This is a genomic window from Acidovorax sp. GBBC 1281, from assembly GCF_028473645.1.
Lineage (GTDB): Bacteria > Pseudomonadota > Gammaproteobacteria > Burkholderiales > Burkholderiaceae_C > Paracidovorax.
This window is the reverse complement of record NZ_CP097269.1, coordinates 5469138-5578498: the sequence shown is the minus strand read 5'-3', so window position 1 is coordinate 5578498 and position 109361 is coordinate 5469138. Positions and strand designations below refer to the sequence as shown.

Annotated in this window: 108 protein-coding genes, 2 pseudogenes and 1 riboswitch (1 of these 111 only partly in view); of the genes and pseudogenes, 50 read left to right on the top strand and 60 right to left on the bottom strand. The window is 71.1% G+C overall.

Features of this window, described 5'->3' with window-relative positions; genetic code table 11:
• The first annotated feature begins 90 nt into the window (after positions 1–90).
• Positions 91–1011, top strand: coding sequence for a ParB/RepB/Spo0J family partition protein (locus M5C96_RS26165; RefSeq protein ID WP_272566274.1), 921 nt, complete (start codon positions 91–93; stop codon positions 1009–1011).
• A gap of 589 nt (positions 1012–1600) precedes the next feature.
• Positions 1601–5776, top strand: a complete 4176-nt coding sequence (locus tag M5C96_RS26160; protein WP_272566272.1) for a hypothetical protein — start codon at positions 1601–1603, stop codon at positions 5774–5776.
• Positions 5777–5834: 58 nt separating this feature from the next.
• Here the strand turns inward: M5C96_RS26160 and M5C96_RS26155 are convergent, their stop codons facing one another.
• The 13 genes from M5C96_RS26155 to M5C96_RS26095 form a co-directional block, all read right to left on the bottom strand.
• A complete protein-coding gene (locus M5C96_RS26155; RefSeq protein WP_272566271.1) occupies positions 5835–6788 on the bottom strand; it encodes a lysylphosphatidylglycerol synthase transmembrane domain-containing protein in 954 nt (317 codons plus the stop codon).
• A complete protein-coding gene (locus tag M5C96_RS26150; protein ID WP_272566270.1) occupies positions 6785–7195 on the bottom strand; it encodes a GtrA family protein in 411 nt (136 codons plus the stop codon). Before M5C96_RS26150 ends, M5C96_RS26155 begins: the two co-directional genes overlap by 4 nt.
• 7 nt (positions 7196–7202) lie before the next feature.
• Positions 7203–8543, bottom strand: a complete 1341-nt coding sequence (locus M5C96_RS26145; RefSeq protein ID WP_272566269.1) for an NAD(P)/FAD-dependent oxidoreductase — start codon at positions 8541–8543, stop codon at positions 7203–7205.
• On the bottom strand, positions 8543–9481 hold the full coding sequence (locus M5C96_RS26140; protein WP_272566268.1) for an NAD-dependent epimerase/dehydratase family protein: 939 nt from the start codon (positions 9479–9481) through the stop codon (positions 8543–8545). The genes M5C96_RS26145 and M5C96_RS26140 overlap by 1 nt, the downstream gene beginning before the upstream one ends.
• 32 nt (positions 9482–9513) lie before the next feature.
• Complete coding sequence (locus tag M5C96_RS26135) at positions 9514–11223, bottom strand: hypothetical protein (RefSeq protein ID WP_272566267.1); 1710 nt, start codon at positions 11221–11223, stop codon at positions 9514–9516.
• A 3-nt stretch (positions 11224–11226) separates the two neighbouring features.
• Positions 11227–12000 carry an SDR family NAD(P)-dependent oxidoreductase gene (locus tag M5C96_RS26130; protein WP_272566266.1) on the bottom strand — a complete coding sequence of 258 codons (774 nt, stop codon included), beginning with the start codon at positions 11998–12000 and terminating at the stop codon, positions 11227–11229.
• Between the two features lie 43 nt (positions 12001–12043).
• Positions 12044–13357 carry an FAD-binding oxidoreductase gene (locus M5C96_RS26125; protein WP_272566265.1) on the bottom strand — a complete coding sequence of 438 codons (1314 nt, stop codon included), beginning with the start codon at positions 13355–13357 and terminating at the stop codon, positions 12044–12046.
• The gene (locus M5C96_RS26120; protein WP_272569848.1) at positions 13351–14730 is read right to left on the bottom strand and encodes a UbiA family prenyltransferase; all 1380 of its coding nucleotides are present in this window, start codon (positions 14728–14730) and stop codon (positions 13351–13353) included. The genes M5C96_RS26125 and M5C96_RS26120 overlap by 7 nt, the downstream gene beginning before the upstream one ends.
• A gap of 279 nt (positions 14731–15009) precedes the next feature.
• Positions 15010–16035, bottom strand: a complete 1026-nt coding sequence (locus M5C96_RS26115) for a YncE family protein (protein ID WP_272566264.1) — start codon at positions 16033–16035, stop codon at positions 15010–15012.
• Positions 16036–16116: 81 nt separating this feature from the next.
• The gene (locus M5C96_RS26110) at positions 16117–17046 is read right to left on the bottom strand and encodes a dihydrodipicolinate synthase family protein (RefSeq protein WP_272566263.1); all 930 of its coding nucleotides are present in this window, start codon (positions 17044–17046) and stop codon (positions 16117–16119) included.
• 16 nt (positions 17047–17062) lie between these two features.
• Positions 17063–18235, bottom strand: coding sequence for an L-rhamnonate dehydratase (locus M5C96_RS26105; RefSeq protein WP_272566262.1), 1173 nt, complete (start codon positions 18233–18235; stop codon positions 17063–17065).
• 29 nt (positions 18236–18264) lie between these two features.
• Positions 18265–19311 (bottom strand): 4-hydroxythreonine-4-phosphate dehydrogenase PdxA, encoded by a 1047-nt coding sequence (locus tag M5C96_RS26100; protein ID WP_272566261.1) that lies wholly within the window; start codon positions 19309–19311, stop codon positions 18265–18267.
• 15 nt (positions 19312–19326) lie between these two features.
• Entirely contained in the window at positions 19327–20295 is a 969-nt protein-coding gene (locus M5C96_RS26095; protein WP_272566260.1) for a Bug family tripartite tricarboxylate transporter substrate binding protein, read from the bottom strand.
• 224 nt (positions 20296–20519) lie between these two features.
• Here M5C96_RS26095 and M5C96_RS26090 point away from each other — a divergent pair, with 224 nt between their 5' ends.
• Positions 20520–21275, top strand: coding sequence for a class I SAM-dependent methyltransferase (locus tag M5C96_RS26090; protein WP_272566259.1), 756 nt, complete (start codon positions 20520–20522; stop codon positions 21273–21275).
• 105 nt (positions 21276–21380) lie between these two features.
• Positions 21381–22454: a peptidoglycan-binding domain-containing protein gene (locus M5C96_RS26085; RefSeq protein ID WP_272566258.1), complete on the top strand. Its 1074-nt coding sequence runs from the start codon at positions 21381–21383 to the stop codon at positions 22452–22454.
• Positions 22455–22547: 93 nt separating this feature from the next.
• Here the strand turns inward: M5C96_RS26085 and M5C96_RS26080 are convergent, their stop codons facing one another.
• Both M5C96_RS26080 and M5C96_RS26075 read right to left on the bottom strand, forming a co-directional pair.
• Positions 22548–23474, bottom strand: a complete 927-nt coding sequence (locus M5C96_RS26080) for a carboxylesterase family protein (RefSeq protein ID WP_272566257.1) — start codon at positions 23472–23474, stop codon at positions 22548–22550.
• A gap of 35 nt (positions 23475–23509) precedes the next feature.
• Positions 23510–24547 carry a carboxylesterase family protein gene (locus M5C96_RS26075; RefSeq protein WP_272566256.1) on the bottom strand — a complete coding sequence of 346 codons (1038 nt, stop codon included), beginning with the start codon at positions 24545–24547 and terminating at the stop codon, positions 23510–23512.
• Between the two features lie 280 nt (positions 24548–24827).
• Positions 24828–25061: riboswitch (cobalamin riboswitch) on the top strand.
• Between the two features lie 132 nt (positions 25062–25193).
• Between M5C96_RS26075 and cobM the strand changes: the two genes are divergently transcribed.
• From cobM to M5C96_RS26020, 11 genes are read left to right on the top strand one after another with little or no spacing between them, the layout of a single operon-like run.
• Positions 25194–26015 (top strand): precorrin-4 C(11)-methyltransferase, encoded by an 822-nt coding sequence (gene cobM / locus M5C96_RS26070; protein WP_272566255.1) that lies wholly within the window; start codon positions 25194–25196, stop codon positions 26013–26015.
• Positions 26012–27052, top strand: a complete 1041-nt coding sequence (locus tag M5C96_RS26065) for a sirohydrochlorin chelatase (RefSeq protein WP_272566254.1) — start codon at positions 26012–26014, stop codon at positions 27050–27052. The genes cobM and M5C96_RS26065 overlap by 4 nt, the downstream gene beginning before the upstream one ends.
• Positions 27049–27744 (top strand): precorrin-8X methylmutase, encoded by a 696-nt coding sequence (locus M5C96_RS26060; RefSeq protein ID WP_272566252.1) that lies wholly within the window; start codon positions 27049–27051, stop codon positions 27742–27744. The genes M5C96_RS26065 and M5C96_RS26060 overlap by 4 nt, the downstream gene beginning before the upstream one ends.
• Positions 27741–28850, top strand: a complete 1110-nt coding sequence (locus tag M5C96_RS26055; protein WP_272566251.1) for a cobalt-precorrin-5B (C(1))-methyltransferase — start codon at positions 27741–27743, stop codon at positions 28848–28850. Before M5C96_RS26060 ends, M5C96_RS26055 begins: the two co-directional genes overlap by 4 nt.
• Positions 28851–28903: 53 nt before the next feature.
• The gene (gene cbiE / locus M5C96_RS26050; protein WP_272569847.1) at positions 28904–30229 is read left to right on the top strand and encodes a precorrin-6y C5,15-methyltransferase (decarboxylating) subunit CbiE; all 1326 of its coding nucleotides are present in this window, start codon (positions 28904–28906) and stop codon (positions 30227–30229) included.
• Positions 30226–31077 (top strand): precorrin-2 C(20)-methyltransferase, encoded by an 852-nt coding sequence (cobI, locus tag M5C96_RS26045; RefSeq protein WP_272566249.1) that lies wholly within the window; start codon positions 30226–30228, stop codon positions 31075–31077. Before cbiE ends, cobI begins: the two co-directional genes overlap by 4 nt.
• Positions 31074–31871 (top strand): cobalamin biosynthesis central domain-containing protein, encoded by a 798-nt coding sequence (locus M5C96_RS26040; protein ID WP_272566248.1) that lies wholly within the window; start codon positions 31074–31076, stop codon positions 31869–31871. The genes cobI and M5C96_RS26040 overlap by 4 nt, the downstream gene beginning before the upstream one ends.
• Positions 31868–32305 (top strand): cobalamin biosynthesis protein, encoded by a 438-nt coding sequence (locus M5C96_RS26035; protein ID WP_272566246.1) that lies wholly within the window; start codon positions 31868–31870, stop codon positions 32303–32305. Before M5C96_RS26040 ends, M5C96_RS26035 begins: the two co-directional genes overlap by 4 nt.
• A gap of 48 nt (positions 32306–32353) precedes the next feature.
• Positions 32354–33016, top strand: a complete 663-nt coding sequence (locus tag M5C96_RS26030; RefSeq protein ID WP_272566245.1) for an energy-coupling factor ABC transporter permease — start codon at positions 32354–32356, stop codon at positions 33014–33016.
• Between the two features lie 14 nt (positions 33017–33030).
• Positions 33031–34035 carry a precorrin-3B C(17)-methyltransferase gene (cobJ, locus tag M5C96_RS26025; protein WP_272566244.1) on the top strand — a complete coding sequence of 335 codons (1005 nt, stop codon included), beginning with the start codon at positions 33031–33033 and terminating at the stop codon, positions 34033–34035.
• Positions 34032–34427 carry a (2Fe-2S) ferredoxin domain-containing protein gene (locus tag M5C96_RS26020; RefSeq protein ID WP_272566243.1) on the top strand — a complete coding sequence of 132 codons (396 nt, stop codon included), beginning with the start codon at positions 34032–34034 and terminating at the stop codon, positions 34425–34427. Before cobJ ends, M5C96_RS26020 begins: the two co-directional genes overlap by 4 nt.
• A gap of 53 nt (positions 34428–34480) precedes the next feature.
• On the opposite strand, the gene M5C96_RS26015 is transcribed toward M5C96_RS26020, so the two are convergent.
• Entirely contained in the window at positions 34481–35371 is an 891-nt protein-coding gene (locus tag M5C96_RS26015; protein WP_272566241.1) for a LysR family transcriptional regulator, read from the bottom strand.
• A gap of 91 nt (positions 35372–35462) precedes the next feature.
• Between M5C96_RS26015 and M5C96_RS26010 the strand changes: the two genes are divergently transcribed.
• Both M5C96_RS26010 and M5C96_RS26005 read left to right on the top strand, forming a co-directional pair.
• Complete coding sequence (locus tag M5C96_RS26010; protein ID WP_272566240.1) at positions 35463–36533, top strand: alkene reductase; 1071 nt, start codon at positions 35463–35465, stop codon at positions 36531–36533.
• Positions 36534–36576: 43 nt separating this feature from the next.
• The gene (locus tag M5C96_RS26005) at positions 36577–37512 is read left to right on the top strand and encodes an NADP-dependent oxidoreductase (protein ID WP_272566238.1); all 936 of its coding nucleotides are present in this window, start codon (positions 36577–36579) and stop codon (positions 37510–37512) included.
• Between the two features lie 60 nt (positions 37513–37572).
• Here the strand turns inward: M5C96_RS26005 and M5C96_RS26000 are convergent, their stop codons facing one another.
• The 8 genes from M5C96_RS26000 to M5C96_RS25965 all read right to left on the bottom strand — a co-directional run bounded on the left by M5C96_RS26000 (position 37573) and on the right by M5C96_RS25965 (position 43310).
• The gene (locus M5C96_RS26000; RefSeq protein ID WP_272566236.1) at positions 37573–37875 is read right to left on the bottom strand and encodes a hypothetical protein; all 303 of its coding nucleotides are present in this window, start codon (positions 37873–37875) and stop codon (positions 37573–37575) included.
• Positions 37876–37945: 70 nt separating this feature from the next.
• Positions 37946–38164 carry a hypothetical protein gene (locus M5C96_RS25995; protein ID WP_272566235.1) on the bottom strand — a complete coding sequence of 73 codons (219 nt, stop codon included), beginning with the start codon at positions 38162–38164 and terminating at the stop codon, positions 37946–37948.
• A gap of 76 nt (positions 38165–38240) precedes the next feature.
• The gene (locus tag M5C96_RS25990) at positions 38241–38897 is read right to left on the bottom strand and encodes a flavin reductase family protein (protein ID WP_272566234.1); all 657 of its coding nucleotides are present in this window, start codon (positions 38895–38897) and stop codon (positions 38241–38243) included.
• Between the two features lie 148 nt (positions 38898–39045).
• Positions 39046–39567 carry a TIGR00725 family protein gene (locus M5C96_RS25985; protein WP_272566233.1) on the bottom strand — a complete coding sequence of 174 codons (522 nt, stop codon included), beginning with the start codon at positions 39565–39567 and terminating at the stop codon, positions 39046–39048.
• Positions 39545–40366 carry an ABC transporter permease gene (locus M5C96_RS25980; protein ID WP_272566232.1) on the bottom strand — a complete coding sequence of 274 codons (822 nt, stop codon included), beginning with the start codon at positions 40364–40366 and terminating at the stop codon, positions 39545–39547. The genes M5C96_RS25985 and M5C96_RS25980 overlap by 23 nt, the downstream gene beginning before the upstream one ends.
• A 5-nt stretch (positions 40367–40371) precedes the next feature.
• Complete coding sequence (locus M5C96_RS25975; RefSeq protein ID WP_272566231.1) at positions 40372–41448, bottom strand: extracellular solute-binding protein; 1077 nt, start codon at positions 41446–41448, stop codon at positions 40372–40374.
• A 66-nt stretch (positions 41449–41514) separates the two neighbouring features.
• Complete coding sequence (locus tag M5C96_RS25970; protein WP_272566229.1) at positions 41515–42546, bottom strand: ABC transporter ATP-binding protein; 1032 nt, start codon at positions 42544–42546, stop codon at positions 41515–41517.
• Positions 42543–43310: an ABC transporter permease gene (locus tag M5C96_RS25965; RefSeq protein WP_272566228.1), complete on the bottom strand. Its 768-nt coding sequence runs from the start codon at positions 43308–43310 to the stop codon at positions 42543–42545. Before M5C96_RS25965 ends, M5C96_RS25970 begins: the two co-directional genes overlap by 4 nt.
• A 242-nt stretch (positions 43311–43552) precedes the next feature.
• Between M5C96_RS25965 and M5C96_RS25960 the strand changes: the two genes are divergently transcribed.
• Positions 43553–44461 (top strand): LysR substrate-binding domain-containing protein, encoded by a 909-nt coding sequence (locus M5C96_RS25960; RefSeq protein WP_272566227.1) that lies wholly within the window; start codon positions 43553–43555, stop codon positions 44459–44461.
• A gap of 18 nt (positions 44462–44479) precedes the next feature.
• Here M5C96_RS25960 and M5C96_RS25955 read toward each other — a convergent pair whose 3' ends face one another.
• The gene (locus tag M5C96_RS25955; RefSeq protein WP_272566225.1) at positions 44480–45406 is read right to left on the bottom strand and encodes an AraC family transcriptional regulator; all 927 of its coding nucleotides are present in this window, start codon (positions 45404–45406) and stop codon (positions 44480–44482) included.
• Positions 45407–45471: 65 nt separating this feature from the next.
• On the opposite strand from M5C96_RS25955, the gene M5C96_RS25950 reads away from it, so the two are divergent.
• Positions 45472–46758 (top strand): MFS transporter, encoded by a 1287-nt coding sequence (locus M5C96_RS25950; protein ID WP_272566224.1) that lies wholly within the window; start codon positions 45472–45474, stop codon positions 46756–46758.
• A gap of 100 nt (positions 46759–46858) precedes the next feature.
• Here the strand turns inward: M5C96_RS25950 and M5C96_RS25945 are convergent, their stop codons facing one another.
• The 9 genes from M5C96_RS25945 to M5C96_RS25905 form a co-directional block, all read right to left on the bottom strand.
• Entirely contained in the window at positions 46859–47863 is a 1005-nt protein-coding gene (locus M5C96_RS25945; RefSeq protein WP_272569846.1) for an aldo/keto reductase, read from the bottom strand.
• Positions 47864–47965: 102 nt separating this feature from the next.
• Positions 47966–49285, bottom strand: coding sequence for a PDDEXK nuclease domain-containing protein (locus M5C96_RS25940; protein ID WP_272566223.1), 1320 nt, complete (start codon positions 49283–49285; stop codon positions 47966–47968).
• Positions 49282–50127, bottom strand: a complete 846-nt coding sequence (locus M5C96_RS25935) for a shikimate dehydrogenase family protein (RefSeq protein ID WP_272566221.1) — start codon at positions 50125–50127, stop codon at positions 49282–49284. The genes M5C96_RS25940 and M5C96_RS25935 overlap by 4 nt, the downstream gene beginning before the upstream one ends.
• A 34-nt stretch (positions 50128–50161) precedes the next feature.
• Entirely contained in the window at positions 50162–51559 is a 1398-nt protein-coding gene (locus tag M5C96_RS25930) for an MFS transporter (protein ID WP_272566220.1), read from the bottom strand.
• A gap of 130 nt (positions 51560–51689) precedes the next feature.
• Positions 51690–52064, bottom strand: coding sequence for a hypothetical protein (locus M5C96_RS25925; RefSeq protein ID WP_272566219.1), 375 nt, complete (start codon positions 52062–52064; stop codon positions 51690–51692).
• Between the two features lie 67 nt (positions 52065–52131).
• Positions 52132–52557 carry a hypothetical protein gene (locus M5C96_RS25920; RefSeq protein ID WP_272566218.1) on the bottom strand — a complete coding sequence of 142 codons (426 nt, stop codon included), beginning with the start codon at positions 52555–52557 and terminating at the stop codon, positions 52132–52134.
• A 38-nt stretch (positions 52558–52595) separates the two neighbouring features.
• Entirely contained in the window at positions 52596–52925 is a 330-nt protein-coding gene (locus M5C96_RS25915; protein WP_272566217.1) for a hypothetical protein, read from the bottom strand.
• A 31-nt stretch (positions 52926–52956) separates the two neighbouring features.
• Complete coding sequence (locus M5C96_RS25910; protein WP_272566216.1) at positions 52957–53484, bottom strand: hypothetical protein; 528 nt, start codon at positions 53482–53484, stop codon at positions 52957–52959.
• Positions 53485–53578: 94 nt separating this feature from the next.
• Complete coding sequence (locus M5C96_RS25905; protein WP_272566214.1) at positions 53579–55003, bottom strand: FAD-binding oxidoreductase; 1425 nt, start codon at positions 55001–55003, stop codon at positions 53579–53581.
• A 134-nt stretch (positions 55004–55137) separates the two neighbouring features.
• Here M5C96_RS25905 and M5C96_RS25900 point away from each other — a divergent pair, with 134 nt between their 5' ends.
• The 8 genes from M5C96_RS25900 (at position 55138) to M5C96_RS25865 (ending at position 62211) form a co-directional block, all read left to right on the top strand.
• On the top strand, positions 55138–55809 hold the full coding sequence (locus tag M5C96_RS25900) for a TetR/AcrR family transcriptional regulator (RefSeq protein ID WP_272566212.1): 672 nt from the start codon (positions 55138–55140) through the stop codon (positions 55807–55809).
• 76 nt (positions 55810–55885) lie between these two features.
• Positions 55886–56881, top strand: coding sequence for a Bug family tripartite tricarboxylate transporter substrate binding protein (locus M5C96_RS25895; RefSeq protein WP_272566210.1), 996 nt, complete (start codon positions 55886–55888; stop codon positions 56879–56881).
• Positions 56878–58380 (top strand): carboxylesterase/lipase family protein, encoded by a 1503-nt coding sequence (locus M5C96_RS25890; protein WP_272566208.1) that lies wholly within the window; start codon positions 56878–56880, stop codon positions 58378–58380. The genes M5C96_RS25895 and M5C96_RS25890 overlap by 4 nt, the downstream gene beginning before the upstream one ends.
• A gap of 91 nt (positions 58381–58471) precedes the next feature.
• The gene (locus M5C96_RS25885; protein WP_272566207.1) at positions 58472–59233 is read left to right on the top strand and encodes a GntR family transcriptional regulator; all 762 of its coding nucleotides are present in this window, start codon (positions 58472–58474) and stop codon (positions 59231–59233) included.
• Positions 59230–60039: a transporter substrate-binding domain-containing protein gene (locus M5C96_RS25880; protein ID WP_272566205.1), complete on the top strand. Its 810-nt coding sequence runs from the start codon at positions 59230–59232 to the stop codon at positions 60037–60039. The genes M5C96_RS25885 and M5C96_RS25880 overlap by 4 nt, the downstream gene beginning before the upstream one ends.
• A 51-nt stretch (positions 60040–60090) precedes the next feature.
• On the top strand, positions 60091–60753 hold the full coding sequence (locus tag M5C96_RS25875) for an amino acid ABC transporter permease (protein ID WP_272566203.1): 663 nt from the start codon (positions 60091–60093) through the stop codon (positions 60751–60753).
• Between the two features lie 32 nt (positions 60754–60785).
• Positions 60786–61436 (top strand): amino acid ABC transporter permease, encoded by a 651-nt coding sequence (locus tag M5C96_RS25870; protein WP_272566202.1) that lies wholly within the window; start codon positions 60786–60788, stop codon positions 61434–61436.
• Positions 61423–62211, top strand: a complete 789-nt coding sequence (locus tag M5C96_RS25865; RefSeq protein WP_272566200.1) for an amino acid ABC transporter ATP-binding protein — start codon at positions 61423–61425, stop codon at positions 62209–62211. The genes M5C96_RS25870 and M5C96_RS25865 overlap by 14 nt, the downstream gene beginning before the upstream one ends.
• Before the next feature lie 132 nt (positions 62212–62343).
• Here the strand turns inward: M5C96_RS25865 and M5C96_RS25860 are convergent, their stop codons facing one another.
• Positions 62344–62724 (bottom strand): EF-hand domain-containing protein, encoded by a 381-nt coding sequence (locus M5C96_RS25860; protein ID WP_272566198.1) that lies wholly within the window; start codon positions 62722–62724, stop codon positions 62344–62346.
• A 167-nt stretch (positions 62725–62891) separates the two neighbouring features.
• Between M5C96_RS25860 and M5C96_RS25855 the strand changes: the two genes are divergently transcribed.
• Positions 62892–63464 carry a cob(I)yrinic acid a,c-diamide adenosyltransferase gene (locus M5C96_RS25855; RefSeq protein WP_272566196.1) on the top strand — a complete coding sequence of 191 codons (573 nt, stop codon included), beginning with the start codon at positions 62892–62894 and terminating at the stop codon, positions 63462–63464.
• A 37-nt stretch (positions 63465–63501) separates the two neighbouring features.
• Here M5C96_RS25855 and M5C96_RS25850 read toward each other — a convergent pair whose 3' ends face one another.
• Positions 63502–63924, bottom strand: a complete 423-nt coding sequence (locus M5C96_RS25850; protein WP_272566195.1) for a hotdog fold thioesterase — start codon at positions 63922–63924, stop codon at positions 63502–63504.
• 95 nt (positions 63925–64019) lie between these two features.
• On the bottom strand, positions 64020–65537 hold the full coding sequence (locus M5C96_RS25845) for an acetyl-CoA hydrolase/transferase family protein (protein ID WP_272566194.1): 1518 nt from the start codon (positions 65535–65537) through the stop codon (positions 64020–64022).
• Positions 65538–65745: 208 nt separating this feature from the next.
• Here M5C96_RS25845 and M5C96_RS25840 point away from each other — a divergent pair, with 208 nt between their 5' ends.
• The gene (locus M5C96_RS25840; protein ID WP_272566192.1) at positions 65746–66480 is read left to right on the top strand and encodes a TFIIB-type zinc ribbon-containing protein; all 735 of its coding nucleotides are present in this window, start codon (positions 65746–65748) and stop codon (positions 66478–66480) included.
• Positions 66481–66505: 25 nt separating this feature from the next.
• Here M5C96_RS25840 and M5C96_RS25835 read toward each other — a convergent pair whose 3' ends face one another.
• Positions 66506–67792 carry a solute carrier family 23 protein gene (locus M5C96_RS25835; protein WP_272566191.1) on the bottom strand — a complete coding sequence of 429 codons (1287 nt, stop codon included), beginning with the start codon at positions 67790–67792 and terminating at the stop codon, positions 66506–66508.
• Between the two features lie 267 nt (positions 67793–68059).
• On the opposite strand from M5C96_RS25835, the gene M5C96_RS25830 reads away from it, so the two are divergent.
• Together M5C96_RS25830 and M5C96_RS25825 are read left to right on the top strand one after the other, a co-directional pair.
• A complete protein-coding gene (locus tag M5C96_RS25830; protein WP_272566190.1) occupies positions 68060–69364 on the top strand; it encodes a hypothetical protein in 1305 nt (434 codons plus the stop codon).
• Between the two features lie 218 nt (positions 69365–69582).
• A complete protein-coding gene (locus M5C96_RS25825; RefSeq protein ID WP_272566189.1) occupies positions 69583–72183 on the top strand; it encodes an ATP-binding protein in 2601 nt (866 codons plus the stop codon).
• Positions 72184–72210: 27 nt separating this feature from the next.
• On the opposite strand, the gene M5C96_RS25820 is transcribed toward M5C96_RS25825, so the two are convergent.
• From M5C96_RS25820 to M5C96_RS25805, 4 genes are all read right to left on the bottom strand, one after another.
• The gene (locus tag M5C96_RS25820; protein WP_272566187.1) at positions 72211–72873 is read right to left on the bottom strand and encodes a hypothetical protein; all 663 of its coding nucleotides are present in this window, start codon (positions 72871–72873) and stop codon (positions 72211–72213) included.
• Positions 72789–73055, bottom strand: a complete 267-nt coding sequence (locus M5C96_RS25815) for a hypothetical protein (RefSeq protein ID WP_272566186.1) — start codon at positions 73053–73055, stop codon at positions 72789–72791. Before M5C96_RS25815 ends, M5C96_RS25820 begins: the two co-directional genes overlap by 85 nt.
• A 180-nt stretch (positions 73056–73235) precedes the next feature.
• On the bottom strand, positions 73236–73787 hold the full coding sequence (locus M5C96_RS25810; RefSeq protein WP_272566185.1) for a hypothetical protein: 552 nt from the start codon (positions 73785–73787) through the stop codon (positions 73236–73238).
• Between the two features lie 134 nt (positions 73788–73921).
• The gene (locus M5C96_RS25805) at positions 73922–74947 is read right to left on the bottom strand and encodes a phosphatidylinositol-specific phospholipase C (RefSeq protein WP_272566184.1); all 1026 of its coding nucleotides are present in this window, start codon (positions 74945–74947) and stop codon (positions 73922–73924) included.
• 171 nt (positions 74948–75118) lie between these two features.
• On the opposite strand from M5C96_RS25805, the gene M5C96_RS25800 reads away from it, so the two are divergent.
• Together M5C96_RS25800 and M5C96_RS25795 are read left to right on the top strand one after the other, a co-directional pair.
• On the top strand, positions 75119–75826 hold the full coding sequence (locus M5C96_RS25800) for a response regulator transcription factor (RefSeq protein WP_272566183.1): 708 nt from the start codon (positions 75119–75121) through the stop codon (positions 75824–75826).
• The gene (locus tag M5C96_RS25795) at positions 75826–77808 is read left to right on the top strand and encodes an ATP-binding protein (protein ID WP_272566181.1); all 1983 of its coding nucleotides are present in this window, start codon (positions 75826–75828) and stop codon (positions 77806–77808) included. The genes M5C96_RS25800 and M5C96_RS25795 overlap by 1 nt, the downstream gene beginning before the upstream one ends.
• A 4-nt stretch (positions 77809–77812) precedes the next feature.
• Here M5C96_RS25795 and M5C96_RS25790 read toward each other — a convergent pair whose 3' ends face one another.
• The 5 genes from M5C96_RS25790 to M5C96_RS25770 all read right to left on the bottom strand — a co-directional run bounded on the left by M5C96_RS25790 (position 77813) and on the right by M5C96_RS25770 (position 81808).
• Entirely contained in the window at positions 77813–79726 is a 1914-nt protein-coding gene (locus tag M5C96_RS25790; protein ID WP_272566180.1) for a B12-binding domain-containing radical SAM protein, read from the bottom strand.
• A gap of 85 nt (positions 79727–79811) precedes the next feature.
• Positions 79812–80378 (bottom strand): GNAT family N-acetyltransferase, encoded by a 567-nt coding sequence (locus M5C96_RS25785; RefSeq protein ID WP_272566178.1) that lies wholly within the window; start codon positions 80376–80378, stop codon positions 79812–79814.
• The gene (locus tag M5C96_RS25780; protein ID WP_272566177.1) at positions 80375–80653 is read right to left on the bottom strand and encodes a DUF2164 domain-containing protein; all 279 of its coding nucleotides are present in this window, start codon (positions 80651–80653) and stop codon (positions 80375–80377) included. Before M5C96_RS25780 ends, M5C96_RS25785 begins: the two co-directional genes overlap by 4 nt.
• 103 nt (positions 80654–80756) lie before the next feature.
• Positions 80757–81170, bottom strand: a complete 414-nt coding sequence (locus tag M5C96_RS25775) for an ACT domain-containing protein (protein WP_272566176.1) — start codon at positions 81168–81170, stop codon at positions 80757–80759.
• A complete protein-coding gene (locus M5C96_RS25770) occupies positions 81167–81808 on the bottom strand; it encodes a LysE/ArgO family amino acid transporter (protein WP_272566175.1) in 642 nt (213 codons plus the stop codon). Before M5C96_RS25770 ends, M5C96_RS25775 begins: the two co-directional genes overlap by 4 nt.
• A 95-nt stretch (positions 81809–81903) precedes the next feature.
• Here M5C96_RS25770 and M5C96_RS25765 point away from each other — a divergent pair, with 95 nt between their 5' ends.
• Complete coding sequence (locus tag M5C96_RS25765; protein WP_272566174.1) at positions 81904–82800, top strand: LysR family transcriptional regulator ArgP; 897 nt, start codon at positions 81904–81906, stop codon at positions 82798–82800.
• A gap of 19 nt (positions 82801–82819) precedes the next feature.
• On the opposite strand, the gene M5C96_RS25760 is transcribed toward M5C96_RS25765, so the two are convergent.
• Positions 82820–83464, bottom strand: coding sequence for a TetR/AcrR family transcriptional regulator (locus tag M5C96_RS25760; protein WP_272566172.1), 645 nt, complete (start codon positions 83462–83464; stop codon positions 82820–82822).
• Positions 83465–83611: 147 nt separating this feature from the next.
• On the opposite strand from M5C96_RS25760, the gene M5C96_RS25755 reads away from it, so the two are divergent.
• Positions 83612–84649 (top strand): MBL fold metallo-hydrolase, encoded by a 1038-nt coding sequence (locus tag M5C96_RS25755; RefSeq protein ID WP_272566171.1) that lies wholly within the window; start codon positions 83612–83614, stop codon positions 84647–84649.
• Between the two features lie 25 nt (positions 84650–84674).
• Here M5C96_RS25755 and M5C96_RS25750 read toward each other — a convergent pair whose 3' ends face one another.
• From M5C96_RS25750 to M5C96_RS25730, 5 genes and pseudogenes are all read right to left on the bottom strand, one after another.
• A complete protein-coding gene (locus M5C96_RS25750; RefSeq protein ID WP_272566170.1) occupies positions 84675–85229 on the bottom strand; it encodes a gamma carbonic anhydrase family protein in 555 nt (184 codons plus the stop codon).
• Positions 85230–85308: 79 nt separating this feature from the next.
• Positions 85309–86604, bottom strand: coding sequence for a 5-demethoxyubiquinol-8 5-hydroxylase UbiM (ubiM, locus tag M5C96_RS25745; protein WP_272566169.1), 1296 nt, complete (start codon positions 86602–86604; stop codon positions 85309–85311).
• Between the two features lie 233 nt (positions 86605–86837).
• Positions 86838–87404: a GNAT family N-acetyltransferase gene (locus tag M5C96_RS25740; protein ID WP_272566167.1), complete on the bottom strand. Its 567-nt coding sequence runs from the start codon at positions 87402–87404 to the stop codon at positions 86838–86840.
• Positions 87401–88012: a helix-turn-helix domain-containing protein gene (locus M5C96_RS25735; RefSeq protein WP_272566165.1), complete on the bottom strand. Its 612-nt coding sequence runs from the start codon at positions 88010–88012 to the stop codon at positions 87401–87403. The genes M5C96_RS25740 and M5C96_RS25735 overlap by 4 nt, the downstream gene beginning before the upstream one ends.
• A gap of 59 nt (positions 88013–88071) precedes the next feature.
• Positions 88072–88419: pseudogene (locus M5C96_RS25730) on the bottom strand (MFS transporter); the annotation flags it as partial.
• Between the two features lie 124 nt (positions 88420–88543).
• Here M5C96_RS25730 and M5C96_RS25725 point away from each other — a divergent pair.
• Together M5C96_RS25725 and M5C96_RS25720 are read left to right on the top strand one after the other, a co-directional pair.
• Entirely contained in the window at positions 88544–89011 is a 468-nt protein-coding gene (locus M5C96_RS25725; protein ID WP_272566164.1) for a hypothetical protein, read from the top strand.
• A gap of 382 nt (positions 89012–89393) precedes the next feature.
• Positions 89394–89848: pseudogene (locus M5C96_RS25720) on the top strand (winged helix-turn-helix transcriptional regulator).
• A gap of 49 nt (positions 89849–89897) precedes the next feature.
• Here M5C96_RS25720 and M5C96_RS25715 read toward each other — a convergent pair.
• On the bottom strand, positions 89898–91382 hold the full coding sequence (locus tag M5C96_RS25715) for an aldehyde dehydrogenase (NADP(+)) (protein WP_272566162.1): 1485 nt from the start codon (positions 91380–91382) through the stop codon (positions 89898–89900).
• 184 nt (positions 91383–91566) lie between these two features.
• On the opposite strand from M5C96_RS25715, the gene M5C96_RS25710 reads away from it, so the two are divergent.
• From M5C96_RS25710 to M5C96_RS25695, 4 genes are all read left to right on the top strand, one after another.
• Positions 91567–93198, top strand: a complete 1632-nt coding sequence (locus tag M5C96_RS25710; RefSeq protein ID WP_272566161.1) for an IclR family transcriptional regulator domain-containing protein — start codon at positions 91567–91569, stop codon at positions 93196–93198.
• 301 nt (positions 93199–93499) lie between these two features.
• Entirely contained in the window at positions 93500–94330 is an 831-nt protein-coding gene (locus M5C96_RS25705) for a M48 family metallopeptidase (protein ID WP_272566160.1), read from the top strand.
• 198 nt (positions 94331–94528) lie between these two features.
• Entirely contained in the window at positions 94529–94765 is a 237-nt protein-coding gene (locus tag M5C96_RS25700; RefSeq protein ID WP_272566159.1) for a DUF6139 family protein, read from the top strand.
• A gap of 136 nt (positions 94766–94901) precedes the next feature.
• Positions 94902–97022, top strand: a complete 2121-nt coding sequence (locus M5C96_RS25695; protein ID WP_272566156.1) for an acetoacetate--CoA ligase — start codon at positions 94902–94904, stop codon at positions 97020–97022.
• A gap of 39 nt (positions 97023–97061) precedes the next feature.
• Here the strand turns inward: M5C96_RS25695 and rocF are convergent, their stop codons facing one another.
• Complete coding sequence (gene rocF, locus M5C96_RS25690) at positions 97062–98030, bottom strand: arginase (RefSeq protein ID WP_272566155.1); 969 nt, start codon at positions 98028–98030, stop codon at positions 97062–97064.
• Positions 98031–98187: 157 nt separating this feature from the next.
• On the bottom strand, positions 98188–99321 hold the full coding sequence (locus M5C96_RS25685) for an ornithine cyclodeaminase (RefSeq protein WP_272566154.1): 1134 nt from the start codon (positions 99319–99321) through the stop codon (positions 98188–98190).
• A gap of 152 nt (positions 99322–99473) precedes the next feature.
• Between M5C96_RS25685 and M5C96_RS25680 the strand changes: the two genes are divergently transcribed.
• From M5C96_RS25680 to minE, 5 genes are all read left to right on the top strand, one after another.
• Complete coding sequence (locus tag M5C96_RS25680; protein ID WP_272566153.1) at positions 99474–99935, top strand: Lrp/AsnC family transcriptional regulator; 462 nt, start codon at positions 99474–99476, stop codon at positions 99933–99935.
• Between the two features lie 116 nt (positions 99936–100051).
• Positions 100052–100675 carry a CDP-diacylglycerol--serine O-phosphatidyltransferase gene (gene pssA, locus M5C96_RS25675; RefSeq protein ID WP_272566151.1) on the top strand — a complete coding sequence of 208 codons (624 nt, stop codon included), beginning with the start codon at positions 100052–100054 and terminating at the stop codon, positions 100673–100675.
• Positions 100676–100966: 291 nt separating this feature from the next.
• A complete protein-coding gene (gene minC / locus M5C96_RS25670; protein WP_272566149.1) occupies positions 100967–101749 on the top strand; it encodes a septum site-determining protein MinC in 783 nt (260 codons plus the stop codon).
• 57 nt (positions 101750–101806) lie between these two features.
• Complete coding sequence (gene minD / locus M5C96_RS25665) at positions 101807–102622, top strand: septum site-determining protein MinD (protein WP_272566147.1); 816 nt, start codon at positions 101807–101809, stop codon at positions 102620–102622.
• 3 nt (positions 102623–102625) lie between these two features.
• The gene (gene minE / locus M5C96_RS25660; protein WP_092744488.1) at positions 102626–102889 is read left to right on the top strand and encodes a cell division topological specificity factor MinE; all 264 of its coding nucleotides are present in this window, start codon (positions 102626–102628) and stop codon (positions 102887–102889) included.
• 64 nt (positions 102890–102953) lie between these two features.
• Here the strand turns inward: minE and M5C96_RS25655 are convergent, their stop codons facing one another.
• Complete coding sequence (locus M5C96_RS25655; protein ID WP_272566146.1) at positions 102954–103511, bottom strand: flavin reductase family protein; 558 nt, start codon at positions 103509–103511, stop codon at positions 102954–102956.
• Positions 103512–103610: 99 nt separating this feature from the next.
• Here M5C96_RS25655 and M5C96_RS25650 point away from each other — a divergent pair, with 99 nt between their 5' ends.
• Positions 103611–104393 carry an alpha/beta fold hydrolase gene (locus M5C96_RS25650; protein ID WP_272566145.1) on the top strand — a complete coding sequence of 261 codons (783 nt, stop codon included), beginning with the start codon at positions 103611–103613 and terminating at the stop codon, positions 104391–104393.
• Positions 104390–105568, top strand: coding sequence for a M14 family zinc carboxypeptidase (locus M5C96_RS25645; protein ID WP_272566144.1), 1179 nt, complete (start codon positions 104390–104392; stop codon positions 105566–105568). The genes M5C96_RS25650 and M5C96_RS25645 overlap by 4 nt, the downstream gene beginning before the upstream one ends.
• 26 nt (positions 105569–105594) lie before the next feature.
• Here the strand turns inward: M5C96_RS25645 and M5C96_RS25640 are convergent, their stop codons facing one another.
• Together M5C96_RS25640 and M5C96_RS25635 are read right to left on the bottom strand one after the other, a co-directional pair.
• Complete coding sequence (locus tag M5C96_RS25640) at positions 105595–106155, bottom strand: NAD(P)H-dependent oxidoreductase (protein ID WP_272566143.1); 561 nt, start codon at positions 106153–106155, stop codon at positions 105595–105597.
• Between the two features lie 32 nt (positions 106156–106187).
• Positions 106188–107531, bottom strand: coding sequence for a D-amino acid dehydrogenase (locus M5C96_RS25635; RefSeq protein WP_272566142.1), 1344 nt, complete (start codon positions 107529–107531; stop codon positions 106188–106190).
• An 88-nt stretch (positions 107532–107619) separates the two neighbouring features.
• Between M5C96_RS25635 and M5C96_RS25630 the strand changes: the two genes are divergently transcribed.
• Both M5C96_RS25630 and M5C96_RS25625 read left to right on the top strand, forming a co-directional pair.
• Positions 107620–108531, top strand: a complete 912-nt coding sequence (locus M5C96_RS25630; protein WP_272566141.1) for a LysR family transcriptional regulator ArgP — start codon at positions 107620–107622, stop codon at positions 108529–108531.
• A 53-nt stretch (positions 108532–108584) separates the two neighbouring features.
• Positions 108585–109256 (top strand): TetR/AcrR family transcriptional regulator, encoded by a 672-nt coding sequence (locus M5C96_RS25625; protein ID WP_272566140.1) that lies wholly within the window; start codon positions 108585–108587, stop codon positions 109254–109256.
• Here the strand turns inward: M5C96_RS25625 and M5C96_RS25620 are convergent.
• Positions 109204–109361: the 3' portion of a universal stress protein gene (locus M5C96_RS25620; RefSeq protein ID WP_272566139.1), read on the bottom strand. 265 nt of this gene lie beyond the right edge of the window; only the last 158 of its 423 coding nucleotides appear in the window; the start codon falls outside the window, past its right edge — the gene reads right to left on this strand; it ends in the stop codon at positions 109204–109206. The two genes, M5C96_RS25625 and M5C96_RS25620, sit on opposite strands and share 53 nt — an antisense overlap.

Below are 109361 nucleotides of genomic sequence, written 5' to 3'. Positions count from 1 at the left end.
GCATTCCCCGCATCTCTCCCGGCGGCACGAAGGGCCCTTGCCCGCGCCGGCCTTCTTCCTTCGAGAACCGACATAGAAAGCACACCCACCATGGTCACCAAGAAACCCAAGGGCCTAGGCCGCGGCCTAGAAGCGTTGCTGGGCCCCAAGGTCGCGGAAAAGGGCGATGCCGCCCCGCCGCCGCCCGAAGGCACCCCCACCACGCTGGCCCTGGCCGACATGGTGCCCGGCACGTACCAGCCCCGCACGCGCATGGACGAGGGAGCGCTGTACGAGCTGGCCGAGTCGATCAAGGCGCAAGGCATCATGCAGCCGATCCTGGTGCGCCGGCTGGCGCAGGGCGACCACGCGGGCCGCTACGAGATCATCGCCGGCGAGCGGCGCTTTCGGGCCGCGCGGCTGGCGGGCCTGGCCGAGGTGCCGGTGCTGGTGCGCGACGTGCCCGACGAGTCCGCCGCCGCCATGGCGCTCATCGAGAACATCCAGCGCGAGGACCTGAACCCGCTGGAGGAGGCGCAGGGCCTGTCGCGGCTGGTCAAGGAGTTCGGCCTCACGCACGAGCAGGCCGCGCAGGCCGTGGGCCGCTCGCGCAGCGCCGCCAGCAACCTGCTGCGCCTGCTGAACCTGGCCGACCCGGTGCAGACGATGCTGATGGCCGGCGACATCGACATGGGCCATGCGCGCGCCCTGCTGTCGCTGGACCGCGCGGCGCAGATCACGGCGGGCAACCAGATCGCGGCCAAGAAGCTGTCGGTGCGCGAGGCCGAGGCCCTGGTCAAGAAGATCGGCGCCGAGTTCAGCCTGGTGCCGCAAAAGCCCAAGAAGGAAGCCAAGTCGCGCGACCTCAAGCGGGTGGAGGAGGAGCTGTCCGACCTGCTCATGGCCGAGGTCGAGGTGCGCGTGAAGAAGCGCGTCAAGCGCGGCAGCCGCACCGAGGAGATGGGCGAGCTGGCGATCCAGTTCGGCTCGATCGAGGCGCTCAACGGACTGATCGAGCGCCTGCGGGGGTGAGCTGCGCGGGCCCGTGCCCCAGGGTCCGGCATCCAGCGATTTTCAGATAAGAATATGCGGATTCCGGCAATGCACGGGCTTCGCATCAGGGGGCGATCCGTTCGCATCCTGACCAGGTTTCGGCGGGACAAGGGCGAACCATCGGCTTCCATGATCAAGGGAGCCGCGTTCCATGCCAAAACTGTTTTCGTTTCGCCCGTTTCGCCGGTCCTCTGCCGCGTCGCGGGCTGAAACGCCGCTCCCGCCCCCTGCTGCGCCCCCCGCTGCCAGCGCCCCGGCGGGGGCCAGCGCCTCGCTGCAGCATGAGGCCCTGCGCGGGCGCAGCAGGCGCTCCAGCCTGGCCGATCGGATGGCGGCCGAAACTGCAGCCAGCCACCGCGATGGCGCTGGCCCAACGGGTGGCGAGCCAGGGGCCGGCCGGCCGGCCGGCGTGCCCCTGTCCCGCCCACGCACGACCCTGGCGGACTTGCTGGCCCAATCGCCCGACCACGGACCTTCCCCGGCCCGCGCATCCGGACCCGCCCCGGCGCATCCGTCCGAAGGGCCGGCCGCCGAAACGACGGTCCGCCAAGGCGGCGCGGATGCCGTTGTGGCGACCAGCGCTGCGCACGACCCCCTTCAGCGCGTCCCGACGGCGCGTGCGCGCACCACCCTGGCGGACCTGCTGGCCACGCCCGTGGCCCACGAGGAATCTCCAGGCCGTGGGCCCGAGATTGCCCCGGCCTCGCCTCCCGAGGGGCCGGCCGCCGACACCCCGGTGGACGACGGCACCAGCGATGCCGGCACGCAGGCCAGCGAACCCCTGGAGCCGCCTCGGAGCGATCCCAAGCCCCGCGCACGCACGACCCTGGCGGACCTGCTGGCCGCGCCGGGGGCCCACGAGGAATCGCCGGGCCGTGGGTCCGGGATCGCCCCGGCATCGCCCTCCGCAGAGCCGGCCGACGACAGCCCGGTGCGCGGCGACGCGAGCGACGCCGGCGCGCAGGACGGCGAATCCCTGGACCCGCTTCAGAGCATTGCGACGGCGCGCACGCGTATGACATTGGCGGACCTGCTGGCCGAGCCCCCGCCCGGTGGCGCCTTGGAGTCCCCGGAGCCCGAAATCACGCCGGCATCCCCCGATGGTTCACCAGCGCGTCCCGGGTCCGCCGTCACGCCCGAGCGATCGCCATACGCCTTCCTGCCGCCTGCAGCGGTGCTTTCCGGCGCAAAGCCGCCCACCACGGGCCTGCTGGCGCAGGCCACGGCGCGCCCCTGGAGCGTTTCGGCGGGTCTCGGGCCGCTGACTGGTGTGCGTTCGGGCGATGGCCCGCTGCGCAACGCGGCGCCCGCGTTGCCGGAACACGGCCCTGCCGAGGAACTGTCCTTGCCCGCGTTCGGGCAGAAGACCGCCCAGGCGGCACAGGACATTCTGGCGCGCATGGAACAGCCGGCCTTTCCGCTGGAAAAGCGGCCGGCCCGCAGCCGCGCGCACCGGGTGGCGTCCTGGGTGATGCCCTGCATCCGTCCCAAGACCCTGGACGATCTGAAAACGCTGGATACCCACGCCGAGGTGCGCCAGCCTGGCCGCCGCCGCGATCGCACGGAGCCACCGGCGCAGGCCCTTCGGGTGAACCCCGGCCTGGTGGGCGCGGCGGGGCAATGGCTGCATGCCAAGACGCAGGCCGATGCGGCCAAGTTCGCCGTGCAGGAGATCGAACGGCACCAGACCCTGCTGGCGGAGCGGGTGCTTGCGACGGCCGGCGAGGGGATGCCGCAGGAGCCGGTGGCGCAGGCACAGACGCCGTCAGAGACGCCATCACAGACGCCATCACAGACGCCGGCGCCCGGCCTGCGCCATCGCCGCAAGGGCCACGCCGCGCCGCCGCCCGCCGCCCCGGCACCCCACGATGCGGTGGCGGCGTCGCAGCGGGCCGTGGCCCAGGCGCTGGCCAAGGCCCGCGAGGTCGCCCAGGCCGCCGTGGACGCCCTGGAGCAGACCCGCGTGCTCTGCGAGGCGCAGGAGCAGGAGACGCTGGAAGGCATTTACCAGCACCCGCCCGGCTTTGCCGAGTCACCCGAGGCCCTGGCGCTCGGCGAGGGCCTGCGAAGCACCGTGGCCGGCTTGCCGCAGGACATGCCCAAGGATGCCTTGCCCCGGGCGGTGGCGGTCGAGCAATGGTCCCTGGCGCTGTCCATGGTGGCGCAGGGCGACGCGGCCCGCGCCACCGGCATGCTCGCCGCGATGCGCGAGCGTCCCACGCTGGACTGGATGCCGCAGCCGGGGGACCGCGCCCCCGACCCCGCCTCGTCCTCGTCGAGCGCCGATGCGGACGTGCGGGCCCTGTTCCGCAGGGTCGCGGAAAAGCCGCGCGGCGCGGAGTTGCTGCACGGGCTCGGGCCCGCCGGCCAACCCGCGCTCGAAGGCGCCGCGCTGCATGCGATGCGCACCTGCTGGCGCGCGGATGCGGCCGCGGCCGGCGAGCCCGACCCTGCCGTGCGCGAGTGGCTCGCCCAGGCCCGCGACGTGGCCGTGCACCATGCCCGCGGGCTGCCGGTGGACGACTTCACCGACGTGGCGCTCGGCGCCTACAACGCGGTGCGCAACGGCTACGTCTCCAATGCGCCCGGCAGTCCGTACGACCGGCAGAACGAGCGCATGCTCAAGCTCACGCGCGAGTGGGTGCAGCGCATCGACCAGACGCAGCGCACCCTGGCCGAGACCCTGCTGCCCTCCAAGGGCAAGACCCCCTTCAGCCCCAAGAACATCGCCATGGCGACCGACCAGTCGGAGGCCTTCGGCATTCCCACGCAGCGGCTGCGGGCCGACGCCCAGGTGCGGCAGTCGGCCGAGCGGCTGCTCGAGCTGGCGCAGGCCGGCTGGCACCAGGCCGCGGCCGTGGACCCCGGGGCTGCCGACGAGGCGCGTGGCTTCGAGGCCGCGGTGCAGGCGTTGGCCCACCACATCGCGCACTACCCTGGCGACCACGTGAGCCAGGCGCGGCTGGGCCGGCGGGATTTCGACGCCATCCGGGCGGCGGCCGCGCAGTCGCTGGACCCGGCAGCCCCTCCCGCCAGGAAGGGCTGGCGCGGGGCGCTGGGCCGAACCCCCAGGCCGCCGAAACTGCCCCCCCTGTTCGAAGAGATGGCCAGGAAAGGCGCCACCGCCGGGGAGGCGTTGGCGTGCGCGGTGCAGATGCTGTTGTCGCCTTCCGGCCCCGAGCTTCCCGAGGGCGTGGCCGAGGCGTTGCACGAGGCGCTCGGCCTGGGCGAGATGCAGGCCAGCGTGGAAGCTGCCCGCACGCGGGTGTTCGACGATCCGCAGGATGTCGCGGACTTCCTGCAGCCCATGATCGAGGGCTTTCAGCTGCGCCAGCGCATCAAGCTCGCCGGCGGCGGCACGGCCGGAGTGGGCGTGCCGCTCCTGCCCTATGCGCCGCCGGTGGAGAAGCTACTGCTGGACGTGCAGGCCAACTATTCGCGCAAGGACGAGGCCTACGTGCAGTTGTTCATGCCGCTCATCGGCATGGAGCTGTCGTTCGGCGAGACGGTGACGCACGCCGTGGACGCGCGGGCAAACGTGGGCCCGCGCTGGAGGTTCAAGAAGCTGTTCACGGCGGCCCTGGGCGTGCGCACCAAGGGCAGCCGGCAGCAGGCCGCCAGCGAGGCCACGCTGCTGCGCTTTTTGCGCCGGCGCGACCAGGAGGAGACGATGAAGGCCCACATGGCCGAGGCGGTGAACAGCCTGGCACGCTGGGACCGCATCCCCGCCACCAAGGGCCCAGGCTATGCCGGACCCATGGAGGCCCTGCTGGCGCGCTGCCCGTCGATCTCGATCTCCGAGTTCACCTCCGGTGCCCGCACCACGGCGGGCGAGATGCGCGCGGCCGCGACCCTCGCAGGGGGCAAGGCGCCTTCGCGCCAGAAGGCGGTCTCGCTGGGCGCGGGCGGCACGCTCGGCGTGGTGGGGCGGATGGAGCGCACGAGCAACTGGACCGACGAGCGACTGGGCAGCGTCACCGTGTCCGGCGACAAGGGCAGCACCGCGAAGCAGACGGTGGCCATGAACGCCACGGTCTCCGCCGGCCTGCCGGCCTTCCTGGCCAACCAGCCCATCGGCACGGAACGCACGGTCGACGCGCAAGGCGCCGAGCAGGTCAAGGCCAGGTACGGAACGGTGCGCGGGGCCGCGAACCCGGGCTTCATCGACGCCAGCCGCGAGCTTTACGTGCAACTGGAGCGCCACGGACTGTCGCCCTTCACCATCAACGGGCGCCAGGATGCGGACATCGACCGGCACTATGCGAGTCCCCGCGAAATTCTGGAGGAGTTGAGGCTCAACCGCGAGCGCTGGCTGGAGCGCTGCCTGGAAACCTTGCAGGCCGATGAGCACGGCGACAAGGACACGCCCGCCAACCGCGCCCTGGCGCAGGCCCGCCTGGAGGCGTTCGAGGCCGACCTGGAGCACCTGGGCGAGACCAGCGGCATCTGCCAGTACAACATCAACTATTCGATGCGTGGCCAGGCTGCTGCGTGGATCGACGGGCTGGCGCTGTCGCGGTCGCTGGCGCGCGAGCGGGGCGACGGGCAGGCCTATGCGCAAGGGGCCACGGCGCTCATCGACCAGGTGGTGCAGGGGCCGGCCACGTTCCGCCCGCTCACGCACATCGTGCGCGAACGCAGCCGCCAGACCGCCGACGGCTGGGGACTGAACTATCTGCTGCGGCGCCAGGCGCTCAACAGCGTGGAGGTCCAGCGCACCGCGGCGCAGTATCCACCGCCGTGAGCGGGCATCCATCGCCGTGCCGCGTGGAGCGCGGCGCCGTAGCGCCCGCTCGCGGCGTTCAGCAAGGGGGCTCGCCGTGGCCCCAGGGGGCGCCCCGGCGCTCCAGCACGCCGATGGCCACGAAGCCGCACAGCACGGCGAACCACAGCGTAGCCATGCGGATGCCCACGGCCGCCAGCGTGGCCAGGCCCAGCGGCACGGCGTGCAGCGCCAGCAGGGCGACCACGGTGGCCTCGGTGGTTCCGATGCCAGCCGGCAGCATGGACGCGGCGCCGGCCAGCATGGCGGTGGGGTAGAGGGAGGCGGCGGCGCGCCACGGCAGCCCCATGCCCAGTCCGCGCAGCAGCCAGGCGAACGACAGCGCCACCAGGCCCCACGCGGCCAGGCCCAGGCCCAGCGAAATCCCCAGGTCCAGCGGGTGCAGCCACGCCTTGCAGCCGGCCAATCCCAGCGCCAGGGCCCGCACCGCGCGCGACAGGCGCGGCCAGCCGCGGCGGCGCAGCCGGGCGGCACCGCGCAGCAGCCATGCGGGCCGTGCCGCCACCAGCACGACGGCGCCGATCATGCCCGCCACGAACGCCACCAGCACCGCGAACAGCGGCAGCGCGGGGATGGCCAGCGCCGCCAGCAGCACCACGCACAGCAGGTCGAACGCGCGCTCGTACACGAAGGCCGAGACGGTGCGCGCCGCCGGCACGCCGGCGCGCGCGAAGTAGCGCACGCGCACCAGCTCGCCCACCTTGCCGGGGGTGGCGGTGAAGGCGAAGCCCGAGAGGTAGGCCAGAAAGCCCGCACCCCAGGGCACGGCGTGCCCCGCGCGGGCCAGCAGCCAGCGCCAGCGCAGGTAGCGCAGCAGGTACGAGGCGAAGGCGACCGCCGCCATCGAGGGCATCCAGGCGAGCACCTGCGGCAGTTGCGCGAAGACCTGGTTGCGAGCGTCGGCCCACACCAGGGCGGCCACGTAGGCCGCCGTGCAGGCCCCGGCCGCGGCGACGGCGTGGCCGGGCTTCATGCGCGGTCGGCGAAGGACCAGCGCTTGTGGCCCAGGTAGCTCGTGAACACCGGCACCGCCACGCCCACGGCATGGGCGATCTCGGGCACGAAGGCGGTCACGCCCAGGGCGGGCAGCACCTGGCGCGCCAGCAGCAGGCTCACGGCCCAGGTCTGCGCCACCGCCACGAGGTTCACCAGCACGAAGAACGCGGCGGACTTGCGCACCGACTGCTGGCTGCCCTGGAACACGAAGGCGCGCGCCAGCAGGAAGGCCGTGACCATGCCCACGCCGTAGGCCAGCACCACGGCGTAGGAAAACGGCATCCACTGGTTGAGCACGATGCGCGCGATGAAGTTGGCGAGCGCGGCCAGGCCGCCCGTCACCAGGAAGGCCACGAACTGCCGGGAGCGGAACTGCGCGAGCATGCGGGGCCTAGACCGGTGCCGCAGCCGCCTGCGCGGCCATCTGGCGCCCGAAGCCGATGCTCTCGGAGATGCCGCGGTCCTCGGGGTAGTAGTAGGACGTGTCGGCCACCCACAGGCCGCGCACGGGCAGCTGCACGGGCGGCAGGCTGTCCAGGTAGTTGGGCGGGCAGATGGGCTGGGCGTAGCGGTAGCGGCTGGCGCGCAGGGCCAGGAAGTCGCTGTCCTGCAGTTTCGGGTTGATGGCCTTCAGGTAGCGGCGCACCTTGTCGAGGAAGGCCGCGTCGGGCTCGGCGAACTTGGGGTGCTCGCCGGGCATGTAGAACGGCACGTACACCACCGACTCCGCCAGCGGGCGCAGGTTGCTGTATTCGACCAGGCCAGGAATGTCCATGTCCGGATCGTTCACGTTGAGCCAGAAGTTCTCGGTCAGCGGCTGGCGCAGCTTGGCGATCACGCAGACCACGGCGATGTTCTGCAGCGCGCCGTACTGCGCCAGCAGCGCGGGCGGGAGGTCGGGCATGGTGCGCGGCACGTAGGGCAGGGGGATGGTGCTCACCACCTTGTCGAAGGCCTCGAAGCCCTGGGCGGTCTCCACGCCCTGCACGCGCGTGGCGTCCATGCGCACGCGGGTGACGGGCGTGGACAGGCGGATCTCGCCGCCGTGGCGCTGGATGTCGGCCACCATGCCGTCCAGCAGCGTGGCCGAACCGCCATCGAGGTGGCCGAGCTTTTCGCGCATCAGGCTGTAGCGCGAGCGGCCGATGCGGCGGATGCGGCTCCAGATCCACGCGGCGGACAGGTTGCCGGCATGGTCGTAGAACTTGTAGTCGAACAGGCGCCGCCACAGCACCTCGTAGGCCTCCTTGCCCACCCAGCGGCGGATCCAGCCCGTGGCCTCTTCGCCGTCGAGCGGCTTCCAGTCGGTGCGCTTCGTGGACAGGAACGCGTGCAGGCCGTAGCGGAACTTGGCGACCAGGCCCAGACCCTGAAAGCGCAGCAGCGCCACCGGGTTGCCCCAGGGCTGCAGGCGCTTTTGGAACCAGTAGCCCATGCGCGTGGCGCGCCAGCGCATCCGGTCCGAAAGCCCCAGCTCGTCGAGCATCTGCAGGAAGGCGTGGTCGGAGGTGCAGTGGAAGTGGTAGTAGCGCTCGATGGGCAGGCCGTCGAAGTCGAACATCGCGGTCATGCCGCCCACGCGGTCGTCGGCCTCGAAGATCACGGGCCGGTGGCCGTCGCGCGCGAGCTGGTAGGCCACGGCCAGGCCCATGGGGCCGGCGCCCAGCACGGCGATGCGTTGGCCCGGCGCAGCGGCCGTGGATGCGGAAGGAGAGGGGGTCTGCGCGCTCATCAGAACTCCAGCACCACGCGGCTGTATTCCGGGTGGTTGAAGGTTTCGTGGATGGCCTCGGCGAAGGGCGTGGCGCGCACGCCGAAGATGCCGGGCCAGTCGATCACCTCGAACTCGTCGTGGGCCACCAGCGCCTTGAGCTGGTCGGCGGTGAACGGCGGGTCCTTGTCGAACAGCGCCCACACCTTGAGCAGCAGGTAGAAGAGGCCGTAGGGGATCTTCACGATCCAGGCGCCCGCGCCCGTGGCGGCCTTGATCTGGCGAATGATGTCGATGTAGTCCACCTTCTCCAGCCCCGTGATGTTGAACACGCCGCCCACGCGGCGCTCCTCGATGCAGCGCACGATGATGCGGCAGAAGTCCGCCGCGTACAGCGGCTGGCGCATGTAGCGGCCGCTGCCCGGTATGGGGAACACCGGCACCTTGCGCATGAAGCGCGACAGCCAGCCCAGGTGCTTGCGGTCGAACCAGCCGAACATCAGCGTGGGCCGCAGCACCACGCAGGGAATGCCGCTGTCCAGCACCATCTTTTCCTGCGCGCGCTTGGTCTCGGTGTAGTGGTCCTGGGCGACCGACTCGACCACCGAGGAGCTGATGTGCACGGTCTGCGGGATGCGGTGGCGCTGGATCAGATCGAGGATGCGGCCGGTGGAGGTGAGGTTGTTGCGCACGAACGGGTCGGCCTGCGGCGCGCCGATCTGCGCCTGCAGCATGACCACCACGTCCGCGCCCTCGAAGTGGCGCTCCCACGCGCCGGGCTCGGCCAGGTCGGCGTCCTCGGCCACGATGTCGGGGTGCACTTGGCGCAGGATGGCGAGGTTGCTCGCGTGCTTGTCCAGCACGACGAGGTTGTGATAGCCGTGCAGCTTCAAGTGGGCCACGAGGTTCTGGCCCACGAGGCCGGCGCCTCCCGGCAGGATGATTTTGGCGTTCTTCATGGTGTTGGTTTTTCTCGGCGGGTTCGTGGCGCTCATTGCGGCGCCGGTATCTGCAGGGCCACCGAGCAGTCGGTGCCGGGTGCGGTCAGGGTCACGGCGGTGGGCAGCGCCTCGGGCGCGGCCTGCAGGTAGGCGGTGAAGGTCAGGTAGCGTGCGGGCGCATGGGGGCCGCCGGGCGCGCCCAGCTTGCGCCAGCGGTGGGGAACGCCCAGGCCCACCACGGTGCCATCGGGCGCGACGAGGCGCATCGATGGCGGCGGCGCGTCGCCTTCGGAGGGCAGCAGCGCGCCGCTCACCGAGACGAAGCGCGGGTCGCCGGGCACGCGCTGCACCCAGTCCACGAAGGCCGTGCAACGGGCGGGCGGCACGTCCGTGTGCGAGCCCAGGGCCGTGGCGGCGTCGGCGAGCGGCGGCCGGCCGAAGATCGAGTGGCCGTGCTGGCGGGCCTTGGCGACGATGCGCTCGCCCAGGGCCCGGTCCCAGATCAGCATGCCGATGCGCCGCTCGTCGTGCACGCCCATCGCCAGCGCCAGCGCGCCGGTCATGCGCAGGTGCGCGACATCGCTGCGCCGGGTCTCGCGCAGCTGCACCGACAGCATCTGCACCAGCACGACCACCAGCAGCACGGCGGCGCCGGCGCGCGCGAGGCCGCGCAGGGCCAGCACACGCGGGGCGTACAGCACCCCCAGGGCGGCCCAGGCCATCATCGTGGGCGTGGTGTACCGGCTGGCCAGCGAGCCCTCCATGCTGAACTGCAGCCGGCCGCTGGCGGTGGCGAAGGCGATGCCCGCCACGAAGGCCACGAAGGTGAGCAGCGACAGCTCCAGCGTGTGCGTGCGCGGGGCGCGCAGCGCGGGCACCAGGCGAGCCAGCGCCAGCACGGTGAACAGCACGCCGAAGGCCTGGCTGATCCACATCGTCTCCATCTTGCGCGCCAGGTGCTGGAACGGGCTGCCCAGGTATTGCAGCGTGTACTGCAGCAGGCCCAGCGGCCGGCTCTGCAGCATGGCCAGCAGGCCGGGGCGGGGCGTCGGCGCGGCGAAGTCCGCCATGTACACGCCGATGCCCACGGCGCCCAGCAGCGCCAGCAGCGCCACGCGGCGCCAGCCCATGCGCGCCACGGCGGCGTAGAGCGCCATCATGGGCAGCGCCATGATGCCGTTGGCCATGGTGCCGATGCTCAGCACGCCCAGGGCGCAGCCGCCGGCGAACCAGCCCACGTCCTGCGGCGCCTGCGTGGCGCGGTACAGGCAGTACAGCCCGGCCAGCGGCAGCCACTGGGCCAGGAAGAACTGGCTCTGGAACGCCCAGGTGAGGTTTTCCTGCTGCACCCACGACAGCAGCCAGACGGACAGCAGCGCTAGGGCCGCCACCGACGCCGTGCGGGTCATCGGCCCCAGGCGCGCCTTCAGGAAGGCCCAGAAGGTGGCGATGCTGCCCGCCACCAGCAGGTAGTTGACCGCGATCAGGAAGGCCTGGGTGCCGCCGAACCAGCGGTATTCCATCCAGAACAAGGCCTTGGACAGCACGATGCGGTGCTCGTTGAAGAGCCGCCACCACGCCTGCCAGCCGGCGCCATCGCGCACGTCGGCATAGAACTCCAGTGCGCCCCACATGTCCCAGATCGGCACGGACGTGAAGGTGCGCCAAGCCGCCACGGCCGTCACCAGGGCAAAGAGCGTGGCATAGCCCGCAAGGGCCACCGCCGCCCAGAGGCGGCGGCGTTCATGGGTCCATGGCATGGGTCAGATGTCCATCTTGTGGAAGACCGCGCGCGGCAGGTTGCGGATCACGGCCATGATGAGCGCCCATTTCGCCGGGGCATAGACCACGGGCGTGCCGCGGGCCATGCCGCGCACCACCGCCTGGGCCACCTGCTCCACGCTGGCGAGCTTGGCGCCGCGCGCCTTGAGGTGCGCCGTCATCGGCGTGTCGGTGGGGCCCGGCTTGATGAGCACCACCTTCACGCCCGAGCCCGCCAGGCGGTGCTGCAGGCCTTCGGCGTAGCGCTCCACCAGGCCCTTGGCGGCGCCGTACACGTAGTTGGATTTGCGGCCGCGGTCGCCGGCCACCGAACCGATGATGCCGATCGTGCCCCGCCCCGCCACCTGCATCGCTCCGGCGAACGCCTCTGCGCACAGCGCGGGTGACAGGCCGTTGACGGCCATGGCCTGCTCGGCGCTGGCCAGATCGCCCTGGCACCGGGCCTGGTCGGGCAGGCTGCCGTGGGCGATGAGCACGGTGTCCGGCACGCCCTGCGCCACCAGGTGCTGCACCAGCGCGGCGATGGAGGCCGCCTGCGTCACGTCGCCGGCCATCACGTCGATGCGGGCCTGGGGCTGGCGCACCTGCAGGTCGTCGGCCACGCCCTGCAGGCGGGCCGCGTCGCGCCCCACGAGCACCACGCGGCCGATGCCGCCGGCCTGCAGCCATTGGCGCGCGCAGTGCTGCGCGATCAGCGAGGTGGCGCCGACGATCACGAGGGTCTGCGGTGCGTTGCTGGCGTTGTTGTTCTGCATGTTGGCGGTGAGTTCGTTCTTGTCTTGGAGAAAAAGCCGCAGGTCAGTCGCCCATCAGGCGCCGCGACATCGCGGACCGGATGTTCGGGTCGCGGTACGGAAGGAATTGGGCGAGCTTCGGGTAGCCGGCCTCGAACAGGGCGCGCGGCATGCGCGCGTCCTTGGCGGGGTAAAGGCGCCCGCCGGCCTCGGCCACGACGGCATCGAGCCGGTCGAACAGCCGCAGCGTGCGCTCGCCGAGGTTGGGAAAGTCGAGCGCCAGCGTGACGCCCGGCTGCGGAAAGCTCAGCAGGCCCACCGATTCGCGGTCGCCGAACGTCTTGAGCACGCCCAGGAAGCTGCCCTGGCCCGACGCGGTGATCTCGCGCAGCAGGGCGCCCACGGCATCGGGGCCGTGCGGGCGGGGCACCACGCACTGGTACTGGTAGAAGCCCCGGCGGCCGTAGATGCGGTTCCATTCCTGCAGGTTGTCCAGCGGGTAGGAGAACGGTTCGTAGTGCTGAAGCGCGCGGCCGGCGCGACGGCGGTTCAGGTGGTAGTACGCCGCGTTGAAGGGGCGCAGGCTCAGGCGGTTGACCAGCGAGACGGGCGGCGCGAACGGCACGGTGCGCTGGCGGTCCTTCGGGGCGGGGCCGTGCTGGGATTCGGGCGCGGCGGCATTGGCGCGCAGGAAGATGCCGCGCGTGGCGCCGGCCCGGGCGCCCGAGAGGCAGTCGATCCACGAGACGGTGTGCTCCCAGCCGGCCTCGGAGGCATCGGCGAGGGCGAAGAACTCGCCCAGCGAGCCGTAGGGCAGGGTTTCGGTGTCCAGCCAGGGGCCGGGCACCCGCCGCAGCCGCAGCGTGGCCTGGGTGACCACGCCGGTCAGGCCCAGGCCGCCCACCGTGGCTGCGAACCAGTCGGGGTGCAGCTGCGGGCCGCAGCGGATCGACAGCCCGTCGGTGCGCAGCAGCCGCAGTTCCTGCACGTGGTCGCCGAAGGAGCCATGTACATGGTGGTTCTTGCCGTGCACGTCGTTGGCGATGGCGCCGCCCACGGTGGCCAGCTGGGTGCCCGGGGTCACGGGCAGCATCCAGCCGCGCGGCACGAAGGTGCGCTGGATGTCGCGCAGCAGCATGCCGGCCTCGCAGGTCAGGTCGCCGGTGGCTTCGTCCCAGGCGATGAAGCGGTCCAGCCCGCGCAGCGACCACAGCGCGCCGCCGGGGTTCAGGCACACGTCGCCGTAGCTGCGGCCCATGCCGAACGCCAGCCCGTGCTGGCCGGGCTCGCGCGGCAGGTGCGCGAGCGGGCGCTCGGCCAGGATGCGCAGATCGTGGTCGTCGGCGCTCAGGCGGCCCCAGGAGCGCACGGCTACCACGGCAGTCCCAGGGCGGCGGCGACCATCGCCAGGCTGAACAGCGCGCCCGCGGCCAGGCTGGCGCGGTCCTTGAAGGCGAAGACCAGCGGGTCGTCATGCATCTGCCCGCGCACCGCGCGCAGCCACATCCAGCTCACCCAGAACACCATCACCGGCACGGCGGCCCAGATCATCTCCGGCGCGCGGTACATCAGCAGCACCGATTCGCTGTTGAGGTACAGCGCCAGCACCACCACGGCCGTGTAGCCGGCGGCGATGCCCAGGTTCTGCACGATGGGTGCGTCCGAGGTGAGGTAGCCGCGCCCGTGCGCCTGCGTCTTGCCCGCGGCCTGCTGCACCATCAGCTCGGCATAGCGCTTGACGAAGGCCAGCGACAGGAAGAGAAAGCCCGAGAACGCCAGCAGCCAAAACGACAGCGGCTGCGTGATGGCGTAGGCGCCCGCCACGATGCGCAGCGTGTAGAGCACCGCCAGCGCGATGCAATCGACCAGCACCCAGCGCTTGAGCGCGAGCGAATACGCCCAGGTGATGGCGAAGTACCCCAGCAGCCAGCCGAAGAACCCCTGGCCCACCTGCCAGGCCAGCGCGAAGCTCGCCGCTGTGAGCACCGGCACCAGGGCCACGCCCTGCCAGGCAGCCAGCGCGCCCGAGGCGAAGGGCCGCAGGCGCTTGCGCGGGTGCCGGCGGTCGCTTTCCAGATCGAGCAGGTCGTTGGCCACGTAGACCGACGAGGCGCACAGGCTGAAGGCCAGGAAGGCCACCAGCAGCAGGCCCCAGGCCTCGCCGTCGGCCACGCGGTGGGCCGCCACCAGCGGCACGAACAGCAGCAGGTTCTTGAGCCACTGGTGCAGTCGCAGGGCCTTGCGCCAGGGCTTGAGGCCCGCGGGCTCGCGGGGAAAGCGTTCGGCCACGTTGCCGTGCGCCTCGGCCCGCCGGGTGACGGCGCCCGAGGCATTGACCACGATGGCCGAGCGCGCGGCCTGCCACACCGGCACGTCCGCCTGCGAGTTGCCGGCATAGTCGAAGCCGCGCTCGCCAAAGGCCTGCACCAGCGCGGCGGCCTTGGCCCGCCCGGCGAGGTTGGTGGCGCCATCGCTGGCCATGACCTGGTCGAAGCACCCCAGGTGGGCGGCGATGGCCTGCGCCACCGAGCAGTCGGAGGCCGTGCACAGCACGGTGCGCCGCCCGGCCGCGTGCTGGTTGCGCAGCCACTGCACGAAAGGCACGTTGTAGGGCAGCGTGGCCACGTCCATCTGCACCCGCTGCCCGATCTCCTGCTTGAGCGCCGCCTTGCCCCGCGCCAGCCACACGGGCAGGGCCAGCGCGCGCCACGGCCCGTCCCGCAGCAGCTGCAGCGACGATTCGTGCAGCATGTCCGTCAGGATGAGCGTGCCGTCCAGGTCCACCACCAGGGGCGGTTCCGAAGACGGGCCCGGGGTGGGCAGGGACGAATCGAGGGGCGGGCGCAAAAGGAACCTTTGGTGGAATGGCGTGATGGGGAGGCGCGGCGCATTGGTAACGCTCTGTGCGCAATGGCAACAGGACATTGTAAAAGCCGCCATCCACACCGCCGGCACCGCCGCCCCGGCGTTACACCCTGCCCGCACGGGTGTGGCGAAGATGCCGCAGCCCGCCCGCCACCCCCGCCGCGCTCAGCCTTGCAGCATGTACGACACGTCCGGTTCGCGCTGCGTGGCGATGAAGCGCTCGAACCGGCGCGATTCCAGGTGGAAGATCCCGACCCGGTCGTTGTCCTGGCTCACGAAGGCCCAGGGCCGGGTGGGATGCAGGCTGACCGCGATGGGGCGCGCGTCCATGGGAATGTGGGCCTGCTCGGCGAGCGTCGCCGGGTCCACGATGGACAGGCTGCGGTCGCCGTAGTGGGACACCAGCAGCCGGCCGTCGCGGCAGCGGTAGATGCGCGTGGGGTCGTTGCGCGCGGGTGCGCTGCGCACGACCTTCATGGTGGCCGTGTCGATGGCGCACAGCGTGTTGCTCCAGCGGCAGGTGACGTACAGCGTGCGCTCGTCCGCGCTGAGCACGTTGCCTTCGGGCTTGTCGCCGGGCACGCAGGCCACGGGCGTGAACGCGGCGTCGTGCGGCCTGAACTGCGTCACCGAGTGCGTGAGCAGGTTCATCGCGTAGGCCGTCTGGCCGTCCCGGGTGAGCGCGAACAGGTGGCTCTTGATGCCGCCCACCGGCACTGCGCGCCGCACGGCGGTGTCGGTCTCGGGCCGGTCCAGCACGGCCAGCTGCGCGCGGTCCTCGCTCAGCACATAGAGGCGGCCCGACTGGTCCATCTGGATGCCGTGCAGGCGGTTGAACGGCGCCAGGTCGATGGTGCGCGCCAGCGTGCGCGTGGCCAGGTCGATCTGCAGCACGCTGGTGCCGCCCGGGCCCGGGTGCCCCGAGGTCTCCACGCCGTAGTGGCCTACGTAGGCGTACCGCTGCGCCGCGTCCACCACGAATTCGTGCGGGAACGGGGGCAGGGCGATGGTGTGCAGCCGCTCGCCGCTGGCGATGTCGTAGTGGCTGATGCAGTGGCTCGATTTCTCGATCAGCAGCAGCACCTCGCGCGGCGCGCGCCCCGCCGGCGCCTGGGCGAGGACCGTGGCCGGCCCCAGGGTGGATGCGGCCAGCGAAAGGCCGGCGGTCTTCAGAAGCTCCCGACGTTGCATGGTATTGGTCTCCCTTGGTGTGGATCGAACGGCGCCCTGGCGGTCGCGCGGCGGGCGCATCGCCGCTTTTCTTGCGCGCTTTCAGCGCCCCCAGCGCAGCACCAGCGGATCGAGCCGCCGCGCGATGCCGATGAGCTGGCGGCGCACCTCGGGGTGCATCGGCGGCCAGGGCGCGCGCGGCGCCTCGCAGGCGATCACGCCGCCTTCCTTCATGAGCGCCTTGGCGGCCAGGAAGCCCGCCTGGCGGTTCTCGTGGTTGATGAGCGGCAGCCAGCGCTGGTAGTGGGCGAAGGCCGCGTCCGCATCGCCCTGGCGGTGCGCCTGGAGGATGGGGCGGATGCCGTCGGCAAAGCCCGCGCCGGTCATGGCGCCGGTGGCGCCGGCCTCCAGGTCGGCCAGCATGGTGATGGCTTCCTCGCCGTCCCACGGGCCTTCGATGGCCTCGCCGCCCAGGGCGATCAGCTCGCGCAGCTTCGTGGCGGCGCCGGCCGTCTCCATCTTGAAGTAGCACACCTGCTCGATCGTCGTCGCCATGTCGGCCAGGAAGGCGGGCGACAGCGGCGTGCCGGCCGCCGGTGCGTCCTGGACCATGATGGGAATGCCGATGGCGTCCGACACGCCCTGGTAGAAGGCGCGCACCGGCGCCTCGCCGAAGCGGAAGGTGGCGCCGTGGTAGGGCGGCATGACCATGACCATCGCCGCGCCCATGTCCTGCGCGCGCCGACTGCGGGCGGCGCAGACGGCGGTGCTGGTGTGCGTGGTGGTGACGATCACCGGCACGCGGCCGGCGACGTGTTCCAGCGCGGTGCGCGTCAGCACCTCGCGTTCGTCGTCCGACAGCAGGAACTGCTCGGAGAAATTGGCCAGGATGCACAGGCCGTCCACGCCCGAGTCGATCATGAAGTCCAGGCAGCGCCTCTGGCTGGCCAGGTCCAGCGTGCCGTCTTCGTGGAACGGGGTGGGCGCGACGGGGAAGATGCCGCGGTAGCGGGGGTTGGAGAGGCCGGGCATGGCGTGTCCTTCGCGTCTATTCCACGATGTCGAACTGGTCGAGGTACTCGGTCTTGAGCGAAAGGCCCAGGCCCGGCACGTCGTCCTGGAGCTGCAGGAAGCCGTTCTCCGCGACGGGCTCGCCGTCGAAGAGGTACCAGAACAGCTCGTTGCCCACCTCCACGTCGAAGATGGGAAAGTACTCCGCCATGGGCGAGGCCAGCGTGCTCATGGTCAGGTGGTAGTTGTGCATCTGGCCCGCGTGCGGAATCACCGGCACGGAATGCGCCTCGCACAGCGCGTTGATCTTGTGCGCGGCGGTGATGCCGCCCACCCGGTTGGTGTCGTACTGCACGACGCTCACGGCTTTTTTGTCGAGCAGCTGCTTGAAGCCGTACAGGCCGAACTCGTGCTCGCCGCCCGAAATGGGGATGATGTTCATCGCGTTCAGTTCGGCATAGCCGTCGATGTCGTCGGCGATCACGGGTTCCTCCAGCCAGCGCGGCTCGAACTTCGCGAGTTTGGGCAGCATGCGCTTGGCGTATTCGAGGTTCCAGCCCATGTAGCACTCGAGCATCAGGTCGGTGTCGTAGCCGATGACCTCGCGGATGGCTTCGACCGACTTCAGGTTCTCCTGCACGCCGTGCTGCAGGTGCGCGGGGCCGTAGCCGAAACGCATCTTGAAGGCCTTGAAGCCCTGGTCGAGGAAGGTTTTCGCCTCGTCCTGCATCGCCTTCAGGTCGGTGCGGTAGAGCTTGCTGTAGTAGCAGGGGATCTTCTCCTTGGTGCGGCCGCCCAGCAGCTTGAACACGGGCTTGTTCACGCTCTTGCCCAGGATGTCCCAGATCGCCAGGTCCACCGCCGAGATGGCGGCCATGGCCACGCCCTTGCGGCCCCACGCATGCGTGCTGCGGTACATGCGCTGCCACAGGTACTCGTAGTCCCACGGGTCGTGCCCGATGACCAGGGGCGCGAGGTACTCGTCGATGATGGCCTTGGCGATCTTCGGCGCCAGTGCCACGTTGCCGAGGCCCACGATGCCGTCGTCGGTCTCGATCTCGACCACTGTCCACGCATGGAAACGGAAGGTGCTCATGCTCTCGGCCGGCGAATACAGCAGGTCCATGGCGTTGGAGCAGAAGTGGCCCTGCGGCGGCACGGTTTGGCCCTTCCACTGGAACACACGGGCGCGGACGGATTGGATTTTCATGGCGGTGTCTCTGAATGGTGGGAAGGGGGTCAGGCGGCGGCCAGCGCCTTGGCGCGCTGCGCGCTGCCCATGCGGCAGGCGATCTGGAAGGCCTGCCAGGTCGCTTCGGCGCTGGCCCGGCCCTGGCCGGCGATGTCGTAGGCCGTGCCGTGCGCGGGCGTGGTGATCGGGATCGGCAGGCCGCCCTGCACCGTGACCCCGCGCGAGAAGCCCAGCAGCTTGATCGCGATCTGGCCCTGGTCGTGGTACATGGTCACGATGGCCTGGTACTCGCCGGCCTGCGCCTTCAGGAAGATGGTGTCGGCCGGAAACGGGCCGTGGAAGGGCGTCGGCGTGGGCCAGTCGCGCGCCTGCAGCGCCTGCACGGCGGGCGCGATGGTGTCGATCTCCTCGCGCCCGCACACGCCGCCGTCGCCGCCGTGCGGGTTGAAGGCGGCAATGGCCACCTTCGGTGCCGCCACGCCGCTGGCGAGCAGCGAGCGGTAGATCAGCTCGGCCGCCTGCTGGATGCGCTCCACGCTCAGGTAGCTCGCCACGTCCTTGAGCGGCACGTGCGAGGAGATGCGCGAGGTCCACAGGTCGCCCAGCGTGTTGAACTCGCAGAAGTAGCCGGTCACGCCCAGGTGCTGCGCGAAGTGGTGCAGCTCGTCCTCGTGCTGCATGCCGCCCATCTTCATGGCCTGCTTGTTCAGCGGCGCAAAGCAGATGGCGTCGATGTCGCCGGCCAGCGCCGCATCCATGCAGCGGTCCAGCACCTGCAGCACCGAGCGGCCCCCGGCCGCCCCGGCGCGGCTGCGCTGCACGTCGGCCGGGGCCACCGTGTCCAGGGCCAGGAAGGCGGGCCGGGCGGTGCCGGCACGGCCCCGCACATCGGCCAGCGCGCCCACGGCATCGGTCGCAACCTGCACGCCGGCGATGCGCTGGCCGTCCTCCCACAGCCAGGGGTCGCCCACCAGCACGGTGTTGGCCCGCTGCGCGGTCTCGGGCCTGGCCAGCAGGCGGGCGATGAGTTCGGGGCCGATGCCGGCGGGGTCGCCGAGCGTGAGGGCCACCACGGGGCGGTCTTGCGTGTTCATGGGCGGCTTGTCCTGCTAGTCGATGCGGATGTTGTTCTTGCGGATGAGGTCGCCGTAGCGCTTGAACTCGGCGTTCTGGAAGGCGATGAACTCGGCCTGCGAGATCGGCTTGAGTTCGGCCCCGACGGCGCCCAGGCGGGTCTGCGTCTCGGGCATGGCCAGCACCTCGTTCACCGCGTCGTGCACCTTCTGCTGCACCGCCTTGGGCGTGGCGGCAGGCATGTAGATGCCGTACCAGGCGCTGATGTCCACCTGCGGCAGGCCGGCCTCGGCCATGGTGGGCACCTGCGGCAGCTGCGGGTTGCGCTGCGGCGTGGTCACGGCCAGGGCGCGCATTTTGGCGGACTTGATCTGGCCCAGCACCGAGGGCATGGTGTCGAAGCTCATCTGCACCTGGCCGCCCACCAGATCGACCAGCGCGGTGCCGCTGCCCTTGTACGGCACGTGCATCAGGTCGATGCCGGCCGCGTCCTTGAACATCTCGGCCGCGATGTGCTGCGTGCTGCCCGCACCGCTGCTGGCGAAGTTGATGGTGCCGGGCGCTTTCTTCGCCAGGGCCACCAGCTCCTTGACCGACTGCGCGGGCAGGGCGTTGGTCACCACCAGCACGTTGGGCACCGCGCCCACGAAGGCCACCGGTACCAGGTCGCGGTTGTTGTCGTAGGCCAGCTTCAAGAGGTGCGGGGCGATGGCGTGCGCGGTGACCACGCCCATCACCATCGTGTGGCCGTCGGTGGACCTGGCGGTGGCATCGGCCGCCAGCGTGTTGGAGGCTCCGGGGCGGTTTTCCACCACCGTGGGCTGCTTGAGCAGCGGGCTCAGCCGGTCGGCCACGGCGCGGGCCATGGCGTCGGTGCCGCCGCCCGGGGCCGAGCCCACCAAGATGCGGACAGGCCGGGTCGGCCATTCCTGGGCGCTGGCGCCCAGGGGGATGAGGACGGCGGCGGCCAGGGCCAGGCCGGGCAGGGGGATGCGGCACCACATGGTTTGTCTCCTGTTGTATGCATGCCCATGGACCGGGCATTGAGGGGCATCCTAGGGCGCGGCCTGCGGGCCGTAAATTGAAATGAAATGATGGATTGATACCCATTGGTTATCGTTTTAGGTCGCGTCTGGATGCCACCGGAATGGGGGGCCTGCGGTTGAACGCCCCGCGCCCGGCTCACTAAACTCGGCGCTGCTCCCTCCCCACCGGATTCCCACCCTCCATGCACCGACTGCCCTGGCCCCTGCCCGCCCTCCTGGCCTGGGCCGCCGCATGGCTGGCGTACCTGGGCCTGCAGGGCCGGGCGGCGCCGGTAGTGGCGCTGATCGCGGCCTGCGCCGTGGGCACCGCAGCCAGCGTGCTGGGCACGGGCTGGTGGCGCCGCGGGCTGATCGCGGCGGGGTTTCCGCTGTCGCTGGCGCTGTCCGGCGCGGCCAGCGTGCCGGCCTGGGCCTGGCTGGTGCCGCTCGCGCTGCTGCTGCTGGTGTACCCGCTCAATGCCTGGCGCGATGCACCCCTGTTTCCCACGCCGCACGATGCGCTGCTCAGCCTGGCCCGCGCGGTGGCGCTGCCGGCGGGCGCGCGGGTGCTGGACGCCGGCTGCGGCCTGGGCGACGGCCTGCTCGCCCTGCGCCGCGCCTATCCGCAGGCGCGGCTGGCGGGCGTGGAATGGAGCTGGCCGCTGCGACTGCTGTGCGCGCTGCGTTGCCCGTGGGCCGAGGTGCGTCGGGGCGACCTGTGGCGCGCCGACTGGAGCGGCTGCACGATGGTGTATTTGTTCCAGCGCCCCGAGAGCATGGCCCGCGCCTTGGCCAAGGCGCAGGCGGAAATGGCGCCGGGCACCTGGCTGGTCAGCCTGGCGTTTGAGGTGCCGGGGGCCACGCCGCATGCCCGCCTGCCGCCGGACGGCGGGCATGCGGTGTGGATCTACCGCATGGGGCCCGCGCCGGTGGCCAGCCGACCGGCCGCGGCGCTATGATCCGTCGCCGCCCCTGGCAGGCCGGGCGTTCCGGCCGACGCCCTTGCTCGCGCCCTTTCGCCGCAAGGTGGCGTCTCCACCCTTTTCCCTGAGAGGTACCCTCCAATGTCCAAGAAGACCTTGCCACTGCTGGCCGCCGCCTGTGCCGCCGTCCTGTTGACGGGCTGCGAAACCACCAACATGAAAATGGGCAGCGCCGAGTCCAAGACGGTCGCCACCGGCGCGGCCGCTGGCGGTGCCACGGCCAACGAAAGCAGCGACCTGCAAAAGTGCGCTTCGCCCCTGGGCACCGTGTCGCTGGTGGAAAACCAGCAGGCCGGCTGGTACACCATCCTGCGCAACGAATACCGCCTGCCGCCCACGGCCAACCTGCTGCGCCTGCTGATCCAGCAATCGAACTGCTTCATCGTGGTGGAGCGCAGCGCCTCGGGCATGACGGCCATGGACCGCGAGCGCGCGCTCATGCAGTCCGGCGAAATGCGCGGCGGCAGCAACTTCGGCAAGGGACAGATGGTCGCCTCCGATTACGGCCTGTCGCCCGAGATCGTGTTCTCCAACAGCGATGCCGGCGGCATTGGCGGCGTGCTGGGCGGGCTCATCGGCGGCGGCAGCGGCCGGGCCATCGGCGCTCTGGGCGGCGGGCTCAAGACGCGCGAGGCCAGCGCCATGCTGACCCTGGTGGACAACCGCTCGGGCGTGCAGATCTCGGCCTCCGAGGGCAGCGCTTCCAAGAGCGATTTCGCCGGCTTCGGCAGCCTGTTCGGCGGCTCGGCCGGCGGCTCGCTGGGCGGCTACCAGAACACGGCGCAGGGCAAGGTGCTCACCGCCGCGTTCATGGACGCGTACAACCAGATGGTCGTGGCGCTGCGCAACTACAAGGCGCAAAGCGTGCAGGGCCAGGGCCTGGGCGGCGGCGGCCGCCTGGGCGTGGACGGCGGTGCCGCACCGTCGCAGACCCGTGCCGGCGTTCCCACGCCCGCCGGGGCCCCGGCCGGCGCCCCTGCCATGTCGGTGCGCGAGGCGCAGGAGCGCCTGAACGCCCTGGGCTACAACGTGGGCACGCCCGATGGCGCTGCCGGCGCCCGCACGGCCACCGCGCTGCGCAACTTCCAAAAATCGAAGGGCCTGCCGATCACGGGCCGCGTGGACGCCGCCACGGCCGACGCGCTCTCGCGCTGAGGCCAAAAGCGCGAAGGGGACCGCAGGCCCGCGCCTGCCCATCCCCTTTTGCGCGGCGCCGGGCCTGGCCCCGGCGCCGCCATGCCACCCCGGTCACTGCCCCCCGATGGGCGCCACCGTGTTCCACAGCGCGGTGCAGTGGGCCGCCGAATCGATGGACGATGCCGGGAGGCTGCTGGGGCCGCCCGCGGTGCTCCATTGCGCAAGCGAGGAGGACAGGCCGGCATAGGGCGTCCAGGCCGTCGGCAGCTGGGCGCCGCTGGCGGCCACCGGCGTCCATGGCGCCGGGCTGGCGGGGCTGTTCACGAAGCTTGCCCAGGCGGCGGCCATGGTCTGGGCCAGGGCCTGGTCGGCGGGCGGTGGCGGCTGGCTGCCCCGGGTGTACACCGCGTAGGCCGTTCCCAGGGTGTTGAACACGTAGGGCAGCTCGTTGCCGTGGCAGACGTTGCCGTTCTTGCCCGGTGCGCAGGCCGCGACTTCCGTGGGCGGCTTGCCGGCGCTGTAGAGGTCGATCAGCGGCGGCTGGGCGAACAGGTAGCCGAAGGCCGGCAGCGCGGGGCTCGCTTGCGCGTTGCGGGCGGCCGCCCGGTTCGCCATGGCCAGGTTGCCGCAGCGGAACGCGAAGTCGTTGATCACGCCGGACAGCGTCGCCGCCGTGCCGTTCATGTAGCTCGGCGCGGGCCGGGTGGGCGCGCGGTACGGGAAGACCGGCTGGCCCTGCACCGTGGTGCTGTAGCCCAGGATCGCCTTGGCGTCGTCCGGCCAGACCTTCGGCACCAGCCCCTCGTTGAAGACCACGGGATTGAGAACCACCCCCAGCTTCAGGAAGGCCATGTTGGCGAAGACGGCGCCCTCGTCGCGGTTCACGCCGAAGACGAAGGGCTTGGGCGGCATCGAGGCCGTGGCGGACACCGCGTTGTAGCCGGCCAGGGGCTGGCCCACGATGACTTTGCCGTCCACGGTGGGCGACCACGGCAGGCCATCGTTGACCTGGGGCGACGCCTGGGCCAGAAGCCCCACCAGCGGGCGCGTGGCGGCCTCGCGTTCGGCGGCGGTCAGGGCCTTGGGGGGCCGGACCGGTCCTGGGTGCTGAACAGCCGGCCTGCCTGGGCCGCGACGATCTGCGCCGGTGTGGCCTTCAGCAGGATGGGCTTCTTGGCAAGGCACCCGCCCACCTGGGTGCACAGGGCATCGCGAAACAGGCTTCCTATTCCTTGCGCCTGCGCGGGCGTGCGGTACACCGAGCCCACCGGGTTGCTCTCCATGATGGCGGCCTGAAAGCGCGTGGCACTGTCCGGTGCCGAGAACAGGTGCAGCCCCGCCGACATGGCCCCGGCGCTCTCGCCCGCGACCGTCACCCGGGTGGCATCGCCCCCGAAGGCGCCGATGTACTTCTGCACCCAGTCCAGCGCCGCCTGCTGGTCCAGGATGCCGAAATTGCCCTGCAGCGGTCCCCCGACGGTGGGGTTTTCCACCGCGTTGTCGAGGGCCAGGAAGCCCAGCGCCCCCAGGCGGTAGTTGATGGTGACGACCACCATGTCGCCCGCCGCCGCGAGGTACGAGCCGTCGTACAGGTTGCCCACCGTGGCGCCCTTGGCGCTGTCGTACAGCGGCAGGTAGCCGCTGCCCTCCACGAACGCGCCGCCGTGGATGAAGAACAGCACCGGCCGCTGGGGCTGCGCGCCGATGGCCGACTGCGGCGTGAAGACGTTCAGGTACAGGCAGTTCTCGCTCTGCGCGCTGGTGGGAAGGTTCGGCCGCGCGGCCTGCGGGCAGAACGGGCCGGCGGCCGTCTGCGCCACGTTGCTGCCGGCCGGAACGGTCGCCGCCGGGGGCTGGAACCGCGCGGCCGTCGCGTACTGGATGCCCAGGTAGGCGTTCACCGGCATCGGCGCCGATGCGCCCGCGGGGGTAACGGGCGTCTGCAGCCCGCACAGCGTGGGCGCCGCGGGCGCGCCGGCGATGGTGACGGTGGTGCCGCTCGCGCAGGCCGGTGCCGTGGCGGCTGCGGCCATGTTCGGGGCACCCAGGCACAGCAGGGCAGGGGTCGCCAGCGCCAGCAAGGCGCGTCGGGCGGAAGGGGGTCGTTGCATGGAAATCTCCCTCTCTTGTTCGATGGATCGGTGTGTCGCGCCCCCCGGGCGGGGGGCGGGTCCATTCTTGGAGAAAGCGCGGGCCCCGGGCCGCCGCGGCGCCTGAAGCCTTCTGAATCGTTCTGGGTGGCGGTGCCGGCCCAGGGGGGCCGTGTGCAAGGCGTTACCTGCGGTCACAGCTCCTTGGAATCCTTGGCCTGGCCTGTCATGTTTGCTATTGAAATAATAGCTGCCAAGGCATGCTTCACTAGGGCGTACGGCCTGAAAGGCTTGCGGTCGATCTATACTCCCGCCCGTTGGTGCTCGCGCGGTCATTGCGACCGCGCAGTTAAACGGGAACCAGGGAGGGCGCGTCCGGCACGGACCGCGCCCCAACCTGGGCTGCCCCCGCAACGGTAAGCGAAAGAAGGCCTCGCCTTCACCCCGTGGATCGTGCCCACTGGATGCCTCGGCATCTGGGAAGGGCCCACGGGTTTTCGCCAGCCCGGAGACCGGCCGACAGGGGGCCGCACGCCCCAAGGCACAGGCCTTGGAGCGCGCGGCCCATTTCACGGAACCTGCGGGGAGGCAGGGGTCCGGGCGAATGCATTCCTGTGGTCCCCATGCAAATCTTCTCTGTGCTGGCGCGTGCGCCAGCCCCGCGGCCATGACGCCGGGCACTGTCTGGTTCGTCGGCGCCGGGCCGGGCGATCCCGAGCTCATCACCGTCAAGGGCCGTGCGCTCATCGAGCGCGCCGGTGCCATCCTGTTCGCGGGCTCGCTCGTCAACGAGGCGGTCACGCGCTGGGCGCCGCCCGGCTGCACCATCGCCGACAGCAAGGACATGACGCTACCGCAGATGGCGGCGTGGCTCATCCTGCAGGCCCAAAAGCACGACACCGTGATCCGCCTGCAGACCGGCGACCCGGCCCTGTACGGCGCGCTGATCGAGGTGGTGCAGCCGCTGGACGCCGCAGGCGTGCCGGTGCGCGTGGTGCCGGGGGTGTCCTCGGCCATGGCCTCGGCCGCGGCGGCGGTGGAGAGCTTCACCCTGCCCGAGGTCACGCAGAGCGTGATCTTCACCCGCGTGGAGGGCCGCACGCCCATGCCGCCGGGCGAGTCGCTGGCCGAGTTGGGCCGCCACCACTGCACGCTGTGCATCTTTCTGTCGATCACGCTGCTGCACAAGGTGCAGGCCGGGCTGCGCGAGGCCGGCTGGGCCGACGACGCGCCCCTGCTCGTGGTGCACAAGGCGAGCTGGCCGGGCGAGGAGCTGATCGTGCGCGGCACGCTCGCCGACATCCGCGACCGCTGCCGCGAGGCCCAGGTGGTGAGCCAGGCCATGGTGATCGCCAGCCCCACGCTGGGCGCCCGGCAGTGGACGGAGCTGGCCAAATCCAAGCTGTACGACCCCACCTTCACGCACCGCTTTCGCCGGGCGAGCGAGCCCGCCCGCCCCACCCAACCCCCCCTGGAGCGTGCCCCATGAACACCACCATCCTGCTGATCGGCCATGGCTCGCGCGAGCCCGAGGGCAACGACGAGATCCACGCCTTCGTGGCGCAGTGGCGCGCACGCCAGCCGGCCTGGCGCATCGAGGTGTGCTTCATCGAGTTCGCGCCGCCCGGCCTGCACGACGGCCTGCTGCAGGCCGCGCAGGGCAGCCAGCGCGTGCTGGTGCTGCCGCTCATCCTCAACGCGGCGGGCCACGTGAAGATGGAGATTCCCGAGGCCATCGAGCATGCGCGCGCGCACTGCCCCGGCGTGGCGTTTCTCTACGGCCCGCACCTCACGGCGTGCGAGCCCATTCTGGCCATCCTGCAGCGCCAGCTGCGCCAGTGCATGAACGCGCTGGACATGCCCGACCCCACCACCACCGGCGTGGTGCTGCTGGGCCGGGGATCGTCCGACCGGCAGGCCAACGGCGACGTCGCCAAGATGGCGCGCTGGCTGCAGGAAGACGGCCACCATGAACTGGTCGAGATCGCCTTCACCGGCATCACCTGGCCCCGCCTGGAGCGCGTGGTGCAGCGCCAGGTGCTGCTGGGCATGAAGCAGATCGTGGTGCTGCCGTATTACCTGTACACCGGCACGCTGATGCAGCGCATCGGCCGGCAGGTGGCGCACCTGCGCGCGCAGTACCCGCAGGTGCGCTTCGCGCAGTCGCCGCACTTCGGCCTGGAGCGCGAGATCTTCGAGTTGCTGGAGGGCCGCGTGGCCGACCTGCTGGAGGGCACCCCGGGCAGCCTGCTGCCCTGCGACGGCTGCAAGTACCGCGAGATCGCGCACGACCTGGGGCACGGCCACAGCCACGAGCACACGCACGCCCCGGCGAGCGCGCCCGCGCCGACCCCCGAGGCGGCGGTGGCCCTCGCCGCGGCCGGGACGCCGATGCACCGCCACGCGCACGCCCCGCACGGGGCCGACCACGCCCATGGCCCGGCGCACCCGCACCCGCACCCGCACCCGCACCCGCACCCGCACCCGCACCCGCACCCGCACCCGCACGAGACCGCCGCCGCATGAGCACCGTCAACACCGTCACCGAGCAGCTCACGCGCGCCGGCCAGGCCATCGAGCACGACAGCTTCGCCATCATCGACGCCGAGGCCGGCCCGCACCCCTACACCGCGGCGCAGTGGCCCATCGTGCGCCGCATGATCCACGCCAACGCCGACTTCGAGTTCAACGGCCTGACCGACTTCCACCCGAAGGCGGTGGAGGCCGGCATCGCCGCCCTGCTGCGCGGCGGCGCGCCCGTGGTGGCCGACGTGGAGATGATCTGCTCGGGCCTGTCGCAGCCGCGCCTGGCCCACTTCGGCATGCGCACGCACCAGTTCATCAGCGACGCCGACGTGATCGCCCAGGCCCAGGCCGAGGACACCACACGCGCCGTGCAGGCCATGCGCAAGGCGCACCGGCACGGGCTGCTGCAGGGGGCCGTCGTCGGCATCGGCAACGCCCCCACGGCGCTCATCGAGCTGGTGCGGCTGATCCGCGAGGAGGGCGTGCGCCCGGCGCTCGTGGTGGGCATGCCGGTAGGCTTCGTCTCCGCTGCCGAATCCAAGGACCTGATGGCCGGCGTGGACGCCGTGCCGTGGATCGTCATCCGCGGCCGTAAGGGCGGCTCCACGCTGGTGGTGGCCGCGCTGCACGCGCTGCTGGCGCTGGCCGAGGCCCGCCAGAAGGCCGCGATGCCGGGGGCGCCGTCGCCATGATGGAAAAGACCGTGCGCCGCGGCACGCGCACCGGCTTCACCACCGGGGCGTGCTCGGCCGCCGCCGCGCGCGCCGCGGTGCTGGGGCTGGTGCACGGCTGCGTGCCCGAGGCGGTGGACTGCCTGCTGCCCAACGGCGACGTGGTGCGCTTTGCCGTGAACGACGGCCGCTGCGATGGGCAGGCCGCGCATGCCATGGTCATCAAGGACGCGGGCGACGACCCCGACTGCACCGACAAGGCCCACCTGACCGCCGACGTGCGCGTGCTGCCCGGCGATGCCGGCGCGGTGCGGCTGGCGGGCGGCTTCGGCGTGGGCACCGTCACCATGGCCGGCCTGGGCCTGGCGGTGGGCGGCCCTGCCATCAACCCGGTGCCGCGCGGGAACATCGAAGAGAACGTGCGCGCCGTGGGCGAGGCGCTGCTCGCCCATGCGGGGCTGGAGGTCACCATCTCCGTGCCGCAGGGCGTGGACATGGCCAAGAAGACGCTCAACGCGCGCTTGGGCATCCTGGGCGGCATCTCCATCCTCGGCACCACCGGCATCGTCAAGCCCTACTCCACCTCGGCCTACCGCGCGAGCGTGGTGCAGGGCGTGCAGGTGGCGGCCACGCTGGGCCACGGCGTGGTGGTGCTCACCACCGGCGGGCGCACCGAGCAGTTCGCCATGAAGGAGCGCGCGCAGCTGCCCGCCGCCTGCTTCGTGCAGATGGGCGACTTCCTGCGCTACGCGCTCGACGAGGCCGTGGCCCAGGGGCTGCGCGAAGTCGTCATCGGCGGCATGGTGGGCAAGCTCACCAAGATCGCCCAGGGCGAGACCATCACCCACGCCAACCGCGCCGAGGTCGACACGCAACTGCTGGCCGAATTGGCCGCCGGCATCGGCGCGCCGGCCGACGTGTGCGCCGAGATCGCCGCCGCCGAGACCGCGCGCTTCGCCGCCGAGCGCATGGAGGCGCTGGGCCTGGCCGCACCCTTTCACGCCGCGCTGGCCCGCGCGGTGGTGGACACCCTCATGGCCCCCGACCGCTACGGGGGCCGCTTCCAGCTTCAGGTGCTCGTCTGCGACTTCGACGGCCGCAAGATGGCCGAGGCCTGCTCCGCATGAACGCCCCCGACCCCGTGACCGCCTTGACCACCGCCCCGACTGCCCCGACCGCCATGCCCGACCCCCAACCCTGCCGCATCATCGGCGTGCTCGACGACGGTGCGGCCAGCCTGGGGGCCACCGCGCTGGCCCTGCTGCGCCGCGCCAACCTGGTGGTGGGCGGCACGCGCGCGCTCGCGCTGTTCGAGGACGACATCGCCCCCGGCGCCACGCGGCGCGACCTCACGGGGCAGCTCTCCGCCGTGCCCGGCTGGATCGCCGCCGCGCGCGATGCGCAGCAGGCCAGCGTGGTGCTGGCCACGGGCGACCCGCTGTGCCACGGCATCGCCAGCTACCTGGCCTCGCGCCTTTGCATCGAGGCCATCGAGGTGATTCCCAACGTCTCCACGCTGCAGCTGGCCTGCGCCCGCCTGGGCCTGGCCTGGCAGGACGCGCGCATCGTCTCGGTGCATGCCAGGGATGCGGGCGAGTGGCAGCAGGGGGCCGCACCGTCGCACGGCCTGTATGCACTGGCGCAGGCCGTGCGCGCGCACGACCGGCTGGCGGTGCTCACCAGCCCCGACAACACGCCCGCGCGCATCGCCCGCCTGCTGGTGGCCGAGGGCCTGCAGGACGACTTCCAGCTCAGCGTGGCCGAGCGCCTGTGCACGGCCGACGAGCGCGTGTGCGCCGACCTGGCGCCGGCCGACGCGGCGCAGCAGGCCTTCGCCGACCCCAACGTGGTGCTGCTGGTGCGCACGCGGCAGCGGCCCGCGCCGGTGCGCTTCGGCCTGCCCGATGCGGCCTACCACCAGCGCCAACCGGACAAGGGCCTCATCACCAAGCAGGAGGTGCGTGCCGTGTCGCTGGCGCGCCTGCAGCTGCGCGCCGACAGCCGGGTGTGGGACATCGGCGCGGGCAGCGGCTCGGTGGGGCTGGAGGCCGCGCGCCTGTGCCCCCAGGGCCATGTGTGGGCCATCGAGAAGAACGAGGCCGATGCGGCCATCGCGCGGCAGAACGTGCAGGCCTTCGGCGTGTCCAACCACACGCTGGTGCACGGCAAGGCGCCCGAGGGGCTGGATGCGTGGCCTGACCCGGACGCCGTCTTCATCGGCGGCTCGGGGGGCGAGCTGGCCGAGCTGATCGCGCTGTGCCTGAAACGCCTGCGCCCGGGCGGCTGGCTGGTGATGAACTTCGTCACGCTGGAGAACCTGGCCGCCGCAACGCAGGCCCTGCAGGCCGCGGGCGCCGCGTGGGACGTGCTGCAGCTGCAGGCCGCGCGCAGCAAGCCCATCCTGCACATGCACCGCATGGCGGCCGAGAACCCGGTGTGGATCGTCTGCGCGCAGGCCGTGAGCACAGAGGCCCCGGCAGCGTCGGTGGTGGAGGAGGGCGCATGACCGATACGACCCCGTCCAGCGCCGCCCTGGGCCGCCTCATCGGCGTGTCGCTCGGCCCCGGCGACCCCGGCCTCATCACCCGCGCCGCCTGGGCGCAGCTGCAGCGCAGCGATGCCGTGTGGACCTACCCGGCCCGCAGCACCAAGACGCCCAGCTACGCCTTCGACATCGTGCAGCGCGCAGGATTGACACCGCCCGCCACGCACCAGACGCTGCTGTTTCCCATGACGCACGACGGCGACAAGCTCGCCCGCGCCTGGGCGCGGGCCGCCGCCGCCGTGCTGCCCTGGCTGCAGGCCGGACAGGACGTGCTGTTCCTGGTGGAGGGCGATGCCAGCACCTATGCCACCTTCGGCCACCTGGCGCGCACCGTGCGGGCGCTGGATGCGCGCATCGAGGTGCCGGTGATCGCGGGCGTGAACGCCTTCACCGCCGCCTGCGCCGCGCGCGGCATGCCGCTGGCCGAGCAGGACGATACCGTCGCCATCGTGCCCGCCGCCTACGGCGTGGGCGCGGTGGACCGCCTGCTGCCCGACTTCGATACCCTGGTGCTCATGAAGGTCAAACCGCTCATGGACGAGCTGATCGACTGGCTCGTGCGGCGCGGGCTGCTGCCGCACACGCAGTTCATCGAGCGCGTGGGCGCGCCCGACGAGCGCTGCGTGAACGGCCCGGACCTGCCGGCCCTTCGCGGCACCAAGGTCAGCTACCTCTCGCTCATGGTGGTCAAGAACCCGCACCGCATCCGCGGCGAGCGCATCAAGGGCTGCCTCAAGAAAACTTCGCCCACTGCGCCGCTCACCGGCGCCCTGGGCCTTCCACTTGCCGAAATGGAGACAGACGAATGAATTCCCCCACCGCCACCCCCACCGTGGTGCTCTCCGCGCCCGCGCAGCCGCTGGAGGCCGTGCGCGTGTGCCTCGTCGCCATCACCCGCCACGGCGCCGCGCAGGCCGCGCAGTTGGCCCGCGACGTGCCGCAGGCCCATGTGTGCACTGCCGCAAAATTCGCCAGCGCGTTCGAGGGCCTGCCCAACACCGTGCGGGCCTACGAAGGCGCGCTGCGCGACGAGATCGCGCCGCTCTTCGCCGCCTACGACCAACTGGTGTTCTTCGTCTCGCTCGGCGCCGTGGTGCGGCTCATCGCGCCGGTGCTGAAATCCAAGGACGAGGACCCCGGCGTGACGGTGGTGGACGACGCGGGCCAGTTCGTGATTCCCGTGCTGTCGGGCCATGTGGGCGGCGCCAACGACTGGAGCGAGCGCATCGCCGCGCTGATCGGCGCCACGCCCGTGCTCACCACCGCGTCGGACGTGGGCAAGACCATTCCCGTGGACATCCTCGGGCGCCACCTGGGCTGGCGCGTGGAGGCGCCCAAGATCAACATCACGCGCGTGTCGGCCCACGTCGTCAACGGTGAGCCCATCGCCGTGGTGCAGGAGGCCGGCCGCCGCGACTGGTGGAACCGCCCCACGCCGCTGCCCGCCAATATCGCCTGCTTCGACCGCCTGGGCGATGTCGACCTGGCGCACTACCGGGCCGTGCTGTGGGTCACCCATGCGCCGGTGCCGCCCGAGCAGTGGCAGGCCCTGGAGGAGCGCCTGGTGGTCTACCGCCCGCCGCTGGAGGGCGCTGCGGCATGACGGCGGCACCCGGCACCGGTGGACTGCGGCTGGCCATCGGCCTGGGCTGCGACCGCGGCACCCCCGAGGCCACCGTTCGGGCCTGCCTGCTGCAAGCCCTGGCGCAGGTGCCCGCCGACCTGCGCCACGTGGCTGCCGCCGCCAGCATCGCCGCCAAGGCCGATGAGGCCGCCTTTCTGGCATTGGCGGCGCGCCACGGCTGGCCGCTGCAGTGGTACACCGCCGCGCAACTGGCGGCTGTGCCCGTGCCCAATCCCTCGGCCACGGTGCTGCGCTACATGGGCACCCCGTCGGTCAGCGAGGCCGCGGCGCTGCTGGCGGCCGGCGCCGCGCACGACGCATCCGCCCTGCTGGTGGAAAAGCACCGGCTGCGCGGCGAGGACGGCCGCAACGCCACCGTGTCGATCGCGCGCATGTCGTGCACGGCCGGCTGATCCCTTCGTTCCGATCTTTCCCCTTCTTCACCCCAAAAGGCTCACACCATGCACATCGAAATCGGCATCCTTTCGCAGGACAAGATCGCCTTTGCCTCCGTCGCCGCCACGGCGCTGCTGGGCGCGCACGCGCTGCCCCTGCTCAAAAGCCCCACTGCTTGGCTGCGCACGGTGCTGGCGGCCTTCTTCTTCAGCGTGCTCATGCAGGTCTGGCACATGCCCGTGGGGCCGTCGGAGCTGCATTTCGTGGGCGCCATGCCCATCTACCTGCTGTTCGGCTTCATTCCCACGCTGTTTGGCTTCGGGCTGGGGCTGCTCGCCCAGGCCCTCGTGTTCGAGCCGCAGGACCTGGCGCACCTGGCCATCAACTTCCTGAGCCTGGCCGTGCCGCTGGTGGCCGTGCACCACGGCCTCGGAAAGCGCATGCAGCGCATCAGCGTGGCCAACGTGCTCAAGCTCGATGCCATGTACTACGCCGGCGTGACGCTCATGGTGGGCTTCTGGCTGTCCATCAGCAGCGATGCGGCGCCCGTGGCCGACTGGGCGCTGTTCGCTGCGTCGTACCTGAGCCTCGTGGCGGTGGAGCCGCTGCTCACCATCGGCATCACGCTGGGCGCCGCCCGCCTGCGCGGCCGCCGCTGGCTGGCCGCCTGCATCGACGAGCGCACGCTGCAGCGCGTCGCATCCCCCGCCCCGGCGGCCGCTGCGTGAGGGGCCCCGCGACCATGTCCGCAGGAAAGATCATGCTCGTGGGCATCGGCCCCGGCAGCACCGACCACATGACGGCGCGCGCGCGTGCCGCCATCGCCGAGGCCGACACCATCATCGGCTACGTCACCTACATCAAGCTGGTGGCCGATCTCATCGAGGGCAAGGAGATCATCCGCAAGTCCATGACCGAGGAGCTGGACCGCGCCATCGAATCGCTGGCCCGCGCCCGCGAGGGCAAGAAGGTGGCGCTCATCTCCTCGGGCGATGCGGGCGTGTACGGCATGGCCGGCCCCACGTTCGAGGTGCTGTTCCAGGCCGGTTGGACGCCGCCCGCCTTCGACGAGAACGGCGTGGTCGAGCCCGGCGGCATCGAGGTCGAGATCGTGCCCGGCGCCTCGGCCATCAACAGCTGCGCCGCCCGCGTGGGCGCGCCGCTCACGCACGACTTCTGCGCCATCTCGCTGTCCGATCTGCTCACGCCCTGGCCCACCATCGCGCGCCGGCTCGACGCCGCCGCCCTGGCCGACTTCGTGGTCGCGCTCTACAACCCCAAGAGCGGCCGGCGCACGCGGCAGATCGAGGAGGCCCAGCGCCTCTTTCTGCGCCACCGCAGTCCGGACACGCCGGTGGCCATCGTCAAGAGCGCCTACCGCCGCCGCGAGCGCATCGAGTTCGCCACGCTGGCCACCATGTGCGATGCCGACATCGGCATGCTCAGCACGGTGCTGATCGGCAACAGCAACACCATCGTGCAGCACGGCCTCATGGTCACGCCGCGCGGCTACGCCAACAAGTACGACGTGGAGGGCGGCGGCGCCACGCGGGCCGGCGAGCGGCCGGGCCGGTCGCTCTCCACCGGCCTCAACGGCTGGCTGGAGAATCTGCAGCTCGACCACGCGGCCGGCGAGAGCATCGAGGCCCTGGCCCGGCGCCACCGCCTGCCGGCCGATTACATTCGCGACACCCTGGCCCAGCCCCTGGCGGCTGAGGCCGTCGCCACCACCGAGGAAGAGGCATGAGCCAGCAAGACCCCACCACCGCCACCGCCACGACCGCAGCGCCCGAAGGGGTGCGCGTGGCCATCCGGCCGAAGATCGGTGCCTACCGCCGCCACATCCTCATCTGCACCGGCCCGCGCTGCGCCGAAGACGGCCAGGCGCAGGCCCTGTTCGACAGCCTGGGCGACAAGTTCAAGGCCGCGGGCCTGAACGATGGCGAGCTGCGCGTCAAGCGCAGCCGCGTGAGCTGCTTCGCCGCCTGCAAGGGCGGGCCGGTGATGTGCGTGCAGCCCGACGGCACCTGGTACTACGACGTCACGCCCGCCAACATGGACCGCATCATCGAAAGCCACCTGGTGGGCGGCCAGCCGGTGCAGGACCTGGTGTTCCACCAGGGGCCGTCCGGGGGCTGAACGGCGCGGGTGCGGCGGCCGGGGCGACCGGGCCGTGCACCTTGCGGCCGGCTTCACGGACTGGTGGCCAGCCGCTCCTGCAGGAACTCGATGAAACGCAGCGTTTTCGCCGGCAGGAGCCGCGTTTCGGTCAAGGCGTAGACCGGGACGGGCGTTCCGTACCAGCCCGGCAGGATGCGGCGCAGGCGCCCCTCGGCCACGTGGTCCGCGACGACGCCTTCCGCCAGCAGCGCGATGCCCTGGTCCAGCACGGCCAGGCTGCGGCACATCCCCACGCTGTTGACCTTGAAGCGCTGGCCGATAGCGACTTCCACGGTGGCCCCTCCCTCGTCGGCGTTCAGCACCCACGGGCCGAGCTTCGGAGAGCCGATGCACTCATGCTGTGACAGCGCGGCGGGGCCTGCGGGCTCGCCCGCTGCCTGCAGATAGCGGGGCGATGCGTACAGGTGGGTGGTCAGGCGGGCCAGCTGGCGCGCGACCAGCGTCGAGTCCGGCTGCTCGCCCATGCGGATGGCCACATCGAAGGGTTCGGCCACCAGGTCCACCCGGCGCGGGCTGAGGTCCAGATCGAAGGCGATGCCCGGATAGCGGCGGGCGAACTCCGCGATCAGCGGTGCCACGTAGATGGTCGCAAAGTCCACCGGCAGCGAGGCGCGCAGCACCCCGCTGGGCTGGGCCAGCAGGTCGCCCAACTGCTCGTGCGCGATCCGCGCTTCCTCGACGATGCGCCGGCAGCGCTCGTAGTAGATCTGCCCCGCTTCGGTCAACTCGATCCTGCGGGTCGTGCGGTGCAGCAGGCGCAGGCCGATCGATTTCTCCAGCGCGCCGATCCGGCGCGACAAGGTCGAGTTGGGCACCCCCGTCGCATCGCCGGCCGCGCGAAAGCTCTTGGCTTTCACCACCTCCACGAAAAGCGCCATGTCGTTCAGGTATTCGAGGGCCATTGCGTCAATATTGGATCAATCATTCCCATCAAACCATATTTATCTCATGGTTAGGTTAATCGAAGATGCAGCTTCGCAACCGGAGAAACCCATGACCGCCCTTTTCAGCCCTGCCACCGTCGGCCGCTACACCCTCTCGAACCGCCTCGTGATGGCGCCGATGACCCGTTCCCGTGCCGCGCCCGACGGCACGCCCACGGCCCTCGCGGCCACCTACTATGCGCAGCGCGCCGATGTCGGGCTGATCGTCTCCGAAGGCACGCAGCCTTCCGACGACGGCCAGGGCTACCTCACCACCCCCGGCATCTACACCGATGCCCATGTGGCCGGCTGGCAGGCCATCACTGGCGCCGTGCACGCCAAGGGCGCGCGCCTGTTCATCCAGCTCATGCACGTGGGCCGCATGTCGCACCCCGACAACACGCCCCACCACCGGCAGGCCGTGGCCCCCTCTGCGATCGCGCCCGGCGCGCCGATGTTCACGATGACGGGCATGCAGCCCATCCCCGAGCCGCGCGCGCTGACCACCGAGGAGATCCAACAGACTGTGGCGGACTTTCGCTGGGCCGCTCGCCGGGCGGTCGAAGCGGGTGCCGACGGCGTCGAAATCCACGGTGCCAATGGCTATCTGGTCCAGCAGTTCTTCGCCCCGAGCGCCAACACCCGCACCGACCAGTACGGCGGATCGATCGAGAACCGCGCCCGTTTCGCGATCGAAGTGGCCACCGCGATCGCCGAGGAAATCGGTGCTGACCGTACCGCCATTCGCCTGTCGCCCGGCGCCCAGCTGGGGGGCATCGATGAGGGGGTCGAAGGGCCGGCCCTGTACCGCTACCTGAGCGCCGAACTCTCCCGGCTGGGCCTGGCTTATGTGCATGTGATGCACGTGGGCGACGAAGCCCTGGTGGCGGACATTCGCAAGCTCTGGCGCGGCACGCTCATCGTGAACCGACCGGGGCGTGCACGCGAGCAGATCGGCACCGACCTGGCGTCGGGCCTGGCCGATCTGGAAGCCTACGGACAGATGGTGCTGGCCAACCCCGACTTCGTCGAGCGCCTGAAAACCAACGCCCCGATGAACGCGCCGGACCACAACACCTACTACGGCGGTGGTGCCAAGGGCTACACCGATTACCCGGGCCTGGGCGGCGCAGCCGCCTGAACCGGCGCGCCCCGCCATCGACACCTGCACAGGAGAACCTCCCATGACAACGACCCAACGCGCGGTCCTGATCCGCGCCTACGGCGGCGCGTCGGCCGCCGAGATCGGCGAGATCCCGAAACCCTCCGCCGGCGACGGCCAGGTGCTGGTCCGGGTTCGCGCGGCCGGCGTGAACGGCATCGACTGGAAAGTCCGCGAAGGCCTGGTCCAGAAGGCTTTCCCGATCCCCCTGCCTGCGGTGCTCGGCATCGAATTGGCCGGCACCGTCGAGGCCGTCGGGCCGGGGGCCTCGCGCTTTCGGGTCGGCGACCGCGTCATGGGTCCGCTGGGCCGGCTCGGCGCGTACACGGAATTCGTGCCGGTGGCCGAGGCGAACCTGGTGCACACGCCCGCGGGGCTGGACGATGTCCAGGCCGCCGGCATTCCCGTGGCGGCCGTCGCGGCCTGGCAGAGCCTGCACCAGGCGGGGCCCATCGCGGCAGGCCAGCGCATCCTGATCCACGGCGCTGCGGGAGGGCTGGGCGGCTATGCCGTGCAGTACGCCAAGCGGGCCGGCGCCGAGGTCTTCGCCACGGCCTCCGCAGCGCACCTCGACCATGTCCGAAGCCTGGGCGCGGACCACGTCATCGACCACCGAAGCGAGCGTTTCGAGTCGGTGGCGCAGGGCATCGGCCTGGTGCTGGACTACGTTGGCGGCGAGGCGCTCGATCGCTCGTGGGCCGTGCTGGCCGAAGGCGGCGCCATCGTCAGCGCGGCCGCGCCCGACATCGCCGCACGCACCCCTGCCGGCCGTCGCGGACTGTGGTTCGTGAACCAAGCGGACGCCGTGCTCCTGGCGCAGTTTGCGCAGGAAATTGCCCAAGGCTCGCTGATCTCGAAGCTGAGCGATACCGTGGGCTTCAACGGCATTCCGGCAGCCATCGAACGCAGTCGCACCGGCCCCCGCATCGGCAAGGTGGTGGCCGACTTCACGCGCTGACCGCTCCCCGGCCGCGAATGCCCGGGAGGCGAACGTCTTCGGCGGTGTATTGCGCCGGCCTTACCGCTGCGCCGGCGGGCGCGCCAGCCAGCGCACTCCCACCCCGGCCAGGTACAGCATCAGCGCGGAGGGCAGCGTGAACATCGACCCCCACGCACCGATCATGAGCACCGAATACGCCGCGTCCGACAGCCCGGGGGCCGCGGCGCATTGCATGCCCGAGCCCTCGTTGCCTTCGCAGCCGAGCAGGCGCAGCAGCGGCCACGACAGCAAGAGCAGCAGCACTGGCGCGAGGCCGAGGGCGATGCACAGCAGGCCGAACCAGAAGCGCACGGCGAATCGGCGCAGCGCGGCGGCCCTCATGCCGGGCCGTCCCCGTCCATCGCAGCCGCCCCGCACCGCGCAGGGGCCGGCTGCGGGCCGCGCATCCCCATCACTTCTTCGCGCCCAGCACCAGCAGCAGGCCGCCGACGGCGATGGCGCCGATGCCCACCCACAGCGGGATGTTGACGGTCTCCTTCTCCTTGGCCGAGATCTCCAGCGGACCGACCTTCACCACGGTGGTGTCCTTCGTGTAGCTGAAGCCGCCGTAGGCCAGGCCCAGGGCGCCGGCCACGATCAAAACGATGGCGATCAGTCGGGTGGGGTTCATGGTGTCGGTTCTCTGCAGTGGAATGGAAAAGGGTTGGTGGAGCATAGCCGCTGGCCAGTGCCCCGCCCAGGCCCGCTCAGCGCGGTCGGTGCATCTTGAACAGCTGCTCCGGCCCCACCGTGAAATAGTCCGCCGGGCCGCCCGCGCGCAGGATGTGACCGGCATGGGCCGTGTCGTACACCCCGTCCTTGAGTAGCGCGCGGTCGATGTGCACCGCCACCACCTCGCCCAGCACCAGCCAGGTGGGCACCCTCTCGCCGTCCGCGCCCTCAAGCTGCACGATCTGCGTGCGGCGGCATTCCATGGCCACCGGGCTTTCGGCGACGCGGGGCACGGACACGATCCGCGAGGCTGCGGGGGTGAGGCCCCCGAGCGTGAACTCGTCCACCTCGGGCGGCACGGCGGCGCAGGTCCGGTTCATGGCCTCGGCCAGCGGGCGGGTGGCCAGGTTCCAGACGAACTCGCCCGTGGCCTGGATGTTGGCGAGCGTGTCCTTGGCGCCGATGCTGGCGAATCCGATGATGGGCGGCGTGTAGTTGAAGGCGTTGAAAAAGCTGTAGGGCGCCAGGTTGAGCACGCCGGCCGCGCTGCGCGAGGCGATCCAGCCGATGGGACGCGGCCCCACGATGGCGTTGAAGGGGTCGTGCGGCAGGCCGTGGCCCTGGCGCGGCTCGTAGCTGTGGATGCCGGAGGCGGCCGGGGCGGCGTCGTGGGGGGAGGTGGCGATCGTCATGCCTGCACGATACACAAACGGTTCCGGATTCGCCGGCCAGGGCGTTTGCTATTGTTTTTATAGCTAACAGGGCAATCAATCTCCCGGCGTGCGGCCTGAAAGGTTCGAAAGGGCTGCGAACGCCCCCTTCACCCCCGCCCGAGCGCCGTCAGTCCAGCAGGCAGGCGGCCACCGCGCCCAGCAGTTCGCCCAGGTCCGCCACCGGCACGGCGCCGGGCAGGGCGATGTCGCCGTGCAGCACGTACACCGGCTTGCCCCACTTGAGGCCCAGCGCCATCTCCGACAGCGTGCCCATGCCGCCGCCCACGGCCACCAGGCAGCGGCTGCTGCGCGCGATGAGGGCGTTGCGCATCTCGCCCATGCCGGTGGGAACGGCCACGCTGAGCCATTCGTTGGCGTGGCGGTCGTCGTCCTCGGGCAGCAGGCCGATGGCGATGCCGCCCGCGTCGTGCGCGCCGCGCGAGGCCGCCGCCATCACGCCGCCGCGCCCGCCGCATACGATGGCCATGCCGGCGGCCGCCAGGTGGCGCCCCACGGCGTAGGCGGCCTGGCATTCGCGCACGCCGCCGTCGCCGGGGCCGATGACGCCCACCGGCTGGGCATGGCGGCGCGGGCCGCGCTGGCGGGCGGCCAGCCGCGCCAGCGCCTCAACGGTGGTTTCGGGAAGCATCGCGCTCCCGTTGGCGGGTGGCCACATCTCCAACTCCCATCACGATCACACACACGACCATGAGCACCAGCGAGAGCGCCGCCGCCATGGAAAAGTCGTTGCCCCCGTCGCTCACCTGCGCGAGCAGCATCAACGGCAGGATGTTCAGCTGCGTGCCCACCAGCGCCAGCGCGGTGCCGTAGGTGCCCATGGCCAGCGCGGCCACGGTGCAGGCGCTGGCGAGCACGGAGGGCGCCACCTCGGGCACCACGGTGTCCCAGAACGCGCGCAGCGGCGTGGCGCCCAGCGTGCGCGCGGCGGCCAGGGGCCGCAGGTCCAGGTGCGCGAACACGGGGTACAGCGACAGGGCCACGCGCGGCACCAGGTAGTAGGCATAGGCCAGGCCCAGGCCGCCCACGCTGTAGATCCAGCCGCCCACCACGGCGGGGTCGGCGCCCAGCCGGGCGGCCAGCTGTGTGACCAGGCCCGCGCGGCCGAACGCCAGGATGAAGCCGTAGGCGATCACCAGCCCCGAGAAGGCCAGCGGCAGCCCCAGCATCGCCATGAGCCAGCTGCGCCGGCCCTCGGGCTGGCGCGCCAGTTCGAGGGCCAGGCAGCTGCCCACCACGGCCGACACCGCGCCGCTGCCCAGCCCCAGCAGCAGCGTGTTGCGCAGCGCGCCCGCGAACAGCGGGTGGTGCAGCAGCCGCCCGAAGGCTGCGCCGTGATCGGCCAGGGCCTCGGGCAGCAGCGCCGCCAGCGGCACGGCCAGAAAGAGCGCCATGAAGGCCCAGGCGGGCCAGGCACCGAATCGCCGCATGGCGTTCAGCGGCCCACGGTGGCCTCGGCCCAGAGGCGGTCCACCTCGGCCTTGCGCGCGGAGGCCTTCACCACGTCCAGTGGGCGGATCTGCGGCGCGGCGGGCATCTTCGCGGCGATGTCGGCGGCCAGCGGCACGCCCGGCACGGCGGGGCGCACGAAGCCCTGGGCGAACAGCGCCTGGCCGGCCTGGCTCATGGTGAAGTTCAGCCACAGCTTGCCGGCGTTGGGGTTGGGGCCGTTCTTGACGAGGCTGATGGCATAGGGCGCGGCCACGCTGGCCTCGCGGGGGATCACCACCTCCAGCGCATCGCCCATGCCGTCCACGTGCTTGGCCTTGAGGCCGTCGTTCTCGTAGCCGATCCAGATGGGGATCTCGCCCTTGAGGAACTTGGCGTACGGCGTGGTGCCCTCCACGCGCAGCACGTTGCCGGCCGCATGCAGGCGGCCCAGGTAGTCGGTGCCGGGCTTGACGTCGTCCACGCTGCCGCCCATGGCGTAGGCGGCGGCGAACGCCACCACCTGGCCCACGCCGGCGGTGCGCGGGTCCAGGTACACCACGGCGTTGCGGTACTCGGGCCGCAGCAGGTCGGCCCAGCCGGTGGGCACGGTCTTCACGAGCTGGCGGTTCACCAGGAAGGCGATGTTGAGCGTGTGGATGGTGAACCAGCGGCCTTCGGCCTCGCGGAACACCGGCGGCAGGTGCTCGAAGTTCACCGGCTTGAACGGGGCCACCACGTCCTTGGCGGCGGCGTCCACGGCCGAGGCCGCGAAGTAGTAGGCGGTGTCGGCCTGGGGGCGGCGGCGGGTCTTCTCCAGCGCCAGCACGGTGGCGGCCGAGCCGATGTCGTTGTAGGTCAGTTCGATCTCGGGGTAGCGCTTCTTGAACTCGCGAAACAGCGCCTTCCAGTTCGCCCATTCGGGGCCGGTGTCGAACGACACGCACAGGCCCTCTTTCTGCGCGGCCTGGTAGAGCGCCTTCTCGCCGGCGTACAGCTCGGGGCCGTCGAACGAGAAGGCGGCGGGCGCGAGGGCGGCCAGTGGCAGGGCGCCGGCGGCCTGGATGAGTTGTCTGCGTTGCATGGGGAAATCTCCGAAAGGGTCGGTGGGAATGCGGGGAATCGGATGGGGGCGGGCAGCGCCGTGCGGTCAGTCGTCCAGCAGGCGGATGTGCTCGGGCGCGATGGCGACGACGGCCTGGGCCGGCTGCGGCGACTCGGCCAGCAGCGGCGTGGGCGCGCCGGGCACCGCGAAGTCGTAGCGCGTGGTGCTGCCCAGGTAGCGCAGCGCGCCGGTCCGCCCCTCCAGTCGGTTGACGGCGCGCGGGGCCGGGTCGGGCCGCACGTGCTCGGGGCGCACCAGGGCGTGCACGGCCTGGCCCGGGGCGCGCGGGCCGGTGGGCGTGCAGAGCGTCGCGAAGCCCAGGTCGATGCGGTCCGGCCCCGCCACGGTGGCGGGCCAGACGGTGGACAGGCCCACGAACCGCGCCACCGCGCGGCTGGCGGGCGCCTCGTAGAGCTGGCGCGGCGTGGCGAACTGCAGCAGGCGCCCGTCCTGCAGCAGGGCCACGCGGTCGGCCATGGCCAGGGCCTCTTCCTGGTCGTGCGTGACCAGCAGCGTGGTCGCGCCGAAGCGCCGCTGCAGCTGGCGGATCTCGTCGCGCAGGTGGCCGCGCACGCTGGCGTCCAGGGCGGACAGCGGCTCGTCCAGCAGCAGCGCGCGCGGGTCGATGGCCAGCGCGCGGGCCAGGGCCACGCGCTGCTGCTGGCCGCCCGACAGCCGCGCCACCGGGTGCGCGGCGCGGTCGGCCAGGCCCACCGTCTCCAGCAGCGCCAGCGCGCGGCGCCGGCGTTCGGGGGCTGGCACGCCGCGCATGTGCAGGCCGTAGGCCACGTTGTCGATCACCGGCAGGTGCGGGAACAGCGCGTAGTTCTGGAACACCATGCCGATGCCGCGGCGGTGCACCGGCGTGTGGGCGAGGTCCTCGCCGGCCAGCAGGATGCGCCCACCATGGCCCGCGCCCTGCAGGCCCGCGACGAGCTGCAGCAGCGTGGACTTGCCCGATCCGCTCGGGCCGATGACCGCCACCAGCTCGCCGGTGGCGACCTCCAGGGACACGCCGTGCAGCCCGTGCGGGCTGTCCGGGTAGCGGTAGTGGACGTCTTGGAGAACGAGGCTCATGGGCGGTGTTTCACGAGGGACGAGGAAAAGAGCGCCGCCGAACCCGCCAGCACCAGCAGCACCACCGTGGCCGCGCAGGCGAAGCCGGTGGCGCCGTAGAAGGCCTGCAGCAGCAGCACCGGGTACGTGCGGCTCTGGAAGCCCGCCAGCAGGTTGGACAGGTTGAACTCGCCCACCGACAGCGCCGCCACCATCACCAGCCCGCTGAGCAGGCTCTGGCGCAGGCTGGGCAGCACCACGGTGGTGAACTGGCGCCAGCCCGAGGCACCCAGCGTGGCGGCGGCGGCCTCCAGCCGGGCCAGGTCCTGGTGGCGCAGGTCGGCCAGCAGCGTCTGGGTGAGGTAGGGCAGGGTGGCGACGGCGTGCGCGGCGATCAGCAGCGGCAGCGAGCCCAGCCAGGGCAGGGCGTCGGTGTTGAACACGATCACGTAGCCGAACGCCAGCGTGACCGGCGGCACGGCGATGGGCAGCGCGCTCACCAGCCGCGCCATGCCGGCGCGGCCCCGGCGGGCGCCGTGGTACAGCGCATGGGCCAGCGGCAGCGCCAGCACCGTGTTGAGGGCGCAGGCCGACAGCGCCACCAGCAGGCTGGTGCCGAAGGCTTTGCGGAACGCGGGGTCGGCCCACAGTTCGGCGTACCAGCGGCCAGTCAGGCCCGTGGGCAGCAGCGTGTTCGTCCAGCGCTCGCCCACGCTGCCCAGCAGCAGCAGGGCGATGGGCAGCAGCAGGTAGGCGGCGTAGAGCAGGGCGGCGGCGCGGACCAAGGGGTGACTCCGGTGGAGGGGACGGGGCGAGGGGCTTTGCGGGCACCGGGCGACCCGGCATACTTTCCTGAAACGCCACATTGCCGATGGCAGCGTGGAAGGTTCATCAAAATTCTAGGAATAACGGTGCCATCGATGGGTGAAACCTGGATGACGTTGCTTGAGAAAAAGGAAAGTGTTTTTCACATCCGTGTCATGCGGGCCGGCTGCATTGCCGGCCGGGGCGTTGCCCAGGGGGCCGCATGAAGCGCACCTGCCCCACCATCCAGGAGCTGCTGGCCTTCGATGCCGTGGCGCGGTATGAAAGCCTCACGCTGGCCGCGCAGGCGCTGTGCGTCACGGTGAGCGCGGTCAGCAAGCAGGTGGCCGGGCTGGAGGCCTTCATCGGCCGGCCGCTGCTGCAGAAAAGCGGGCGCGGCGTGCAGCTCACGCCCCAGGGCCACGTGTATTGGCAGAAGGTGGCGGGCGGGCTGCGCGCCATCGAGGCGGCCACCTTCGAGGCCCGGGCGGGCGATGCGGGCGCGGGGCTGCTCACGCTGGCCAGCGTGCCCACCTTCCTCACCAAGTGGCTGATCCCCCGGCTGCCGGCCTTTCGCCAGCAAAGCCGCCAGGTCACCCTGAGCTTCAGCCGCCACCTGGAGCCCACCGACGGCATGCCGCCCGGCGTGGACGCGGCCATCCGCTACGGGCCGGACGGCTGGCCCGGCGTGGTGTCCGAATACATCGCGGGGCGCGAATTCGTGCTGGTGGCGGCGCGCACGCTGGTGGACGCGCACCACCGCATCGCCCGGCCCGAGGACCTGCTGGGGCACACCCTGCTGCACCACGAGAACGCGCCCACCGCCTGGCGCCAGTGGGCCGCGCAGCACGGGGTGGCCGCGGCGCACACGGCGGCGGGGCCGCGCTTTGCGCAGTACGCCCCGCTCATCCAGGCCGCGCTCGCGGGCCTGGGCATCGGCCTGGTCCCCTGGGTGCTGGTGCAGGAGGAACTGGCCGAGGGGGCGTTGGTGAGCCCCTGCGGCGAGCCCGTGGCCATCGACCAGGGCCACTACCTGTGCTACCACCCGGGGCGGCTCAAGCTGCCGGCGTTCGCGGCGTTTCGCGAGTGGCTGCTGGCCGAGGGTCAGCGATCGCGCGGCCCCGTGGGCTGATCGATCGCGCGCGGGGCGCTACGGGCCCAGGCCCGCGGGCGACTGCAGGCCCAGAAAGCGGGCCGGGGGCATGCCTACCGCCCGCCGCACCATGGCGCTGAAGGCGCTGGCGCTGTAGCCCAGCTCGGCCGCGATCTGCCCCACGGGCAGGCGCTCGGCAGCCAGCGCCACCGCCTTGGCCAGGATCACCTGCTGGCGCCACTGCGTGAAGGTGCTGCCCAGCTCGGCGCGGAACAGCCGCGCCACGGTGCGCGGGCTGGCGCCGGTGTCGCGCGCCCAGTCCTCCAGGGCCTCGTGGCGCGTGGGGTCGGCCAGCACGGCCTCGCACAGGTGCAGCAGGCGCTTGTCGCGCGGCAGATCCACGCCCAGGCGCAGGGCGGCGGCGCGGCGCAGCTCCTCGCAGATCAGGGCGCTCAGGTGGCGCTCGCGCCGCAGCAGCTCGGGCGTCGGGGGCGTGGCGCTGTCGTCGGGCTCGGAGGGCATCTCGCACACCAGGGCGCGCAGCAGCGGCGACACCTCCAGCACGCGGCACTGGCGCCAGGCCGCGTCGTCCGCGCGCGCCGCGCCGATGGGCACGCCCGGCCCGCAGCGCCCGCGCGGCTGGTGGAAGTAGAGCGTGCGCAGGTCGGCGTCCTGCACCATGGTCACGGCATGCTCCACGCCGGGCGGAATCCACAGCGCGCGCGAGGGCGGCACGATGTAGGTGCCCTGCGCGGCGGTGAGGCGGATCACGCCCGTGGTCGAGATCGCCACCTGCGCCCACGGGTGGCGGTGGGGCAGCACCTGCGTGTCGGCGGGCAGCCAGCGGGCCTTGGCGCGCACCGGGCGCGTGCCGGCGGGCACGAACAGGTCGGGCGTGAGCGAGCTGACGTACGACACCGCGCGGCGCGGGCGCGGTGCGGCGCTGGGGGCCGGCGCGGGAGTGGAATGGGCAGTGCTTGGCATGATCGCGACAGAAGTTGGCAGTCTATCGTCAACCTGCCGCCGCGCCGCTGCCTAAGATCGCTGCCATGACCTCCACCGCATCCCCCCACCCCGCAGCGCCCGCCGGCACGCTGCGCCAGGACGCCCGCACCATCGGCCTCATCGGCCTGGCCCACGGCTCCTCGCATTTCTTTCACATGCTGCTGCCGCCGCTGTTTCCGTTCCTGATCGCGGAGTTCGGCTTCAACTACTCGGAGCTGGGGCTGCTGGTGTCGGTGTTCTTCGTGATCTCGGGCGTGGGCCAGGCGCTGTCGGGCTTTCTGGTGGACCGGGTGGGCGCGCGCCCCATCCTGTTCTTCGCGCTCTCCAGCTTCGCCGTGGCGGGCCTCGTGGCCGGCACGGCCCAGGGCTATGCGGGGCTGATGCTGGCGGCGGCGCTGGCGGGGCTGGGCAATGCGCCCTTCCATCCGGTGGACTTCACCATCCTGAACAAGCGCGTGTCGCCGCAGCGCCTGGGCCACGGCTTCTCGGTGCACGGTATCTCGGGCAACCTGGGCTGGGCCACGGCGCCGGTCTTCATGGCCGGCATTGCCGCAGCCACCGGATCGTGGCGCACCGCCTGCCTGTGCGGGGCCGCGCTGGCGGCGGTGGTGCTGGCCGTCATGGTGTGGCAGCGCGACGCGCTCGATGACCGGCAGGGCGCCTGGGCCCACGCGCCCAAGCCCGGCACCGCCGGCGCGCCGGGCGCTGCGGCCGTGGCCGAGCACCCCATGGCCTTCCTCAAGCTGCCCTCGGTGTGGCTGTGCTTCTCGTTCTTCTTCTGGACCACCTGCGCCCTGAGCGCCATCCAGAGCTTCGCCAGCCCCGCGCTGCAGCAGATGTACGGCCTGCCGCTGGCGGTGACCTCCATGGTGGTCACGGGCTACATGCTGTGCGGCGCCGCCGGCATGGTGGTGGGCGGCTTTCTCGCCGGCCGCGTGGCGCGGCTGGAGGGCATCATCACCGTGTGCCTGCTGGCCACCGGCGTGCTGCTGCTGCTGGTGGGCACCGGCTGGCTGCCCGGCATGGGCGCCGTGGCGTTCGCCGCCATCGCGGGCCTGGGAACGGGCCTGGCGGGCCCCTCGCGCGACATGCTCATCAAGCGGGCCGCGCCCCCCGGGGCGACGGGCCGGGTCTATGGCACGGTGTATTCGGGCCTGGACCTGGGCTTTTGCGTGGCAGCCCCGATCTTCGGCGCACTGCTGGACCGCGGCGCGGCGCACGGGATCTTCTACGGATCGGCCGCGGCGCTGGTGCTGGGCGTGGCCTCGGCCGGCGTGGTCGGTGCGGGTGTGGCGGCCCGGGCCCGCGCGGCCCGGCCCATGGCCGCCTGACGCGGGGCGCCAGCAGGAAGGGTTCCGAGCCTTTCAGGGCTCCAGGGCAGATTCCACTAGGGCATATTGCTATTAAAATCGTAGCAATGTGCTTTGAGGCTCAGAACGCTTCGGTATCCACCTCGGCCTGTGCCTGGGGCGGGTAGCGGTCGCCCGCCATGGCGCGGTCATGGACGAGCGCATCGAGCTGCGCCAGCAGTTCGGGCGGCAGTCGCACATCCGCCGCGCCCAGGTCGTCGCGCAGGTGCGCCACGCTCGTGGTGCCGGGAATCGGAATGATCTCCGGCCCCTGCGCCAGCAGCCAGGCCAGGGCCAGCTGCGCGGGCGTGCAGCCGGCCTCGCGGGCGAGGGCTTCGTAGGCGCCCAGCAGCCGCAGGTTGGCCGCGTAGGCCTCTGGCGCGAAGCGGGGCATCGTGCGGCGGATGTCGCCCGGCGCCAGCGTGGACACATCGCGCAGCGCGCCGCCCAGAAAGCCCCGCGCCAGCGGGCTGAACGCCACGAACGCCGTGCCCAGCTCGCGGCAGGCCTGCAGCACGGCGATCTCGGGGTTGCGCGTGCACAGCGAATATTCGGTCTGCAGCGCGGTGATGGGGTACTCGGCATGCGCGCGGCGCAGCGTGGCGGCCGACACCTCCGACAGGCCCACGCCGCGGATCTTGCCCTCGCGCACCAGGTCGCCCAGCGTGCCCACGCTGTCTTCGATGGGCACGCGCCGGTCCCAGCGGTGCAGGTAGTACAGGTCGATCACGTCCGTGCGCAGCCGGCGCAGGCTGGCCTCGCAGGTCGCGCGCAAGGTGGCGGGGCGGCCATCGATCACGCGCACCAGCTTACCGTCGCCGTTCGCGTCCACGCCCTGCATGCCGCACTTGCTCGCCAGCGTGATGCGCTGGCGGTGCGGCGCGAGGATCTCGCCCACCAGCGTCTCGTTGGCCCCGAAGCCGTAGAGCGCCGCGGTGTCGAACAGCGTCACGCCCTCGTCGAGCGCGGTGAGCAGCACCCGCTCGGCCTGCTCGCGCGAGGCCGGCACGCCGTAGGCATGGCTGAGGTTCATGCAGCCCAGGCCGATGGGGTGGACCTGGAAGGGGCCGAGGGAGCGGGGTGGCATGGTCATGGGGGGGGGGGAGGTGGAGGTTCATTCAAAACACGGACTCCGTCGCAGGGCCCGTGGAGCGAGATCGGCCGTCAAAAAGCGGAGGGTGGAGCGCACTCATGCGTTGGCGCCTCCCAGTTCCTCGACCGCCTTGTGTAGGAAGGCCGCCATTTCTTCCTTGTCCGGCAATTGCACTTGGTAACGCGACACGAAGAGCTGATTGCTCATATCGGCCAGGGCATATTGCACCAGTTCGGTGTTCTTGCGCGTGCACAGCAGGATGCCGATGGGTGGCTGGTCTCCTTCGCTCATCTCGTGCCGTTTGTAATAGCTCACATAGGCGTTGAGCTGGCCCAGGTGCTCGTGTCGGAAAGCATCGTTTTTCAACTCGATGAGCACATGGCATTTGAGAATGCGGTGGTAGAACACCAAGTCCACGAAGAAATGCTCGCCTCCGATGAGCAGCCGCTTTTGGCGTGCCTCATAGCAAAAGCCGTGGCCTAGTTCCAATAAGAAAGCCTGCAGCTTGTCGAGCAGTGCATCTTCCAATTGGCCCTCCGTCACCGCCTCCTGAGGCTTGAGGCCGAGAAATTCAAAGATGTAAGGGTCGCGGATGACCTGCTGAGGCGTGGCCCTCTCCGCCGCGGTATGGGCATGGACCGACAGCGCATCCTTGTCGCTGGACAGGCTGCTGCGTTCGTAATACTGCGTGGCGATCTGGCGCTTGAGTTCCCGCACCGACCATTGGCCGCGCAGGGCCTCGGCTTCGTAGAAGCGGCGCTGCAGCGGGTCGGACAGCTCTACCAGTTGCTCCAGGTGGCTATAGGAGAGGCCGCCGATGAGGCGATCCGCATCCACTGCGGGGGCTGTCGAAGACAGTGCGGGCGCTGTCCGCACTTTGGCGTCCGACAGGGTGGCGGAAGGCACTTGGGCAGATTGTGCGGACGCCGTCCGCACAATCTGGGGGTAGGTGCGATAGAAGGCGAGGTAAGCGTAGAGCTGGTGTTTGCCGCGGTTGCTGATGGCGTGCGCGCGCAAAGCCCGGGCCAGTTCGGCGATGAGGTTGTCCCCATAGCGGGCCCGGTCGGCCCCTTGGAGTTCGAATTCTGCGATGTAGTGGCCGATGAACCAGTTGCGCAGCATCAAGCTGACATTGACGGCGCGGCTGGCCTGCGCGGCGAGCGCGGCATCGGTTTGCCGAATGGCCGCCACCAAGGCGCTGAAGTCATGGGTTGGGTGCGCGTCAGACGGCATGGGTGCCCTTCGGGTGGTGGGCCGGCTCGATGTGCGCCGGTGGACTGCCGCAGAAAGGGCCGAGGTTCGTGCCATCTTCGCGGCGGTGTGGGATTCGCAAAATGCCGCAAGGCTGAGGCGCGACGGCATCGAGCGGCGTTGGCGTGCAGAGCGGAAGGTAGCGGCCGGGCCGGCACCGGTCAATACACGATGCGCGCCACCGCACGCAGCGTCTCGGGCGTGGCGCCGCCCCAGCCGAAGAACTCCAGGTACGCGGGAATCATCTCGAACAGCATGTCGGTGCCCTGCTGCACCGGGCAGCCCCGGGCCATCGCGGCCTGCAGCAGCGGGGTGTGGGTCTGTGCCATCACGACCTCGCCCACGAAGGTGCCGGGGGCGATGCGGTCCACGTCGAAGGGCAGGGGGTCGTCCTCGCGCATGCCCAGGGGCGTGGCGTTGACGACCAGGTCGAAGCCGGCCGGGTCGTTGCGGCCCACCACCGTGCGCAGGGCGGGGTAGTGCTGCCGCAGCCGGTCGGCCAGCGCCTGCGCGCGGTGGCCGTGCACGTCGAACAGGGCCAGCTCGGCCACCCCCGCCGCCGCCAGCGAGGCGGCGATGGCCGACCCGACCCCGCCGCTGCCGGACACCAGCGCGCGCCGGCCCGCCAGGGCCAGGCCCTTGCGCTGCACGCCGCGCACGAAGCCCGCGCCGTCGAACTGGTCGCCCAGCAGCGTGCCGTCGGGTCGGCGCACGATGGCGTTGCAGGCCCCGGCGATGCGCGCCGTGGGCGTGAGCGCATCCACCAGCGCCAGCGTGCTCACCTTGTGCGGCATGGTCACCAGCGCGCCGTGCCAGTTGGTCATGCGGCGCAGCACCTGCAGCGTGGCGGGGTAGTCCTCGGCCTGCACGCCCATGGGCACCACCAGGGCGTTGATGCCCTGCTGCGCGAACCACGGGTTGTAGATCATCGGGGCCTTGAACGCCTCGGTCGGGTAGCCCAGGTGGGCGATCAGGCGGGTGCTGCCGTTGATGGTTTGCTGCTGCATGGGGAACGATGGTGGGCCGATTGCCGTGGGTGTTTCAGCGGCCGCGCCCGTGGCTGCGCAGGGCTTCCTGGCGGGCCTGTTCGTATGCGGCCTCGGACAGGGGCTGGGCATCGGGCTGGCCCAGGTCCTGCGTGGGAATGCGGAAGGTCTCGCGCGCCGACCACGCGGCCAGCGCCGCGATGGCCGTCACGCCGAACGCGATCGCGCCCACGGTGGCCGGCACGTTGGTGGAGCCTGGCGGCGCCACGGCGGCGAACAGCGCGGGCAGCAAGGCGGTGAGCGTGGTGCCCACGTTCTGCGAGATGGCCATCGAGGTCACGCGGGTGCGGGCCGGGAACAGCTCGGGGTAGAAGCTCGGGAACACCGCGTTGTAGCCCTGGTACACCACGCCCCACATGAGCAGCGACATGCCGATCGCCATCGGCACGTGGTGGATGCTGATGGCATACAGGTACAGGAACGCCAGCAGCCCCGACAGCAGCGCGCCCACGATGATCGGCGGGCGCCGGCCGATGCGGTCCGACAGGTTGCCCACGTGCGGGATCACCAGCACCGCGACGATGTTGCCCAGCACCGGAATCCACAGGTACACGCTCTTGTCGAAACCCACGCCATAGCCCGGCTGCACGGCATAGGCCGCGCCGAACACCGTCGCCACCACCGGGATCACGTTCATGAGCGCCATGCAAACCACGCGCAGCATGTTCGGCCCGTTCTCCTGGAAGGCCTGCACGATGGGCGCGCGCGGCACGGCGCCCTGCCGGCGCTCGGCGGTGAACACGGGGGTTTCCTGCACTTCGCGGCGGATGTAGTAGCCCACCAGGATCACGATGAAGCTCAGCAGGAACGGCACGCGCCAGCCCCAGGTGTTGAACTGCTCCGCCGGCAAGAAATACGCCAGCGGCAGGAACACCGCCGCCGCCAGCACCTGCCCTGCCTGCACGCCCTGCAGCGCAAAACTCGCATAAAAGCCCCGCCGTCCGGTCGGCGCGTGCTCCAGGATCATCGAGCTGGCCCCCGAGATCTCGCCGGCCACCGCGAAGCCCTGGATCAAACGCAGCACCACGAGCATCGCCGGGGCCAGCAGGCCGGCCTGCGCATAGGTGGGCAGCAGGCCCACGGCCAGGGTGGAAAAGCCCATCAGGAACATGCACAGCACCAGCACCTGCTTGCGGCCATGGGTGTCGCCCCAGTGGCCGAGCACCAGGGCCCCGATGGGCCGGGCCACGTAGCCCACGCCGTAGGTGGCGAGCGAGGCCACGATGGCCGCCGTCGGGTTGCCTGCGGGAAAGAAGATCTGCGGAAAGATCAGCGATGCGGCGGTGGCGTAGATGAAGAAGTCGTAGTACTCCAGCACCGAGCCGATCCAGCCACTGGCGGTGGCCTTGCGCGTTTGCTGTAAGCCGCTGTCGGCGGCGTGGTGGTCTGGCATGGGTTTGTCTCCCCTGTTGGAATGGTTGGATGGACGCAAAAGCCTGCGTTGGGCGTTTGGCGGAGCATCTCATGCCTTGGGATGCCTTTTGGCCATCCCTGCATGGCGGGTGGCGCCGACCGGCGGTGCATCAGGCCTTGCGTTTGAGTTCCCTGGCGTACCGGTGGCTGGCAATGCCCAGGACGATGCCGAAAACGATGAACCCCAGCCCGAAGGCATGGCCGAAACTGAACCACGACCCTTTGCCGCTGCCGGAAAAGGCGATGAACAGGGCACCGGCGAATATGAAGAACAGGGGCGCGAGGAACCGATTGCGCCGCTGCGCGGCCAGCACCACGCTGATTTGCGCGACCTGCGAATCCAGCGTGCGCGCCTTGGTCTCGCAAGGGCCCTGGCTGCAGCAGATGGAATGGCCCAAGTCCTTGGCGCAGGCCGGACAGATCCCCTTGTTGCAGGCGCGGCAGGTGCCCACGGCGTCGGCGGCCTGGTGTACGAAGCACTTCATGGATTCTCCTGTTGGGTGGTGGCCCTTGGGGCGGACTTTAGCGTTGCGGGCGACGCGGTCCCAGGCGTCATGCCCCCTCGGCTGGAAGCGGCGGGGCGACGTCGATGGGCGCCCAGCCTGCCACGGATTCCAGCGTGGCCTGGGCGGAGAAGGCCGTGGATCGGGCCGCAAAGACTTGCTGGTACTGGAGGGTGGCCCCCTCCCATCGGAAGTCCTGCGCAAACCCCTTGGCCAGTACCTCCACCCGGGCGATCTTCCACCCGTCCACGTCGATCAGCGCAGCGCAGGTGATGGGCCCCGTGGCGTAGTCGGTGGTCAGCCACTCCTGCGCGGCCAGAAAGCGCGAGTCGGGCGACCACAGGAGGGGCTGGCCGAAGATCCGGTGCGGGATGCCGCGGCCGTCGATCGACAGGCGAAAGTACTCCGGGCCGAACCGGATCTCGCCTTCGAAGCGCAGCACCGCCCGGTGGGTTCCGTCGGGAGAACGTGGCATGTCTGGGATCGCTGGAACGGGCGCCTGGGGAGCAGCCGTCATTTGAAAAGCACGCGGACGATGCCCACGAGCAGAAGCACCAGGGCGACCGGCAGGAACCACCAGAGCATTCCCAGGGCCGAGGCCGTGCCCCGCAGGCTCCATGCCAGCAGCCCCAGCGCGACGCCGCCGATGCCCATGGCCAAGAACAGGAAGCGCCCGACCTTCTCCGACGCGTCGCCGAACAGGTGCTCGTCCGAATCGCCCATGTGCATCGCGAGCAGGCCGAAGGGCACGGCGCAAAGCAGCAAGGCCCACCTGGGCGCATCCAGCCTGGCCGCCAGCCCGGGCGGAATGGTCAGTGCAATGAGCAGCAGGATCTTGGACATCGTGGTTTACCCGGCGATCGCCGCCATGGGATCAGACCCCGATCTTGCCATGGGCCGCGCGGCGATTTGTGCCCTGCCGGTGATGCCAGGCCAGCGCCCGTTCCAGTTCCTGGGGGTGGTAGCTCAGGCCCGCCAGCGCCACGGTGTAGTCGCCGCCGCAGAGAAGCCGCCGGGTCTTGCTGATCCCCCTGCGCCGATCGGGCGCCGCATGGTCCGCCACATCCACCAGGATGCGCTGCTCGTCCAGGTCGAGCTTCACCCGCTCGATCTCGTGCCACGGCACCAGGCCCGTCCCGCCGCGAAGGTCGTTCAAGCCGTGCGAATCGACGATCACGGCGGGTTGAAGGTCGCAGAGGGCTTCGAGCACCGTCTTTCCCAGCGTGCCCCCCACGCAGAAGGCGCCGAAGGCCGAGAGCCCCGCAAGGAAGGTGACCAGCCGGTTCCCCGTGAACATGAGAACGACCGAGTAGATGCAGATGGCCAGCATCAGCACGGTGAACGGCAGGGAAAAAATGAGCGTCCAGCGCCGGCGGCGCAAGGTCAGTCGTTTCGCAGGCATGGCTTCGGATGGGCCGATGGCCGAGACGGTGGCATGGGGCGGGTGGCATGGCCGGCGATCCGCCCGCCTCCGGACCGGCCTTCGGCCGCCCGCGTCACAGCGCGAAGATCTTGCCCGGGTTCAGGATGTTCTTCGGGTCCAGCGCGCGCTTGATGGCCCGCATCATGTCCACCGCGCCCGCGCCGGTCTCGTCCAGCAGGAAGCCCATCTTGTGCAGGCCCACGCCGTGCTCGCCCGTGCAGGTGCCGCCCAGGCGCAGGGCGCGGGCGACGAGCTGGTGGTTCAGGTCCTCGGCCTTCAGGCGCTCTTCGGCGCTCTCGGGGTCGATCAGGTAGCCGAAGTGGAAGTTGCCGTCGCCCACGTGGCCGACGAGGAAGTAGGGGATGCCGCTTGCGTCGGCCTCGGTCACCGAATCGAGCAGGCAGTCGGCCAGGCGGCTGATGGGCACGCAGGTGTCGGTGCTGATGGCGCGGCAGCCGGGGCGGCTTTGCACCGCGGCGAAGTAGGCGTTGTGCCGCGCGGTCCACAGGCGGGTGCGCTCCTCGGGGGTGGTGGCCCATTCGAACGCGTTGCCGCCGAACTCGGCCGCGATCTCCTGCACCACCTCGGCCTGCTCCTTCACGCCGGCCGGCGAGCCGTGGAATTCCATGAGCAGCATGGGCTCCTCGCGCAGGCCCAGCTTGCTGTGGGCGTTGACCATGCGCACGGTGTGCGCGTCGATCAGTTCCACGCGCGCGATCGGCACGCCCAGCTGGATGGTCTGGATGGTGGTGCGCACGGCGGCCTCGATGCTCGGGAACGAGCAGATGGCGGCCGACACGGCCTCGGGCAGCGGGTACAGGCGCACGGTGACCTCGGTGATCACGCCCAGCGTGCCTTCGCTGCCCACCATGAGGCGGGTGAGGTCGTAGCCCGCCGCGCTCTTCTTGGCGCGTGTGCCGGTGCGGATGGCCTCGCCACCGGCCGTGACCACTTCGAGGGCCAGCACGTTCTCGCGCATGGTGCCGTAGCGCACGGCGTTGGTGCCGCTGGCGCGGGTGGCGCACATGCCGCCGATGCTGGCGTCCGCGCCGGGGTCGATGGGAAAGAACAGGCCCGTGTCCTTGATGGCATCGTTGAGCTGCTTGCGCGTGATGCCGGGCTGCACGGTCACGGTGAGGTCGTCGGCATCGACGCTGAGCACGCGGTTCATGCGGTTCACGTCGATGCTGATGCCGCCCTGCACGGCCAGCAGGTGGCCTTCGAGCGAGGAGCCCGCGCCGTACGGAATCACCGGCACGTCGTGCTGCGCGGCAAGCTTCACGGCGTCGGCCACGTCCTGCGTGGTTTCGGCGAACACCACGGCCGAGGGCGGCGGCGCCTTGAGCGAGCCCTCGTCGCGGCCGTGCTGTTCACGCACCGCCTGGGCCGTGGAGCACTGTGCGCCGAAGCGGGCGGCCAGTGCGTCGAGCAGTGCCTGCGGAACGAGGCGCAGGTGGATTTCAGGAAGCAGGTGCTTGGCGGCGGCGGGGGCGTTCATGGCATGTCTCCAGGCTGGAATGGGTGCGGCTTTTTCATTGTAGGCAGCCCCTCGCAGGCAGGGGATTGCCCGGAATTGACGGTCTCGCTGCCGCATATTTACATTACGTTCGAAATGTATAACGTTTGCCGCCGATGATCCACCGCACGCCCCGCCGCACCCATGCCGAGCGCAGCGCCGCCACGCAGCAGCGCCTGATCGCCACGGCCATCGAGGTCATCCAGTCGCGCAGCTTCGAGGCGATGTCGATCCACGAACTGGCCCGCACGGCGGGAATGACGTCGGGGGCGGTGCAGCATCACTTCGAGTCGAAGGCCGCGCTGATGATGCGCGTGCTCGCCGAGCTGATCGCGGCGCAGGACCGCGAGGGCCTGCTGTGGCCCGCCGCATCGTTGCCGGCGCTGCAGCGCGCGCAGCATTTCGTGCGGTCCGCGTGGCACATCGTCTATGCGCAGCCGCGCTTCATGGCGGCGTGGAACATCTACCTGGGCAGCCGCAACCAGCCCGAGGTGGTGGCGCACATCGCCGCGCTGCGCCAGGACCTCAATGCGCGCATGCACACGGGGTTCTTCGAGGCGTTCCCTGAACTGGCGGGCGACCCGGAGCGCGAGGGGTTCGTGGGGCTGGTGTTCTCCACCCTGCGCGGCCTGGGCCTGCTGGAGATGTTCCGCCCCGCGGACGAAGCCACCCGTGCGCAGCTCGACTGTCTGGCCTCGCTCATCGCGCAGCGCTGCGACGGCCTGGCCCGCGCGGGCGCTCCGGCATCGAAACCCCGTCCCGGCGCCAGGTCCCCGCGCGCGGCGTGACCGGCGCCGTGCCCTGGCCCGGGCACGTTCGCACCCCAGGGCACCCGGCATCCATCACGACAACAGGAGACACACCATGAACCCCCCTCGCACAGGCGCGCGGCGCGCCCTGGCCGGCGCCGCGCTCGCATCGCTGGCCTTCGCGGCCGGCGCCCAGCCCGCGGCCTACCCCGCCAAGCCGATCCAGCTCATCGCCCAGCAGCCGCCGGGCAGCGCATCCGATGCGATGACGCGCGCCTGGGCCGACTGCGCCGCGCGCGAAATGGGCCAGCCCGTGGTGGTGCAGAACAAGCCGGGGGCCAACGGCATCCTGGCGGTCAATGCGCTCAAGTCCCAGCCGGCCGACGGCTACACGCTGATGACCATCGGCATGTCGCAGATGACCATCACGCCCTACGTCTACCGGCAGCCGCCCTACGACCCGCTGCACGACTTCGACAGCGTGGCGGTGCTGGGCAGCACGCCGCTGGTGCTGGCCGTGCCGGCGGGGCTGGGCATCACGCGGCTGGCGCAGCTGGCGGACCAGGCCAGGGCCCACCCGGGCGGGCTCGATTTCGGCTCGCCCGGCAAGGGCAGCCCGGCGCACCTGCTGACCTCGGCGCTGCTCGACCGCATGGGCGTGTCCGGCACGCACGTGCCCTTCGTGGGCGAGGGCGCCGGCCTCACCGCCCTCATGGGCCAGCAGATCCAGGCGATGACGCTGGTCATCGGCACGGCCGCGCCGCATGCCAGGTCGGGCAAGCTCGTGCCCCTGGCGGTGTTCGCGCCGCAGCGCTCGCCCCTGCTGCCGGATGTGCCGTCGATCGGCGAGGCCCTGCCGGCCGCCAAGGACCTGGCCCGCACCGCGTGGATCGCCGTGGTGGCCCGGGCCGGCACGCCGCCCGCGCTGCTGGGCACGCTCAATGCCGCGACCGAGAAATGCCGCAGCGGCGATGCGTCCTACCGCGCGCGGATGGAGGCCATGAACGTGACGCTGGCCGCGTCCGTCCCGGGGGATGCGCGCACCTGGGCGGCACGCGATACTTCGGTCTGGAAACCGTTGATCGACAAACTGGGATTGGCCACTGAATGACTCTGGATACCGTGCCGTGCGTGCACCTTTCCCACGGAGGTGGGCTGCAGGGGCGCCTTGACCATGGCGTCGCCGTGTTCCGCGGCGTGCCTTATGCGCAGGCCCCACAAGGCGCACTGCGCTTTTTAGCCCCCCAGCCCGCCCCCGCCTGGTCGAGACTGCGCGAGGCGATGGCTTTCGCGCCGGTGCCGCCCCAGTGGCCGCGCGGCGGCGGCGCCCGGGCCCGCCCGCTGGGCGGCCCGGACTGCCTGGCGGTGAACGTGTGGACCCCCGAGCCCCGCGCGGGTGCGAACCTGCCGGTGATGGTCTGGATTCCCGGCGGCGGCTTTCTGCGCGGCGGCGCAAGCGACCCGCTGTACGACGGCGCGTCGTTCGCGCGCAAGGGCATCGTGTTCGTGTCGCTGCAATACCGGCTGGGCGTGGATGGCTTCATGCACTTCGGTGGCGAGGCGCCCGCCAACCGGGGCCTGCTCGATCTGCTGGCCGCGCTGCGCTGGGTGCGGGACCACATCGCGGCCTTCGGCGGGGATGCCGGGCGCGTGACGGTGTTCGGCCAGTCGGCGGGCGCGGGCGCCATCACCTGCCTGATGGGCATGCCGGCGGCGCAGGGCCTGTTCCAGCGCGCCATCCTGCAAAGCCCGAGCGTGGCCTGCCAGACCGTCGAAGAGGCCACCGTGGTGCACACTGCCGTGGCGCAACTGCTGGGCGTGGCCCCCACGCTCGCGGCGCTGGGCGCGGCGCCGCCGGCGGACGTGCTGTTCGCCGTGCACCGGCTGGCCGAGGACGCGGCCCTGCGCGACCAGCACGGCATCAGCCGCCGCAACGTGTTCCCGCTGCGTCCGGTGATCGACGGTCAGGTGCTCGCCCAGGCGCCGCTGGCAGCGCTGCAGCGCCAGTGGTCCGATCCGTCGCGGCCGCCGCTGCAGGTGCTGGTGGGCAGCAATGCCGAGGAGATGCGCCTGTACCACGTGCCCGGCGGCGCCATCGACCGCGTGACCGATGAACAGGTCACGGCCTTCATGCGGGACACGGGCCTGCCGCCCGCGGCGCGTGCGGCGTATGCGGCGCTGCCCGCGTGCGAGGGCGGCGCCCATGCCGGCGAGATGCTGTGCGCCATGCAGTCCGACTACTACTACCGCGTGCCGGCGCGCCGCATCGCGGCCCTGGCCGTCGCGAACCGGCTGCCGGTGCACCGGTACGAGCTGGAATGGCGGTCGCCGCAGTGCGGCGGGCAACTGGGCGCCGCGCACGGTGTGGACCTGCCGTTCGTCTTCGACCGCCTGGCCACGTCCACCGGGCGCGAGTTGACCGGCGATGCCCCGCCGCAGCCGCTGGCCGATGCCATGCACGGTGCGTGGGCGGACTTCGTGGTGCAAGGCGACCCCGGCTGGCCGGAGCATGGCCCCGGAACGCCCTGGATGCAGTTCTTCGACGACCTGGGCTGGTGCGGCCCGGCGCTGGCCTCCGCCACGCTGGACGCGTGGGACGGCGTGCTTTGAACTGAACGGATCCCGGGCGGCCTGCCAGTCGCCAAACTGGTGCATCTGGCTTGTATACCAGTTGGCACGGAACCTGCGTAGTTCCGTGGCAATGACCAGCGCCACCGAAATCAGCAACCGCATCATCGAAGCCGTGATGGCCCAGAAGCTCGCCCCCGGCGCGCGCCTGGGGGAGCAGCAACTCGCCATGCTGTTCGACTGCAGCCGCACCATCGTGCGCGAGGCGCTCACGCGTCTGTCCACGCGTGGCATCGTCACCGTCAGTGCGCGCCGTGGCTGGTACGTGATCGAGCCCTCCGAGGACGAAGCGCGCGAGGCCTTCGAGGCGCGCCGCGTCATTGAACTGGGCCTGCTGCACCAGCTGAAGACGGTGGACAAGGCAGCGGTGCGCAAGCTGCGCGCCCACCTGCAGCGCGAGAAGGCGGCCCTGGCGGGCAGCGACGTGGGCGCGCGCAGCTTCCTGCTGGGCGACTTCCATGTGTGCCTGGCCGAGTGCCTGGGCAACGGCCTGCTGGCCGACACGCTGCGCGACTTCACCGCGCGCACCACGCTCATCGCCATGCTGTACCAGTCGTCGCACGACGCGGCGCAATCGTGCGACGACCACGTGCGCATCGTCGAGGCGCTGGAGGCGGGCGACATCGCCCGCGCCGAATCGCTGATGGCCGAGCACATCGGCTCGGTGCAGTCCGCCCTGCGGCTGCAGGCCAGCGCCGATCCGCTCGAACACCTGCGCAGCGCGCTGGCGCCCGTGCGCGCCGGCGCCGCCAGTGGCCCGGCCGCCCCTTCCGCTTCCCCTTCCCCCGCCGCGTCCCCGGGCGACGCATCCACCTACCTAGGAGCCTTGCTATGACCTTCGCCACCCGCTTTCTCTCCCGCCGCCTGGCCCTGGGCCTCGTGGCCGCCGCCGGACTCGTGTGCGCCGTGGCGCCCGCACAGGCGCAGACCGCGCTGGACGACATCCTGAAGTCCAAGACGATCAAGATCGCCATCCCCACCGACTACCCGCCCTACGGTTTCGTCGGCACCGACCTCAAGCCCCAGGGCCTGGACATCGACATGGCCGAGCTCATCGCCGCCAAGCTGGGCGTGAAGGTGGAACTGGTCGCCGTGACCAGCGCCAACCGCATCGCCTACCTGCAGACCAAGAAGGCCGACCTCGTCATCTCCACGCTGGGCAAGAACCCCGAGCGCGAGAAGGTCATCGACTTCACCTCGGCCTATGCGCCCTTCTACCAGGCCGTGTTCGGTCCCAAGTCCCTCACGGCCAAGGCCTGGAGCGACCTGGCCGGCAAGAGCGTGGCGGTCACGCGCGGCGCCATGGAAGACCAGGAGCTGGCCAAGGTCGCCCCGCCCAGCATCGACGTGAAGCGCTTCGAGGACAACAACGCCACCATCGCCGCCTTCGTGGCCGGCCAGACGCAGTTCGTGGCCACCAGCGCCTCGGTGGCGGGCAACATGATGCAGAAGAACCCGCAGCTGCAGGCCGAGTACAAGCTGCTGCTCAAGGACAGCCCGTGCTTCATCGGCCTGCCCAAGGGCGAGGCCGCGCTGATGGCCAAGGTCAATGAAATCATCGCCGGCGCCAAGAAGAGCGGCGAGCTGGACACCATGGCCAAGAAGTGGCTGGGCCGTCCCGCCGGCGACCTGCCGGTCTGAGCCCCCTCGCGCCGTCCGCATCCCCTGACCCGTTGACCTGATCGGCTGCCCATGCGCATCGAGTTCGACTTCATGGCCGTGCTGTCGCAGTGGCCGCTGCTGGCCACGGGCGTGGCCTGGACCCTGGCCCTCACGGCCGTGGCCACCGTGGTGGGCATGGCGGTGGGCATCGCCTGCGCCTGGGCACGGTCCCAGGGGCCGGCGACGCTGCGCTGGCCGGTGGCGGCCTATGTGGAGCTGGTCCGCAACACGCCCTTCATCGTGCAGCTGTTCTTCATCTTCTTCGGGCTGCCCGCGGCGGGCCTGAAGCTCTCGCCCGAGGCGGCCTCGTTCATCGCCATGGTGATGAACCTGGGCGCTTACTCGACCGAGATCGTCCGCGCCGGCATCCAGGCCACGCCGCGCGGCCAGATTGAGGCGGCGGTGAGCCTGGCGCTGTCGCGGGTGCAGGTCTTCACGCGCGTGGTGCTGCCGCCCGCGCTCAAGAAGGTGTGGCCGGCCATGGTGAGCCAGATCGTCATCGTGATGCTGGGCTCGGCGGTGTGCAGCCAGATCTCGGTGCAGGACCTGAGCTACGCCGCCAACCTGATCCAGAGTCGCAACTTCCGCGCGTTCGAATCGTTCATCGTGGCCACCGGCATCTACCTCGTGCTCTCGATCGCGCTGCGCCGGCTGCTGCACTGGGTGGGCCCGCGCTTTCTCTTCGGCCGCTGAGCATGGCTCCAGCAATTTTCTAGGAACGCGAGATGGTCGATTTCACCTTCTGGGACATCCTGCGCAACCTGCTGCTGGCCGCGCGCTGGACCGTCGTGCTATCGCTGATCGCCTTCGTTGGCGGCGGCCTGGTGGGCGGGCTGCTGCTCGTGGCCCGGCTCACCGGCGGCCGCGTGGCCGAGCGCGCCGTGGGCGTGTACGTGCAGGTCTTCCAGGGCACGCCGCTGCTGATGCAGCTGTTCCTGTCGTACTTCGGTCTGGCATTGCTCGGGCTCAACGTGTCGGCCTGGACCTCGGCCGCCGTGGCGCTCACCCTCTACACCAGCGCCTTCCTGGTGGAGATCTGGCGTGGCTGCGTGGCCGCCGTGCCCAAGGGCCAGTGGGAGGCCTCGGGCAGCCTGGCCCTGTCGTTCGGCGAGCAGATGCGCCACGTGATCCTGCCGCAGGCCGTGCGCATCGCCACGGCGCCCACGGTGGGCTTTCTGGTGCAGGTGGTCAAGGGCACGGCGCTGGCCTCGGTGATCGGCTTCGTTGAGCTGACCAAGGCCGGAGGAATGATCGCCAACACCACCTTCAAGCCGTTCGCCGTCTTCGCCTGCGTGGCGCTCGTCTATTTCGCGCTGTGCTTTCCCGTGAGCCTGTATGCGCAACACCTCGAAAGGAAGTTCCATGGCCGCCGCTGAAACCCTGGCCGACGCGCCCGCCGTGCCCGCGCCGCCGGGCCGGCCGATCGTGCAGGTCACCGCGCTGCGCAAGTCCTACGGCACCAACGAGGTGCTCAAGGGCATCGACCTCACGGTGCAGCCCGGCGAGGTGATCGCCATCATCGGCAAGAGCGGCTCGGGCAAGAGCACGCTGCTGCGCTGCATCAACGGCCTGGAAGCCTTCCAGGACGGCGCGCTCACGGTGGACGGCAAGCCGCTGCTGCACGACAGCGCCATGGCCATGCGCGAACTGCGCCAGCGCGTGGGCATGATCTTCCAGAACTTCAATCTCTTTCCGCACCTCTCGGTGGGCCGCAACGTCATGCTGGCCCCCACGCTGGTCAAGCAGCGCTCGCAAAAGGACGCGGCCGTACAGGCGGCCCGGCTGCTGCAGCGCGTGGGCCTGGGCGAGAAATTCGACGCCATGCCCGACCAGCTGTCGGGTGGTCAGCAGCAGCGCGTGGCCATCGCCCGCGCGCTGGCCATGGAGCCGGCCGTGCTCCTGTGCGACGAGATCACCTCGGCCCTCGACCCCGAACTGGTGGGCGAGGTGCTGCGCGTCGTGGAGTCGTTGGCCCGCGAGGGCATGACCCTGCTGATGGTCACGCACGAGATGGCCTTCGCCCGCAAGGTGAGCAACCGCGTGATCTTCATGCACCAGGGCCGCGTGCACGAGATGGGCCCGCCGCAGGACCTGTTCGGCGACCCGCAGACGCCGGAACTGCGGCAGTTCCTGTCGTCGCTCAAGGATTGAGCTGCCTTCGCCGGTAGCCCCCATGGCGGCGGGCCGTCCGTGCCCGCAAACGCATCAAGGCCCGCATGCCTCCTCAGCATGCGGGCCCGTCGGGGTGGAGTGGAGTTCGTGTGGTAGTTGCTCCGGGCGGCGTCAGGAGTGGGCGCCGGCCTCGAATTCCGAGCGCGACAGGGCACCGTTATGGTCCTTGTCGAGCTCCTTGAAACGGTTGCCGATGGCCGGCAGGCGTGCCGCCTCCGCCAGGGTCAGTTGTCCGTTCTTGTCGGTGTCAACGCGATCGAATGCGCTGGAAGTCTGTGCGGCCGGCTGCGCGCCGCCGAAGGTGGCGCCCTTGGCGCCGGGATGCAGGCCCATGGAGGTGCCCGACGCGGTCTGGGGGGGTTGGTTGGACGGGGAAGTGAGGGTCGGGGAAGGCGTTTGTGCGTGCACTGCGGCACCTCCCAGGGTGATCGCCGCGAACAGCATCACGCTGCGGCTGTCGAAAGGAAGGGTGCGTCGTTGCTGAGCTGCCATGGGTTCACGCTCCGTGAAAGTTGAACAGGGTTGCATTGCACCGCAACCCGCGGCGCCCGGCCAGCGATTTTGCCCGCTGTTGCCCTGATACACATTTGCCTGCCGGTTGTAACGCACAATGCCCGCGGCCGCCTCCAGCGCGGCTTGCAATGCACAAGGAGCAGCCCATGGGCAACCGACTGACACAGATCGCCACGCGCACCGGAGACGACGGCACCACGGGCCTGGGCGACAACACCCGCGTCTCCAAGGACAGCCCGCGCCCGCATGCCATGGGCGATGTGGACGAGCTCAATTCCCACATCGGCCTGCTGCTGTGCGAGCCCTTGCCGGCCGAGGTGCGCACGCTGCTGTCGGACGTGCAGCACCAGCTGTTCAACCTGGGCGGCGAGCTGTCCATCCCCGGCTTCGAATTGCTCAAGGACGAGGCGCTCGCGCAGCTCGACGAGGCCCTGGCCGCCCACAATGCGGCGCTGCCGCGGCTGGCTGAATTCATCCTGCCCGCCGGCACGCGGGCCGCGGCGCAGGCCCACGTGTGCCGCACCGTCGCCCGCCGCGCCGAGCGCTCGGTGGTGGCCCTGGGCGCCGCCGAGCCGGTGCGCGATGCGCCGCAGCGCTACCTCAACCGGCTGTCGGACCTGATGTTCGTGCTGGCGCGCGTGCTCAACCGCCTGGACGGCGGCGACGACGTGTACTGGAAGAGCGAGCGCATGGCGCGCGCGGAGACCGGCGCGGCCTGACTGAGAAATCTTCGGCCTGGAATCCCGGCCGCGGCGGTCAGCGCGGCGCCAGCATGGCGATGGTCAGGCGCGACACGCAGGTCAGCTCGCCCTCGTCGTTGACCATGTCGATCTGCCACACCTGCGTGGTGCGGCCGATGTGCACGGGCCTGGCGGTGCCGGTCACCCAGCCGCTGCGGGCCGAGCGCAGGTGGTTGGCGTTGATGTCCAGGCCCACGGCGTGCCAGCCCTCGGGCGAGGCATACACCGCGCCCACGGAGCCGAGCGTCTCGGCCAGCACCACGCTCACGCCGCCGTGCAGCAGGCCGAAGGGCTGCTTGGTGCGCGCATCGACGGGCACGCGGGCGCGCAGGAAGTCGTCGCCGATCTCGGTGAACTCGATGCCGAGGTGGGACACGGCGGTGCCTTCGTTGCCGGCATGCACGGTGGACAGGTCGATGGGGCGCTTCCAGATGGGCATGGGGATTCCTCGCGTTGGTGGGTGGGGCCGGCCCGCCGCGGGCGGCCGGGAAAGTGGCCCGGATTATCCGGCGCCCTTGCCGCCGCAGGAGTCGCTCAAGCGCGCATGGTGCCGGTGCGCACGTAGCGCTCGTGCCAGGACAGCGCCTCGCCCAGCAGGTGGGGAGTGTGGCGGCCGCAGCCGCTGGCCTCGGCGCGGGCCACGTAGTCGCGAAGCGCGGGGCGGAAGTCCGGGTGCGCGCAGCGCTCGATCACCACGCGCGAGCGCTGCGAGGGCGACAGCCCGCGCAGGTCGGCCAGGCCCTGCTCGGTCACGATCACCTGCACGTCGTGCTCGGTGTGGTCCACATGCGAGGCCATGGGCACGATGCACGAGATGGTGCCGCCCTTGGCCAGCGATGGCGTGAGAAACATCGACAGGTAGGCGTTGCGCGCGTAGTCGCCCGAGCCGCCGATGCCGTTCATGATGGACGAGCCCATCACGTGTGTGGAGTTCACGTTGCCGTAGAGGTCGGCCTCGATCATGCCGTTCATCGAGATCAGGCCCAGGCGGCGGATCAGTTCGGGGTGGTTGCTGATCTCCTGCGGGCGCAGGACGATGCGCTCTCGGTAGAAGTCGATGTGGCGGGTGAATTCCTCGGTGGCCGCCGGGCTGAGCGACAGCGCCGTGGCCGAGGCGCTGTCGAGCTTGCCCGAGCGCAGCATGTCCAGCATGCCGTCCTGCAACACCTCGGTGTAGGCCGTCATGTGGTCGAACGGCCCGGCGTTCAGGCCGGCCAGCACGGCGTTGGCGATGTTGCCCACGCCGGATTGCAGCGGCAGCAGGCCGGGCGGCAGGCGGCCCCGCGCCACCTCGTGCTGCAGGAACTCGATGATGTGGCCGGCGATGCGCTGGGAGGTGTCGTCCGGTGCGGCATAGGCCGAGTTGCGGTCCGGCGCGTGCGTGGCCACCACGGCGACCACCTTGGCCGGGTCGCAGCGCAGGTAGGGCTCGCCAATGCGGTCGGCCGGGCGCACCAGCGGAATCGGCACCCGGTTGGGCGGCAGGTCGGTGCCGTAGTAGATGTCGTGCATGCCCTCCAGGCCCTCGGGCTGCCAGCTGTTGACCTCCAGGATGATGCGGTCGGCCTGGTCCAGCCAGGTCTTGTTGTTGCCCACGGAAGACGACGGGATCAGCCGCCCGTCGGGCAGCACGCCGGCCACCTCGATCACCGCCACATCGAGCTTGCCCCAGAAGCCGAACCACACGTAGGGCGCCACGTGCGACAGGTGGACGTCCACATACTGCATCTGGCCGGCATTGATCTGCTGGCGGCAGGTGGGGTCGGACTGGTAGGGCATGCGCATGCTGATGCCGCCCACCTTGGCCAGCGCCCCGTCCAGCTCCGGCGCGGTGGAGGCGCCGGTCCACAGCCCGATGCTGAAGGGCTCGCCGGCTGCATGCAGCCCCTCGATTCGGCGTGCCAGGGCCGTGGGCACGGCCTTGGGATAGCCCGCGCCGGTGAAGCCGCTCATGCCCACGCGCGCGCCGTTGGGGATCAGCTCGGCGGCCTGCTCGGCGGTCATGGTGCGCTCGCGCAGCAAGGGGTTGAGAACGCGGCTGGGTGGGGTCATGGAGCGTGCTTTCTGGACAAAGGGGACGTCTGAGTAGAGGCCGCTCAGGCTGCGCGAAATCTTAGCAGCCACCTGTGTCGCCAATCAGGGTTTACCCGTGAATGAAAGACTTCCCGGTCACCTGGCGCGCATGTTCCATGGCCCGTGCCGCTGTGGATGTCGCCCGCGCGTTTCAATGCGGGCGCCGGGCGGTACGATCCACGCCACCATGCCCATGACGCCCCTCTGCCCCTCCTGCCGGCAACCCGCGGAAACCCATCGCTTTCGCTCGCATGGCAGCGAGACGATCGAGCTGGACCTGTGCTTTGCCTGCCAGGGCCTGTGGTTCGACCCGCAGGAGAACACGCGCCTGGCGCAGGCCGGGGTGGTGGCGCTGTTCGAGCTGCTGCACCAGCACCGCGGGGACGCGCGCCACCCGATAGCGCAGCGGCTGCAGTGCCCCCACTGCCCGCGCGCTCTGGAGCCCGGTTTCGACGTGGCCAAGGGCGGGCGGTACAAGACCTTCCGGTGCCCGTCGCGGCACGGCCGGTTCAGCACCTTCGGCTCGCTCATGGTGGAAAAGGGGTTCGTGCGGCACCTGTCGGTGGCGGAGATCGAGGCGCTGGCCGAGCGCGTGGGCACCATCCAGTGTACCAGTTGCGGCGGCACGGTGGACATCCGCAACGACCACGCCTGCCCCTACTGCCGCTCGGCCCTGTCGCTGCTGGACCCGCAGGCGGTGGACCGGGCGCTGAACCGCCATGCCAGCGTGGCCCGCGCCGCGCCGGCAACTGCATCCGGCTCTCCCGGGCCTTCGGACGTAGCCGATGCGTTGGTGGCCCTGGAGCGCGCCCGTTCGCTGGAGCGGCGCGAGATGGAGCGGGAGCGGCTGACGGGCGTGGGCGACCGATTCGATCTGCTGGCCGCCGGCCTGGACCTGGTCTGGACGCTGGTGCGGCGCTGACGCCCCGCCCGCCGCCGCGCTGCGCTCAGCGTCGGCGGTTCAGCAGGGCGTAGAGCCCGATGGCGCCGAAGGTGGCGGTGCCGATGCCGCCCAGGGCGAAGTCGCCGAATTTCAGCGTGAAGTCGCCCGTGCCGATGATGAGCGTGATGGCCGCCACGATGAGGTTCTTGTTGTCGGAAAAGTCCACCCGGTTGTCCACCCAGATCTTGGCGCCGGCCACCGCGATGAGGCCGAAGACGACGATGGACACGCCGCCCATCACCGGCAGCGGAATGGCCTGGATCAGCGCGCCGAACTTCGGGCTGAAGCCCAGCAGCAGCGCGATCAGCCCCGCCACCAGGAACACGGCGGTGGAATAGATCTTGGTGGCCGCCATCACGCCGATGTTCTCGGCATAGGTGGTCACGCCCGTGCCCCCCGCGCTGCCGCTCACCATGGTGGCGATGCCGTCGCCGATGAACGCGCGACCCATGTAGCGGTCCAGGTTCTGGCCCGTCATGGCCGTCACCGCCTTGATGTGGCCCAGGTTCTCGGCCACCAGGATGACGGCCACGGGCGCGATCAGCAGCATGGCCGGGCCGCTGAACACCGGCGCCGTGAAGTGCGGCATGCCCAGCCAGGGCGCGGCGGCCAGGGCCGACAGGTCGATCGGCTTGCCCCAGCCCAGCAGGTTGGTGAACACCGCATAGACCACGCTGGCGGCGATGAGCCCCAGCAAGATCAGCAGGCGCTGCGCCATGCCCCGCGTGAGCACGGCCACCAGGCCCACGCACACGAAGGTGACGGCCTGCATCCAACTCTCGAAATTGTTGGCCGCCATGTTCTTGATGGGAATGCCGGCCAGGTTCAGCCCGATCACCGCCACCACTGCGCCCGTCACCACGGGCGGCATGAAGCGCTCGATCCAGCCGGTGCCGATGGCCTGCACCAGCGCGCCGATGAGGGTGTAGACCAGGCCGCACGCGACGATGCCGCCCAGCGCAACGGCCATGTTGGCGTTGGGTCCCTGGCCCGCGTAGCCCGACGCGGCCACCACCACGCCGATGAAGGCGAAGCTGGAGCCCAGGTAGCTAGGCACGCGCCCGCCGGTGATCACGAAGAAGATCAGCGTGCCCAGCCCGCTCATCAGGATGGCCACGTTCGGGTCAAACCCCATCAGGATGGGTGCGAGCACCGTGGCGCCGAACATCGCGATCACGTGTTGCACGCCCATCACGGCGGTCTGGCCCCAGGGCAGGCGTTCGTCGGGGGCCACGACGGCACCCTGGGTGGCGGTGGTCACCCGCCAGCGGGGAAAGTAGGGGGAAGGCACGGCAGGGTCTCCTGAAAGTTCATGGGCACCTCGGCGGGCGGGTGCTGTTTTGGGGGGAACAGCCCGGTGGGCGGGTGTGAGTTTAGGGTCATTGCAGAGTGATCCGTCCGAGGGTTGGGCCCCCGGGTTCGGCCCCTGCGCCCACAGCCGAGTAGGAAAGAGCCGACCTGCGGCGGCAGGGGCCTGCGATAACGTTGCCCATCAGCGCCGCAGCGCATCGCGCCCCTCTTCGGGGCTTTTTCACCTTCCGAATCGCTCCTCACGCACATGCCGCGCCATCGCCTTCGCTGGATTGCCCTGGGCGCCACTGCCGTGGTGGCCGTGTGCGCGGTCGCCGTGGCGGCCTGGTGGCCGTCCGAGGCCGAGCTGGCCCGCCGCGCGGGCGATGCCGCGACCGAACGGCTGGGGGTGCCGGTCACGGTCGGCCAGCTGCACTGGTCGCTGTTTCCCTCGCCGCGTGTGGAATTGCGCGACGTGCGCACCGAGCAAAAGGCCCCGTTGACTGCCGAGCGCGTCTCGGCCGGGGTGCGCTGGGGGGACCTGCTGCGCCGGCGCCTGGCCGTGACCGATCTGCAGTTGGAGAACGCGACCGTGCCGCAGGCGTCGCTGTCGGAGTTCCAGGTGCGTGGCGCGGGCGGCGGCGAGACCGCCTTGCCGTTCACGTTCACCTTGGCCCCGGTCCCGCTGGAGCGGGCCGACTGGCAGGGCGTGCGCTGGGTCGGGCGCAACGGCCGGACGCTCGCCTATGCCGGCAGTGCCGAGTTCGACCCCGAATGGCGCCCCCGCCAGGCCTGGCTGGAGCGCATCGGTGCGCCGGTGCCCACGCGCATGGCCATCACGCGCGAAGCCGCCGAGGACCGCTGGCGCGCCGAGGTGTCGGCCGGCGGGCGCACCGAGCAGGGCACCCTGCGCCTGCAGGAAATCAGCGGCCGCTACCGCGTGACGGGTGCCATCGACTTCACGGGGGTGGACATCGAGGGCCTGATGGCCTCGTTCGATCGCCGGGCCGTGGTGGCCGGCAAGGTCAGCGGCCACACCGACCTGATCGCCGAAGGGGCCGACCCGGCCGAGGCGGTGCGCGCCCTGCACACCCGCACCCGTTTCACGGTGGCGCGCGCCCGGCTGCTCACCTTCGACCTGGAGCGGGCCGTGAAAACCGTGGGCACGCAGCGCGGCGGCACCACGCAGCTCGACAGCCTCCAGGGCGTGGTGCGCACCGAGGCGGACGAGGACGGCACCATCGTGCGCTTCGGCGACCTCAAGGCCACCTCGGGCGTGCTCACCGCCACGGGTGACGCGGTGCTGCAGAACCGCCGGGTGAGCGGCCATGTGGCCGTGGACCTGGTGGATGGCGTGGTGGGCATTCCGCTGGAATTCGGCGGCACCATGGACGACACCACCCTGACCCTGCCGCCCGCGGCACTGGCCGGGGCGGCCGTGGGCACGGCGGTGGCGCCGGGCGTGGGCACCGCCATCGGCGCGCGCATCGGCGAAACCCTGCGCCGCATCTTCGGCGACGACGAGCCGCCGGCGGCGCCCCCGAAACCGAAGCGCCCGGCACCGCGCCGCTGAGTCTCACGCCCCCGAACACCGTGCAAAAAGCGGGATGATCGTTTCTCCTTTGTGCTTTATGTATCCCATTGAAAATGCCCGTTACCGCAATAAACACTAGGGCACAATGCTATGAATTCAGGAGTAATCCAGGCCAGGAAAGTGTTCGTATGATGGGTCGCAACACGGTCATGCCGGGTGTTCGGCAGACCGCTTTCGATCGATAGGAAACCGTGCCAATGTCCAGCGGCAACCCCCACCCACCCCCTTCGTTTCTGAGTTCCGGCGGCGAGATGGCGCAGCGCATCGCCCGCCATGACTGGGCCGCCACGCCCCTCGGCCCCCTGGCTTCCTGGCCGGACCACATCCGGTGGGCCATCTCCACCGTCCTGCGGGCCTCCATGCCCATGGCCACGCTGTGGGGCGAATCCGGCGTGCTGATCTACAACGACGCCTATGCGGCCTTCTCGGGCCAGCGCCATCCGCAGCTGCTGGGCTGCAACATCGGCGACGCCTGGCCCGAGGCGGCGCAGTTCAACCGCCACGTCGTGAATACCGTCCTGGCCGGTGGCACCCTGAGCTACCGCGACCAGCCCTTCGTGCTGAACCTCAACGGGCGTGCCGAGCCGGTGTGGATCAACCTCGACTACTCGCCGCTGCTCGACGGGACCGGGCAGCCTGCGGGCGTGCTCGCACTGGTGGTGGACACCACCGCCAAGGTCCAGACCGAGCGACAGCTCAAGGGCGAGCAGGAGCGCTTCGCCCAGCTGTTCGAGCAGTCGCCCAGCTTCATGGCCATGCTGGAAGGGCCTGAGCACCGCATCGTGCTGGCCAACCCCGGCTACCTGCGGCTGGTGGGCAACCGCCCGCTGCTGGGCCTGACCGTGGCGCAGGCGCTGCCGGACGCGGCCACGCAGGGCTATGTCGAGCTGCTGGACCGGGTCTATGGCAGCGGAGAGGCCCTCACGGCGTATGCCGCCCGCTACGTCCGCCAGGCCGAGCCTGGCGGGCCGGAGCACGAGCTGTACGTGGACTTCGTCTTCCAGCCGATCCGCGATGCCGCGGGCGCGGTGACCGGCATCTTCGTGGAGGGCGTGGACATCACCGAGCGCATGGCGGCCGAGGCGCGGCGCGAGGCGCTGGCGCGGTTTTCCGACCAGCTGCGGTCGCTGGATAGCGTGGACGCCGTCTGCCTGGCCGCGGCCGAAACCCTGGGCCGCACCCTGAAGGTCAGCCGCGCGGGCTATGGCGCGGTGGATGCCGCCGCGCAGGCCGTGCACGTGCACCACGACTGGATGGCGCCCGGCTGCGATCCGCTCGCGCCGGTGCTGCACCTGCCCGATTTCGGCGGCTTCCTGGACGACCTGGCGCGCGATGAATCCGTGTGCGTGGCCGACGTGCGCGGCGACGCCCGCACCCGCGACCGGGCCCCGGCGCTGGAGGGGCTGTGCGCCCGCTCCTTCATGAACATGCCGGTGGTGGAACACGGCCAGCTGGTGGCCATGCTGTTCGCCCACCACGAGCACGTGCGCGAGTGGACGGGCGAGGAGATCGCCTTCATGCGCGAAGTGGCCGCCCGCACGCGCACCGCCGCCGAGCGCGCGCGCACCGAGGCCCAGCTGCGCGAGGTCAACGAGTCGCTGGAGCAGGCGGTGGCGCTGCGCACCCACGAGCTGATGGAGGTAGAGGCCAAGTACCGCCAGGCGCAGAAGATGGAGGCCATCGGCCAGCTGACCGGCGGCATCGCGCACGACTTCAACAACCTGCTGGGCGCCATGAGCGCCAGCCTGCAGGTGCTGGAAAAGCGCATCGCGCTGCACAAGTTCGACAACGCCGAGCGCTACATCGGCATGGCGCAGGGCTCGGTGCGCCGCGCCGCGTCCCTCACCCAGCGCCTGCTGGCCTTCTCGCGCCGCCAGACGCTGGACCCCAAGCCGGTGGACGTCAACCGGCTCATCGGCAGCATCGAGGAGATGGTGCGCCGCACGGTGGGCCCGGGCGTGGAGGTGGAGGTCGTCGGCGCGGGGGGGCTGTGGCTCACCCGGGTCGATCCGTCGCAGTTGGAGAACGCGGTGCTCAACCTGTGCATCAACGCGCGCGACGCCATGTCGCCCCAAGGCGGGCGGCTGACCATCGAGACCGCCAACAAGTGGCTGGACGACCGCGCCGCCACCGAGCGCGAGCTGGCGCCGGGCCAGTACATCTCGGTGTGCGTGACCGACACCGGCGCGGGCATGGCGCCCGACGTGGCCGCCCGCGCGTTCGACCCCTTCTTCACCACCAAGCCCATGGGGCAGGGCACGGGCCTGGGTCTGTCGATGGTGTACGGCTTCGTGCGCCAGTCGGGCGGACAGGTGCGCATCTACTCGGTGCCCGGCGAAGGCACCACCATGTGCCTGTACCTGCCGCGCTACCTGGGCGACGCCGATGCCGAGGTGCCCGAGCTGCCGGCCATGGACGGCCACCGCGGCGAGGGCGAGGTGGTGCTGGTCATCGAGGACGAGTCCATCATCCGGGGGCTCATCGCCGAAGAGCTGGAAAACCTGGGCTACCGGGTCGTCTCGGTGGGCGACGGGCCGGCGGGCCTGCACGTGCTGCAGTCCGGGCGCCGCGTGGACCTGCTGCTCACCGACGTGGGGCTGCCCGGCGGCCTGAACGGCCGCCAGGTGGCCGACGCCGCCCGCGTCACGCGCCCCGGCCTCAAGGTGCTGTTCATCACCGGCTATGCCGAGAATGCGGTCGTGGGCAACGGCCTGCTGGAATACGGCATGGAGGTGATCACCAAGCCCTTCGACGTGGGCGCGCTGGCCGCCAAGGTGCGGGAGATGATTGAGCGCTGAGGGGCACGGGCCCCGTGCGCTTTTGGTTCAGGGGCGGACCCGCTGGGTGGCGTGCGTGAAGAACGTGTTGCCGCCCGAGGTCTTGAACTCGCTGAACTCGCGCGACGGCGCCCCCGAGCCGGCGGTGCGCCAGCCGAAGAGCCCGGTCGGGCTGGGGTCGGGCGCAAGGCCCTCCGTCGCCACCTCGAGCGCCGCGTTGTAGAAGGCCGTGTACTGGGCGTTCCAGCGCAGGTTGGTGGCGTCGTTGACGAGTGCCAGCACCCCGTTGATCACCTTTTCCTGGCCCCCGCCCAGCCGGGGATACTGGTCGAATCCCTTGAACTGCACGCCGTGGGCGCTGGCCCGCACGATGTCCGTCAGGCTGCGCGCATTGGGGGCGCCGAAGTCCTGCGGCTTGCCCGAAGCGAGCCGGTTGTGGAGCACGCGCCGCATCATGCGCATGCCCTGCTTGGCGTCCTCGATGTCCTTCACGCCGGTGTCGCGCCACGTCTGCGGCGCCGGGGCCTCGGCCAGGAACAGGCGCATCAGCATGCCGGCCTCGGAGGCCGCATCGGGCAGCGACACCGGCTTTCGGATCGTGATGCTGACCAGCGGCGGGGTGATCGTCAGCAGCGGGGCGCCCGCGCCCTGCTGGACCTGGATGGCCAGCTTGGCATTCCTTCGCGCAGGGCGGTGACCACGAAGGCCCACGAGTCGGCGCGGCTGTTGTGGGTGCTGCTCACCTCCAGCAGGTTGGGGATGTCGCTCACGGCGACGAGCTTCTGGCGCTTGTCGATGGCCTCGAGCTTGACGCGCAGCTTGTTGCCCACCACCAGGGTCAATACGCTGGGCACCGGGTCGTTGTAGGCGAACTTCAGGAGGGCATTGGGCATGGCAAAGGGCTCGGATCGGAAGAGAGAGAAATAAAGGAAAAAAGAGGGCTGCGGCAGACCTGCAGGCAGGTGCTTCGGGCAGCCACGGAATGCGCCGCGAAGTGGCAAGAGGGAAGAGAAGAGGGGAAAGGGACAAGGCCGAGACGCCTGGACGGCGCCCAGGGCGGCCTCAGTGCAGCGTCAGGGCGGCGGCGGCCGGAACGCCGGCACGCGCACCGCAGTGCCGATGCGCCGGCACTGGCCCTGGATGCGCTCCACCCAGGGGCGGCTCACGAGGAAGGTGCTGGACCCCACGGCCTCGTCGGTGGCCACCACGTCGGTTTTCAGGTTCACCGACTTGCCGTTCGCCAGGGCCGCGCCGCGCTCGGCCGGGTCGTCGTCCTGCGCGGGGTTCGGGGCCCCTGGTGGCACCCGCAGCCGGTAGATGTGCGATCCAGTGGACCAGACCATCCACACCAGGTCAAAGCCTTCCGGGTCGGCCTTGGACGGCGGAAACGCCTGCTGCACGAAGCAAAACGACTGGGGCCGCCGCGTCTGCCGCAGTTCCGTCAGGAACGCGCGGAGCATGGCCGGGCTGGCGATGTGTTCCGGGGCCGGGGTCGAGAAGGCCGGGTCGGCCGCCACGGGCTGCGGGCGGCCCGCGTCGGCCCAGGCGCCGAACGCCAGGGTCGCCAGCAGGGCCGCCAGGCCCCAGGCGTGCAGCCTCGGGCGCGCCTTAGGAAACAGGGACAAGACGGGGCGCAGCCGGAATACGTGCATGGGCAGGAGGGGGAGCCGGGACCGGCGTAGTGTACGCAGGCGCCTGCCCCCCGCCATGGCGCGGTGGCCAAGGCGAGGGCCCTGTTGCAGACCCCGCGGCGGGGGCGTCAGCCGTTGGTGGCGATCACCGCGCTGATGAGGCCGGGGCCGGGGAAGTCGGCCATGACCATGCCCACCCGCCCGTGCAGTTCCCCCCCCGGGCCCATGCGGGGGTACAGGAGCTGGTTCGTCCCGTCGAAGGCGATCGAGCAGATGCCGATGAAGCAGTTGACGCGGGGAAAGTCGGGCCAGCTGTTCTTCCAGCCCGGGGTGGTCCGCCCCGTCATGAGCAGGGGGGCGTCGGTCTGGGGGCTCGACGCCCCGCTGGCGACGAAATAGGGAAACGAGCCGGACGCGGCGCTCAGGTAGTTGATGTAGGCCTGGTCGCGGCTTCCGGCGATCGCCGCGCGGGCATGTGCCTTGACCTTTTCCCACTTGTCGTACAGGTCCCAGTTGGTGCCCAGCTTCCACTCGTCCTGGATGCTGAACGCGCCGGGGTACGCGATGCCGTACTGGTGCGTCGCGGTGAAGTTCTGCAGCACCACGATCTTGCCACGCAGGTCCTTGAGCACGGGGTTGCCGCCGGTGCCGTCCGCGGGCGGCTGCCAGAAGGCGGCCTGGTTGGGCTGGTAGTAGCGGTTCTTGAACGTGTCCTCGAAGGTCTCGGTGTTGCCGCCGCCGTCGCCCTCCTGCTTGATCCGCATGAACACGGTTTCCGACGGGTGGGTCTTCAGGAAGTCGATCACGGTGGCGAGCACGTCGGAGAAGTAGGCGTACTGGAACTGGATGCCGTGGTAGATCGGCAGTTCGTCCTTGGTGTGGTTGCACCGGATGTCCAGCACGCGGATGCCGGATTTGAGTTGGTTCGCCAGCGGCATCGACTGCGTCTGGGTGATGTCGCCGCCATAGAACGACATGGTGTCGTGCGTGCCGGGCAGGGACAGCTCGCTGAGCCTGCGCCCGTCCGGCAGGTGCGCCATCCAGTCGGTGTTGCTGGTCTTTATTTCCGAATCATGTGAATATCCCTGCCGGCTGGCCGCCAGCTCGCCCGTGGGCACGTGGATCGCCGCGCATTGCATGAGCACCTGAGTCATCGTTCACCTCCTAAAAATGCATGTTTGTGAAAAATCGGTTGCCGGGCGGGTGGTGCCGCCCACCTGTAGCAGCCGGCACCCCCGACCCGCAAGACTAGAGAGGCAGTGCCTCGCGCGCATCCCTGATATCGGGGATGCGTGCCGTTTTTCCTGCGTGCAGCGCCCCTGCCGATGAGCGCGCCCGCACCACCGGCCGTGGCCGCCGTGCTGCTGGTGGAGGACGACCCCGCCTGCGCGCGGCGCCTGGCCCGCCTGCTCGGGCAGGTCCATCCCGGGGCCTCGGTGGCGCACGCCGGCAGCCTGACCCAGGCCGGCGCGTTGTGGCCCGCGCGGGGCTTCGATCTGGCGCTGGTGGACCTGCACCTGCCCGATGGTTCGGGACTGGCGCTGCTGGAGGCGTTTTCGCGGGCCCGACCGCCACTGGAGGCCGTGGTGGTCTCCGCCTGGGGGCACACCGACACCATCGTCGCGGCCATCCAGGCCGGCGCGCGGGGCTACCTGCTCAAGAGTGCCGAAGACGATGAACTGGTGCGCGCGCTGGCCTGCATGCGGGCCGGGGGGGCGCCCATCGACCCGCTGGTCGCCGCGCGCATCCTCGCCCTGCTGGCCTCGGCCCCCGGCCAAGGCGCCAGCACCGCGCCGCCAGCCCCTGGCGCCGGCAGCGGCGCTGCCGACGGGGTGCTGCGCGTGGCGCTGTCGGCGCGCGAGTTGCAGGTGCTGCACCAGGTGGCGCTCGGCGACACCAACCGCGAGATCGCGCACACCCTGGGCCTGTCCGTGCACACCGTGGAATGCCACACGCGCAGCATCTACCGCAAGCTGGTGGTGCGCACCCGCACGGAGGCCGTGGTCCTGGCACAGGCGCAAGGCTGGCTCTAGTGGAGCGCAGCGCGTCGCGTGGTGCCTCGCTGGCGCTGGCTGCCCTGCTCGCCCTGGGCGCGGTGGCCCTGCTGGTGAGCGCCTTGCTGCCATCCCCGCGGGCCTGGGGGGCGGGCGATCTCCTGGCCTTCACCGCCATGGAGTCGGTGCGCGCCGAGCCGCTGGAGGCCATGGCGCCCCAGGCGCCCGCCGTGGCCGCGCTGCCCGCGCACGGCTGGGTGCCCGTCACCTTGCCCGATGCCTGGAGCGACCGCTGGCCCGCGCACGACGGCGTGGTGTGGTACCGCCTGCGCTTCACGCTGCCGCCCGACATCCCCGCGGAGCGGGAGTTCGCCCTCGCCCTGGACGCGATGAACATGGCCGGCGCGGTGTGGCTCGACGGCCAGCTGCTGTGGCGCGACGAGCGCCTGGCCGAACCCGGCTTGACCCGGGCCTGGAACCAGCCGCGCTTCGTGCGCCTGGGCGCGCTGCGGGCGCCGGGGCCGGGCCGTGCGCAGGCCGGGGGCGAGCACACGCTGCTGGTCCGAATTACCGGCTATGCGTCCTATGTGGGCGGTCTGAGCGAGGTGTGGCTGGGGGCCGCGGACCCGGTGCAGCGCCTGCATGCCCAGGCGCAATGGTGGCGCGTGGGCCTGCAGCAGGTGAGCCTGGGGGTCAACGTGGCCATGGCGCTGCTGTTTCTCATGCTGTGGATCTGCTGGCCGCGCGAACGGCTGTACGGATGGTTCGCGCTCACGGCGCTGGCGTGGTCCGCGGGCTGCTACAACCAGGTGGCCACGGGCGTGTGGCCGCTGCGCACCGTGCCGCAATGGCAGTTCGCGATGGCCGCGCTGCTGCTGCTGTTCGCCGGCAGCTACCTGGTCTTCGTCTTCCGCTTCGCCGGTCGGCGCCATGTCCGCTGCGAGGCCGCCCTGGCCTGCACCCTGGGCGCGGCCGTCCTCGCCGGCATCCTGGCCATGGGCCGGTATCCGCAGGCGCTGCCGGCCGTGCGGATGGCGACGTTGCTGGCCGGGCTGCTGCTGTTCATGCTGGCGGTGGCCTATGTGCTGCAGCATGCCCTGCGCACGCGCAGCCCCTCCAGCATCGCGCTGGCGCTGGCCGTGGTGATCGCGCTGGCCGGCGGGCTGCACGACATGGCGGCCCTTCTCGCGTGGATCGACGACACGCGCTATTACGCGGTGGTCTGTTCCACCTTCTCGCTTGTGAGCATGGCGTTCCTGCTGGCGTGGCGGCTGCGCAGCGCGTTCGAGCGCGAGGCTTACTTCAATGCGGAACTGCGCGAGAAGGTGGAGGGCGCGCGCGCCGAGCTGACCGCGGCGCTGGCCCGGCAGCGCGCCCTGGAACTGGCCAACGCCCGCCAGGCCGAGCGCATCGGCATGGTGCGCGACCTGCACGACGGCCTGGGCGGCACGCTGGTCCATGCGGCGGCCTGCTGGGGCGAGGCGCCGCAGGTGCCGGTGCCCGCGCCGCAGGCGCTCGCGGTGCTGGCCCAGATCAGCGACGACCTGCGGCTGATCATCGACACCACGGCCCATGTGCCGCAAGGGGATCTGCAGGCCCTGCTGGCCGCCCCCCGGCGCCGCCTGATGTCGCGCCTGCAGGCCGCGGGCATCGATGCCCGCTGGCATGCCGAGGGCCTGGACGGGGTGCGGCTGGAGGGGGCGCGTGCGCTGAACCTGCTGCGGCTCCTGCAGGAGGCGGTGACCAATGCCATCCGGCACAGCGGAGCGCGCCGCGTCGGCATATCGGTGCTGCGCCTGGGGCCGTGCCTGCAGGTCTGCGTGCAGGACGACGGCCGGGGTTTCGATGCCACGCGGGCCGGCGCGCAGGGGATGGGACTGGCGAACATGCGGCAGCGCGCGATCGCCCTGGAGGCGGTACTGCAGCTCGAAACCGCCCCGGGCCAGGGGTGCCGGGTGGCCGTCGACGTGGCATGGCAGGCCGCCGATCCGCCAGTTCCCCCGGTCCCTTCGGGCGATTGACTTCTCAGTGCGCGCGGCTGGCGAGCGCCCGCTCGATGCGGTGCCGCGCCACGGTGGTCTTGGGCACCTTGAACGGGAACCAGGCGCGCACGTCCTCGTCCAGCCCGATGCCGTGCATGTAGTTGTAGATCGCCTTCTTCAGCGCGCCGCCCAGCGCATCGTGGTCCACGCCCGTGGGGTCGATGAAGGCCACGTCGTTCTTGGCGAAGTCGCCCGGCGGCAGCGGCGCGAGCGTGACGCCGTACTCCCCGGGGTTCTTGCCCACGGGCGAGTGCACGGTGCAGGCGAAGCGGTGGAAGAACCCGCTCTGGATGCAGCCGTTGGCGAACAGCTGGCGCACGTATTCGAGCGCATCCACGGTGTCCTGCACCGTCTGGGTCGGAAAGCCGTACATCAGGTACGCGTGCACGAGGATGCCGGCGTCGGTGAAGGCCCGCGTCACGCGCGCCACCTGGTCCACCGACACGCCTTTCTTCATGAGCTGCAGCAGCCGGTCCGAAGCCACCTCCAGCCCGCCCGAGATCGCGATGCAGCCGGAGTCGGCCATCAGCTCGGCCAGATCGGGCGTGAAGGTCTTCTCGAATCGCACGTTGCCCCACCAGGAGATGCCGGCGTTGCGTTCGATCAGCTCGGTGGCCAGCGCCTTGAGGGCCTTCGGCGGGGCGGCCTCGTCCACGAAGTGAAAGCCGGTCTGCCCGGTCTCGCGCACGATCTGCTCGATGCGGTCGGCCAGCACGGCGGCGCTCGCGCCCTCGTAGCGGCTGATGTAGTCCAGGCTCACGTCGCAGAAGCTGCACTTCTTCCAGTAGCAGCCGTGGGCCACGGTGAGCTTGTTCCAGCGGCCGTCGCTCCACAGCCGGTGCATGGGGTTGAGCATGTCCAGCAGCGAGAGGTAGCGGTCCAGCGGCAGGCCGTCCCAGGTGGGCGTGCCCACCTCGGCGAAGGCGATGTCGGCCTCCATCATGTTCACGTACTGCACGGCGCCGTCGTCGCCCCGCACGAAGGTGCGCACCAGGCGCTGGCGGCCGCGCTGGCCCTGCACGTGCTCCAGCAGCGCGAGCAGCGGGCGCTCGCCCGCGTCCAGCGTGACGTAGTCGAAATGGTCGAACACGCGGGGCTCGGCCAGCTCGCGCAGCTCGGTGTTCACGAAGCCGCCGCCCAGCACCGTGGCGATGTGCGGGTAGCGCGCCTTGATGGCCTGCGCGATGCGAAAGGCCGCGTACACCGAGCCGGGGAAGGGCACGGACAGCAGCACCACGTCGGGCGTGTGCCGCGCGATGGCCTCGTGCGTGAGCGCCTCGAGCATCTCGTCCACCAGCGTGGGCGGCGCGGCCAGCGCGTCGGCCAGCGGATCGAAGGTGGGCTGGCTGCCGGCCAGCGACTCGGCATAGCGCACGAACTCGAAGCGCTCGTCCACCGCATCGCGCAATACGTCGGCCAGGTCGTTCAGGTACAGCGTGGCGATGTGCTTGGCCTTGTCGTGCAGGCCCAGGGCGCCGAAGGCCCAGCCCAGCGGGTCGCCGCCCTCGTCGTCCACATAGACGTCGAGCGAGGCGAAGCGCGGGCCCTCGGGCAGGTAGTGGCGCCCGGCGATGCGGTGCGCGAGCGTCGAGTCGCGTCCCTGCAGGAACGCGATGGCCGGCGCCACCGTGGCGAGGTAGCGGTCCTGCTGTGCGGCGAAGGACTGGACCGCCGGGCTGCGCTGCGCCTCGGGCAGGGCCTGCACCCGCGCGGCCACGGCCTGCAGGCCCTCGGGCGAGAGCAGGCGCAGCACCAGGGCCAGCGCCAGGTCTTCCTGGAACGCGGTGACGCCGCGCGAGCGCAGAAAGCCCGTCAGGTAGGCGCTGGAGGGGTAGGGCGTGTTCAGCTGCGTCATCGGCGGGATGACGGCCAGCACGCGGGGGGTCGAGGCGGACATGGGTGTGGGGCAGGGCGGCCGCGCAAAAGGCGGGGGGCAGCAAAGCGCGGCGGAAGGCGGGCGAGGGCCGATTATCCCGCCGGGCTCAGGCCGGCGCGCTGCGTGGGGGCTTCGGCCGCCCGGACACGGGCAGTGCGCCCGCCTGCCAGGCGAAGCGGAACGTGGGCACCCGCGTGCCGCCGGGCGCGTCCCACTGGTCGGCCTGCACGTTCGCGGCCCCGTGGGCGGCATAGAAGCGCTGCGCCTGCAGGTTGCTCTGCAGCACCCAGAGGTACAGCCCCGCATCGGCGCAGGCTGCGGCGCTGTGGTCCGCCACGGCGGCGAGCAGCTGCGCGCCGATGCCCGTCCCGTGCGCCTGCGAACTCACGTGAATGTTGTCCAGCAGGCTGCCCCACACCGGGTCTTCTCCCGGGTAGGCGCAGACGAATCCGAGCAGGCGGTCGCCTTCGGCGGCCACGATCACGTGCTGCCCAGCGGGCGGCTGCGGTGATTGAAGCCGCTGCGTCCAGAGGGCCAGCCGGTCGGCTTCCACGTCGGTGGCGAGGTAGTGCTCGGACAGGGCGCCCCGGTAGGCGAACCGCCAGCTGGCGGTGTGCAGGGCCGCGATGCCCGGGGCGTCGGCGGGTCGGGCGGGGCGCAGGTGCGCGGTCATGGCCGGCCTTTCTTTGCCGCGCGGTCGAACTTCTGCCAGTACCGGAATTCGTCTTCGTGCACCTCGATATCGACTTCGGCCACGCGCTGCTGCAGGCGCTCCTGCACGTCGGCCACGGCCTGGTTGTAGACGCTGGGGCCGATCTCCTCCAGAAAGAAGCCCAGGAGGCCGCTGGCGGCGATGTTGCCGATCTTCTCTTCCATGTTGTCGCGGAAATACCGCTCGATCGAGGCCACGGCCTGCTGGTGGACGTCCTTGGGCAATGCGATGGTCATGCGGGCTCCAGTGCGAAGGGGCCGGCTGCGGGAGGGCGGAAAGCCCCAAGCCGGCGACCCGGTCGATTCTGCCCGCCTTCGGTCCCCGCCCGCCCATGCCGCTTCAGCCGGCCGCCGGCACCACCCGGTGGCCCGCGGCGGCCAGCAGCGCGCTGGCGCGTTCGCCGTCCGCCTGCGACACCAGCAGGTGGTCGCCGTCGAAGGTGGAGACCACGAAGATGCCGATGCCGTTCTCCGACAGCGGGCGGATCACCGACAGGACGATGCCCGTCTCGCCGAAGCTGAACGGCCCTACGAAACGGAACGCCACCCAGCCCCGGTCGGCCTGCACGCCGTCCGGCACGCGCGCCTGCAGGCAGGTGATCGACAGCTCCTCGCCGCTGCGCGAGATCGAGACGAACCCCTCGCCATCGGCCCACGGCGGAATGGCCGCCTGTGGCGCGAGCCGGGCGACGGCGTAGAGGGAGGGCAGGGTGGCGAGCGTGATGCTGCGGGTGGCGAGGAGGGGTGCGGTCATGGGGTGGAATGCAGTGGGGTGAAGGCCAGGAACAGAGCGATCGAGAACATGACCGCCGCGATGCCCGCGTCCAGGCAGCGCCAGGCCACCGGCCGGGCGAACCATGGCGCCAGCCGCCGCGCGCCCAGCCCGAGGGTGAGGAACCACAGGGTGGAGGCCGTGGTGGCGCCCAGCGTGAAGCGCAGCTGCTGGCCTGCCGGCTGCTGGCCGCCCAGCGCGCCCAGCAGCACCACGGTGTCCAGGTACATGTGCGGGTTGAGCAGCGACACGGCCAGCACCGCCGCGAGCGCCTGCCGCGCCGTGGGGCCCGCGCCCGGCGCGCCCAGGCCGGCGGCCAGGGCGCCATCGGGCCGCAACGCGCGGCGCAGCGCCCCCAGGCCGTACCAGGCCAGAAACGCCGCGCCGCCCCAGCGGGCGATCGCCAGCAGCCACGGCTGGCCCTGGATCAGCGCGCCCATGCCGGCCACGCCCGCGGCGATCGCGATCACGTCGATGGCGATGCAGGTGCCCACCGTGAGGGCCACGTGCCGCCCGAGCAGGCCGACGCGCAGCACATGCGCGTTCTGCGCACCGATGGCGATGATCAGGCCGGCCCCGGCGCCGAAACCATGCAGAAAAGGGGTGATGGAAGACCACATCGGCGAATTGTCTGGGGCCGTGGCCGAATCCCATCCTGAATTGGGAAAATATCGACTTGGCTGAGAATTCCTCAGCTTTCAACCCCAAAGGAGCCATGGCACTGGATTCAAAACAATGCGAGGCCTTTCTCGCCGTGGCCGAGGCGGGCAGCTTCGAGCAGGCCGCCGCCGCGCTGCACATCACGCCCTCGGCGGTGTCGCTGCGCGTGCGGGCGCTGGAGACGCGGCTCGGCCAGCCGCTCATCGTGCGCGGGCGGCCCAGCCGCGCCACCCGGGCGGGCCGGCAACTGCTGCAGCACCTGCAGCGCGCCCGCGTCATGGAACACGACCTGCTGGCGGGGCTTTCGGGCGGCGATGGGGAGGCGGATGCGTTCTTCGCCGTCACGCTCGCGGTCAATGCCGATTCGCTCGCCACCTGGCTGCTGCCGGCGCTGTCAGGCGTGTTGCAGCGCGAGCGCATCGCCATCGAACTGGTGGTGGACGACCAGGAGCACACGCACGCGCTGCTGGAGGCCGGCCTGGCCCATGCCTGCGTGTCGGCCCATCCGCATGCCATGCGCGGCTGCACGGCCGAGCCGCTGGGCCGCATGCGCTACCGGCTGGTGGCCTCGCCCGCATTCGCCGCGCAATGGTTCGGGCCGCGCGGCATCACCCGGGCGTCGGCGCGCCGGGCCCCCACGGTGGTGTTCAACCGCAAGGACCCGCTGCAGGCCAACGCGCTGCTCAATGCGTTCGGGCTGCAGGCCAGCGCCTATCCGAGCCATTACGTGCCGGCATCGGAGCCCTTCGTCGCGGCGATCCGGCTGGGGCTGGGCTACGGCATGGTGCCGGAGCTGCAGATCGGCGATGCCATCGAGCGCGGCGAGCTGATCGACGTGCTGCCCGATGCGGCGACGGACGTGGCCCTGTACTGGCACGGCTGGGCGCAGCAGCCGCCCCGGCTGGAGCGGCTCGCCCAGCGGGTGATGCAGGCGGCACGGGGGCTGCTGTAGCGCGCCGGCCGGCGTCCGCTCACGTGGCGGCGCCCGGCCCGGGCACGGCGTAGAAGCCCAGGAACATGTCCACCGCGTCGTGCAGCACCTGTCGCTGCTGGGCCGGCGTGAGCGGCGGCTGCCCCAGCGCCAGCTGCGGCCAGAAGGCGAAGGCCTTGACCATGCCCTGCAACTGGTGCGCGGCATATTGCGGATCGACCCCGCCACGCAGGCGGCCGGCCTGCTGCGCCGCGTGGATCCACGCGGGAACGCCTTCTTCCTTCTCCCCCAGGCGCGACACCATGGCCTGCGCGCGGGCCGGGGTGTGCAGCATCTCGGCCATGGCCACGCGCGACAGGTCCATGAACGCCGCATCGCCCAGCAGCGCCATCTTGCGCTCCAGCAGCTCCAGCAACTGCGCGCGCAGGGGCCGCTGCGGATCGTGCCCCGGGGCCGCCAGCGACTGGCTGCGGTCCCACAGCTGCCCGAGGATGGCGGCGAACAGGCCGTCCTTGCTGGGGAAATGGTTGTAGACCGTGCGCTTGGAGACCGCGGCCGCGGCGGCCACCCGGTCCATGCTGGTGCCGGCGAAGCCGTGCTCGCGGAACTCGCCGATCGCCGCCTGGACGATGGCATGGCGCTTGCGGTCGGTCAGGCGGGAGGGCGGCGGAGCGATGGCGGTCATAGGCAAAATTTTACACTGGGCAGTTTACTTTTCTGAATCGAACACTACACTGTGCAGTGCAGTTTTTGCGAAGGCTTTGCTCCCTGCCTCGCCGCATGTTCCGGATTTCCCGGCTGCTTCACTTCCTTCATCGCCATGGCTCACCGCATGTCCTCCTGTTCCGAATCGCCGGCCGCTCCGTACGGCCAGTCGCCCCAGTTCGTTGACGGGCGCTTTCGCAACGTGGCGCCCCGGCACCGCCTGGGCGCGCTCAAGACGCTCGGCGTGCTGTGGCGCTTCGCCCTTGGCAAGCCCGCGGACACGGTGCCGGACCGGCCCATCGCCGTGCGGCCCCTCACCACCGCCGCACTGCTGCAGGCGCCGGACGACAGCCTGTGGCGGCTGGGGCATTCGACCCTGCTGCTCAAGCTCGACGGCCGGTTCTGGCTCACCGACCCGGTGTTTTCCGAGCGCGCCTCGCCGGTGCAGTTTCTGGGCCCCAAGCGCTTTCATGCGCCGCCGCTGGCCATCGAAGACCTGCCGCCCATCGCGGGCGTGATCCTCTCGCACGACCATTACGACCACCTGGACCACGCGGCAATCCTGAAACTCGCGCCCAAGGTGGAGCACTTCGTCGCGCCGCTGGGCGTGGGCGACCGGCTCATCGCCTGGGGCGTGCCGGCGGCCAAGGTGCAGCAGTTCGACTGGTGGCAGGGCACGACCCTCGGCGGGCTGCGCCTGGTGGCCACGCCGGCGCAGCATTTTTCGGGGCGCAGCCTGTCGGACGGCAACCGCACGCTGTGGGCGTCGTGGGTGCTGATGACGGCGGACACCCGCATCTTCTTCACCGGCGACACGGGCTATTTCGACGGCTTCCAGGCCATCGGCGAGCGCTTCGGCCCGTTCGATCTCACGCTGGTGGAAACCGGCGCCTACAACGCCGACTGGCCCGACGTGCACATGCAGCCCGAGCAGAGCCTGCAGGCCCATCTGGACGTGAAGGGCCGCCACATGATGCCCATCCACAACGGCACGTTCGACCTGTCGCTGCACCCGTGGACCGAGCCCTTCGAGCGCATCACCGCGCTGGCCGCCGCAGCCGGCGTGCCGCTGGTGGCGCCGGCGATGGGCGAGCGGCTGGACATCCGGGCCCCGGCGCCGTCCCGCCAGTGGTGGCGAGAAGCGGCGGCGCCCGCCGCGCGCTGAAGGGGCGCGACGCGCGGCCAGGGCTTCAAGCCGCCGTCGCGCCCGCCTGCGGCGCCGCGAGGTAGTTGTTCTTCACGCGCACGTAGTGCTCGGCCGAATACCGCAGGTACGCGATCTCCTGCGGTGTCAGCGCCCGCTGCCGCACGGCCGGGCGGCCCGTGTAGAGGTAGCCGCTCTCCAGCACCTTGCCAGGCGTGACCAGGCTGCCGGCGCCGAGCATCACGCGATCACCGACCACCGCGTCGTCCATCACGATGCTGCCCATGCCGATCAGGCACTCGTCCCCGATGGTGCAGCCGTGCAGGATCACCGAATGGCCCAGCGTGACGTGGCTGCCGATCACGAGCGGCGATCCGTCCGGCTTGCCCGGATGGCGGTGCGACACGTGGCCCATGGCCAGGTCCTGCACGTTGGAGCATTCGCCCACCACGATGCGGTTCACGTCGCCGCGCAGCACCGCGTTGCACCACACCGAGCTGTCGCGCCCCAGGTGCACATCGCCGATCACCTGGGCCGAGGGGTGGAGGTAGACGCCGGCGTCCAGCGCGGGGGCGGTGTCGAGGTAGGGGGCGAGGGGCATGGGGATCGGTTCGGAGAGAAAGGGGCGGGACGTTGGCGTCGGCAGCGATCTTATGCAAGAACCCCGTGCGCCGCGGCGCTCACCGCAGCGGCGCGTCGCCCGGCGCCCCGAGCGGTGCCGGCCGCCACGGACTGCGCCCCGTCAGCTCCCCCACGATGGCCGTCTTCAGCGGTGCCAGCCGCCGGGCGCCCTGCAGCACCAGTTGACGCACGGCGCGGGGCAGGGGGCGCGCGTCGGTGTACAGCCGCACGATGGCGTTGGTGCCTTCATAGATCGGCCAGGCGCGGCGGTGGTGCGCGCGGGCATAGGGCCGCAGCGCGTCGGCGCTGCCGATGTCCTGGCCGCGCTGCCGTGCGTCGGCGAGGGCGCGCGCCAGGCCCTCCACGCCGGCCAGGCCCAGGTTGTAGCCATGGGCGGTCACCGGGTGCATGCCCACGGCGGCATCGCCCAGCAGCGCGCAGCGGTGCCCGGCGAAGCGGTCCGCATAGGTGGCGACCAGCGGGTAGGCGTGGCGCTCGCCCACCAGCGCCATCGCGCCGAGCCGGCCCGCGAACTGGGCCTGCACCTGCGCGGCGAACGTGGCGGCGTCCTGCGCCATCAGGGCCGCCGCCTCGGCCGCGCCGGTGGTGACGACCACGGAGCACTGCGGCGCGCCGTCCGCCGGGTCGTCCGGCAGCGGCAGCACGGCCAGGGTGCGGTGGTGTCCGAAGGCTTCGTGCGCGATGCCGTGGTGGGGTGCTGCGTGGCGCATGCGGCAGACGATGACGGTGCGCCCGAAGTCCGCCATGCGCGCGCCGATGCCCAGTTGCCGGCGGGTGGCGGAAAACCGGCTGTCGGCGGCCACGACCAGCCGGGCCTGCAGGCGCGTGCGGGGCGCGGCCGGATCGCCTGCATCGCCAGCGGCCGGCATGGTTTCCACCGCCGCATCGTCGGCCGCCACGGACACCTGCGCCACCTGCGCGCCGGCCAGGATGCGCACGCCCGGCCGCTGCGACGCCACGGCGTGGGCGGTGCGGCGCAGCGCGTGGTTGGGCACGATCCAGCCCAGGTGCGCGACCCCCTGGTCCGCGGCCTGGCCCGGGTGCAGCCGCAGCGGCGCGTGCCGCCCTACCGGGCCGTCGTGCACCCGGGCCTCGGCGATGCGGCCGATCTCGTGCGGGGCCAGCAGCGCCCAGGTGCCCAGGCGGCGCAGCGTGTCGCCGCTGGCGTGGGTGAGCGCGATCTCGCGGCCATCGGGCGCGGGATCGGCAAGCGCGGTGGCGGGTTGCCGGTCCAGCACCGTGCTGGTGAAACCGGCCTGGCACAGGGCGATGGCCAGCGAGAGGCCGGCCGGGCCCGCGCCGACGATGAGAACGTCGCAATGCTGCTGGGACATGGGAGAAGAGACAAGAGAAAGGGAGGCGGAGCGCCCGGCGGGCGCCGGCGTCCATTGTGCGGGCCCGGCCATGCCATGGGCTTGCATTGGGTCAAGGGAGCGTGGCCGGCCGGGTTGGATCGGTTTGCTATTAATTCAATAGCGAAATGCCCTAGTATCGATTGCCTTGGAGGCCGAAAAGACCCCAATGCCTCGCGCCGCCCCGGCGGACCATGGGGCCACGGCCCTCTGCGTCAGACCGCGCGGTAGAAGAACGTGGTGCCGCATGGCGCGCCGTCGGGCATCAGGGCATAGCCCGGCACCTCGCCCACGCGCTGCCAGCCGGCGCGGGCGTAGAGCCGTTCGGCGTCGCCGCCGGTCACCGTGTCCAGCACCATCAGGGTCTTGCCCTCCTGCCGGGCGACCGCGTCCACGGCGTCCAGCAATTGCCGGGCCACGCCCTGGCGGCGGGCGCGGCGATGCACCAGCATCTTGGCCACGTCGGCCCGGTGCGGCTGGTTCTCGGGCTGCGCCAGCACGAGCTGCACGGTGCCCAGCACCGCGCCGCTGTCCACCGCTTCGGCGATGAGCAGCGCCCGTTCGCCGCGCGCCACGCCTTCGGCCACGCCGCGCCAGAAATCCACGGCCCTGTCGTGCGCCAGCGGGTGCATGAAGCTCACCGAGGCGCCGCCGGCCACGCAGTCGATCAGCACCTCGGCCAGCGCGGGCACGTAGGCGGCGGCTTCGTTCACGCCCAGGCGGCGCACGGTCACGGCGGGGACTTCGGCAGAGGGCGTGGCGAGTGAGGTGGCGGCGGTCATGTCGGGCTCCGGGTCGGGTGGGGTGGAATGGCGGGCAGGGTGGCCAGGGCTACCAGGTAGCGCGCGGGGCTGCGCGTGGGGTTGCGGTATTCGACGGCGCCCTCCAGCCGGTGGGCCAGGCAGTCGCCGGCTTCCAGCCGCCAGACCGTGCCGTCCAGCGCGATGTCCATGCGGCCGTCGATCATCCAGATCTGCTGGTGGATCTCCGCGCCGCGGTCGGCCCGCTCGTAGGCCACGCGCTGGCCCGGCGGAAACACCACGTCCACGAGCTGCAGCGGCGACGCCACCGTGGGCGACACGTTGCGCCGCAGGTAGCCGGAGGCGGGGTCGGTCCACACGGGCTGCTGCGCCACGCGGGCCACGGGCGAGGGCGCGGCGCGGCCTTCGTCGCCCTCGGCCTGGGGCGCATCGAACAGCGAGGCCAGCGCCACGCCCAGGCCGGTGGCCAGCTTGTCCAGCACGGTGGCGGTGGGGCTGCTTTCGCCGCGCTCGATGAGCGAGATGTTGGAGCGGCTCACGCCGCTGCGTTCGGCCAGGGCGTCGAGCGAGAGGCCGCGCGCATCGCGCAGTTCGCGCACGCGGCGGGCCAGGCGGGTACTGATGTCCATGCCTCCAGTTTAATGGAAATGATTCCAGGAAAATGGATGGGCGCCGGATCAAGGTCGGATCACGCCCCCTGCGCAGGCATCGCCCGCAGCGTCGCCGCCCAAAAGAGCAGCGCCGCCAGGCTGAGCCCCAAGCCCAGCGCGCACACGCCGGGCCAGCCGGCAAGGCCGTACACCGCGGTCGATGCCACCGCCCCCAGGCCGCTGCCCACCGCGTAGAACAGCATGTAGCAGCCCACCAGGCGGCCGTGCGCCTCGGGCCGGGTGCTGAAGATCAGGCTCTGGTTGACCACGTGGATGGCCTGGCCGCCCAGGTCGAGCAGGACGATGCCGAGCACCAGGGCCCACAGCGTGTGCCCCGCGCACGCGATGGGCACCCACGACGCGAGCAGGCAGGCCAGCGCGATGCCGGTGGTCCCTGGGCCTGTAGTAGCCAGCCCGTGTATTGGCATGCACTTGTCTGTGCGTATAGTGCTTATACCTAGCCCACTTAGTTGGGCTTGTTTACGCCCTAGAACGCTTTACAGCGCCACCATGGCACTACCCACCTACCTTCGTCCCCTCGACCCACACTGGCACCGTCTACGCGACCAACTGCGCGTCCAAGACATTGAGCTGGTGCAGTACACCGAGACCGCTGCACGGCAGGAGGCGGCGCGGTTCAGGCATTCACACGCTGACTACAAATACGGCCTGCACAAGATAGTGGGTATCTACAACAACGTGGTGCATGCCAGCGTCTATTGCACTAGGCGTTACAGCGATGAAACCTTAGCCGATTTGGCAGCTCAGCCCGCGCCGCAGGAGGAGTCTTTGGCCTCGATGGCTATGAGTAGCGTTAAAGACAACCCGTTGATGTTCTTGGCTGCGGCCCCTGCTGCCATCTTCATGTATGGGATGGCTATCTTCGGCACGAAACGGGATTACAAGTACAGACGTGAATTGGCCGCTAGGATTCACACGCTGGCGGCCGAGCCTTTGGTAGTAAATCGCACGAAGTAGCCACGGGTTCATATAGTTTGTTTATTAAATTGAACGGCATCGTGATGCGGGTCCGGTGCAGCTGTAGGCGTTCTTATTTAGTTTCTTCGTAGAACTCCAACCCCTCCCTCTAGTTTTCGCGCGGGTCCTTCCCGGCTTCCTTATGTGAAAGCGGCTGCGATCGCAATCCCATCGAGATCAGGTCTCGGCTTTGTCGAGCTTTCTTGCTCTCGGGGGCTTGGCGGCCACTGTGGAAATCCGGTCACGAGGACCGGAAGTTGGAGAGGAAGTTACTCCTTTACCCGCATGTCTAACTTATCCAGCGCCAGCGCAGCCAGCAGAGGCTGGACGTAGTGCACGTTGGCGACTCGCACGCCGCACCACACGTCATTAAGGTGCCCGCTTGGCCCAGCGAAAAAGCCTTGCCGGTTCCCTTGCCCCGTCGCTCGGTCGCTCGGCATCGTGGGCGACCGCTGGTCGATGCTGATCGTGCGGGACGCGTTCGACGGGTTGCGGCGCTTCGGCGAGTTCCAGGCCAGCCTGGGCGCAGCGCGCAACATCCTCAGCGACCGCCTGCGCACGCTGGTGAAAGAGGGCGTGCTGGAGATCGCGCCCGCCTCCGATGGCAGTGCTTACCAGGAGTACGTGCTGACGGCCAAGGGAGAGACGTTGTTCCCGGTGGTCGTGGCCCTGCGCCAATGGGGCGAGGCGCACCTGTACGCCCGGGGCGAGAAGCACTCGGTGCTGGTCGATCGCACTACGGGCAAGCCGCTTTCGAAAGCCCTGCTGCGACGGGAGGATGGCCGGGTCATCCGGCCGGCGGACACCCTCGTCAAGAAGGTGCGCGGGCAGCCCTGACCCGCGCGTTGGTTGCCGCGCGCTGGCTTCGCCCCCGCCGCATCGCCCTTCAGCAGGGCACGCCGTTGCGCTCGATGAGCCAGGCGGGGGCGTCCTGCAGCGCCACGGGGCGCAGGAACCGGTCCAGCGCCGCGTAGCCGACCGACGTGGTGAACGGCGCGGTGCTGGCGGGGTAGGGGCCGCCGTGCATCTGCGCGCCGGTCACGGCCACGCCGGTGGGCACGCCCGCGAACAGCACGCGGCCGGCCACCTGCGTGGCGGCGCGCACCAGCGTGCGGTGCTCGGCGGTGTCGGCATCTGCGCCCCAGAGGGTGACGGTGAGCGAGCCGCCGATGGCCTGCAGCACGGCCACGGTCTCCTCGATGGAGGCCACGCGCACCACCAGCGCGGCGGAGCCGAAGACCTCTTCGTGCAGCGCAGGGTCGGCGATGAAGTCGGCCGCCTGCACTTCGCCCAGGAACGGGCGCGGCGTGGCGCCGGCCTCGGCCGTTTCGCTCACCAGGGCCCGGAGCTTGCCGTGGCCGCGCCATGCGGCCACGCCCCGGTCGAACGCGCCGCGGATGCCGGGGGTGAGCATGGCGTGCGGCGCCAGGGGGCGCAGCTTGTCGGCCAGCGCCTGCACGAAGGCATCGCCCGAGGCGTCCTGGCGCACGACGATCACGCCGGGGCTGGTGCAGAACTGGCCCGAGCCCAGGCAGATGGAGCCGGCCAGCGTCTCGGCCAGCGCGGCGCCGTTGGCCTGCAATGCCGAAGGCAGCGCCACCAGCGGGTTCACCGAACCCAGCTCGCCGTAGAACGGGATCGGGCGCGGACGCTCTGCGGCCACCTTGGCCAGCGCCGTGCCGCCCTTGAACGAGCCGGTGAAGGCCACGGCCGCGATGGCCGGCGCCTGCACCAGGCGCACGCCGGCCTCGATGGAGCCGCCCTGCACCAGCTGGAACACGCCGGCCGGCAGGCCGCGCGCGGCCACCACGGATTGCGCCAGCGCCGCGGTCTGGCGCGACAGCTCGGGGTGCGCGGGGTGCGCCTTCACCACCACCGGGCAGCCGGCCGCGAGGGCCGAGGCCGTGTCGCCGCCCAGCACCGAGAACGCGAATGGGAAGTTGCTGGCCGAGAACATGGCCACCGGCCCCACGGGAACGCGCACGCGGGTCAGGCGCGGGCGGCCGGCGGGCGGCGCGCCGGCCACGGCCGCGTCGTCCAGCACGGTGTGGGCCGCGCCGCGCTCCAGCACGTCGGCAAAGCCGCGCAACTGGAAGGCCGTGCGGTCCAGCTCGCCGTTCAGGCGCACCGGGCCCAGGCCGCTTTCGCGGTCGGCCACGGGCACCAGGGCTTCGCGCTGGGCCTCCAGGGCCTCGGCCAGCGCGCGCAGCAGGGCGGCGCGGTCGGCGGCTGGGGTGGCGGCGAAGGCATCGGCGGCGCTCGCAGCGGCGGCCACGGCGGCGTCGATCTCGGCCGGGGTGGATTCAGGCCAGGCGGCGCCATGGGGCTGGCCGGTGCGGGCGTCGATGGATTGCAGGGTGTTGTCGGGCATGGAGGTTCCTGAAAAGGGCAAGGGCCGTCGCGGCCTGCTGTCTCACTGAATGGAATTGTTCGCCGATCGGCAGGGGCCCGCCGTTGGGAGCCTGCCATCGTAATGAAAGGGCGAGCCGCCTAAAATCCCTGCGGCCCGCTGCCCCTTCCCCGCGCGGTTCTGAATTCCATTTCGTGAGACAAACATGCCTGCATCGCCCGGAGACGGCACCGCCGCGCTCGAAAAAGCCCTCGACGTGCTGGACGCCGTGGGCGCCGCGCCGCAAGGCCTGAGCCACGCCGACCTGGCAGCGCGGCTGGCGTTGCCCCGCACCACGGCCTACCGCCTGCTGGCCACGCTGGTGGCGCGCGGCATGCTGCGCCGCGATCCGCTGCGCAAGGTGTACTGCCTGGGCGTGCGCTGCTTCGAGCTGGCACGCCAGGCCCATGCCATGCCCGACCTGGCCGCGGCGGCCGTGATGGAACTGCGCACGTTGCGCGACCTGACGGGCGAGACCACCTATCTGGCCGCACTGGACGGGCGCGACGTGGTGTCGCTGGAGCGCTGCGATGGCGCGCACAGCCAGCGCTCGTCCAGCGCGCTGGGCCAGCGCAAGCCGGTGTACTGCACCAGCCAGGGCAAGGCCATCCTCTCCGCCATGGACAGCGCGGCGCGCGATGCCCTGGTGCGCGAACTGGTGCTGCGCCCCCTCACGCCCCGCACGCTGACCGACCGGCGGCGCCTGCTGGCGGAGCTGCGCGTGACGGCGGCGCGCGGCTACGCCATCGACGACGAAGAGATCGTGCCCGGCGTGCGCTGCGTGGGCGCGCCCATCATCGACGGCCTGGGCCAGGTGCGCGGCGCGCTCAGCGTGGCCGGGCCGGCCTGGCGGCTCACGCCCGAGCGGCTGGAGTTGCTGGGCCCCGAGGTGGCCGAGGCCGCGCGCCGTGTGGGCGCGCAGTTGCACGGCGTGCGCCCCACGCTGGGCGATGCCGAGGCCCGCCCCGTGCCCGGCCCCTGGGCGTTCCACGGCGCCCACCCGCGCTGGTGCGCAGCCAGCGGCCGGCTGTTCTGGGCCGACACCCTCGCCCCCGCGCTGCGGGCGGTGGGACCGCGGGACGAAGGCGACACGCTCTGGGCCGAGGCCGAAGGCCCCGTGCACGGCCTGCTGCTGGGGCAGGACGGCAGCAGCGGCGAGGCGCAAGCGGCCGGTGCCGGCCCCGCCACCGCGCCCCCGCCCATCGCCTGGTGCGCCCACGGCGCCTTCGCGCTCCCCCGGGGCGGGCCGGCGCAGCGCCTGGCCCCCTGGCCCGCGCTGCCGGCCCAGGCCGTCTGCCGCGGTGCCGGCGGCGAACTGTGGCTGGCGTGCGAGACGCCCGAGGGCGGCAGCGCCGTAGGCTGCCTGCGGCCCGGCGCGCCGCTGGAGGTGCGCTGGCGCCTGCCCGAGCCGGTGCAGTGCCTGCGCTGGCGCGCGGCGGACGGCACCCTCTGGGCCGCCGTGCCGGACACGGGCGCCATCCTGTCGCTGCAGCCCGAGACCGGCGCCGTGCGCCGCCTCGTCTCCGTGCCCAAGGGCTCGGGCCGGGTGAGCGGCCTGGCGCTGGATGCGGAGGGCGGGGTGTGGACGGCCCTGCGCGATGGCTGGAGTGTGGTGCGTTTTCTGCCCGACGGCAGCCTGGACCGCGTCGTCGCGCTGCCGGTGCCCTGTCCCACCGACGTGGAACTGGGCGGGGCCGACGGGCGGCGGCTGTTCATCACCACGGCGCGCCAGCCGGTGCCGCTGGATGTGCTGGCCAAGGCCCCGTTGTCGGGCCGGCTCTTCGAGGTCGCGGTGTAGCGGAGCACCGTTTCGTTCCCCGTTGATGGCGTCTTTATTGAAACAAAAGGTTGTGTACGGGGTGGTTCACCCTATGGTGCCAAGGCGTTTCGTTACTTTGTAAAGCGGCGGGAACGGTGGCCAAGCCGTTGATACAACTCGATGCATTCGCGGCGGCATGCCGTATGGCCTTTCAAAGGCCCGTGAAACAATTTCCGCCTGCCCGGTCCACTCCATGGCCGCCAAGGGGCCGCAGAGCCTCCCGAGCACCGCATCCGCCGCCCCTTGGCGCTTGTTTCCAGACCTCAACGAAAGTGTTTCCATGAAGAAGTTCTCACTGAGCGCCGTTGCGCTCGCCCTGCTGCTGTCCGGTTGCGCCACCACGGGCGATGGCAGCAAGAGCGGTTCCGGCACCTCGGCCATCTCCAGCGTGCTGGGCGCGGCCACCGCCGGCGGTTCCAGCTCCAGCAGCACCGAAAACAAGGCGGGCGCCGCGCTGGACGTGTTCAAGGCCGTGACCGTGTCCGACGAAGAACTCAAGACCGTCTCGCTGCAGTACCGCAACTACGAAGACCGCACCGAGAACGCCGCCCCGGCCAACAACAAGTACGCGCAGCGCCTGGCGCGCCTGACCAAGAAGCACGTGAACGAAGACGGCATGAAGCTGAACTTCAAGGTGTACCTGAGCAAGGACGTGAACGCCAACGCCACGGCCGACGGCTCCATCCGCGTGTACAGCGGCCTCATGGACATGATGAACGACCAGGAACTGCTGGGCGTGATCGGCCATGAAATCGGCCACGTGAAGCTGCAGCACTCGCTGTCGGCCATGCGCACGGCCTACATGGCCTCCGCCGGCCGCAAGGCCGCGTCCGCCGCGGGCGGCGTGGGCCGCCTGGCCGATTCCGACCTGGGCGCCCTGGGCGAGAAGCTGGTCAACAGCCAGTTCTCGCAAAGCCAGGAAACCGCCGCCGACGACTACGGCCTGGCCTTCATGAAGAAGCACAAGTACAAGGTGCAGGCCATGGAGTCGGCCTTCCGCAAGATCGCCTCGCTGAGCGGCAAGAGCGGCGGCATGGACGCCATGCTGTCCACCCACCCGGACGCGGGCGGCCGTGCGGACCGCATGCGCGACCTGGCCTCGGCGAAGTAGTCGGCCCGCCAAGGCAGCCAAACCAGAAAGGCGGCGGGCGAAGGCCCAGCCGCCTTTTTTGGTTTTTGCAGGGCGTGGGGGGGGGGTGGGCGCCTTCCGGTCCCACCCTCCCGCGAGAGGTGTTTTCCTACGCCCCGCCAGAACCCCGCTCGATAGAGTGGACAGCCTTTGCGTCTCATTTCCGAAAAGGACTCCCCCATGCGCGTTGACATCTATCGCCGAGCCGAAGCCGACGGCAAGTTCTCCCACCTCGCCGTGCCCGAAGGGCGCCCCATCCCGCAGGAGGCGATCAACGTGGACTGGGACACCGAGGCGCGCGGCCAGGAGATGGACGAGAACGCCGACCACTGGGACGACTACGGCATCGCGCAGCCGGCCGCGCAGATCGAGGAAAAGGGCTACGCCATCACCAGCGTGCACGAGCTGACAGACTGACCCCGGGGCCGGCGGGCAGGGCCCCGCTGCCGTCCCCCTTCGCAAAGTCGCCCGCCGCACCCGGCCGGCGGCTTTGTCCATTCGGGGACGCCCGCCCGGTGACAGCGGCGGTGGCGCACGCTACGCATGCGGCGCCATGGAGACAAAAAACACCCCCCCGTTCGTTCCCCAGATCCGCCTGTACCAGGACTGGCTGCAGGCCCGCCACGGCCTCGTCTTCGCGGACTACGACGCGCTCTGGCGCTGGTCCGTCACCGACCTCGATGCGTTCTGGCAGAGCATCTGGGACTACTTCGATCTGCAGTCGCCCACCCCGCACACGGCCGTGCTGGCGCGCAATGCGATGCCGGGGGCCGTGTGGTTCCCCGGGGCGCAGGTCAACTACGCGCGCCAGGTGCTGCGCCATGTGGACCCGGCGCACGCCGCGGGCCTGCCGGCCGTGGTGAGCCGCAACGAGCGCGGCCTGCACCGCGAGCTGTCCTGGCCCGAGCTGCGCCGCCAGGTCGCCTCGCTCGCGCTGCACCTGCGCCGCCAGGGCGTGCGGCGCGGCGACCGCGTGGCGGCCTACCTGCCCAACATCCCCGAGGCCATGGTGGCCCTGCTGGCCACGGCCAGCCTGGGCGCGGTGTGGAGCGTGTGCGCGCCCGACATGGGCACGGCCGCCGTGCTGGACCGCTTCCGCCAGATCGCGCCCAAGGTGCTGATCGCAGTGGACGGCGTGACCTACGGCGGGCGCGACCACGACCGCACCGGCGTGCTGGCCGAGCTGCGCGCGGCGCTGCCCTCGGTCACCCACATGGTGGTGGTGCAGCACCTGCATGCTCCTGAAACGATAGCAGACACGGCAGATTTTTCTAGGGCATGCGGCCAAAACGATGCCGAAGTGGCTGCGTTCGAGCCTGAGTGGCTGCCGTTCGACCACCCGCTGTGGATCGTCTACTCCAGCGGCACCACCGGCCTGCCCAAGCCCATCGTGCACGGCCATGGCGGCATGGTGCTGGTGGCGCTGCAGCTCAAGGGGCTGCACAACGACATCGGCTGCAGCTACGAGCCCAATTCGTTCGGCGAGCGCTACCACTGGTACAGCTCGACCGGCTGGGTGATGTGGAACGCGCAGGTGAGCGGCCTGCTGGCGGGCACGACGTGCGTGATCTACGACGGCAACCCGGGCGGCAGCCGCGAGCGGCCCGACTGGGGCACGCTCTGGCGCTTCGCCGCCGAGACGGGCGTGACGTTCTTCGGTGCGGGCGCGGCCTTCTACGCCAACTGCATGAAGTCGGGCCTGTCGCTCACGGACTGCGGCGACCTCTCGCGCGTGCGGGCGCTGGGCACCACCGGCTCGCCGCTCGCGCCCGAGGTGCAGGCCTGGGGCACGGCGCAGTTCCGCGCGCTGGGCGTGTCGGGGCATGCGGACGGCGACATCTGGTGGAACAACATCTCCGGCGGCACCGATTTTTGCGGCGCCTTCATCGGCGGGCACCGCGAGCTGCCCCAGGTGCCCGGCGAGATGCAGTGCCGCATGCTGGGCGCGGCGGTCGAGGCCTGGAACGCCGAGGGCCAGCCGGTGATCGACGAGGTGGGCGAACTGGTGTGCACGCAGCCCATCCCGTCCATGCCGCTGTACCTGTGGGGCGATGGCGAGCCGGGCCCGGCCGGGCGGGGCGGCGACCCGAAAGGCAAGCGCTACCTGGCGAGCTACTTCGACATGTACCCGCCGGGCCACGGCCGGCGGCCGGGCGGGGGCGACGGGCCCGTGGACATGGGCCCAGTCTGGCGCCACGGCGACTGGATCCGGATCGGCCGCCACGGCGGCTGCGTGATCTACGGGCGCAGCGACGCCACCATCAACCGCCACGGCCTGCGCATGGGCACGAGCGAGATCTACCGCGCCGTCGAGGCCCTGCCGGAGGTGCTGGACAGCCTGGTGGTCGATCTGGAATCACTGGGCCGCGACAGCTACATGCCGCTCTTCGTCGCGCTGCGGGGCGGCGTGGTGCTGGACGACGCCCTGCGCGGGCGCATCGCCGCGGCCATCCGCACCGCGCTGTCGCCGCGCTTCGTGCCGGACGAGATCGTGCAGGTGGCCGAGGTGCCGCGCACGCTGAGCGGCAAGAAGCAGGAACTGCCCATCAAGAAGCTGCTGCTGGGCCAGCCGCTGGACAAAGTGGTCAACCAGGACGCCATGGCCAACCCGGGCTGCCTGCCCTGGTACGTGGCGTTCGCGCAGCAGCGCGCGGCCACCGCTGCGGCGCATTAGCGCTTCAGTGCGTCAGCGCGCCGTCACGCCGTCACGCCGTCACGCGGCCGCGGGGCGGGCGCGCACCAGCGTGCTCTTGCCGAACAGGCTCTGCACCAGGTCGACCACCAGCTCTGCGGTCTGGTTGCGGATGTCGAGCGCGGGGTTCAGCTCCACGATGTCCAGCGAGGCCAGGCGGCCCGTGTCCGCGATCATCTCCATGCAAAGCTGCGCCTCGCGGTAATTGGGGCCGCCGCGCACGGTGGTGCCGGTGCCGGGGGCGATCTCGGGGTCGAGGAAGTCCACGTCGAAGCTCAGGTGCAGATGCACGCCTTCGCCGGCCTCGCCCTCCAGCCCGTCGAGCGCACGGCGCATGACCTCGCGCATGCCCAGCTCGTCGATGGAGCGCATGTCGTACACCTCGATGCCCAGCTCGCGGATCAGGCGCTTTTCCTCGTCGTCCACGCTGCGCAGGCCGATCTGGCACAGCTGCGCGCCCTGCAGCGCGGGCACGGCGCCGCCCAGGGCCGACAGCGATTCGGGGCCGAAGCCGTACAGGCTCGCCACGGGAATGCCGTGCACGTTGCCGCTGGGCGAGATCGCGGGCGTGTTGCAGTCCGCGTGGGCATCGAGCCAGAGCACGCGCAGGCGCTTGCCCGTCTGGCGGCAGTGCCGCGCGACGGCGCTGATCGAGCCCACCGCCAGGTGGTGGTCGCCCCCGAGCAGGATGGGCATGCGGCCGGCGGCGAACTGCGCGGAAACGGCGTCGTGCACCGCGCGGTTCCATGCCACGCATTCCGCCAGGTTGCGCAGCCCGTGGTCGCCCCGGGCGCTTTGCGGGTTGGGCGGGCCGAAGAGGTTGCCGGCATCTTCCACGTCCACGCCGAACCGCGCGAGGGCCGGGCCCAGCTGGGCGACGCGCAGGGCGTCGGGACCCATGGCCGCGCCCAGGCGCGCGGCGCCGGCGTCGGTGGGGGCGCCGATGAGGGTGGCGCGGGTGTGCGGGGCGGGGGTTGCGGTGTCGGTCATGGGTTCATCTCCTGGAAACGCACGGCGTGCGGGCGCCGTGGCGCCAAAGTTTTCACCCGCATGCGGTCTGGCGGCATGCGCAAAACGGCATGGGGCGCGTGCAGTGTGCACGCGGACGGTGACGATGGGTGCCGTGTCCTGCGCGGCCCACCCGTTCTTAAAGTGCTTCCGCCAGGTGGGCGGCGGCCTGCACCAGCGGGGGGGCGCCTGCGGGCGTGCCCAGGGCGATCCAGGGCTGGATCTGCGCGTACAGGTCCTTGGGGTCGGCCTGGTCGGGAATCAGCTCCAGCGGCTGCAGCAGGCCCTCGCTGCGGCCCAGGGCTCGCATGAAGCGCAGGGCGGAATAGTCCTCCAGCGCAAATCCCACCGAGTCGAACACGGTGACCTGCGCGGGCGAGGTGCGGGCCGGCGCCTCGCCGCGCACCACGCGCCAGAACTCGGTCACGGGGAAGTCGGCGGGCATCTGCTGCAGGTCGCCTTCGATGCGGGTCTGGGGCTCGTATTCCACGAACACGCTGGCCGCCCGCAGCACCTCGGCCGCCAGTTCGGTCTTGCCGGGGCAGTCGCCGCCCACGGCGTTGATGTGCATGCCAGGCTCGACCAGATCGCCGTGCAGGATCGTGGCGTAGGCCTTGTCGGCGGTGACGGTGGTGACGATGTCAGCGCCGCGCACGGCCTCGGCGGTGCTGGCGCAGCGCACGATCTCCAGTTCCCCCCGCGCCACCAGCGGCGCGAGGTTGGCCGCCAGCTTGGCCGTGGCGGCCGGGTCGATGTCGTACAGGCGCAGCTCGCCGATGCCCAGCAGGCCCACGAAGGCCAGGGCCTGGAACTCGCTCTGCGCGCCATTGCCGATCAGCGCCATGCTGCGGCTGTCCGGGCGGGCCAGGTAGCGCGCGGCCATGGCCGACGTGGCCGCGGTGCGCAGCGCCGTGGTGAGGGTGAGCTCGCTCAGGAAGGAGGGGTGGCCGGTGGCCACGTCGGCCAGCGCGCCGAAGGCCATCACCGTGGGCAGGCCGCGGCGGGTGTTGACCGGGTGGCCGTTCACGTACTTGAAGGCGTAGTCGCGGGCATCGGCGACGGGCATGAGTTCGATGACGCCGTTGGGCGAATGGCTCGCGGTGCGCGCGGACTTGTCGAAGTCCTGCCACCGGGCGTAGTCCTCTTCGATGGCCTGCGCCATGCCGCGCAGGCATTCCACCACGCCGGTGCGGCCGACCAATTGCGCGGCGCGCGTGGCGCTCAGGAACTCGGTGGACATGGTGCCGGGGATGGGGCGTTGGTCGGGGGTCATGGGATCGGCTCCTCGTCGGTGGGCGCGCCACGCGACGGGGGTCGGGGCGGCATGGGGTTCCCAAGCGTCCCACAAGGGCGCGCCAATTCAAATCGGCAAAAATGCACGCATAAGCGCAAAAAACTGGCTTTTTGCTCAAAGGAATTGCCGAAATGGACAACATCGACCAGCAACTGATCGCCCAGCTGCGCCACAACGCCCGCGCCAGCGTCGCCACGCTGGCCACGCGGCTGGGCGTGTCGCGCGGCACCGTCACCAACCGCATCCGCCGGCTGGAGGACACGGGCGTGATCGTCGGCTACACGGTGCGGTTGCGGCCCGAGCGCGAGACGGGCGGCGGGCTGCAGGCCTGGACCAGCATCTCCATCGAGGGCAACGACGCGCGCCGGGTCACGGCCTCGCTGCTGGGCGAGCCCAGCGTGCTGGCGCTGCACAGCACCAATGGCCGGTGGGACCTGCTGGCCGAGCTGCAGGTGGGCAGCCTGGCGGAGCTGGCGCACGCGCTGGAGCGCATCCGCCTCATCAAGGGCATCAGCAACACCGAGACCAGCATCCACCTGGAGACCGTGCGCGCACCCATCGCGACCGGCGGGCGCGGCACGGCCGGGCCGTAGCGGGCCCGTAGGACATGCCTGACGGTGCGCGCCCCGGGGCGCCGCCCATAATCGGCAGGCATTGCCACCGCCGCCTTCCACGGCGCGCGGCGGCCGCCATCCACCCAGGAGAGTCCATGTCCCAGTCCACCCCCAAGCGCTTTTCGATGATCCGCGAGTTCCACCTCGCCGACTGGTTCACGCTGGGCAACGCCGTGTGCGGCGTGGGGGCGCTGTTCTCGTCCATGACGTTCCTGGAGACCGGCGAGGTGCGCCACGTGTACTTCGCCTGCGCGCTGGTGCTGGCGGCGCTGATCTTCGACGTGCTGGACGGCCGCATCGCGCGCTGGCGGCAAAAGTCCTCGGCCATGGGGCGCGAGCTGGATTCGCTGGCCGACGTGATCTCGTTCGGCGTGGCGCCGGCCATCATCGCCTACGCCTGCGGCATGCAGGGCCTGTACGACCGCATCGTGCTGGCGTACTTCGTGGCCTGCGGCGTCTCGCGCCTGGCGCGCTACAACGTCACCGCCGAAACGCTGTCGGAAGGCTCGGGCAAGGTCAAATACTTCGAGGGCACGCCGATCCCCACCTCCATCGTGCTCGTGGCCCTGATGGCGCTGGCCGCCTCCCTGGGCGCGGTGCGCGAGCACCTGTGGTTCGGCAGCGTGGTGCTGGGCGGGTTCACGCTGCACCCGCTGGTGCTGCTGTTCGCGCTGTCGGGCTCGCTCATGATCAGCCGCATCCGCATCCCCAAGTTCTGAGAGTGACGACGGGCTTCGGGAGATGAGGTGTTGCTATGAAAATAATAGCTATATGCCGGTGATTTGATTGCGCTGAGGCCCGATTCGATCCAGGGTGCCGGCGCCTGCCGCACGCGGCCTGCAAGCATGGGCTTGTCCGGCCGGGCCTTGGCGCCACGGGCTCGCCCCGTGGGACGCGTGGCGCGCGGATACGTCCCGCGACAGGCACCGGCGGGCCCCCACGGTACACTTCGCGCCTTCGGGCCGGGCGTACCGCTCCCCCTTTTTTCCGCACCACGCACCCCCCCTTCCATGGCCGTTGACACGGCGGGCCAGGCCCGCACCAGCTTTGACCTCAAGAGCGCCCAGCTGCCCGTGGTGGCGGTCGTGCTCAAGACCACCGACGTCGGCGTGCTCGCCGCCGACCTGGCCGCACGGCTGGAGAGCGACCCGGACTTCTTCGACAACGACCCCGTGCTGATCGACCTGGCCGGCGTGCGCGAGGCCGGCGACGCCATCGATTTCGACGCCCTGTGCGCCGCGCTGCGCGGCCACCACACCCAGCCCGTGGCCGTGCGCGGCGGCAGCCCCGCACAGATGGAGGCCGCGCACGCCGCCGGCCTGATCGCCGCGCCCGAGGCGCCCCCGGCCCGCGTGCACGCCCCGGCGGCCGACGCCCCGCGCGACGCGGCCCCGCCCCCGCGCGAGGTGGTGCGCGAAGTCATCCGCGAGGTCGAAGTGGTGCGCGAGGTGCCCGCCGGCGGTCCGACCACCGTGGTGGTGGACAAGCCGCTGCGCTCGGGCCAGCAGGTGTATGCCCGCGGCGCCGACTTGGTCGTGATGGCCGTGGTGAGCTTCGGCGCCGAGGTGATCGCGGACGGCAACATCCACGTCTATGCGCCCATGCGCGGGCGGGCCATCGCCGGCGCGCGCGGCGACACCAGCGCGCGCATCTTCAGCACGTGCCTGGAGCCGCAGCTCGTGTCGATCGCAGGCATCTACCGCACCACCGAGACCGAGCTGCCGGACGCCGTGCGCGGCAAGCCGGCCCAGGTGCGGCTCGACGGCGAGAAACTGCTCATCGAGCCGCTCTAGAACCCGTTCTGACCGCCTTCTTCTTTCATTCGGACCAACGCAGGGAATTTTCACAACATGGCCAAAATCGTCGTCGTGACCTCCGGCAAGGGTGGCGTGGGCAAGACCACCACCAGTGCCAGCTTCGCATCCGGCCTCGCACTGCGCGGCCACAAGACCGCGGTGATCGACTTCGACGTCGGCCTGCGCAACCTGGACCTCATCATGGGCTGCGAGCGCCGCGTGGTGTATGACCTCATCAACGTGATTCAGGGCGAGGCCAACCTGAACCAAGCCCTCATCAAGGACAAGCAGTGCGACAACCTGTTCGTGCTGGCCGCCAGCCAGACGCGCGACAAGGATGCGCTCACGCAGGACGGCGTGGAGAAGATCCTGAACGACCTGTCCGGCATGGGCTTCGAGTACATCGTCTGCGACTCGCCCGCCGGCATCGAGAGCGGCGCGCTCATGGCCATGCACTTCGCCGACGAGGCGCTGCTGGTGACCAACCCCGAGGTGTCCTCGGTGCGCGACTCCGACCGCATCCTGGGCATGCTGGGCAGCAAGACCAAGCGCGCCATCGCCGGCGGCGAGCCCGTGAAGGAGCACCTGCTCATCACGCGCTACAACCCCAACCGCGTGGAAGACGGGCAGATGCTGTCGCTGGAGGACATCCAGGACATCCTGCGCATCGAGCTGATCGGCGTGGTGCCCGAATCCGAGAACGTGCTGCAGGCCTCCAACCAGGGCACGCCGGCCATCCACATGCAGGGCACCGACGTGTCCGAGGCCTACAAGGACGTGGTGGCCCGCTTCCTCGGCGAGGACAAGCCCCTGCGGTTCATCGACGCGCAGAAGCCCGGCTTCTTCAAACGCATCTTCGGCGGGAGGTAACGCATGTCTCTGTTGTCTTTCCTGCTGGGCGAGAAAAAGAAGACCGCCTCGGTCGCCAAGGAGCGCCTGCAGATCATCCTCGCGCACGAACGCAACGGCCGCAACGCCTCCACGCCCGACTACCTGCCCGCGCTGCAGCGCGAACTGGTGGCGGTGATCTCCAAGTACGTGTCGATCCACGCCGACGACATCAAGGTGCACCTGGAGCGCCAGGACAACCTGGAAGTGCTGGAGGTCAAGATCGAGCTGCCCGACGGCGTGAAATAGCCGCCGCCCTGGCCGTTCGGTCCCCGCCGCGCCGCGGTGCCCCCTCGAAGGGCCCGCGGCGCCGTCATTTGCGGATCTCGGCCTGCAGCGCGGGCGCGGCACCCAGCGGGTGCTCGGTGTAGAACGTGCCGCCGTGGTAGAGCAGCGGCGAGGCGCCCGTGCGGTGGCTGCAGCGCTCCACCTCGCCCACGAAGATCGTGTGGTCGCCCTCCACGTACTGGCTGCGGTTGAAGCACTCGAACACCGCCGCGGCGCCGTCCAGCACGGGGGCGCCCGCGATGCCCGGCTGGTGGGCCACGCCGGCCCAGCGGTCCACCCCGCGCGAGGCGAAGCGCTCGGCCAGGGCGCGCTGGTCGGCCGCCAGCACGTTGATCGCGTAGTGGGAGCCGGCCGACAGGGCGGTCAGCGTGGAGGCCTTGTGCGCCAGGCTCCACAGCACCAGCGGGGGCTGCAGCGACACCGAATTGAAGGAGCTGGCCGTGAGGCCGATGAGCCCGCCGTCCGGGCCGCGCGCGGTGACGATGGTCACGCCCGTGGCGAACATGCCCAGCGCATCGCGGAACTCGCGCGTGGAGAAACCGGGCGGACGGGCGGCGATGGGGCGGTGCAGGGGGCTGTTCACGAAGGCGCGGGCGCGGGCGGCCGGAGGGAAGGGGTCGGCTATTATGGTCCGGCGCCTGGCGATTTGCTGCCGGCGGCCGCGGCGCCTGCCGTTCTCTTCATGGCCCTTCTACCCACTTTCACGACCCTCGGATCCGGACCCACCGTGCTCATGCTGCACGACGCGGACGGCGACCACCTCACTTTCGCTCCCCAGGTCGAGACCCTGGCGACGGCCGGCTACCGCGCCGTGGCCTGGGACATGCCCGGCTACGGCCGCAGCGCCCCCATCGAGCCCTACAGCTTCAAGGGCCTGGCCAACAGCTGCGTGCAGCTGCTGCAGGCGCTGCAGTGCGGCCCCGCCGTGCTGGTGGGCCACGGCCTGGGCGCCATGATCGCCATCGAGGTGGCGCTGCGCGAGCCTTCGCTGGTGCGCCGGCTGGTGCTGTGCAGCGGCGGGCCGGCCCTGGATGCGCACAGCCTGGACGAATGGGTGGCGCCGCGCCTGGCCGAGCTGGACGCCGGCCAGTCGATGGAGCAGATCGCCCAGCGCCTGGTGCCGCGCCACATCGGCACCGGCGCACTGCCCGAGGGCGTGCGCCTGGCCGGCCACGCCATGGGCCAGGTGCACCGCTCGGCCTACCGCCGCGCGCTGGAGGCGCTGCCCACGTTCGCGCGCAGCGCGGCCGAGCTGTCGCGCCTGCACATGCCCACCTTGCTGCTGGGCGGCGAGCAGGACCGCTGCACCCCGCCCGAGGCGCTGCAGGCGCTGGCGCAGGTGCTGCCCGATGCGCGCCACCTGGACCTGCCCCACGTCGGCCACTGGCCGCAGCTGGAAGACCCCGACGGCTTCGACGGCGCGCTGCTGGCGTTCCTGGCTGCTTCCGAGCGGGTGCTGCATTGAGCGCCGCCGACCGCACGCCGCGCGGCGCCGCCGCGGCCGCCCTGCCCTGGCTGCTGCCCCTGGGGGCGGCGCTGGCCCTGGCGCTGATGGGCACGCGCATCTGGAACCCGGACCTGGTGGGCGGCGCGCGCGTGCCGCTCGGCGAGGGGCCGGCCACCGCCCAGGTGACGGTGCCTGCCCGCATGGCCGGCATCCAGTCGGCCGTGATCGTGCAGCCCCGGTCTCCGGAGGCGCCCTTGCCGCAGGCCCGCACGCCGGAGCGGGGCGTGGCCCCTTCCCATGCCGGCCCCGGCGCGCCGCACAAGGCGGCGCCCGCACCGGCCCCGGCGCCATCGCCGCCCGGCACGGCCGCCGTGGGCACCGCCGCCGCGGAGCCCGACACCGCCTGCCCGCTGCTCCTGCCGCGCCTGCCCGGCATCTCCAAGGCCCAGTGCCAGTCCGCCCACCTGGTGCCCAGCGGCGCGCTGTCGCGCAACGGCATCCCCCTGTACTGGCGCGACGTGCCGCCGGCCGGCCTGGCCCCGGGCACGGTGCCGCTGCGCGTGCTGGTGGTGGGCGCCATGCATGGCGACGAGCCCACAGCGGCGTCGCTCGCGTTGCGCTGGATCGGGTTCGCCGAAACGCGCCTGCTGCCCACGCGGCGGCCGGTGCACTGGCGGTTCATCCCCGCGCTGAACCCGGACGGCATGCTCGCCAAGCCCGCCACCCGGGTGAACGCGCGCGGCGTGGACCTGAACCGCAACTTCCCCACCCCCAACTGGGAGCGTGACGCCCCCATCTACTGGGAAAAGCGCACCCGCCGCGACCCCCGCCGCTGGCCCGGCCCCGCGGCGCTGTCCGAGCCCGAATCGCAGTTCCTGCACACGCAGATGGCTCAGTTCGAGCCCGATCTGGTGGTCAGCATCCATGCGCCCTACGGCGTGCTCGACTTCGACGGCCCGCAGCCGCCACCCAGCCGGCTGGGGCGCCTGCGGCTGGACCAGCTGGGCATCTTCCCGGGCTCGCTCGGGCACTACGGCAGCGTGCACCTGGGCCTGCCCGTGGTCACCATCGAGCTGCAGCACGAGCTGCGCATGCCGCAGGACGACGAGGTGCGCGTGATGTGGCGCGACCTGCTGCGCTGGATGGACGAGCACCTGGCCGTCGTGGACGGCCAGGCATCACCGCAAAAATAGCCTCCAGCGCAGATTCGACTAGGGCGTTATGCTATTAAAAATGTAGCAGCCGATGCCAGGGCCTGCGCATCGGACTGCACCGCGCCGGGCGAGCCGCCCTTGCCCCACAGGGCGCCGCCCCAGGGCATGGCCAGGAACTGCGCGCACAGCCGCACCGAATCGATCATGGGCTGCGCCTTGGCGCGGTCGCCGCTGGTGGTGATGAGCCGCAGCGTCTTGGCCGCCATGGGCTCCTTGAACGGCTGGCCCGGAATGCGCATCCAGCCGCTCCAGTGGTCCAGGTAGGTCTTGAGCGGCGAGGGAATGCTGTACCAGTACACGGGTGCGACGAACACGATGTCGGTCGCCGCGAGCGTGGCCTCCAGCAGCGTCTTCATGTCGCCGGTGGGGGCGGGGTACTCGCCGGTGGTGTGGCGCCGGTCCACGAAGGGCGGCAGCTCCATCCGCGCGAGGTTCAGCCAGGTCTGAACGGTGTCCGCCGGCAGGGCCGCGGCGGCCTGCCGCGCCAGCCATTCGGTGTTGCCGACATGGCCGGGCTCGCGGGTGGAGGTGGTGAGGAACAGGGTGTGGGAAGGCATGCCCGGCATGGTAGCGCCGGCCGGATTCGCCGCCCCCCCGGTCAGGCCGCGACCGGGGCGGACGCGGCGGCACCCGCGGCCACGCCCTGGCCCAGGAAGCCGAAGGCCATGGCCGGCCGCTCGCCGCTGATCAGCTCGGCCACCGCCTTGCCGGAACCCGCGCCGTGCGTCCAGCCCAGCGTGCCGTGGCCCGCGTTGACCCACAGCTTGCCCACGCGCGTGCGGCCGATGAACGGAATGTTGGTGGGCGTGGCCGGGCGCAGGCCGGTCCAGTACTGCGGGTCGCCGCCTTCCTCGGGCGTGCGGGTGTCGCACACGCCGGGCAGGATGGCCTCGATGCGGCGCGACAGCATGTGGCAGCGCGCCCGCGCCAGGGGGCTGTCCAGCGACAGGTCGTAGCCGCCCAGCTCGATGGTGCCGGCCACGCGCAGCACGTTGCCCAGGCGGCTCATGGCGATCTTCTTGCCGTCGTCGATGGTCGAGACCAGCGGCGCGCCCTCGGGCCGCAGCAGCGGGAAGGTCGCGCTGTAGCCCTTGCCGGGGTAGATCGGCAGGTCCACGCCCACGGTGCGCAGCAGCGGGGCGCTGTAGGTGCCGCAGGCGACGACGATCGCATGGGCGGTGAGGTTTTGGTCTTTCTGACCTCCAGCGTTAGTGTTTCGTGCGCGGACAGCTACGGATTCGATAGCGCCACCGGCCTGGTTCAGGCGCACCACGTCGTGGCCGTAGAGGAACTGCACGCCGCGCTCGGCGCAGCGGCGCGCGAGCTCCTGCGTGAACAGGCGGGCGTCGCCGCTTTCGTCGGTGCTGGTGTAGGTGCCGCCGGTGATGTGGTCGCCGTAGGCGCGGAAGGCCGGCTCGATCTGCAGCAGCTCGTCGCGGCTGACCAGGCGGCGCTGCACGCCGTGCCGGCGCATCACCTCGACCGCGTGGCCGGCGGCGTCGAACGATTTCTGGTCGGTGTAGAAGTGGGCGATGCCGCGCTCCAGCCGGTGGTATTCGATGCCGGTGGCACGCACCACGTCCTTCAGGGCGGCATGGCTGTAGGCGCCCAGGGCCACGATCTGCTGCACGTTGCGCTCGAACGCCGCATCGTTGCATTGCGCGAGGAATTTCAGGCCCCAACGCCATTGGTCCCAATCGAGCTGCGGGCGAAACAGCAGCGGTGCTTCCTTGTCGAACATCCACTTGAGCGCCTTGAGCGGCGCATCGCGGTTGGCCCAGGGCTCGCAGTAGCTCACCGAGATCTGCCCCGCGTTGGCGAAGCTGGTCTCCAGCGCCGCGCCGGGCTGGCGGTCCACGACGGTGACTTCATGGCCGCGCTCGAGCAGATGCCAGGCGGTGCTGATGCCGATGATGCCGGCGCCCAAGACGATGGTTTTCATGGGCCGAAGTGTGGATCGCGTTGCGGCGAATTAAAAGCAAAATTAAACTTCATCCAAATTCATCAGAACCTCTAATGCACGCACGCCCATGAGCAGCTTCGATCCCGCCGCACTGGAATGCCTGGCCGCCATCGTGGAGGAGGGCGGTTTCGAGCGCGCCGCCCAGCGCCTGAACGTCACGCAGTCGGCCGTCTCGCAGCGGCTGCGCGCCCTGGAGGCGCAGGTGGGCTCGGTGCTCATCGTGCGCAGCCGGCCGCTCAAGCCCACCACCGCCGGCCAGTTGCTGCTCAAGCACACCAAGCAGCTGCGCCTGCTGCGCGCCGACCTGGAGCGCGACCTGCAGGAACTCGCCCCGAGCGCCCCCGGCGGCGCGCGCGAGGACGAGCGCATCTCGATTGCCATCAACGCCGACAGCATTGCCACCTGGGCGCTGGAGGCGCTGCACGATCTGGTGCGCCAGCGCCTGCCCGTCGAGATCATCGTGGACGACCAGGATTTCACGCAGGAGTGGCTGCGCTCGGGCCAGGTGCTGGGCTGCGTCACCACGCTCAAGCAGGCGCTGCGCGGCTGCAAGGTGGTGCCGCTGGGGGCCATGCATTACGTGGCCGTGGCCTCGCCGGCGCTCGCGGCGCGCTACCTGCCGCACGGGCTCACGCCGCACAACTTCCGCGACGTGCCGTTCCTGTCGTTCAACCGCAAGGACGACATGCAGGCCGAGTTCGTGATGCGCGCCTTCGGCCTCAAGCGCGTGGCGCTGCACCACCTGTTCGTGCCCAGCTCCGAAGGCCAGGTGCGCGCCGCCACCGCCGGCTGGGGCGCGGGCGTGGTGCCCGAGTTGCTGGTGCGCGGGGCGCTGGCCGACGGCAGCCTGGTGGACCTGGCGCCCGGCCATTCGCTGCCGATCCAGCTGTACTGGCACTGCTGGAACCTCGAATCGGAGGTGCTGGATGCGCTGTCCGAGGCGCTGACCCGCACCGCGGCCCGCATGCTGGCGGTGTAGGCCCCGGGCTGTCCCGGTACCGGGGGCTGCGGCCGGTCGCTAAGATGCGCCGCATGAACACGCCCCCGTCCCGCCCCTCCTTCAAGGCGCAAATGCACCAGGCACGGGAAGAGGCCATCGTGGCGGCGGCGGGCCGCCTGCTCGGCGAAAAGGGCTTCGAGGCCATGACGCTGGACGACGTGGCCGCCGAAGTGGGCGTGGCCAAGGCCAGCCTGTACAAGCACTTCGCCGGCAAGGACGACCTGTGCGCCGCCGCCATGGTGCATGCCGTGGACCGGCTGCAAGGGTTTTTGCAGAGCGTGCCGCCCGGCCAGTCCGCCATCGAGCGCCTGCAGGCGCTGCTGCGCTGGATGCTGTCGCTGCAGCTGACCGACGAGATGCCCCTGCTGCTGAGCCGCAATTCCGGCCTGGCCGGGCCGCTGCGCGACTGCGAGCGCTACCAGGCGTCGCTGCAGACCGCCAGCGCGCGGATCACCACCTGGATCGTGGAAGCCCAGGAGGCCGGCCAGCTGAACGCCCAGTGGCCGCCCGACGTGGTGCTGTGGGCGCTGCTGGCCCGTTCGGCCGACCCGCTGCCGGCCATGCTGCGCGCCACCGGCCAGTACACCGATGCGCGCATCCTCGACTGGGCGGTGGAGACGTGCTTCGGCGGCCTGGCCGCGCAGCAAGGGGTCAGCGCACCAGCAGCACCGGCACCTGGCTGTTCGCCAGCACCTGGGTACTGACCGAGCCCATCACCAGCTTGCCGAGCGCGCCGTGGCCGTGCGAGCCCATCACGAGCAGGTCGAACTTTCCGGTGTCCGCCACCTTGCCGAGGGTTTCGCCGATGG

Bases quoted from the DNA above. Each gene is read 5' to 3' on its own strand.
- M5C96_RS26165 (WP_272566274.1), top strand. From the start codon at position 91: ATGGTCACCAAGAAACCCAAGGGCCTAGGCCGCGGCCTAGAAGCGTTG.
- M5C96_RS26155 (WP_272566271.1), bottom strand. From the start codon at position 6,788: ATGAAGCCCGGCCACGCCGTCGCCGCGGCCGGGGCCTGCACGGCGGCC.
- M5C96_RS26150 (WP_272566270.1), bottom strand. From the start codon at position 7,195: ATGCTCGCGCAGTTCCGCTCCCGGCAGTTCGTGGCCTTCCTGGTGACG.
- M5C96_RS26145 (WP_272566269.1), bottom strand. From the start codon at position 8,543: ATGAGCGCGCAGACCCCCTCTCCTTCCGCATCCACGGCCGCTGCGCCG.
- M5C96_RS26140 (WP_272566268.1), bottom strand. From the start codon at position 9,481: ATGAAGAACGCCAAAATCATCCTGCCGGGAGGCGCCGGCCTCGTGGGC.
- M5C96_RS26135 (WP_272566267.1), bottom strand. From the start codon at position 11,223: ATGCCATGGACCCATGAACGCCGCCGCCTCTGGGCGGCGGTGGCCCTT.
- M5C96_RS26130 (WP_272566266.1), bottom strand. From the start codon at position 12,000: ATGCAGAACAACAACGCCAGCAACGCACCGCAGACCCTCGTGATCGTC.
- M5C96_RS26120 (WP_272569848.1), bottom strand. From the start codon at position 14,730: ATGCTGCACGAATCGTCGCTGCAGCTGCTGCGGGACGGGCCGTGGCGC.
- M5C96_RS26115 (WP_272566264.1), bottom strand. From the start codon at position 16,035: ATGCAACGTCGGGAGCTTCTGAAGACCGCCGGCCTTTCGCTGGCCGCA.
- M5C96_RS26110 (WP_272566263.1), bottom strand. From the start codon at position 17,046: ATGCCCGGCCTCTCCAACCCCCGCTACCGCGGCATCTTCCCCGTCGCG.
- M5C96_RS26105 (WP_272566262.1), bottom strand. From the start codon at position 18,235: ATGAAAATCCAATCCGTCCGCGCCCGTGTGTTCCAGTGGAAGGGCCAA.
- M5C96_RS26100 (WP_272566261.1), bottom strand. From the start codon at position 19,311: ATGAACACGCAAGACCGCCCCGTGGTGGCCCTCACGCTCGGCGACCCC.
- M5C96_RS26095 (WP_272566260.1), bottom strand. From the start codon at position 20,295: ATGTGGTGCCGCATCCCCCTGCCCGGCCTGGCCCTGGCCGCCGCCGTC.
- M5C96_RS26090 (WP_272566259.1), top strand. From the start codon at position 20,520: ATGCACCGACTGCCCTGGCCCCTGCCCGCCCTCCTGGCCTGGGCCGCC.
- M5C96_RS26085 (WP_272566258.1), top strand. From the start codon at position 21,381: ATGTCCAAGAAGACCTTGCCACTGCTGGCCGCCGCCTGTGCCGCCGTC.
- M5C96_RS26075 (WP_272566256.1), bottom strand. From the start codon at position 24,547: ATGCAACGACCCCCTTCCGCCCGACGCGCCTTGCTGGCGCTGGCGACC.
- cobM (WP_272566255.1), top strand. From the start codon at position 25,194: ATGACGCCGGGCACTGTCTGGTTCGTCGGCGCCGGGCCGGGCGATCCC.
- M5C96_RS26065 (WP_272566254.1), top strand. From the start codon at position 26,012: ATGAACACCACCATCCTGCTGATCGGCCATGGCTCGCGCGAGCCCGAG.
- M5C96_RS26060 (WP_272566252.1), top strand. From the start codon at position 27,049: ATGAGCACCGTCAACACCGTCACCGAGCAGCTCACGCGCGCCGGCCAG.
- M5C96_RS26055 (WP_272566251.1), top strand. From the start codon at position 27,741: ATGATGGAAAAGACCGTGCGCCGCGGCACGCGCACCGGCTTCACCACC.
- cbiE (WP_272569847.1), top strand. From the start codon at position 28,904: ATGCCCGACCCCCAACCCTGCCGCATCATCGGCGTGCTCGACGACGGT.
- cobI (WP_272566249.1), top strand. From the start codon at position 30,226: ATGACCGATACGACCCCGTCCAGCGCCGCCCTGGGCCGCCTCATCGGC.
- M5C96_RS26040 (WP_272566248.1), top strand. From the start codon at position 31,074: ATGAATTCCCCCACCGCCACCCCCACCGTGGTGCTCTCCGCGCCCGCG.
- M5C96_RS26035 (WP_272566246.1), top strand. From the start codon at position 31,868: ATGACGGCGGCACCCGGCACCGGTGGACTGCGGCTGGCCATCGGCCTG.
- M5C96_RS26030 (WP_272566245.1), top strand. From the start codon at position 32,354: ATGCACATCGAAATCGGCATCCTTTCGCAGGACAAGATCGCCTTTGCC.
- cobJ (WP_272566244.1), top strand. From the start codon at position 33,031: ATGTCCGCAGGAAAGATCATGCTCGTGGGCATCGGCCCCGGCAGCACC.
- M5C96_RS26020 (WP_272566243.1), top strand. From the start codon at position 34,032: ATGAGCCAGCAAGACCCCACCACCGCCACCGCCACGACCGCAGCGCCC.
- M5C96_RS26015 (WP_272566241.1), bottom strand. From the start codon at position 35,371: ATGGCCCTCGAATACCTGAACGACATGGCGCTTTTCGTGGAGGTGGTG.
- M5C96_RS26010 (WP_272566240.1), top strand. From the start codon at position 35,463: ATGACCGCCCTTTTCAGCCCTGCCACCGTCGGCCGCTACACCCTCTCG.
- M5C96_RS26005 (WP_272566238.1), top strand. From the start codon at position 36,577: ATGACAACGACCCAACGCGCGGTCCTGATCCGCGCCTACGGCGGCGCG.
- M5C96_RS26000 (WP_272566236.1), bottom strand. From the start codon at position 37,875: ATGAGGGCCGCCGCGCTGCGCCGATTCGCCGTGCGCTTCTGGTTCGGC.
- M5C96_RS25995 (WP_272566235.1), bottom strand. From the start codon at position 38,164: ATGAACCCCACCCGACTGATCGCCATCGTTTTGATCGTGGCCGGCGCC.
- M5C96_RS25990 (WP_272566234.1), bottom strand. From the start codon at position 38,897: ATGACGATCGCCACCTCCCCCCACGACGCCGCCCCGGCCGCCTCCGGC.
- M5C96_RS25985 (WP_272566233.1), bottom strand. From the start codon at position 39,567: ATGCTTCCCGAAACCACCGTTGAGGCGCTGGCGCGGCTGGCCGCCCGC.
- M5C96_RS25980 (WP_272566232.1), bottom strand. From the start codon at position 40,366: ATGCGGCGATTCGGTGCCTGGCCCGCCTGGGCCTTCATGGCGCTCTTT.
- M5C96_RS25975 (WP_272566231.1), bottom strand. From the start codon at position 41,448: ATGCAACGCAGACAACTCATCCAGGCCGCCGGCGCCCTGCCACTGGCC.
- M5C96_RS25970 (WP_272566229.1), bottom strand. From the start codon at position 42,546: ATGAGCCTCGTTCTCCAAGACGTCCACTACCGCTACCCGGACAGCCCG.
- M5C96_RS25960 (WP_272566227.1), top strand. From the start codon at position 43,553: ATGAAGCGCACCTGCCCCACCATCCAGGAGCTGCTGGCCTTCGATGCC.
- M5C96_RS25955 (WP_272566225.1), bottom strand. From the start codon at position 45,406: ATGCCAAGCACTGCCCATTCCACTCCCGCGCCGGCCCCCAGCGCCGCA.
- M5C96_RS25950 (WP_272566224.1), top strand. From the start codon at position 45,472: ATGACCTCCACCGCATCCCCCCACCCCGCAGCGCCCGCCGGCACGCTG.
- M5C96_RS25945 (WP_272569846.1), bottom strand. From the start codon at position 47,863: ATGCCACCCCGCTCCCTCGGCCCCTTCCAGGTCCACCCCATCGGCCTG.
- M5C96_RS25935 (WP_272566221.1), bottom strand. From the start codon at position 50,127: ATGCAGCAGCAAACCATCAACGGCAGCACCCGCCTGATCGCCCACCTG.
- M5C96_RS25930 (WP_272566220.1), bottom strand. From the start codon at position 51,559: ATGCCAGACCACCACGCCGCCGACAGCGGCTTACAGCAAACGCGCAAG.
- M5C96_RS25925 (WP_272566219.1), bottom strand. From the start codon at position 52,064: ATGAAGTGCTTCGTACACCAGGCCGCCGACGCCGTGGGCACCTGCCGC.
- M5C96_RS25920 (WP_272566218.1), bottom strand. From the start codon at position 52,557: ATGCCACGTTCTCCCGACGGAACCCACCGGGCGGTGCTGCGCTTCGAA.
- M5C96_RS25915 (WP_272566217.1), bottom strand. From the start codon at position 52,925: ATGTCCAAGATCCTGCTGCTCATTGCACTGACCATTCCGCCCGGGCTG.
- M5C96_RS25910 (WP_272566216.1), bottom strand. From the start codon at position 53,484: ATGCCTGCGAAACGACTGACCTTGCGCCGCCGGCGCTGGACGCTCATT.
- M5C96_RS25905 (WP_272566214.1), bottom strand. From the start codon at position 55,003: ATGAACGCCCCCGCCGCCGCCAAGCACCTGCTTCCTGAAATCCACCTG.
- M5C96_RS25900 (WP_272566212.1), top strand. From the start codon at position 55,138: ATGATCCACCGCACGCCCCGCCGCACCCATGCCGAGCGCAGCGCCGCC.
- M5C96_RS25895 (WP_272566210.1), top strand. From the start codon at position 55,886: ATGAACCCCCCTCGCACAGGCGCGCGGCGCGCCCTGGCCGGCGCCGCG.
- M5C96_RS25890 (WP_272566208.1), top strand. From the start codon at position 56,878: ATGACTCTGGATACCGTGCCGTGCGTGCACCTTTCCCACGGAGGTGGG.
- M5C96_RS25885 (WP_272566207.1), top strand. From the start codon at position 58,472: ATGACCAGCGCCACCGAAATCAGCAACCGCATCATCGAAGCCGTGATG.
- M5C96_RS25880 (WP_272566205.1), top strand. From the start codon at position 59,230: ATGACCTTCGCCACCCGCTTTCTCTCCCGCCGCCTGGCCCTGGGCCTC.
- M5C96_RS25875 (WP_272566203.1), top strand. From the start codon at position 60,091: ATGCGCATCGAGTTCGACTTCATGGCCGTGCTGTCGCAGTGGCCGCTG.
- M5C96_RS25870 (WP_272566202.1), top strand. From the start codon at position 60,786: ATGGTCGATTTCACCTTCTGGGACATCCTGCGCAACCTGCTGCTGGCC.
- M5C96_RS25865 (WP_272566200.1), top strand. From the start codon at position 61,423: ATGGCCGCCGCTGAAACCCTGGCCGACGCGCCCGCCGTGCCCGCGCCG.
- M5C96_RS25860 (WP_272566198.1), bottom strand. From the start codon at position 62,724: ATGGCAGCTCAGCAACGACGCACCCTTCCTTTCGACAGCCGCAGCGTG.
- M5C96_RS25855 (WP_272566196.1), top strand. From the start codon at position 62,892: ATGGGCAACCGACTGACACAGATCGCCACGCGCACCGGAGACGACGGC.
- M5C96_RS25850 (WP_272566195.1), bottom strand. From the start codon at position 63,924: ATGCCCATCTGGAAGCGCCCCATCGACCTGTCCACCGTGCATGCCGGC.
- M5C96_RS25845 (WP_272566194.1), bottom strand. From the start codon at position 65,537: ATGACCCCACCCAGCCGCGTTCTCAACCCCTTGCTGCGCGAGCGCACC.
- M5C96_RS25840 (WP_272566192.1), top strand. From the start codon at position 65,746: ATGCCCATGACGCCCCTCTGCCCCTCCTGCCGGCAACCCGCGGAAACC.
- M5C96_RS25830 (WP_272566190.1), top strand. From the start codon at position 68,060: ATGCCGCGCCATCGCCTTCGCTGGATTGCCCTGGGCGCCACTGCCGTG.
- M5C96_RS25825 (WP_272566189.1), top strand. From the start codon at position 69,583: ATGTCCAGCGGCAACCCCCACCCACCCCCTTCGTTTCTGAGTTCCGGC.
- M5C96_RS25815 (WP_272566186.1), bottom strand. From the start codon at position 73,055: ATGCCCAATGCCCTCCTGAAGTTCGCCTACAACGACCCGGTGCCCAGC.
- M5C96_RS25805 (WP_272566184.1), bottom strand. From the start codon at position 74,947: ATGACTCAGGTGCTCATGCAATGCGCGGCGATCCACGTGCCCACGGGC.
- M5C96_RS25800 (WP_272566183.1), top strand. From the start codon at position 75,119: ATGAGCGCGCCCGCACCACCGGCCGTGGCCGCCGTGCTGCTGGTGGAG.
- M5C96_RS25790 (WP_272566180.1), bottom strand. From the start codon at position 79,726: ATGTCCGCCTCGACCCCCCGCGTGCTGGCCGTCATCCCGCCGATGACG.
- M5C96_RS25785 (WP_272566178.1), bottom strand. From the start codon at position 80,378: ATGACCGCGCACCTGCGCCCCGCCCGACCCGCCGACGCCCCGGGCATC.
- M5C96_RS25780 (WP_272566177.1), bottom strand. From the start codon at position 80,653: ATGACCATCGCATTGCCCAAGGACGTCCACCAGCAGGCCGTGGCCTCG.
- M5C96_RS25775 (WP_272566176.1), bottom strand. From the start codon at position 81,170: ATGACCGCACCCCTCCTCGCCACCCGCAGCATCACGCTCGCCACCCTG.
- M5C96_RS25770 (WP_272566175.1), bottom strand. From the start codon at position 81,808: ATGTGGTCTTCCATCACCCCTTTTCTGCATGGTTTCGGCGCCGGGGCC.
- M5C96_RS25765 (WP_272566174.1), top strand. From the start codon at position 81,904: ATGGCACTGGATTCAAAACAATGCGAGGCCTTTCTCGCCGTGGCCGAG.
- M5C96_RS25760 (WP_272566172.1), bottom strand. From the start codon at position 83,464: ATGACCGCCATCGCTCCGCCGCCCTCCCGCCTGACCGACCGCAAGCGC.
- M5C96_RS25755 (WP_272566171.1), top strand. From the start codon at position 83,612: ATGTCCTCCTGTTCCGAATCGCCGGCCGCTCCGTACGGCCAGTCGCCC.
- M5C96_RS25750 (WP_272566170.1), bottom strand. From the start codon at position 85,229: ATGCCCCTCGCCCCCTACCTCGACACCGCCCCCGCGCTGGACGCCGGC.
- ubiM (WP_272566169.1), bottom strand. From the start codon at position 86,604: ATGTCCCAGCAGCATTGCGACGTTCTCATCGTCGGCGCGGGCCCGGCC.
- M5C96_RS25740 (WP_272566167.1), bottom strand. From the start codon at position 87,404: ATGACCGCCGCCACCTCACTCGCCACGCCCTCTGCCGAAGTCCCCGCC.
- M5C96_RS25735 (WP_272566165.1), bottom strand. From the start codon at position 88,012: ATGGACATCAGTACCCGCCTGGCCCGCCGCGTGCGCGAACTGCGCGAT.
- M5C96_RS25725 (WP_272566164.1), top strand. From the start codon at position 88,544: ATGGCACTACCCACCTACCTTCGTCCCCTCGACCCACACTGGCACCGT.
- M5C96_RS25715 (WP_272566162.1), bottom strand. From the start codon at position 91,382: ATGCCCGACAACACCCTGCAATCCATCGACGCCCGCACCGGCCAGCCC.
- M5C96_RS25710 (WP_272566161.1), top strand. From the start codon at position 91,567: ATGCCTGCATCGCCCGGAGACGGCACCGCCGCGCTCGAAAAAGCCCTC.
- M5C96_RS25705 (WP_272566160.1), top strand. From the start codon at position 93,500: ATGAAGAAGTTCTCACTGAGCGCCGTTGCGCTCGCCCTGCTGCTGTCC.
- M5C96_RS25700 (WP_272566159.1), top strand. From the start codon at position 94,529: ATGCGCGTTGACATCTATCGCCGAGCCGAAGCCGACGGCAAGTTCTCC.
- M5C96_RS25695 (WP_272566156.1), top strand. From the start codon at position 94,902: ATGGAGACAAAAAACACCCCCCCGTTCGTTCCCCAGATCCGCCTGTAC.
- rocF (WP_272566155.1), bottom strand. From the start codon at position 98,030: ATGACCGACACCGCAACCCCCGCCCCGCACACCCGCGCCACCCTCATC.
- M5C96_RS25685 (WP_272566154.1), bottom strand. From the start codon at position 99,321: ATGACCCCCGACCAACGCCCCATCCCCGGCACCATGTCCACCGAGTTC.
- M5C96_RS25680 (WP_272566153.1), top strand. From the start codon at position 99,474: ATGGACAACATCGACCAGCAACTGATCGCCCAGCTGCGCCACAACGCC.
- pssA (WP_272566151.1), top strand. From the start codon at position 100,052: ATGTCCCAGTCCACCCCCAAGCGCTTTTCGATGATCCGCGAGTTCCAC.
- minC (WP_272566149.1), top strand. From the start codon at position 100,967: ATGGCCGTTGACACGGCGGGCCAGGCCCGCACCAGCTTTGACCTCAAG.
- minD (WP_272566147.1), top strand. From the start codon at position 101,807: ATGGCCAAAATCGTCGTCGTGACCTCCGGCAAGGGTGGCGTGGGCAAG.
- minE (WP_092744488.1), top strand. From the start codon at position 102,626: ATGTCTCTGTTGTCTTTCCTGCTGGGCGAGAAAAAGAAGACCGCCTCG.
- M5C96_RS25650 (WP_272566145.1), top strand. From the start codon at position 103,611: ATGGCCCTTCTACCCACTTTCACGACCCTCGGATCCGGACCCACCGTG.
- M5C96_RS25640 (WP_272566143.1), bottom strand. From the start codon at position 106,155: ATGCCGGGCATGCCTTCCCACACCCTGTTCCTCACCACCTCCACCCGC.
- M5C96_RS25635 (WP_272566142.1), bottom strand. From the start codon at position 107,531: ATGAAAACCATCGTCTTGGGCGCCGGCATCATCGGCATCAGCACCGCC.
- M5C96_RS25630 (WP_272566141.1), top strand. From the start codon at position 107,620: ATGAGCAGCTTCGATCCCGCCGCACTGGAATGCCTGGCCGCCATCGTG.
- M5C96_RS25625 (WP_272566140.1), top strand. From the start codon at position 108,585: ATGAACACGCCCCCGTCCCGCCCCTCCTTCAAGGCGCAAATGCACCAG.